This is a genomic window from Pantoea sp. B65 (genome assembly GCF_047308185.1).
GTDB lineage: Bacteria > Pseudomonadota > Gammaproteobacteria > Enterobacterales > Enterobacteriaceae > Erwinia.
In genome coordinates, this window is record NZ_JAHXPU010000027.1 from 1 (window position 1) to 114388 (window position 114388).

Genomic DNA, 114388 nt, shown 5'->3' on the forward strand with positions numbered 1-114388 from the left:
AAGTACCTGATATTAAATCGTGAAGGATAAGAACCGTAAAGGTTCGGGTCGAGCGAAAGCGAGACAACGTTGCCAGCGGCAACGGCCCGAAGGGCGAGGCCAGAGGCCGAGTCATCCTGCACGACCTGCCACTCTTAAGAAGCACCTGATATTAAATCGTGAAGGATAAGAACCTAAAGGTTCGGGTCGAGCGAAAGCGAGACAACGTTGCCAGCGGCAACGGCCCGAAGGGCGAGGCCAGAGGCCGAGTCATCCTGCATGACCCACCACTCTTAAGAAGTACCTGATATTAAATCGTGAAGGATAAGAACCGTAAAGGTTCGGGTCGAGCGAAAGCGAGACAACGTTGCCAGCGGCAACGGCCCGAAGGGCGAGGCCAGAGGCCGAGTCATCCTGCACGACCCACCAAATTCCAGAAGCACCCATCGGGTGCTTTTTTCGTTTCTGATCAGCGAACTATTTCGTGCAGGGTTCGGACCTGCAGCAGGTTCGGGTCGAGCGCAAGCAAGCCGTTTTAGTTACCCCATTCTCGGGTACACTCCCGGGCCGATGGGCAAACCTGACAGATACCAGGCCAGCAGCAGCAGGCTCCACGCAGCGAAGAATACCAATGGGTAGGGCATGATTAACATGTAATAAGTACCGAGCTGTGCGCCCTTACGATAGCGTTGCAGGAAACTGAGGAACAGAGCCAGGAAAGGTGACGTCGGTGCCAGCGGTATAAAAGCAGAGTCAGCGATGCGGAAAATCATCTGGGCGAAAGCCGGATGGAGACCCAGCAACATAAAAATGGGGATAAATATCGGTGCCAAAATTGACCAGATTGCAGAACCGCTGGCGATAAACATACAGAGGAAGGCGGAGAGGAACATCAAGCAGAGGAAGGCTGACGTGACACTCATTCCTGCAGCTTCAAGCAGATCCGTCAAGCCGATAGCCATAAACTTACCCATGTTGCTCCAGTTGAAAAATGCTACAAACTGCGATAACGGGAACACCATAACGATAAAACCTGCCATATTTTTCATCGGCTCAACCAGATGGTTGGTGATATCGTCTGGACGTCGGATCTGCCTGGTCGCCACACCGTAAGTGATCGCGACGGTGAAAAAGAACAGGATGATAATCGACACGATGCCATTGATAAACGGTGAGGGGATCACTGAGCCCGTTTGGGGATCTCGCAAGGGAGCGGCTTCTGGGAGCACCATCGCAGCGACCACGATGATAAACACCAGTGCGGCGATGCCGCTCATCATCAGACCACGGTTTTGTTGTGGGGTGAGCGTTTCGAGCTTGTCCTCGGCACTGCCCTGCCATTTTGGTAGCCGCGGTTCGATGAATTTATCCGTTAACAGTGCGCCTGTAATGGTCAGCACAATCACCGAGGTGGCCATAAAATACCAGTTGTCGATCACCGTCACCTGGATAGCATCATCCACCGCTTTGGCTGCTTCGGTACTGATACCGGCGAGCAACACGTCGGTGGAGACGATCAGCAGGTGAGCAGTAAAGCCTGAACCAACACCAGCGATCGCCGTCAGCAATCCGGCGATGGGATTGCGCCCAACGGCAAGGAACATCAACGCCCCCAGTGGCGGCATAACAACCAGGGCGGCGGCAGAGGAAATATGGCTGAAAAAGGCAATAAACAGCACCATATAGCTGGCATAACGCGCATTGACGTGTGAGGCAAGTTTGTACATCAGCGCCTGCAACAGGCCGACTTTCTCCGCTAATCCGGCACCGATTACCAACGCCAGGATTGCTCCCAGGGGCGCAAAGCTGCTGAAGTTGTGAATGATATTGGGTAAGATCCATTGTATCCCTTCCGCACTCATCAGGTTTTTTACCTGAACCACTTCGCCAGTGGCCGGGTTTTTCACCACCAGGCCCAACCAGGAAAACAGCGCGGTGGCGATCATCAGGATGACAATCAAGTAAACGAATAACAAAAAAGGATTGGGGATTTTATTCCCGATACGTTCTACCCAGTAAAAAATACGGCCAGGGCTTTTATTGTCTGGCGATGTCATCCCACTCATGCGATTTCCCTCTCTACTTATCCATTTTGAGTACTTTCCTCAGAGATTTTTTGATTCCCATCGACGGTAGGACTCATAGTCTTGCTTTATTTGTTCAGGGTTTTCACTTGCCAGAAAAAATGCCGCAGGGCAGGTAGCCACATCTGCCGTGGGTTTTAATACTGTCCCATCACTCAGTTTCATGACAACGCTGACAAAAGAGTCCAGTTTTGACAAAAATGCCTGTAGCTCTTGATGTGAGAACGGTTTGATAAAGGATGCGATGGCATGTACGCAGCGCAGGTGTTTTCGCAGCCGATAGACTGGATTTATCGTGGACAGAATATCGGGTGCTGTGTAAACGTAGCGCATAAGCATCAACTGGTCCGCGCCCGTTGCCAGACGAATAGCCTGCGGGTTTGCGGCGCCGGATGCCCGGGCGCCGGTCTCAAGAAGTTGTGGGCCTTCTGCGGAAAGAATGAGTTCTGTATGTCCAGCACCAATAAAAAGACCAATAGCGGGTAAAACCTTCAGGGTATAGTCCAGGCAGACGCTTGCCTCGGGGCTGTTCGGATCACACAAATCATCATAATCATAAAGGTTGCGCCCTTCCTTCAGTCTCTTTTGGACTTTCCAGATGTCAGTTAACCAGTTTTGCCCCTCAAAGCTGACGGTATTGACGACATACTCCGTCCCTTCAATAAATTTCTGGATGAGGGCCGCATGATTTTTAACATGCATGATGTTATTTTTGCCGGTAATGATCTGTGCCGCTTTTTCGACTTGCTCTGGTGTCTGGCAGATATAAACATCGTCTGAGCCCGCACTGTCCAGAGGCTTGATCACTACCTTTGTGAATCCCTGTTGCCTGTGCCACTGTTTCAGTTCTGATGGTTCATGGCTGATGTACTGTGGCGTGGTCAGCAGTCCTTGCTTACTGACGGCTTTGTTCATCGCGTACTTATTACGCCGTAAATGCGTGGTCTGCGGGGCGTTACCTGGCAGTGAAAGCCGGTCGGAAAGCCGGTCACTGAGTGCGACTGCGGATTCTTTACCAGGAACAATCGCAATGGGATGGAACGCGCGAAGCGTTTCGATGATTGCGGTTTCATCTTCATCATTCCATGTGAAAAACTCAGCAAACTTGTCTCCGTGAAAACGAGGGTGAGCATGCGCCTTAATAGACGCACAGGACTCAATATGGATGAGTTGATAGTTGCCGAAGAACTCCTCTGTGACAAGTGCTCCAGCTGCTATGGCATCAATGATGATGAGGGTAGGGAATGGGCTCTGTGCATTGTAAGCCATAAATTACTCCGTTAATTTTCAACGTAAAGGGTAGGTTGAACCCGTATTTTTCTTTTTCCCGAAAAACAGTCGGCGCAGGAGGCGCATAAAAATATTTTTAGATTGTTTCTTTTGCTGCTCATTTGAGTACTTTTTCATATATCAGCCTGGCCATTTCCCCATACCCGAGGTCGTTAAAGTGAAGATGATCAACGTAAATATTGTCATTGAGCGCCGGTGATGATTTGAATAATATGTTCATGTCATAATATGGAAGTCCCTCTTTGCTACAGCCCTGTGCAATTAGTGATGTGTATTTTTCATGTAAACCAGGTGTACATAAACGTCCGAATAATCGCCAGAAATTATTTGCACAGGCATCAATGGCGTAAAACATTTCTTCCTCGTCTTTATGAAATGTGTCTTTACTCCACCGTGATAATGGTTGGAGAACATAGTACACGTGGGCACTATGTTTTTTTGCCAACTGATTTATCTGAATCGCTGACTCGACGGTTGAGCTGGCGGCGCGGTTGATGCGTTCATCAATCCCCATATACGTATCGGTGAAAACTTTCTCGGCTGGGTTCTCTTCTGCTTCATCAAGCCAGTTGTTTAATTTCTCCTTGAGCCTGGGGACGAGTTTTTTCGCAGGTGCGTCGCTCCAGGATGCATAGGAGTTTGTCCTGCGCTTCAAATCTTCATTATATTTATTCATATAATGGCTAAACTCATAAGAGTAATAGTATTTTCCGTATTCAGTCGTAAAATCGTCCGGCAATCCTTCAAGAGTCAAAGTATTAAGACCACTTAATATGACGATGTTGTTAATTTTTTTGAACCTGTGCTGGTTCAACATAAAAAGAACTGTTTCCTGAACACAGTTGTAGCCACGGCCACCAAAATTAAGCCATATTTCTCCGGTAAGTTCGGAGAGTACCGAAGAAACTGTGTACGCATCAGAGGTGGTTCCTGTGCCCATTGCAGTTGAGCCACCGATAACGATATTAACGGGCTCATTCGCGGGGAAATCAGTCGTTGAGACCCACCCTGAGGATGATTTACTCAGCCTGAATCCCATATCATCCGTGTTGATCACTTCCGAACGGTAATTTTTATGGTGGAAGAACATGGTATAGGGGAGCCAGCGAACGCCTAAATACATGAATTCATCATATTCACGCAGTTGCGGAGTTAGCTCATAGCATCGGTTGACCGCTTCCTGATGCGTCATAGATTTGAATTTCATTCGCTATCCTCTGTAAAGTTTCAGGAAAATATGTATCTTTTCCGCCGACAGTTCGTCAGGTTGTAGCATGGTATTTTCAGTTCTTTTCGAGAGTAGTTTAGCGCGTAAGATAAAATTCCTGATCTTGTTCATTACGTTAGGCATCCTGCATCCTTGTTTTTTATCGTGACATTAATCCAGTGGGTAATGTTTTTTCCATTCTATTTTTTCTTCCCCGTCTGGCTGGTCCTGCTTTCTTAGAAGATAATTACCCAAAACCAGATAATCCATTGAAGTCCTCATAAAACAGATATAAGCATCCTGTGGTGACTCTACAATAGGCTCTCCCCGAACGTTAAAAGATGTATTAACAAGTACCGGGCATCCTGTTTTCTCGTTAAATGCAGTCAGCAGTTCATAAAAGAGTGGATTATGTATTCCATCAACCGTCTGTACGCGTGCTGAATAATCTACATGGGTGACCGCAGGTATTTGTGAGCGTATCTGATTGAGTTTCTCAATCCCTTCTTTCGCTTCTCCTGCATCCTGAGGGGGTAACTGTTTTTGCTTGCTGACAGAATGGACAAAAAGCATGTACGGGCTGTCGTCTACGTGACTGAACCACTCATGTGCATACTGTTTGAGCACTACGGGGGCAAAGGGCCGAAATGATTCCCGGTTTTTGATTTTTAGGTTCATGACACTTTGCATCTGCACATTACGTGCATCACCCAAAATCGAGCGGGCTCCTAACGAGCGAGGGCCGAACTCCATTCGTCCCTGAAACCAGCCAACCACATTGCCCCGGTTCAATATCTCCGCCACATCGTTGCACAGTTTCTCCTGTGGCAACTGCGTAAACACGGCGTTCTGGCAGCGAAGAAATGCCTCGATTTCAACACAGGTATAGGATGAACCCAGATAGCTGCCTTTCATACTGTCACCTGGATTAACCCGCCGTTTTGCGCCAATCTCCTCATGCCAGCCCGACAGGGCTGCTCCCAGCGAACCGCCACTATCACCTGACGCGGGTTGTATCCATATTTTGTCGAAAATGTTGGCTTCAGCCAGCTTTCCGTTTGCCACACAATTAAGAGCCACACCACCGGCAAGACACAGATTTCTCGCATTGGTCTGTTTCTGCCAGAAGCGGGCAATTCGCAGTACCACCTCCTCAAGTACTGCCTGGACTGAGGCGGCGAGGTTAAACTGACGGGCCGTTAGCTCACTTTCCGGTACTCGGGGCGGTCCGCCAAACAGCGCATCAAATTGTGAAGAGGTCATCTGGTCGCCTGTGGCGTAATCAAAATACGCCATGTCCATGGTGAAACTGCCGTCAGCATGAACCGAGATAAGATGGTCCATGATGAGGTCGTAATAAACAGGCTCACCGTAAGGGGCCAGGCCCATCAGCTTATATTCACCTGAGTCTACTTTGAATCCACAGTAGTAAGTAAACGCGGAATAAAGCAGTCCAAGAGAATGTGGAAAACGCGTTTCCCAGATTTTCGCTAATTTGTTTCCATCACCTTCCCACGCGGTAGTGGTATCCCATTCTCCGACACCGTCAATACATAACACCAGGGCTTTTTCAAACGGACTCGGAAAAAATGCAGAGGCAGCATGAGAGCGATGATGACTAATATATTTAATATTCGGAACTTGCTGGCTGATGGAACGTAATTCTCTGGCGAGTTTTCGTTTGACATAACGTTTGTCCGTCAGCCATCCTGGAATGTGAAAAAATAACGATTTAAGTCCGGATAATCCATTGTTAACTGCGGTGGATAAAACTCTGTTGAATTTTTCTTCCGGGTTCTCATAATAAAAAACAGTAGTGACCTGATCTAACGTGATCCCTGCATGGTTTAAACAGAATGCCACGGCATGCCGCGGGAATTGCTTATCCTGTTTTAATCGCGTAAAACGCTCTTCCTGAGCGGCAGCGATAATATCACCATTACAGATGAGCGTGGCTGCGCTATCATGAAAATAGCATGATAAGCCCAAAATATATGTATTCATGGTCATCCTAATTATTATTTATCAGAATGCGGAAACTTCTTTAAGGGGGGTGAAATCGCGAGATGCTATGAACTCGGGTCTTGGCAAAGAAACCTCTTGTAAGGCATTACTGACAAGACTGTAGGAAATAAAAATACCTTTCCTGTCCCATGGTGAGGAGTTTGCCGTTGAGCAGTGGAGCAGATTACTATGGAAAAAAAGTACCGAACCCTTTTTACCTTTGGCAGCAACGATACCTTTAGCCTCAATTTTTTTACGGAGGTAGGTATCAGATAAACGATATTTAAGTTTTTTTGATGTTGTTATTTCCCAGTTATCTCCACCATCAAGATCTCCATATGGGCGGGAGTGGATTTCATCTATCAGTACATCATGCTGTGTTTCTGGCACCAGTAACATCGGGCCGTTAAACTCATTCACGTCATCCAGAAAAATAACTGCAGTAAAGGCTTTGGCTTCTGGCATGCCATCTTCTTTTTGCCAGAACCAGTAATCCGAATGCCATTCCCAACTCTGACCGCTAAACGCCTGTTTGGTATTTATTTTGTATTGATGAACATAAACCTCACCGCCGAGAATGGCTTTCGCGTGCCGTAAAAGCCGTCCATCAGAGGCCAGGTTTTTGAATAATACACTATGGAAATGTGGGCCGTTGATACTTCTGACGGACTGGCCATTGTCTTCCAGTACTTTACCTTCAATATCACCTGACATAAGTGCGTAGGTATGTTTATTCAGTAGTGTGATTTCGTCATTGTCAAAGAGCTCATCAACAATGATATATCCTTGCTTTTGATATAATTCCAAATCTTTGCTTTTCATTTGTGTTTCCCTACACTAATGATTCAAAAAATAAAGTTAGATGGTGATGGTGCTAATCCGTTGAATCAGACATTAAGTCATTAAGAACTTCTTAATTTACGGATGAAAAATAACTTAGTCAACAAATTGTAATAGTTTAATTTTGAGAAAGATGTTTATGATTTGTCATTACATCGGCGTTATGACACTTAGAGCCTGTTGGGTTAGGCTCTTAATTAACTGTATGACTTTCTCTTAATTTATCAGGCATAAGCGTAGATTCTCCCCGACATCTGCATAGTTGCCTTCTGCCTTTGATTACCAAAAACAACTTCCAATGACACAAACGCGATTACGAGCGTGGGTAGATTGCGTTAATCCTCTACGACATATTCTTCCAGATATGCATCACCGCATAGCTGCGCCACGGACGCCACGCCTGTGACATCAGCTCTGCCTGCTTCGCGCTGACGCCGCCGAGGTTATTCCGTACCGCAATATCTTCTTTTGGAAAGGCATCCGGCCAGCGCAGCGCGCGCATGGCTATATAGTTAGCGGTCCATGGTCCGATACCCGGCAGGCTCACCAGCCGGGCAATCACTTTCTCCGGTTCACTACCGGCTTCCAGACGCAACTCACCCGCAGCACAAGCTTGCGCCATCGCGAGGATACATTTGGCACGTGCGCTAACAATGCCAAGACTGGAGATCTCATCAATGCTGGCGGCGGTAATCCGTGTCGCCAGCGGCGAGAGTCGATTAAGCCCGGCAAAAGGGGTTTCAATTTTGTCGCCAAACGCGGCAGCAAAGCGACCGGCAAGGGTGGTGGCCGCTTTAACGGTAATCTGCTGGCCGAGAATGGCGCGGATAGCCATTTCAAAGCCATCGAAGGCGCCGGCCACACGCAGACCCGGATTGGCGCTGAGACTGTGGCTGAACAGCGCATCCTGCTGCAGATGGCTGACGATCAGGTCCGGACGCGCACTGAGATCAAACAGATTGCGCAAACGCCGCAATAGCACCGGCAACACCATGGTCAGCGAATGAGTGAATTCCACCATTAACGCCGATTTTGCCGCAGCATGAGTGACGCGCACCCAGCCGGTAAATTTCCCCAGACGCACCGTGCGGGCATAGCTGCTATCGGTGATGTACTCGACATCTTTAATGGCACGCATGCTGAGAAATGCCAGCATCGCCTGCCAGTCATAGGGGGGGCGGTAGCTAAGCTGCAGGGTCGAGGTTTCTACCGCCATCAGGTTGCGCTGAGCATCGGGCGCCTCTTTACGCAGACGGCTGGGGGACATGCGATATTGTGTATTAAACGCGTCGTTAAATCGGCGCAGGCTGGTAAAACCGCTGGCGAAAGCGATCTCCGTCACCGGCAGGCGGGTTTCCGTCAGTAACTGCTTGGCCAGCAGCAGGCGGCGGGTTTGTCTGATTTCGACCGGCGACACCCCTAACTCCTTCTGCACAATGCGCCGCAACTGGCGTGAGCTGATGCCAAATTGCGCGGCAATCTGCTCCAGACTTTCCGACTCCGACGCCAGCCCTTCATCAATCCGCTGTATCAGCAGGTCGGCAATACGATGGGCGTTGTCCACCGGCGCATTGCCGGGAGCCAGCTCCGGGCGACAACGCAGACAGGGGCGAAATGCCGCTTTCTCGGCGGCTTCGGCACTGTCAAAAAACAGGCAGTTCTGCTGGCGCGGCGGTTTTACCGGGCAGATTGGCCGGCAATAGATGCCGGTTGAGGTGACGCCGACAAAAAACACCCCATCAAAGCGGGCATCACGTGAGGTGAGCGCCTGATAAGCGGCATTATTATCCATGATGCTGGTTTCCTGAGTTTCGCGAGTATTGGCAGTGTATGCCTGACCAGTCCGGCTAACTGGCCATTTTCGGACATCAAACTATTTTAACCTGATGTCCGAAAACAGCCAGTCAGCGGCGGTCAATCAGCGATAATGCGGATAGCAGTTGATGATCACCACGGAGGATATGCTATGCCTTACTTTTGTAAATTAATCGCCTCACCGGTGGGAATGCTGACTCTGGTCGCCAGCGATCAGGGGCTGACGGCGATCCTGTGGGAGAATGACAATCCGCAACGCGTACGCCTGCCGCCGCTGACAGAAAATAATCAGCATCCGTTGCTGCTGGAAACGGAACGGCAGCTGAATGACTACTTTGCCGGCAGGCGTCAGCGTTTTGATTTGCCGCTGGATTTTGTTGGCACTGAGTTTCAAAAAAAGGTCTGGGCGGCGCTGGTAGCGATCCCGTTCGGTGAAACGCGCAGCTATGGCGAGATTGCCCGCCAGATAGGTCATCCACAAGCGGTACGTGCGGTAGGGGCGGCTAACGGCAGGAACCCTCTCTCGATTGTGGCGCCCTGTCATCGGGTGATCGGCGCCAATGGCAAACTCACCGGCTTTGCTGGCGGGCTGGCAATTAAGGCATTTTTACTGAATATCGAGGCGGGTGAGGCGGGTAACGCGCAGCAGCTTAAATGATCTTCATCACATCCTGTGCTTAATAGGAAAAAATCAGCGACAGGCGCGGACAATTTCGCTATCGTGTTTAGCATATAAAACATCCGTGGGTGTATATCGGATGAAACAGTGATATTTTGCTTAATACGTTAAGTTAAAGAAACGAGACTGGTGCTATGAGCCTGATGTTCGATCCTGAAACAGCTGTTTACCCCTTCCCGCCGAAACCGGCCCGGCTCTCTGTTGATGAAAAACAACACTACCGGGAAAAGATCAAGCGTCTGCTAAAAGAGCGTGACGCGGTGATGGTAGCGCACTATTACACCGATCCGGAAATCCAGGCGCTGGCGGAGGAGACCGGCGGCTGCGTGTCGGACTCGCTGGAAATGGCGCGCTTCGGCAGCAATCATCCGGCCAGTACGCTGTTAGTCGCTGGCGTGCGCTTTATGGGCGAGACGGCAAAGATCCTCAGTCCGGAAAAAACCGTGCTGATGCCAACGCTGCAGGCCGAATGTTCGCTGGATCTTGGTTGTCCGATTGAAGAGTTTACGCAATTCTGCGATCGGCATCCGGATCGTACTGTGGTGGTGTATGCCAATACTTCGGCGGCGGTAAAAGCGCGCGCTGACTGGGTGGTGACCTCCAGTATCGCCGTGGAGCTGATTGAGCATCTCGACAGCCTCGGTGAGAAAATCATCTGGGCGCCGGATCGTCACCTTGGACGCTATGTGACGCAGCAGACCAGCGCTGATGTGATCTGCTGGCAGGCGGCCTGCATTGTACATGACGAATTTAAAACCCAGGCGCTGCTGCGGATGAAAGCGCTCTATCCACAGGCGGCCATACTGGTGCACCCGGAATCGCCGCAGGCGATTGTCGATTTAGCCGATGCGGTAGGATCGACCAGCCAGCTGATTCAGGCGGCGAAAACCCTGCCGCACCCGCAAATGATTGTGGCGACCGATCGCGGCATTTTCTACAAAATGCAGCAGGCTTGCCCGGATAAAGAGTTGCTGGAAGCGCCCACCGCCGGTGAGGGGGCGACCTGCCGTAGCTGCGCCCATTGCCCGTGGATGGCGATGAACGGATTAAAAGCCATTGCTGAAGGGCTGGAGCAGGGCGGACAGCAGCATGAGATCCATGTTGAGGAGAGTTTACGTCAGGCGGCATTGATCCCATTGAATCGTATGCTATCTTTTGCAGCTGAGCTTAAACTTAACGTCAAAGGCAATGCCTGACGTTCTCCCCGCCACAAGGTAGCGTATGGATTTCTTTAGCACGCAGAATATTTTGATTCACATTCCTGTCGGCGCAGGTGGTTACGATCTCTCATGGATTGAAGCTATCGGTACCCTCGCCGGCCTGCTATGTATCTGGCTGGCGAGTAAAGAGAAGATTATTAATTACCCGTTTGGCCTGATTAATGTCGCGCTGTTTGCGGTGATCTTCTTTCAGATTCAGCTGTATGCCAGCCTGCTATTACAGCTGTTCTTCTTTGTCGCCAATATTTACGGCTGGTATGCCTGGAGCCGTCAGAGCGACGATCGCCAGGCACAACTGAAGATCCGCTGGCTGCCGCTGCCAAAGGCGATTGGCTGGGCGGTAACCAGCGTGGTGGCGATTGCCCTGATGACGCGCTTTATCGACCCGGTGTTTGCTTTCCTGACGCAAATCGCGGTGACGCTAATGCAGGCGGCCGGGTTTAATGTGGCGATGCCGCAACTGCAGGCGGATGCCTTCCCATTCTGGGACGCCTGCATGATGGTGCTGTCGATTGTGGCGATGATTCTGATGACGCGTAAATACGTGGAAAACTGGCTACTGTGGGTGATTATTAACCTGATTAGCGTCAGCATCTTTGCCCGCCAGGGCGTATATGCGATGTCGCTGGAGTATATGCTGCTGACGTTAATTGCGCTGAACGGTTGCTGGTTGTGGATAAAAAGCGCTCATCAACAGGGTTCACGCGCGCTCTCTTAACCCTTAGTGGTGATGATGGTGCTGCTGGCTGGCAAAGCCCAGTTCACAGTCACCATCATCACAGTGCTGATACTCCATCTGTACCGTTGCATGCTCAATCTGATAGCGCTGATGCAGATGCTCGTGAATGCGGCGCAACAACGCATCGTGGTCATAGGGCGGGATAACCTGCACATGCAGGGTCATCAGCGGTTTTTCACCGACCTGCCAGACGTGAACATGATGTACATTGCGCACTTCGGCAATACTTAGCGTCAAATCGCGCGTCAGCTTTTCAACATTGACCGCTCCCGGCGTGCCTTCCAGTAGTTCGTGAAAACTCTCGCGCAGCAGTGACCAGGCGCTACGCAGCACCAGCGCCGACACCAGTATCGACAGAATCGGGTCAATCGGTGTCCAGCCGGTGAACAGAATAATCAGCGCGGCAACAATCGCTCCGACCGACCCCAACAGATCGCCGAGTACATGTAGCGCCGCAGCACGGACATTCAGATTTTTCTCTTCGCTACCGCGATGCAGCAGCCAGAATGACAGCAGGTTCGCCAGCAGACCCGCGATGGCGATGGTCAGCATCAGGCCACCGGCGACCGGCTGCGGCTGCCAGAAACGACGCAGCGCCTCCCAGACAATCAGTACGGTGATCGCCAGCAGCGCCAGCGCATTGACAAAGGCTGCCAGCGTGGTCAGGCGCAGCAGGCCAAAAGTATGCCTGCCATTAGGTTTACGCTGCGCAAACTGCACCGCCAGCAGCGCCACCAGCAGAGCGGCGGCATCGGTCAGCATATGTCCGGCATCCGCCAGCAGCGCCAGCGAGCCAGACAGAATACCGCCAGCCACTTCAGCGACCATAAACACCGCGGTAACGATAAATGCCGCCAGTAACCGCTTACGGTTGCTGCCGTGATCTTCAGTGTGATTGTGTTGATGCGCCATAAGTTTCCAGGTTTTTTAATAGTTTCTCGGTTAATGATATCAATAAATTCCATTCTGGCAGGCTATCGTTGTGCTGTTTCGCCTGCTCAATGATTGCCTGACACAGAGCTTCACCCTGTGGATACTGCAGTAGCAACCAGCTGCCTTTAAAACGGTGGGCGATATTCGCCACCTGTTGCCATTGCTGCTGCTGACGGGCAAGCGCCAGCGCCTGACTGTCATTGCGCAGCGCATCGCTTAAGGTGCTGACGATGCGGCGGATATAGTCGGGTTGATAACTGGCGAGGCGCTGAATGCGGGCATCAAGATCGCTAAACGGGGTCTGAAGATGGCGCTGCAGCACCGTATGTATCGCACTGAGCGCGACCGGTTTCAGCAGAAATGTATCGGCAAAAGGGATGGCGGATGGCGTATCGGCGGAGCAAAGCACCAGCGTCTGCGGCGTCGGCTGATAACGCTGACGCCGGCGCAGGATACGCGCCACCAGCGCGCCATCCGGACGTGGCATCGTATAATCAATAAATACCACATCGAACCTTTGCTCAGCCGCCGCCCGCAGTAACGCCCGCCCATGCTCAAACACCGCCGCGTCGATTCCGAACAGTGCCAGTTGCTGCTGCATCACCAGCAGATTGGTCGGATGATCATCGACGATGGCCACCCGCAACGCGCTCAGTGACGGATCACTGGCCACCGGCAGCGCCGGCGCTGCCAGTTCCACGCCGTCGGCCAGGGTTAGCGGCAGCAGTACGGTCACGGTGGTACCCTGTCCGTGGCGGGAGTGCAGATCGATACTGCCGCCCATCCGACTAACAATTTCCCGGCAGATCGATAAGCCCAGACCGCTGCCCTGCACCGACAGGGCCTTACCGGATGGTGTCTGATACCAGGGTTCAAATAATTGCGCCTGCTCATCTGCCGGAATGCCGCTTCCGCTGTCGCTGACCTGCAGACAGAGCTGCTGACCCTCAATCTGCGCCAGCGTCAGGCGGATTTCTCCCTGGCGGGTAAATTTGATGGCATTGGCAATTAAGTTATTGGCCACCTGCTGCAGACGCTCACTGTCGAGCATCACCCGTACCGGTAGCGGCGACAAGGCGCTGATCTGCAAGTCGGGGCCATCGGCACACATCAGCGGATGGTAGAAGTCCGCCAGCTGTCGCAGCCACTGCTGCAGATCGACCGCATGAGGCCGCAGGGTAAAAGTATTGCTCTCGATACGCGCGTGATCCTGCAAATCGTTTAGCAGTGTCAGCAGCGAAGCCGCGCTGCTGTGGATCACCGCTAAATTGCTGGTCTGTGGCTGACGCGCGACTTCCACCTCCAGCAGTCCAAGGATGGCCTGCATCGGCGTGCGTAATTCATGGCTGACGGTGGCAAGAAACTGGCTCTTCATCTGGTTGGCGCGTTCCGCTTCCTCACGCTGTCGCTCAAGCTGGCGCCGCTGACGCAGATCGCGCCGTTGTTGCATATAGCGACGGATCAACAGAATCAGCAGAAAGGCGATGGCAAACAGTGAGGCAATAAACATAAATAGCGAGATCGGACGCATATTGCCGTCGTCACGACTGACAAGCTGCGGGTTATTGCTCCAGTTATCGCGCATACGCTGCTGCGTATCCGGTGGGATCTGCTGTAATCCTTTATTCAGTATCGAACGCAGGAGCGGCTGGCCGCCGCTGACGCCGATGGCAATTGGCCACGCGGTATCGCTGGCGGCGAACGCCAGATGGATAATATCGTTATAACCGGTCTGGATCCGCCAGCGTGCTGACAGCACATTATCCACCACTGCATCCAGCTGGCCATTTGCCAGGGCGTCATACAGCGCTTTGCCATTATCAAACTGGCTGACGTTAAGCGAGGATGGGATCATCTGACGTGCCGGATCGCCACGGCGCACACCGATGCGCATCCCCTGTAGATCCTGCCAGCGCATGACCTGCCGCGAAAGATGACCGACATACACCCCCCACAGCGCACGCCATACCGGCAGGGTATTGCCCTGCATATTGTCATTGCCGCTCAGTGGCAGCATAAGTTGCAGCATCGGCTGCGTCCGGGTCAGCAGACTGGCGGCCTGTTGCGCATTCTCCACCCAGTGCGGCCGAAAACGCAGACCGGTGTTCTGACCGATAGCGTTGAGTAACTCGGCGCTATAGCCGCTGGCTTCGCCGTTGCTGCTGCGATAGCTCCACGGGTAGTCATCGGCCAGGGCAGCATAGTCGACAGTCGGATGCTGCGTGATCCACTGGCGTTCCATCACCGTCAGCCGGGTGGTATTCGTATCGAAGTAGCGCGGCAGCTGGTTGTTCCAGCGCCCCTGAATTTCATTGACCACATCCATTGGCAACTGACGCAGGGTGGTATCCAGCGCGCTGGCCAGCGCGGCATCTGCCGTGATTGCCTGCAGATTCAGCTGCCCGGGTTCAAGGGGAGATTCCAGCTGGTAAATCTGTCCTTGTTGCAGTTGATTAAGCAGAAAACCGGCGCTGGTCTCATCAGCGATCACATAGTCACTCTGTTGATTCAGCAGGGTATAGAGCGCCTGCAGATCGCTGTCAAACGTCAGCCAGTGATGTTGCCGGGCGAATGCGGGGCTGACCAGCGCCTGAGTCTGTCTGCCAATGGCAATACGCGCATCGCGGGAGTTAAACATCACCTGGCGTTGATTGTTGCGGTTGCGATAGATGCGTAACGGGCTGCTGTACCATGGCTGGGTGGCATACAGACCCGCTGGCAGTTGATGCTGCGCGATACCGAACAGCAGATCGAGTTGCCCGTGCTGTAGCGCCTGTAACAGGGCGTCGCGTGACGGATAACCTTCAATATCGAACTGCAACCCGGAACTGTGACTCAGCAGAGCAAGATAGTCAGCATTGATGCCATACAAATCGCCGCCTACCACCATATTCCATGGCGAGCTGTTGTCGCGCAAAATGCCCACGCGCAGCGGTTTATCATGCCACGGGCGCAGCAGATTGTTGGGCTGCATCTCCTGAGGCAGCACAATGCTGCTGATGGCGCGGTAAGCCGCCGGCGTACTCAGGCTGATGCTTATCAGACAGCCAGCCAGCAGCAGACGCAGCCGCTTCACTGTTGCGCTTTCCACAGCGTGGCGAGATCCAACACTGAGGTAGCCCCGGTTTTATCGAGAATATTCTTTTTATGCGTGCTGACGGTTTTATTGCTGATATGTAACTGTTGCGCAATCTGTAAATTCGACAGGCCGCGCGCCAGCAGCGCGAGGATCTGCTGCTCTTTGCTGGTCAGACTGGCAGTAGCCGGGGCATCAGCCGCACTCAGCGCCGGGAAGGCGCGCTGTCCGCCTAATACCGCCAGAATGGCAGCCAGTAGCTGTTCCATTGGCTGCCGTTTCGCAATATAGCCCACCGCGCCGGCGGCGGCGGCCATTAACCGGTACATCCGTTCTTCCTGCGCTGAGTAGATCAGTACCGCCTGCTGCCGATCATGGCTTTTCAGTCGTTTCAGTAGCTCCAGGCCATCGCTATCCGGCAAACCAATATCGAGAATAATTAAATCCACCTGATGATCGCGCAAATAGTCGCGGGCCTGCTGTTCACTACTGACGGCATAAAGCTGCAGGGGGATCGGGGCGCGACTCAGGGCGGCTTCCAGCGCCACCTGAACCAGAGGATGATCGTCGATTAACAGCAGAGTGGCCATGATGATTTCCGTCACTATTCAGGATGTTCAGCATAGCGAAGCGGGGAGGGGATGCAACAAAATCCAGGGAGAGCCGCAGCTCTCCGTTGGTGGATTACTGGGTAGTACCATCGGTTTTGGTATCGACGCCAGTACCGGTTCCGGTATGAACCTTTTTATTTACGTCCGGGCACTTCCCGCTTTTACACACGGAATTTTTATGCACTTCATCCGCGGTCATATTGCTATGATCGGTGGTAGTAGTGGAGGTACTACCGGTGTTGTTGATGGTTGAATTATCAACATTATTCGGCGGCAGATTCTGTTTTGCACCACCGGCGGCGGCACCCGCGTCAGCCGCCTGGTTCGCGGTACTGTTGTTGCTACTGGTGCTTTCCGTCGCAGCCATTGCCGCACTACTGCCGAGGGTCATGGCAGCGGTAAAAAGGATAATTGCAAACTTGTTCATCGTAATGCTCCTGTTCTTTATTGATTTATCGTCGAACCCAACCTGATACAGCGATTAAGTAATCAAAGTGATACAGGCGAAATAAAATCCCGACTAACAATTATAAGCCAACCGTTTGTGGCGTTAATGTCAATTTTTTAAGTGTTAACGTTTAAAAGTGTAGTAAAGAAGCTTTGAAACGCAAATCGGCGCGGCGGCATTGCGGGTGAAAGACGATTTACAGCACAGTGCGCAGCGGCTAAATTGGTCAGCGTGAGCCCGGTGCGCACCGGGCAAAGAATTTAATGGATACATTATGAATTACCAGAACGATGATTTAAGAATCAAAGAAATAAAAGAACTTTTGCCTCCGGTGGCGCTGCTTGAAAAATTCCCGGCCAGCGATAAAGCGGCTGATACTGTCTCCCGCGCCCGTCAGGCGATTCATAATATTCTTAAAAATAAGGATGACCGCCTGCTGGTGGTGATTGGACCTTGTTCCATTCATGATACTGAAGCGGCGAAAGAGTACGGTGCACGTCTGCTGAAACTGCGTGAAGAATTGAGTGACACGCTGGAAGTAGTGATGCGCGTCTATTTTGAGAAGCCGCGTACCACCGTCGGCTGGAAAGGGCTGATTAACGATCCCTATATGGATGGCAGCTTCCAGATCAATGATGGGCTGCGCATTGCGCGTAAGCTGCTGCTGGACATCAACGACAGCGGTCTGCCTGCGGCCGGTGAATTCCTCGATATGATTACGCCGCAATATATGGCGGATTTAATGAGCTGGGGAGCGATCGGCGCGCGGACTACCGAATCTCAGGTACACCGTGAACTGTCGTCCGGTTTATCCTGCCCGGTGGGCTTTAAGAACGGTACCGATGGCACGATTAAAGTGGCGATCGACGCTATCAGCGCCGCCAGTGCGCCGCACTGTTTCCTGTCGGTAACCAAATACGGCCATTCGGCGATTGTTGAAACCAGTGGTAACAGTGATTGCCATATTATTCTGCGTGGCGGTAAAGAGCCTAATTACAGCGCCCATCATGTTAGCGCGGTAAAAACCGGCCTGGAAAAAGCCGGTCTGGCGCCGCAGGTGATGATCGACTTCAGCCATGCCAACAGCAGCAAGCAGTTTCAGAAGCAGCTGGTGGTATCGGATGATGTGGCGCAACAGATTGCCGCGGGTGAACGGGCGATTGTTGGCGTGATGATTGAGAGTCATCTGGTGGAAGGTAATCAGAACCCGGAAAGCGGCGAACCGCTGGTGTACGGTAAGAGCGTAACCGATGCCTGTATTGGCTGGGAAGATACCGAAACCGTGCTACGTCAGCTGGCTGCAGCGGTGAAAGCGCGTCGCGGCTGATCCTCAGGCTCCGGCGGCGTGAATGCCGCTGCTTCATACTCCCCCCGGCGGCGCCCGGCGGAATAAATCCGACGCCGCCAGAAAGTTATCTGAAACAGCGTAGCTACCGTGCTGAAAGTCAGGCGGTAGCTGCAGAGTTGCCATCCTGTCGGCGTCGATTTACTTTCCTGATCTGCCGCGGGCGGGGTGGTTTTTAATCTCCGCCCTTATTGCGCCACTCTTCGGCGGTAAGGGTAAACATCAGGCTGGCCGCGGCATTGGCCACATCGTGTATTTTGCCGCTGTATCTGAGACCAGACTTTTTTAGTACGTTTTGCGAGTCATAATGGTTTTCCCGCACGACGGCAGAAATCTCGTTCAGCCCGAGCTGTCCGAAACCAAAGCGGATGGCGCGCCGCGCGAACTCCGTTGCCAGTCCTTTTCCCCAGGCTTCAGTGGCAAAGCGATAGCCGAGGTTGTTAATGGTGATGGTGTCGATATTGATGTGACTCAGCCCCCCAAAGCCAATTATTTTCTGCGGCTGATCCTGCGGGCAGATTGCCCAGTTGCCAAATCCTCTGTTCTGCCAGTGAGCCAGCCAGCGGTCGAGAACAAATTCAGCATAATGAATATCAGGATACGGACCCGAGGGATTAAATGTGTTGGTTGCCGGATCGCCGTAAATCCGGAACAGGTCGTCGACATCCGCTGGTTGCACCGGGCGAACAATAAGGCGTTCTGTTGTTAACTGCACAGAGAGTCCTTTGCTTATCTTATTATAAGGGTTTTATAACCTGTTTTTTTAAGGCAGGAAAGTGGAGCAGTGATACCGCTGCAGCTGCCAGGGTGACTGGCAATAACTGGCTATAACAGGAGAGCAGCGTGAGAACGCAGAAAAGATGCCTGGGATATGTGGCGATTGTGGTTGACGATTACGATCGTGCCATTGATTACTACACTAACAAACTGGGGTTTACACTGGTCGAGGATACGCCACAGCCGGGGAAACGTTGGGTAGTGGTTACCCCTGATGCGCAAAGTGACTGTAACCTGCTGCTGGCCAGGGCCGCCAGTGAAACGCAGCAGACATTTATCGGCAATCAGTGCGGTGGTCGCGTTTTTCTCTTCCTGCAAACTGATGATTTCTGGCGCGACTACCAGGCGATGAAAAGCAAGGGGGTCCATTTTTGCGAAGAACCACGCCAGGAAGAGTATGGCATGGTGGTAGTATTTGAGGATCTCTACGGTAACCGTTGGGATCTGTATCAGAACGCATGATCCGGCGGTAGGCGGGATTATTAGTGGCCTGTCGCAGCACCGCGCGTCGCCGGAAGCACAAGCCGCCGTCGCTGTCTGGCGGCAGGCGCAGTCCGATGGTCTGGCCGCGTTGCATCAATGCGCATCGGCGGCATGAGCGAATAAGCAAAAAAAAAGCCCGCTGACCGGGGGGATGCGGTGGTCAGCGGGCGATTTAGCTGGCGGTGTTATTACTTGGCTTTACCCTGGTTAGCGACGGCTGCGGCTTTCGCAGCAATCTCATCAGCATCGCCGAGGTAGTAGCGCTTCAGCGGTTTAAAGTTCTCGTCGAACTCATACACCAGTGGCACGCCGGTAGGGATGTTCAGCTCAAGAATTTCATCTTCGCTCAGGTTATCGAGGAATTTCACCAGCGCACGCAGGGAGTTACCGTGAGCGGCAATGATCACACGCTCGCCGCTCTTAATGCGCGGCAGAATGCTTTCGTTCCAGTAAGGGATAACGCGATCGATGGTCAGCGCCAGACTTTCCGTCAGTGGCAGCTCGGCGTCGGTCAGTTTTGCGTAACGTGGATCGTGTCCAGGAAAACGCTCATCTTCACGGGTCAGCTCTGGTGGGGTGATGGCAAAGCCACGACGCCATTGCTTAACCTGTTCGTCGCCGTATTTCTCGGCGGTTTCTGCTTTGTTCAGACCCTGCAGCGCACCGTAGTGACGCTCATTCAGCTTCCATGATTTTTCAGTTGGCAGCCAGGCCTGATCCAGTTCGTCAAGAACGTTCCACAGGGTGTGGATGGCACGTTTCAGCACGGAGGTATAAGCGAAGTCGAAAGCAAAGCCTTCTTTCTTCAGCAGCTCGCCTGCTGCTTTTGCTTCAGTACGACCTTTCTCGGACAGATCAACATCATACCATCCGGTGAAGCGGTTTTCGTTGTTCCACTGGCTTTCGCCGTGACGCACCAGAACCAGCTTAGTTACAGCCATAACTTAACTCCTTAATAATCTTACAGTTCTATGATAACGATTATCATTACATCGCCGAAAGTGCCTGCTTCGACAATTTGATATCCCTCTACCATAGCTGAAATCTGCGCACGGCGTAAGCCTGGGACGAACGCAGTGCGCGTTTTTCATGCTGTTTTCACACCGGGGTCAGGGTATAGCGGGTCACCGACTGATACGTTTCACCTGGCTGTAACCAGCAGCTCGGTTGCGGCCACTCAGGATGGTTGGGCGAGTCAGGCAGAAACTCACTCTCCAGCGCGATGCCCTGAAAGGCAGTATAGCTACCCTGTTCGCGTGCCGGCGTACCGTCGAGGTAATTCCCCGAATAGAACTGCAGCGCCGGCGCCGCGGTATGCACTGTCAGCTGCAGTTTGCCATCGGCTGACCACAATTGCGCGGCAGGCTGGCTACTGTCGCCGGCGCTATTCAGCAAAAACGCATGGTCGTAGCCTTTTACCACGCGCTGATCCTCATCCTGCAGGAACTCGGCGGCGACGGTTTTTGGCTGGCGAAAATCAAAACTGTTCCCGGTCACCGGTTTTAATTCTGCACAGGGGATACCCATGCTGTCGACGGGCAGATAGTGATCGGCCAGCAGTTGCAGGCGATGCTGACGGGCATCGCCATGCTGCGCATCGAGATTGAAATAGGCATGGTTGGTCAGATTCACCGGACAGGGCTGGTCGACCTGCGCCTGATACTCAATCGACAGGCAGTTATGCTCATCAAGACGATAGTGCACCCTGGCCTGCAGCGCGCCAGGGAAGCCCTGATCGCCGTCTGGCGAGGCAATACGGTAGTGCACTTCGCTTTCACTCTGGCTGACGATCTGCCAGCGGCGTTTATCAAAACCTTGTGGGCCGCCATGCAGCTGATGTTCACCCTGGTTGGCGACCAGCTGAATATTGCCCTGCTGCAGCCGGGCCGCGGCGATACGGTTAGCGTAACGTCCGACGGTGGCGCCGAGATAAGCCGCCTGATGAAGATAATCCGACGGCGTCGCGCAGCCCAGCAGCGCTTCACGCACGCTGCCATCTTTCATCGGCACGCGCGCGGAGAGCCAGGTGGCGCCCCAGTCCATAAAAGTGACCACCATGCCGTTCTGATTGCGCAGCACGGTAATTCGCCACGGCTGGCCGTCAGGCGCCAGTGACTGTGGTTGGTTTAGCATTGGCCAGCCCCCGCCGAAGCTTTACAGACGTAAAAGGTCTCTTTAATGCCGGATTTGGCCTGGTACTGTTCGGCTACCGCAGCTTTCACCTTATCGACCAGATCGAACGGCATCAGCGCGACAATACAACCGCCGAAGCCGCCGCCGGTCATGCGTACGCCGCCTTTGTCACCGATCACCGATTTGACGATCCCGACCAGCATATCAATCGGCGGCACCGTAATTTCAAAGTCATCACGCATTGAGGCATGAGATTCAGCCATCAGCACTCCCATACGCGCCAGATCGCCTTTGCTCAGCGCGTCGGCCGCTTCCAGGGTGCGGGCATTTTCGCTCAGCACGTGGCGTACGCGTTTCGCCACATCGGCATCCAGCAACTGCTCAGCGGCTTTAAACTCGGCGAGCCCGACATCACGCAGTGAGCTCTTCTCAAAGAAACGCGCTCCATCTTCACACTGTTGGCGGCGGGTATTATATTCACTGCCGACCAGGCTGCGGCGGAAGTTGGAGTTGATGATCACTACCGCGATCTCTTCCGGCATCGGCACCGGGCGTGTCCCGAGGGTACGGCAGTCCAGCAGCATGGCGTGATCTTTCTTGCCCAGCGCAGAGATGAGCTGATCCATAATGCCGCAGTTACAGCCGACGAACTGGTTTTCCGCTTCCTGACCGTTGAGGGCGATTGCCGCGCCATCCAGCGGCAGCTGATACAGTTCGCGCAGCACCGTGCCGACCGCCACTTCCAGTGACGCCGACGAGCTAAGGCCGGCGCCCTGCGGCACGTTGCCGCTGATCACCATATCCACGCCGCCAAACTGGCTGTCGCGCTGTTGCAGATGTTTCACCACGCCGCGCACATAGTTAGCCCACATTTTGTCCTGCAGGCTGACAATCGGCTGATCCAGTGAGAAAATGTCCTGCTGGTTGTCGTAATCGACGGCAATTACCCGCACCTGACGATCGTCGCGTTTGGCACAGCTGATCACGGTCTGATAATCAATAGCGCACGGCAGCACAAAGCCGTCGTTGTAATCGGTATGTTCGCCAATCAGATTCACGCGGCCAGGCGCCTGAATAAAATGACTCGGCTGATAGCCAAACTGCTCGCTAAAAATCTGTTGCGTAAGGGTTTTTAAGCTCATTGTGATGCTCCGGTCTGGCGGAAATGAATATCGCTGACAGAACGCAGACGTTCAGCCGCCTGTTCCGCCGTTAAGTCCCGCTGGGTTTCAGCCAGCATTTCATAACCGACCATAAACTTACGTACGGTTGCCGAGCGCAGCAGCGGGGGATAAAAGTGGGCATGTAACTGCCAGTGTGAGTTCTCTTCGCCGTTAAATGGCGCGCCGTGCCAGCCCATTGAGTAAGGGAATGAGCACTGGAACAGGTTATCGTAGCGGCTGGTGAGTTTTTTCAGCGCCAGCGCCAGATCTTCACGTTGCGCATCATTCAGATCGACCAGGCGTTTAATCGGCGCTTTTGGCAGCAACAGGGTCTCGAACGGCCAGGCGGCCCACCACGGCACCACGGCCAGCCAGTGTTCGGTTTCCACTACCGTGCGTTTGCCGTCTTGCCGTTCACGCGCGGTATAATCCACCAGCATCGGCGAGCCATGCTGCTGATAGTAAATGCGCTGGCGTTCGTCTTCGCGTTTAATCTCATTCGGCAGGAAACTGTTCGCCCAAACCTGTCCATGGGGATGCGGGTTTGAGCAGCCCATTGCCGCCCCTTTGTTCTCAAATACCTGCACCCACGGATAGTGCTGACCGAGATCGGCCGTCTGCTCCTGCCAGGTGCGCACCACCTGTTCCAGTGCCGACAGCGACAGTTCCGGCAGGGTTTTGCTGTGATCCGGCGAGAAGCAGATCACCCGACTGGTGCCACGGGCGCTTTCACAACGCATCAGCAGGTCGTCACTTTCCGGCGCATCAGGCGTATCGGTCATCAGTGCGGCGAAGTCGTTGGTAAATACGTAGGTATGGGTGTAGTTCGGGTTTTTATCCCCGGTAACCCGGGTATTGCCCGGGCATAAGAAGCAGTCAGGATCGTGCGCCGGTAATTTTTCCTGCGCCGGTGTTTCCTGCGCGCCTTGCCATGGGCGTTTGGCACGATGAGGAGAAACTAATACCCACTGATCGGACAACGGGTTATAACGGCGATGCGGATGATCAACCGGATTAAATTTTTCCATGTTCAGTCCTGATAACCTAATAAAGCAAAGAGAGCCTGGATAAAAAGTAGCACATCGGAGGCGACGAAAGCGTGATCAAGTCTGAATAAATGGAATCGTTTACACAAGCTGAATATTCTTACTTATCAGACCAGCTGGCGGAAGTGGAATGTATCCTTAAAGGAAATTGGTTTAAAAGTGGTAGCGCTTACATTTGCCGGAAGGCGTACAGTGCGCAGCGGCAATCGGGGAACGGCTGGCCGGTAAATTACCGACCAGCGGACTGCGACTTAGCGCAGCGCCTCCTGCTGATAGCGATAAATATCACCGTCAGGGACAAAGGTTAAACGATGGGTAATGCACTGCGGCGCGTCCTCGGCGTGATGGGAAACAAACAGCAGTTGGGTCTGACCTTCGCCAATCAGTACGTCGATAAAACGGCGCACCAGTAAACGGTTAATCGGGTCCAGCCCCTGTAGCGGTTCGTCAAGGATTAACAGTGTCGGATGTTTTACCAGCGCGCGGGCGATCAGCACCAGCCGCTGCTGTCCCCACGACAGGCTGTGAAATGGCGCATCGGCGGTGGCGTTATTCATTCCCAGCAGCGCCAGCCAGCGGTTGGCCAGATGGCGCTGCCGGTCCGATACCGCCTGATAAATGCCAATGGAATCAAAGTAACCGGAAAGCACCACATTCCGCACGCTGGCGCTGACCCGGTAGTCGAGATGCAGGCTGCTGCTGACATAGCCAATATGTTGTTTGATATCCCAGATGGTTTCGCCACTGCCGCGCCGGATGCCAAACAGCGTCAGATCATTGCTGTAACCCTGCGGATGATCGCCGGTCACCAGACTGAGTAAGGTCGATTTTCCGGCGCCGTTAGGGCCAACAATCTGCCAGTGTTCCCCGGCTTGTACCTGCCAGCTAAGCTGGTGCAGGATCGGCCGATCGTTATACGACACCACGCCGTTGTTTAGCACAATGCGGGCAGTATCGGCAGCCATCTGCGGCTGACTGTCGGGGACATCCGCTTCCGGCAACGCCATACCGGCGAGGGTTTCGCTATGCGCCAGTTGCGCTACCAGCGCTTCTGCAAGGATCGCCGCGCGCGCGCCGGTATGGGTCAGGGTACATTCCGCCAGTACGCCAACATTGTCGATATAATCGGGAATATCATCAAAGCGATTAAGTACCAGCACCAGCGTCAGCCCCTGCTGATGGAGTTCGCCCAGCAGCGTTGCCAGACTGGCGCGCGACTGTACATCCAGACCATCAAAAGGCTCATCAAGGATCAGCAAGTCCGGCTGCGCCATTAACGCCTGGCACAGCAGCGTTTTGCGCGTTTCGCCGGTAGAAAGATATTTAAAGCGGCGATCCAGCAGGTGGGTAATCGCAAACTGCGCCGCCAGCTGCTGGCAGCGTGCCGCATCCGGCACCTCCTGCTGAATGATTTGCGCCATGGTGCGCCCGGTATCCTCTTCACCCGGACTGAGCAGATCGGTGTTATTGCGCTCCCACTCTTCGCTGACCAGCTGTTGCAACTGTTCCAGCGAGAGACGGACAGGGCGCTGAAAATCGCAGTGACGCCCCCCTTTCAGCTGGGGAAGTTCACCGGATAGCGCCCGCGCCAGTGACGATTTGCCACTGCCGTTGGCGCCGACAAATGCCCAGCTTTGACCCTTGCTTAAGGTCAGATCGTTCAGCGTCAGAATCTGGCGATCGCTCAGACGAAACGTGCCTTGCGTAATTTGCAACGTAGTCATCATTTATCCCACTTTATGCATTGTACTGAAGGTTGTAACCACTGTGGGCAGCAATGTCAAACGCGGCAGAGGGTTTCACAACAGGGTGGCGATAATTACCCGATCGGCGTTAAAAAATGCGGTGACCGCCATTCCCGGCTGTAGTTGCTGTTGCGCAACCACACTGTTGGGCAGGGTAGCGCACAAGGTTTCCCCGCTGCCAAGTGCGAGCAGCACCTCGCTCTGTTCTGCGCCGTGTTCAATCTGACTGACGGTACAGGGCAACTGATTGTCGGCATCGGTCACCGATCGCGTGACCTCGACCCACGGTGCTTTAATCAGTACCAGCACCTCTTTACCGGCGCTTAGCTGCAGACGGTCGGCGCTCTGCTCGGTCAGTGCGACTTTCAGCCGGGTAAGGCCATCGGCCAGCAACACTTCCACCTGCTGCTGCACCTGCAGGTTATTGCGCTGAGTGATGGTGCCAAATAGCTGATTGCGCGCACTGGTTTGCAGTGAAAAGCGCGAGATAGCCGCCAGCAGGCTATCCAGCGGCAGCTGGTCGTCCTGCAAGATATCAAAGGCTTTCTGCTGGATCTGCTCAAGTAACTGAAATAGTTGAATCAGACGCTCGCCATATAAGGTCAGCAGCGCGCCGCCGCCGCCTTTACCCCCGGTAGCGCGTTCCACCAGCAGCCGGTCAGCCATCTGATTCATCTCATTAATGGCATCCCAGGCACTTTTATAACTGATCCCCGCCAGCTTCGCGCCCTGGCTAATCGAGCCGGTATGCTGAATCTGCTTCAGCAGTTCAATACGGCGCGGATCGGCGAACAGTTTCTGTTGTAGCCTGATAATAAGTGAAATCTCGGCCTGCATAGTCTCTCCTTGCCTTAATCAATCGGTGGATTGTAAAGCGCACAAAAGGTCAGTGCACTTTTTTCTCCTGCCGTTACAATGGTTTTTTTGCACAGTTCAGATGAGGCTCCGATGTTTGAGTTATTAAAAAGTCTGGCGTTCGCCATTATTATGGTGCCGGTAGTGATGGCGCTGATCCTCGGGGCGATTTATGGCCTGGGCGAAGTTTTTAACGTCATTTCCAAAATTGGCCATCGTTCAGATCAGCCAGCGAAAAACCGCCATTAATCCAGTTTCTACTGCCCAGGCCATGCGCCCGGGCATTCTCATCTTTGATTTGCCGCATCTTCTCCTAAACTTCTGCGAAACTGCGCCGATAAAGCCTGTGACAGCTTTTGAATAGTCGTTATATTATGGACTATATAACGTAACCTGGAGATTGCTATGTCTGTCAAAATGAGCCACTGGTTTACCGGTGCAGCTTTAACTTTATCTGTCGCTGGCCATGCGGTCGCGGCCGACAATATTACCGTGTTTGCCGCGGCTTCGTTAACCAATGCGCTGGAAGATATCGCCACGCAGTATGAGCAGGGTAAAGGGGTGAAAGTCGTCTCTTCCTTTGCTTCATCTTCCACCCTGGCGCGTCAGATTGAGCAGGGGGCGCCCGCCGATCTGTTTATTTCCGCCGACCAGCAGTGGATGGATTATGCCATCGACAAAAAAACCATGGATGAAAGCAGCCGCTACACCTTGTTAGGTAATGAGCTGGTACTGGTGGCGCCGAGTTCGGTGAAACCGCAGCCGGTGACCATCAGTAAAACCACCGACTGGAAAAGCCTGCTTAATGGTCAGCGTTTAGCGGTCGGCGATCCGGACCACGTACCGGCAGGTATTTATGCGCAGGAAGCATTACAAAATCTTGGCGCATGGGATACGCTGTCACCGATGATGGCGCGCGGCAACAGCGTGCGCGCAGCTCTGGCGCTGGTGGAACGCAATGAAACCCCGTACGGTATCGTCTATGGTTCCGATGCGGTTGCCAGTAATAAAGTGACCGTGGTCGGCATTTTCCCGGCTGACAGTCATAAGCCGGTGGAATATCCGATGGCTATCGTCAAACAGCATAACTCAGCCGCCGTCACTGCTTTCTACCAGTATCTGAAAGGTCCGGAAGCGACGGCGATCTTTAAACGTTACGGATTTACGCCACGTACATGATACTCAGCGATCTCGAATGGCAGGCGGTTGAACTTAGCCTGAAAGTTTCCACCGTGGCTGTGATTTTTAGTTTGCCATTAGGGATCCTGGTTGCCTGGATTCTGGTGCGTTGCCAGTTTCCCGGTAAAGCCTTACTGGATAGTGTTATCCACCTGCCACTGGTGCTGCCGCCGGTGGTGGTCGGTTATCTGCTGCTGATCACCCTCGGGCGACGCGGGATGATCGGTGAGTGGCTGTATGACTGGTTTGGTTTTACTTTTGCTTTTAGCTGGCGCGGTGCGGCTCTGGCTTCCGGGGTGGTGGCTTTTCCGCTCATGGTGCGGGCTATTCGCCTGGCGCTGGAGGCGGTAGACAGTAAACTGGAACAGGCGGCGCGCACGCTGGGCGCCGGACGCTGGCGGGTATTTTTCACTATCACCCTGCCGCTCACCATGCCGGGGATTATTGTCGGTACGGTTCTCGGATTTGCCCGCTCCCTCGGGGAGTTTGGCGCCACCATCACTTTTGTATCCAATATTCCGGGTGAAACCCGCACCATTCCCAATGCCATGTATACCCTGATTGAAACGCCCGGCGCGGAAGATGCCGCAGCCCGGCTGTGCGGGATTTCAATCCTGCTGGCGCTGGTCTCTCTGTTGCTGTCTGAATGGCTGGCCCGCTGGGGCCGTAAACGTCTGGGGGCGTGATGCTGGAACTTAATTTCAGTCAGCAGCTGGGCGATCATCAGCTGACGATTAACGAAAATCTGCCGGCGCAGGGGATTACCGCCATTTTTGGCGTATCGGGCGCCGGAAAAACCTCGCTGATTAATGCCATCAGCGGCTTAACCCGGCCGCAGCTGGGCAGTATTCGCCTGAATAACCGGCTGCTCAGCGATGCGGAGACCGGCGTTCATCTGCCGCCGGAACAGCGGCGCGTTGGCTATGTGTTTCAGGATGCGCGTCTGTTCCCGCACTACCGGGTGCGCGGCAACCTGCAATACGGTATGGCAAAAAAAATGAAGCCGCAGTTTGATACGCTGGTGCAGTTACTGGGGATTGAACCGTTGCTGACGCGTTTCCCGTGGTCGCTGTCCGGCGGTGAAAAACAGCGGGTGGCGATTGGCCGGGCACTGCTTACCGCGCCGGAGATTTTGCTGCTGGATGAGCCGCTGGCATCGCTGGATCTGCCACGCAAGCGAGAGCTGTTACCCTATCTGCAGAAACTGGCGAAGCAGGTGGATATTCCGATGCTGTATGTGTCGCACAGCCTCGATGAGATCCTGCATCTGGCCGAAAATGTGCTGGTGCTGGATCAGGGCACGGTGAAAGCCTGGGGGCCGCTGGAGGAAGTATGGAGCAGCAGCGCGATGCGTCCATGGCTGCCGCGCGCCGATCAAAGCAGTGTATTGCGCGTGCAGGTGCTGGAACATCACCCCTACTATGCAATGACCGCGCTGTCACTCGGCGACCAGCATATCTGGGTCAGCCGCGTCGATGCGCCGCCAAAAACACCGTTACGCATTCGTATTCGCGCGGCGGATGTTTCGCTGGCGCTGCAACCGCCGCAAAATAGCAGTATCCGTAACGTGCTGCCGGTACAGGTCGCTGAGCTGCTGGAGATTGACGATCAGATTGAGGTCAGGCTGCAGATTGGCTATCGCGAGCTGTGGGCGCGTATTACGCCCTGGGCTCGCGATGAACTGGCGATCAAGCCGGGGATGTGGCTCTACGCGCAGATTAAGAGTGTGTCGATTACCCCCTGATTACAGCACTTCGCGATAAATAGTCCCGGCGATACCAGGCTCGAGATTGGTGCCGATCACCCGATGGGCGCGCGCTTTGATCGCCTCATCGGCATTGCCCATCGCCACCCCCAGCCCGACGCTTTCCAGCATACTGAGATCGTTATAGTTGTCACCAAATGCCAGTACGTCACTCATCTGGTATCCCGCAGATGCCACCCACTGTGCCAGGCGTTTACCTTTGCTGTTGCCTTCTCTGGCGATATCAACCTGATCGTGCCATGACCATTCGCAGGCCAGTCCCAGCTGCTGCTCTACCTGTTCGGCAAATTGTTGCAGCGCGCGGGTATCCGGGTGGGAGAGGGCAAATTTCCAGATCGACTGCGCGGCGTCAGCGGCGGCGCTCAGGCTATCAACCTGTAAAAAGGTCGGACGCTGATGTTCCGGCAGGGACGCAGCCCAGTTTATGGTCCGCGTGACATGGCCGGTAGCGGTCTGATACAGCATCGCATCATCGACATACAGCAGGCCGTGAATCGCCTGTTGATCCAACATGGTAATCACCTGCTGCGCCTGCGCGGCCGGGAGCGGGTCGGCACTTAATACCTTTTTTGCATGATAATCATACAAATAGGCACCATTACAGCAAATTGCAGGTGTATCTAACGCCAGCGCCTGATAAAAAGGATGGATAGCGACATGATGGCGACCGGTGACGATCAGCACCTTTACGCCAGCCTGTTGGGCTTTCGCCAGGGCTTCCAGTGATTCAGGGAGTATGGTCTTATTGGGGGTCAGCAGCGTGCCGTCGAGATCAAGGGCGATAACGCGATAGCTCATAAGTCATTCCGGTGGTTATTATTAACAAACCAATGATACTACACTTTGCTGCTCTTTCGACCAAACCAGCAGGAAACAAATCATCTGACAGGCTGCCGTAAAACAGGCTACGCTTTGCGGCAGGTCTTACATCCAGGCATTGAACAGGAGCATTCATGAAACAAGTTGTCTACACCGCCAGCCCCGAGAGCCAGCAAATTCACGTCTGGCAGTTAAACGCGCAGGGTGAGCTGACGCTGTTGCAGGTAGTTGATGTCGCCGGCCAGGTGCAACCGATGGTCGTCAATCCGACTCAGGGTTTTCTCTATGTAGGCGCCCGTCCTGATTTTCGTGTGATTGCTTTCCGCATCGCTGAAGATGGTAGTCTGAGCGAAGCCGGACATGCGCCGCTGCCGGGTAGTCCGAGCCATATCTCTACCGATCGCCACGGCCGCTATCTGTTCGCCGCCTCTTACAATGGCGCTTCCGTCAGTATCTGCCCGATTGGCGCCGATGGCCTGCCCCTGGCGCCCTCTCAGGTGATTGAAGGACTGGAAGGTTGTCACTCCGCCAATATCGATATCAGCAACCGCACCCTGTTCGTTCCGGCCCTGTTGCAGGATCGTATCTGCCTCTATCAGCTGACCGACGACGGCAGACTGGAGCCGCGCGCTCAGCCGCAAATCACTACCGTTGCCGGTGCCGGTCCGCGCCATATGGCGTTCCATCCTAATCAGCAGTATGTCTACTGCGTGAATGAGCTGAACAGTACGGTTGACGTCTGGCAACTGAGCAATGCCAACGGCGAAGTGGAACGGGTTCAGTCGCTGGATATGATGCCGGCAGATTTTAACGGCACGCGCTGGGCGGCGGATATTCATCTGACGCCGGATGGCCGTCATCTGTATGCCAGCGATCGTACCGCCAGCATTGTCACCGCCTTTAATGTCAGTGACGCGGGCGATCGGATTAGCGTTAGCGGTTTCCAGCCGACGGAAGCGCAGCCGCGTGGCTTTAATATCGATCATAGCGGGCAGTATCTGATCTCTGCCGGGCAGAAATCACACCATATTGAAGTGTATAAAATCGATGGTCCGCAGGGACAGTTGCAGCCGCTGGCGCGTTATGCGGTCGGTCAGGGACCGATGTGGGTGGTCATTCACCAGCTGTAGTTTTGCTTTTTATCGGAAATATATCAGGGGAGCCATACTGGCTCCCCTGGGGTTAATTGATGGTGAAACAATCGATTAACTATACATCGCCGTAATTGACGCGCTGGCTAAGCTGTGAAAATGCACATTAAAGCCGAGCATCGCGCCACTGGCGTGCTCATCCACTTCCAGTTTCTCCACATCCAGCGCATACACGCTAAAGATATAGCGATGGGATTCACCCTTCGGTGGCGCCGCGCCGCCATAGCCGGCTTTACCGAAATCGGTACGCGTCTGTACCGCTTCTTCCGGCAAATCAGCAATGCCGGAACCGGCGCCCTGCGGTAATACCGTCACGCTGGCAGGAATATTCGCCACTCCCCAGTGCCACCAGCCGGAACCGGTCGGCGCGTCGGGATCATAGCAGGTGACGACAAAACTTTTCGTTCCCGCAGGAACGTCATCCCACGCCAGCTGCGGGGAAAGGTTATCGCCTGCGTAGCCCATGCCATTAAACACATGGCGCTCAGGCAGTTTTTCCCCATCGTTAAAATCGTGACTGAAAATTCTCATCAACGCTCCTCTGTAAGTGAGTTTATAGGTGAAGCAGTTTCAGCAACTCCTCAGCGGCGGCAGCGGAAGAGGCGGGATTCTGTCCGGTGACCAGATGACCATCGGTCAGAGTATACACTCCCCAGTTGTCGGTATGCTCAAAGTGCGCGCCGAGCCGCTTCAGTTCGTCTTCCACCAGGAAAGGTACCACGTCGGTCAGGCCAACCGCCTGCTCTTCACTGTTAGTAAATCCCGTTACGCGTTTTCCTGCCACCAGCGGTGTGCCGTCAGGCTTTTTAACATGACGAAACACCCCCGGCGCATGACAGACCGCAGCCACCGGTTTGCCGCTGGCATACAGATTCTCAATCAGCGCAATGCTGAACTTATCCTCCGCCAGATCCCAGAGCGGGCCGTGGCCGCCGGGATAAAATACCGCGTCATACTTGCTGCTGTCGATGGTATCCAGCCGCAGGGTATTCGCCAGCGCCTGCTGTGCGCCGGAGTCGTGACGAAAGCGGTCGGTATCGGTGGTCTGCGCATCCGGCTGATCGCTGACCGGATCCAGCGGCGGCTGGCCGCCTGACGGCGACGCCAGTACCACATTTACCCCGGCGTCTTTCAACACATACCAGGGGGCGGCAAACTCTTCCAGCCAGAAACCGGTCTTCTTACCGGTATCACCGAGTGTATCGTGTGAGGTTAATACCATCAGGACTTTCATGACTTCTCTCCGGGTTTATCCGCCGCCACCCGTACCAGCACTTTACCGAAGTTTTTCCCCTCCAGCATGCCGATAAAGGCTTCCGGCGCGTTATCCAGGCCGTCAATCACATCTTCACGGAAAACAAAACGCTCTTCTGCCACCCACTGGCTCATCTGACGGAAAAACTCGTCAAAGCGGTGGGCGTAGTCCTGGGTGATTATAAATCCCTGTACGCGCAGACGTTTACGCAAGATAGTCCCCTGAAACTGCGGCAGACGGTCCGGGCCCGGTGCGGCTTCGGTGGCATTGTAATCGGCGATCAGTCCGCACAGCGGGATGCGGCCTTTGCTGTTCATCAGCGGCAGTACGGCATTAAACACTTTGCCACCGACATTTTCGAAATAGACGTCAATACCGTCCGGGCAGTAACGCTTCAGTTTGCTGGTCAGATCGTCACGCTGGTGGTCAAGACAGGCATCAAAGCCCAGAACCTCTTCGGCATAGCGGCACTTCTCGGCGCCGCCAGCGATACCCACCACATGGCATCCTTTCAGTTTGGCGATCTGTCCGACCATCGAGCCTACTGCGCCGGTGGCGGCGGCGACCACCACGGTTTCCCCCGCCTGCGGCTGACCAATATCCAGCAGCCCCATATAGGCGGTAAATCCGGTCATTCCCAGCATGCCCAGCGCCCAGGAGGGATGCTTCAGGACCGGGCCGGATAATTTAAACAGTCCCTCGCCACGCGACAGGGCGAAGTCCTGCCAGCCGTTCTGGCTGACGACCCAGTCGCCCGGCGCATAATCAGCATGATGCGATTGCTCAACCACCGCGACGGTTCCGGCACCCATCACTTCATTGATGCCAACCGGTGGCACATAAGAGGGCGCATCGCTCATGCGTCCGCGCATATAGGGATCCAGCGACAGCCAGACGGTGCGGAGTAATACCTCGCCGTCAGCCGGTACGGGAACATGCTGGTGCTCAAGGCGGAAATTGGCTTCTACAGGTGCACCGTGTGGACGCGACGCTAACACCACTCGGCGGTTTGTGTCTTTTTGCTGCGACATAATCGGCTCCTCTGTGTTTATAAGTGATAAAAGCGTAGTGCATCACAACCGCTCGTGCCCGCCGCCGCAGGAATTACCGGGGGTGAAACAGCGCAGGTTGCTGCAGGGCGGCGCTAATCGCCGTGGTCAACCGCTGCAGATCCTGCATCTCAATCACATACGGGGGCATCAGATAGATAAGCCGGCCAAATGGCCGGATCCATACCCCCTGTTCCACAAAAAATTGTTGCATCGCCGCCATATTCACCGGCTGGTGACACTCAATCACCCCAATCGCCCCCAGTACGCGGGCATCGGCGACCCGCGGCTGCGCGCGCAGCGGTAACAGCGCCGCGCGCAGCTGCTGTTCAATTTGCGCGACCTGTGCCGGCCAGTGATTTTCCGCGATCATTGCCAGGCTTTCACTGGCCACCGCACAGGCCAGTGGATTGCCCATAAAGGTCGGGCCATGCATAAAGCAGCCCGCCGCACCGTTACTGATGGTTTCTGCCACCGCCCGGGTGGTCATTGTCGCCGAGAGCGTCATCGTGCCGCCGGTTAACGCTTTACCGACGCAGAGAATATCGGGCGCAATCGCCGCATGCTCGCAGGCAAATAGCTTGCCGGTACGGCCAAAGCCGGTGGCAATTTCGTCAGCGATCAGCAGCAGCGCGTAATGGTCGCAGAGTTCGCGCACCCGTTGCAGATAGCCGGGATGATAAAAGCGCATGCCGCCGGCGCCCTGCACAATCGGTTCCAGAATCACTGCCGCCAGCGTCGCATGATGTTGTTCGATCAGCCGGGTAAAGGAATCGGCGTCGTCCGGCTGCCAGCTATCGTCAAAGCGACACCGGGGAGCATCGGCGAAGTGATGGTCGGGCAGATAACCCTGATACAGGCTGTGCATCGAGTTTTGCGGATCGCAGACCGACATCGCGGCAAAAGTATCACCGTGATAGCCATTGCGTAGCGTCAGAAACTGCTGACGTTTTTCACCGCGCGCCTGCCAGTATTGCAGCGCCATTTTCATCGCCACTTCCACCGCCACCGAGCCGGAGTCGGCGAGGAATACGCACTCCAGCGCTGCCGGGGTTATCGCAACCAGCTGACGACAGAGCGCCACCGCTGCCGGGTGAGTGATGCCGCCAAACATCACGTGCGACATCTGCGCCATCTGCGTCTGCAACGCCTGATTGAGGCGTGGATGGTTATAACCATGGATCGCCGCCCACCAGGATGACATGCCATCGACCAGCTGACGTCCGTCACTGAGTTGCAAGCGGGATCCGCTGGCGGCCACCACCGGATAACAGGGCAGGGGATCGGTCATTGAGGTGTAAGGGTGCCAGATATGCCGGCGGTCAAAAGCGAGGTCGGATGGGGTCATAGCGAGACTTGTAAACCAAAATAAAAAGATTTAGTTTACAAGTATAACTCAGCAGTGAAGATAAACGACAGACCTTTTTGGAGCATGCAATGGCACAACGCTGGACAGTTTCACAGGCGCAGGACCTGTTTAATCAACCTTTTCTCGAACTGATGTTCGCCGCGCAACAGGTGCATCGTCAGCATTTCGATCCGCGTCAGGTGCAGGTCAGCACCCTGTTATCGATTAAAACCGGCGCCTGTCCGGAAGACTGTAAATATTGCCCGCAAAGCGCGCGCTATAAAACCGGTCTTGAATCAGAACGCCTGATGGAAGTGGCAGAGGTACTGGCCTCGGCGCGTAAGGCGAAAGCCGCCGGTTCCAGCCGGTTCTGCATGGGGGCGGCGTGGAAAAACCCGCACGACCGCGACTTGCCTTACCTTGAGCAGATGGTCAGAGGGGTGAAAGCGCTGGGAATGGAAACCTGCATGACCCTCGGCACGCTGAATGACAGCCAGGCCCATCGTCTTGCCGATGCGGGACTTGATTACTACAACCATAACCTCGATACCTCGCCGGAATTCTACGGCAGCGTGATTACCACCCGCAGTTACCAGGAGCGTCTGGATACGCTGGGTAAAGTGCGCGACGCCGGGATTAAGGTCTGCTCCGGCGGCATCGTCGGACTGGGTGAAAGCGTCAGCGATCGTGCCGGTCTGCTGGTGCAGCTGGCAAATCTGCCGGTGCCGCCGGAAAGCGTGCCAATCAATATGCTGGTGAAAGTGAAGGGCACGCCGATGGCGGATAACGAGGATGTGGATCCTTTTGATTTTATCCGCACTATTGCTGTGGCGCGCATTATGATGCCCGGCTCCCACGTGCGCCTGTCTGCCGGACGCGAACAGATGAGCGAGCAGACCCAGGCGATGTGTTTTATGGCCGGCGCCAACTCGATTTTCTACGGCTGTAAACTGCTGACGACGCCAAATCCGGAAGAGGATAAGGATCTGCAGCTGTTCCGCAAACTGGGACTGAATCCGCAGCACACCACCACTGAGTCGGGCGATAACGAACAGCAGCAGTTGCTGACCGGTCAACTGCTGACCGCCGATAGCGGGCTGTTTTATAACGCGGCGGTCTGATGAGCTGGCAACATCGTATCACTACGGCGCTGGCGCAGCGGCGGGAAACCGGGCGTCTGCGCCAGCGCACCCTCAATCAACTGGGCGATGCGCGCTGGATTGAGGTTGACGGTCAGCGCTATCGCAATTTTTCCGCTAACGACTATCTGGGACTGAGCCACGATGTACGGCTGATCCGTGCCTGGCAACAGGGGGCGGAACGTTATGGCGTCGGCTCCGGCGGTTCCGGACATGTGACCGGCTATTGCCGCCCCCATGCGGAACTGGAAGTGCAACTGGCTGACTGGCTGGGCTATCCGCGCGCCTTACTGTTTATTTCTGGCTTTGCCGCCAATCAGGCGTTAATTAGCGCGTTAGCCGGCAAAAATGAGCGCATCTTCGCCGATAAGCTGGCGCATGCGTCGCTACTGGAGGCGGCCAGCCTCAGCCCGGCAACGCTGCGTCGTTTTAGCCATAATCAGCCTGACAGCCTGCAAAAACTGCTGACGCCATACTGCGCCGGAGAGACGCTGGTGGTAACCGAAGGGGTGTTCAGTATGGATGGCGACAGCGCGCCGCTGGCCGATCTGCAACGGCTGGCGCAGCAGAGTGACGGCTGGCTGATGGTGGATGACGCCCATGGCATTGGCGTGGTGGGGGCGGAGGGGCGCGGCAGTTGCTGGCAGCAACAGGTGCGACCGGAACTGCTGGTGGTGACCTTTGGCAAAGCCTTTGGCGTAAGCGGCGCCGCAGTGCTTTGTGACGCTGATACGGCTGATTATCTGCTGCAGTTTGCCCGTCATCTGATTTACAGCACCTCAATGCCGCCCGCCCAGGCATGCGCATTGCAGGCCGCGTTGCAGGCGATTCAGCAGGGCGACGAGCTGCGCCAGCAACTGGCGGAAAACATTGCCCGTTTCCGGCGCGGGGCGGGTGATTTACCCTTGCGCCTCGGCGATTCCCTTACTGCGATTCAGCCGTTGATCGTCGGTGAAGATCAGGCGGCGCTGGATTTGGCCGCGCGTCTGCGTGCGTGCGGTTATTGGGTTAGCGCCATTCGCCCGCCGACGGTGCCGGTGGGCAGCGCAAGGCTGCGCATTACGCTGAATGCCAGCCATCAGCCGCAGGATATCGACGGCTTACTGGAGAGGTTATATGACGCCCAAGGTGAATAAGCAGGCGGTGGCGCAAGCTTTTGGCCGCGCGGCGCAAAGTTATAACCATCACGCACAGTTACAGCGACTCTGTGGCGACAGATTAATGTCTCTAACCGATGTCTCCGGCTATCGTCAGGTGCTTGATGCCGGTTGCGGCAGTGGCTGGTTCAGCCAGCGCTGGCGCGAGCGGGGTTTTCAGGTGACAGCGCTCGATCTGTCACCGGCGATGCTGGCAGAAGCGGAGAGCGGTCAGGTGGCGCACCACTACCTGCAGGGTGACATTGATGCTTTACCGCTGCCTGATGGTGCTGTCGACCTGTGCTGGAGCAATCTGGCGGTGCAGTGGTGTGACGATTTACAGCATGCCGTTAACCAGCTTTGCCGGGTGACGCGCGCCGGCGGCAAGGTGTTGTTCTCGACGCTGGCCGCCGATTCGCTGAGCGAAGTGCGTGCCGCCTGGCGGCAGCTGGATGCTGCGCAGCATGTTAATCACTTTCTTAGCGTCGAACAGATAGCCGGCGCCTGCGCGGGTAAAAATCTGCAGCTGAGTCAGCAGCGCCTGACGCTGGCATTTCCTGATGTGCTGGCGGCGATGCGCTCACTGAAAGGTATTGGCGCCACCCATCTGCATCAGGGGCGCAGTGCCGGCCTGATGACGCGCCAGCGTTTGCAGCAACTGGAGCAGTTCTGGCCGCGCGACGGACGCGGCTGTCTGCTGAGTTACCATTTAGTTTTTGGAGTGATTTCGTTGTGATTAAACGCTGGTTTGTTACCGGAACGGATACCGACGTGGGCAAAACCGTTGCCAGCAGCGCCTTGCTGCAGACCGCGGTACAGGCAGGCTATCGTGCCGTCGGCTATAAACCGGTGGCGTCAGGCTGTGAGTTAACGCCGCACGGGCTGCGCAACAGCGATGCGCTGGCGTTGCAAAAGTACAGCGCGCTGACGCTGCCTTATGAGCAGGTAAATCCGCTGGCATTTCTGGAACCGACCTCGCCGCATATTGTCAGTGCGCAAGAGGGCAGGCCGATTACGTTTGCGCAACTGTCGGCAGGGCTGGCGCAGCTCAGTGCGCAGGCTGACTGGGTGTTAACGGAAGGGGCGGGCGGCTGGTTTACGCCTCTCTCGGCGCAGCATACTTTTGCCGACTGGGTGATCGAACAGCAGTTACCGGTAATTTTAGTGGTGGGCATCAGGCTGGGCTGTATTAACCATGCGCTGCTGACCGCACAGGCGATAGCGGCCGCCGGGTTGCGCTTTGCCGGCTGGATTGCCAATGATGTGCAACCGCCAGGCAGACGTCATCAGGAATATCTGACCAGTTTGCGTCAGCGGCTTCCTGCGCCGTTTTTAGGTGAAATTCCCTGGCTTACCGACAGCGCGGCGTTTGACCATCTTGGCGACTATTTGCGCCTGCCGGATTAAAGCTGTGGGACGACCGTTTCGTCCCGCAGCATTATGATACTGGCATCCACATGTTAACCATGCTGTCATCCAGCTGAGCGACTTTGCCCTGCGCCACATTGCGCCCGCGGTGCAACAGCAGAAAGTAATCGGCGACACGGCGGATAAACGACAGCCGCTGTTCCAGTAGCAGAATGGTCAGGCCAAAGTCGTGGTTCAGACGGTGGATCAAATTGCCCATCTCCTCTTCCAGCCATGGCGACATCCCTTCCGTTGGCTCATCCAGGATCAACAGTTTCGGTTGCAGGACCAGCGCCCGTGCCAGCGCCAGCTGTTGTTGCTGATCCGGCGGTAGCTCGCCGCTGCGTTTATGCCGCAGTGAATAGAGCTGAGGAAACAACTCATACACCATCGGCGGGATGGCGCGATGACGATCGTCCTGACCGGCCAGCAGGGCAATCAACAGATTATCCTCCACGCTTAACTGCGAGAAAATCTGGCGCCCCTGCGGCACATAACCAATTCCCATGCGTGCCCGCGTCTCCATCGGCTGCAGCAGCAGGTTCTTGGGTGGCGAGCCATCTTCCTGCCAGGTCATGCTGCCGCTATTAACCGGCAAATTGCCCATAATACAATTGACCAGCGTGGTTTTCCCCATGCCCGGGCTGCCCAGTACGCCGGTACAGGTGCCTGGCGGCAGATCAAGATCCACATCCCACAGAATATGGTTCTGTCCGTAAAACTGATTTACTGCGCGTAAGCTCAACATCTGACACTCTCCTTCCAGACAATATTCCGCTGGCACCTGATTGTTTCCGCTTGTGGCATTAAGCAAACTGTCATCAATGGCGCAAAACGTTGTTGCCACGGCTTCGTGCTATCGCTCTGGTGTAATGAAAGCGCGAGGTGGTATAGCAATCCTGCAATTATCAGGCCAGAAATAGCTGACAGTGATGGTTTTAATCGCGCCGCTAAAGTGATTACCTGCGCTAATTGGTGAACAGTATTTAACAATAGCTTGCCGGGGAGGGGCGTGCTGCACTGATGCGGTGCTTTTTTGCTCTATGCGCTGGTGCAAATGGTCCGGCACAAGGCATTTTCGTACCAGTTGTGACACGAATATTAGTGGGTAAAAAGCGCTGGAATCGCGGCATAAGATATGCATTGCATAATCACTCTGGCGCTAAGTTAAGATGAAAAAAAACCAAAAAAAAATAATTCAGCGCGCAAATACCGTGCAGCACAGTTTTATACACCCCAGACGTTTCGGGCGCTGTAATCAGTTATCCACTATTCCTGTGGATAACCATGTGCATTAGATAATGAAAACATGTGACAGACGAGAGCGGACGCGGCTTGCGCTTTAACTGCTGCTAAACTCGGCTTGTAAATCATTTTGAATTAAATCAATACGTTAATGAAAATCAAGCCTGAGGGTTTTCCGCCTTTTTTCAGATGACGGTTTCACTACAGTATGCTTGACAAATGTTAAACGACAGAAACTTCTGGGGATAACCTTGCACGCCAATCCTCGGGCTTCTGCCCAATAATGGCGAGTAAAAGTGACGCTTTGCTATCTGGCGAAGCATTGCGCAGAACAACTGTTGTTATATCCAGTGTAATTTTCTGGAAAAATCGTCAGAGGCGAGTAGAATTACACTCCGGTTCGCGCATTTCTTCATCAGGTAGCCCATCAATGAGCAAAGTTTTTAAACTCAATTCTGCATTTCAACCTGCTGGCGACCAGCCGGAGGCGATTCGTCTGCTTGAGGACGGACTGGAAAATGGCCTTGCCCATCAGACGCTGCTGGGCGTTACCGGATCGGGCAAGACTTTCACCATCGCCAATGTGATTGCTGATCTGAATCGCCCAACGATGGTGCTGGCGCCGAATAAGACCCTCGCTGCTCAGTTGTACGGTGAGATGAAGGAGTTTTTCCCCGATAACGCCGTAGAGTATTTCGTCTCTTACTATGACTACTATCAGCCGGAAGCCTATGTGCCGAGTTCTGATACCTTTATTGAAAAGGATGCCTCGGTTAACGAGCATATTGAGCAGATGCGTCTGTCAGCGACCAAAGCCCTGCTGGAGCGACGTGATGTGATTGTGGTGGCCTCGGTATCGGCGATCTATGGTCTGGGCGATCCCGACCTGTACCTGAAAATGATGCTGCATCTGACGCGCGGCATGATTATCGATCAGCGTTCCATTCTGCGGCGTCTGACCGAACTGCAATATACCCGCAACGATCAGGCGTTTCAGCGCGGTACTTTCCGGGTGCGCGGCGAGGTGATCGATATTTTCCCGGCGGAATCCGATGAAATTGCCCTACGCGTTGAGTTATTTGATGAGGAAGTTGAACGCCTGTCGCTGTTGGATCCGCTGACCGGCCAGGTGCTTGAGGTACTGCAGCGCTATACCATCTATCCGAAAACCCACTATGTCACGCCGCGCGAGCGTATTTTGCAGGCGATGGAAGAAATTAAAGTCGAACTGGCCGATCGCCGTCAGGTATTGCTGGCGAATAACAAGCTGCTGGAAGAGCAGCGGCTGGCGCAGCGTACCCAGTTTGATTTAGAAATGATGAATGAGCTGGGTTACTGCTCAGGTATTGAAAACTACTCGCGCTACCTTTCCGGGCGCGGGCCGGGTGAAGCGCCGCCAACGCTGTTTGACTATCTGCCGGCTGACGGCCTGCTGGTGGTCGATGAATCGCACGTGACTATTCCGCAGATTGGCGGTATGTATCGCGGTGACCGGGCGCGCAAAGAGACGTTGGTGGAGTATGGTTTCCGTCTGCCGTCAGCGCTGGATAACCGGCCGATGAAATTTGAAGAATTTGAGGCGCTGGCGCCGCAAACCATCTATGTGTCGGCGACGCCGGGCAACTACGAGCTGGAGAAATCCGGCGAAGATATTATCGATCAGGTGGTGCGGCCGACAGGTCTGCTCGATCCGCTAATTGAAGTGCGCCCGGTCACCACCCAGGTTGACGATTTGCTGTCAGAAATCCGCAAGCGCGTGGCGATCAACGAACGGGTGCTGGTGACGACGCTGACCAAACGTATGGCAGAGGATCTGACCGAATACCTTGAAGAGCATGGCGAGCGGGTGCGTTATCTGCACTCCGATATTGATACCGTTGAGCGGGTGGAGATTATTCGCGATCTGCGCCTCGGCGAATTTGATGTGCTGGTGGGGATTAACCTGCTGCGGGAAGGGCTGGATATGCCGGAGGTATCGCTGGTGGCGATTCTCGATGCCGATAAAGAGGGTTTTCTGCGTTCCGAACGCTCGCTGATCCAGACCATCGGTCGTGCGGCGCGTAATATCAATGGCAAGGCGATTTTGTATGGCGATCGCATTACCGCCTCAATGGCGAAGGCCATTAGTGAAACCGAGCGCCGTCGTGAGAAACAGGACCAGTACAACAAAGAGAACGGTATTGTACCGCAGGGGCTGAACAAAAAGATTGCCGATATTCTGCAACTGGGGCAGGGCAGCGGCAAAAACAAAGCGAGAGGGCGCGGCAAATCCTCCCGTGTGGCAGCAGAGGCGGATAACGGCTATCTGGCGCTAACGCCGCAGGCGCTGCAGAAGAAAATCCACGAGCTGGAAGCGCAGATGCAGCAGCATGCGCAGAATCTGGAGTTCGAAGAAGCGGCAGCGGTGCGCGATCGGCTGCATGAAGCGCGTGAGCTGTTTATTGCCGCTTCGTGATAAAGGGTAAGCAAAGACCCCTGGTTATCGCGTTTAATTTAATCAGCAGAGCACATACTCGATTCAAATCCGAATGCCTGGCGTGTCTGCTTTTCATTTTTATGCAGCTTGCGGCTATTTCTGCATGCTGATATGAGGCAACGGTGGTAATCGCGTACCATAGAAGCAGTACGGACATGCCATTCCGGCTGCCACACAAAGTGGTGTCAGGAGAATCGATGTATTCGGGGTGAGTTATTATTTCCAAAATATAGGGTAATCTACTGCCGATAACCTCTATTCTCGTTGCTGCCATGATGCATGATATATTAATGTATTGATTTATATTAATTTGTTTTCTTTACTGGTGGCGCAGAAACAAGCCTGAGTTCGCTACCTAAACTAATGGCATGTTTTGCATTATTGACACCCAGTTTTTTCACAATATTTCCCATATGGAATTTCACTGTACTAACAGAGATGTTAAGGATATGGGAAATTTCTGGATAGGTCTTTCCAATGCTGCACCAGTAAAGTATTTCAGACTCACGGGGCGAGAATATATTTTTATCAATTTTTGCACTGTTATTTTTTTGGTCTTCGCGATAGAGAGAAAACAGCATTTCATGAATATTAATTAAAAGCCCTTGAAGATCATTTTTGTGTTTTTTAACATTATCATCAATATCCACCATTAAAAGTTTGTTAATATAAAGTGATAATAACGCCAGATTGTCATTATGATCATGTAAAACAAAGGTTTGCCCGCTGATAATATTATAAGGTGCCACTGAATTGAAGATGATTGTCCACTGAGAACTAATCATCAGGTTTTCATCCCAGACAAGAGGTGAAACACGATTTAGGGTATTGATAATAACAGGATCTATGCTTTGAAATTTGTTTCTCAAGTAAATATCTGTGAAGTAGTCTTTTAAATCACTGATAACTAATATTTTATCTATATCCTCTTTATCCATTATTGAAAATGCGTAGTGCATCTTACCATATCTCGCCAGCTGTTTTTCCAGGTATTCCTTTATATAATTATTCTTTGCAGTGTCTGAGAAAAAATCTTTATTCATTAATGTATTCCTCCTGCTTTTGGCGTGGCCGCAGTAAATTATCGTTGATGTCGAAGAAGCTGCGCTAAAATTGGCATAAGCAGCCTGGTTGATGCGATTTATTGCGATAATAACAATATTTATTACTATTTTCTAACGGCGGATAAAAATAGTTTAAAATTTGAGATTGCGATCACTTTAAACTCATTGGTAATATGCGGCCGCGCCATGCGGAAAATCCCACTATGACAATTATATAATATTAGAACTATTTCCTAATGAAAAATAAGCCCATATAATAATTGCACTATGTCTTCCCATAGAAAATCATCTGCAAGCCAGCGAATAACCACGGGCTTACTGGAAAGTAACTGACTGGATATCACGCCGGCGGTAAGAATATCGATAACCAGCCAGAGTCCGGAGTATTCAATAAAAGTCGTGCTCATTACGACCATCTTGTCGTGCTGATGGCGACAATCGCTGCTGTCGCCATCAGCGATTGTCGCTAAGACAGTCAGCCAATCGCCTGAATCGCGCGTTCCAGCGCCATGCGCAGCAACTGCCGATCGTGACGGTACTTAATATCCGCCGCTTCCAGCGGTTCGCGGATCAACAGGCGATCTTCCACTCCCTGGATATCACTGTGCGGGCTGATCACTACCGCATCGATCACCTTCTTACCAATATGTTTTTCCATCAGCGCCAGCTTATCGGCCAGCGTCAGACTGGCTGCCGCAGGACTGAGTTCGCGCCCCAGATTGCCAATAAATACCATCGGCGCCGGGGTGCGGCGCAGCGCCTGCGCCATGTCACTCAGTAACAGCACCGGCATCAGGCTGGTATAGAAACTGCCGGGGCCGATGATGATCAGATCGGCTTCCGCAATCGCCTCAATCGCTTCCCGGGTGGCGCTCACCGTCGGCGACAGCATCAACTCCTGCGGCGGCAGCGCCATCTGATCAATATCGGTTTCGCCGTAAGTCAGATGGCCTTCGGCATCCACTGCCACCAGGTCGACCGGCTGTTCTGACATCGGGATCAGAAAAGCATCGACTTTCAGCAAATTGCGGATCAGGTTAATCGCCTCAATCGGCCGCACGCTGAGGTGATCGAGGGCTTTTAGCATCAGGTTGCCGAGATTATGGCCAGAAAGTTCACCGTTGCCGCTAAAGCGGTATTCAAACATGGCCGACGCCACACTGGGTTCGGTAATCAGCTGATTCAGGCAGTTACGCATATCGCCCCAGGCGATACCGCCTTCGGAGCGGCGAATACGTCCGGTGGAGCCGCCATTATCGGTGGTGGTGACGATACCGGTCAGGCGCGAGCCAAGCGGCGACAGTGCCGACATCACCCGGCCTAATCCATGTCCCCCTCCGAGGGCGACGACGCGGTCCAGATCCGCCAGCGTGCGATTACGCATTCACCATAACTCCTTAATATATCCGGGGCGGTACACCGACCGCCGGGTTAACAGCACTAACTGCTTAGCAGGCCATGATCAGGCGCTGCCGGGCTAATTTTGGCGCATTTTACCCGATCGCGCGGCGAAAATCGGCGGAAAATCGTTATATATCATAATATATAGCGAAAAGTGTTGGTGGCATCACTCTGTGGTTAGCGCTAGAATTCACCTCACCATGATTTGCCGCCGCGCGGTAAATTACACTCAAAGCCTTTGTACCTAAGTCCTTGCGATAGGGTGCACTGGCCGTAGCCTTTGAGCTGCCAGGGTGCAGAAAGAAATGACTGCATCTCCCGTATTTGGAAAGGTGTTCTGGTGTTACAGCTTATTGATAATTTTGAGCGCAAGTTTTATTACTTGCGCTTGTCGATCACTGACGTATGCAACTTTCGTTGTACCTATTGCCTGCCCGAAGGCTATAAGCCGCAAGGGATCACCAATAAAAGCTTCCTGTCGCTGGATGAAATCCGGCGCGTTACCCGTGCCTTTGCCGCGTCCGGCACCGAAAAGGTGCGGCTGACCGGCGGCGAACCGACGCTGCGCCGCGATTTCTGCGAGATTATTGCGGCGGTACGGGAAAACAGCGCCATTCGGCAACTGGCGGTCACCACCAATGGCTATCGTCTGGAGCGTGATGTCGCCGCCTGGCGCGACGCCGGTCTGACGGCGCTCAATGTCAGCGTCGACAGTCTTGATGCCCGCCAGTTTCACACCATTACCGGTCAGGACAAATTTCACCAGGTGATGCGCGGCATTGATGCCGCCTTCAGCGCCGGTTTCAGCAAAGTCAAAGTCAATACCGTCCTGATGCGTGATGTTAATCATCATAGCCTGAATACCTTTCTCGACTGGATCCGTACCCGCCCGATTCAACTGCGTTTTATCGAACTGATGGAGACCGGCGACGGCGGTAAGCTGTTTCGCCAGCACCATATCTCCGGTGAAGTGATCCGCGATCGGCTGCTGGCGCGCGGCTGGCAGCAGCAGCCGCGCGCGCGCAGTGATGGTCCGGCGCAGGTCTTTCACCATGCGGACTACCTGGGCGAAATCGGTCTGATCATGCCTTACGAAAAAGATTTTTGTGCCAGTTGTAACCGTCTGCGCGTTTCCGCTGTCGGTAATTTGCATCTCTGTCTGTTTGGCGATAGCGGCGTGTCGCTGCGCGATCTGCTGGTCAGTGACGATCAGCAGCAGGCGCTACAGGCGCGTATTGCCGCCAGCCTGAACAGCAAAAAACAGACGCACTTCCTGCATCAGGGCAACACTGGCATCACTCAGAATCTGTCATTTATTGGTGGCTAACCGGCCTGGAGAAGCGTAATGGACAAACCCAATTCAGAGTTTACAGCAACGGCAATCGCGGTATTAACCGTTTCCGACCATCGTGACGCGTCGAACGACAGTTCCGGCGACTATTTGCGTGAGGCGGTCAGCGAAGCGGGCCACAGCGTGATTGATCACGCGATTGTTCAGGATAATAAGTACCGTATTCGCGCCGTGGTCTCCAGCTGGATCGCCAGTGACGATGTACAGGTCATTCTGATTAATGGCGGCACCGGCTTTAGCGCCGGCAACAGTACCCCGGAAGCGCTGCAGCCGTTGTTTGACCGTGAGATTGAAGGTTTTGGCGAACTGTTCCGCATGGTCTCTTATGAAGATATCGGCAGCGCGACCCTGCAATCGCGCGCCCTGGCCGGTATGGCCAATCAGACGCTAATTTTTGCGGTGCCGGGTTCCGGCAATGCCTGCCGTAGCGCGTGGGAGCGTATTATTGCCGACCAGCTTGATGCCCGCACCCGTCCCTGTAATTTTGTTTCGCATTTGAAGAAGCCGTAAGTTATGTCGCAATTAACCCATATCAACGCCTCGGGCGAGGCACACATGGTAGATGTTTCCGCCAAAGCTGAAACGGTGCGTGAAGCGCGCGCCGAAGCTTATGTGGTGATGCACCCGGATACTCTGCGGATGATTATCGACGGCAGCCATCACAAAGGCGATGTGTTTGCCACCGCGCGCATTGCCGGCATTCAGGCGGCGAAACGTACCTGGGAATTGATCCCGCTCTGCCACCCGTTAATGCTGAGTAACGTTGAAGTGAACTTAAGCGCCGAGCCGCAACAGCACCGTGTACGCATCGAATCCTGCTGCCGTTTAACCGGTAAAACCGGGGTGGAAATGGAAGCGCTGACCGCTGCATCAGTGGCTGCGCTGACCATTTATGACATGTGTAAAGCGGTGCAAAAGGATATCACCATCGATAATCTGCGCCTGCTGAGTAAAAGCGGCGGTAAATCCGGTAATTTTCAGGCGGTGCCCCATGATTAAGGTGCTGTTTTTTGCGCAGGTTCGCGAGCTGGTGGGCGTCCACCAGCTGGAAATAGCGCCAGAGTTTACCAATGTGGAAGCCCTGCGTCTGATGCTGGCCGGTCAGAGCGACCGCTGGTCGCTGGCGCTGGAGTCCGGCCGTCTGCTGGCGGCGGTCAATCAAACGCTGGTGGCGTTGCAGCACCCATTGCAGGATGGCGATGAAGTGGCTTTTTTCCCGCCGGTGACCGGAGGTTAAGATGGAAACCCGCATTCGCGTCGGTCATCAGCCGTTTAATATGGCCGAAGAGTATCAATGGCTGGCCGCCTGTGACGAAGATGGCGCGGTGGTGACCTTTACCGGCAAAGTCCGCAACCACAATCTCGGGGATGATGTTTCCGCACTGACGCTGGAGCACTATCCCGGGATGACGGAAAAAGCGCTGGAAGAGATTGTCGCCGAAGCGCGCCAGCGCTGGCCATTGCAGCGCGTCACCCTGATTCATCGTATCGGCGCACTGTTTCCCGGCGATGAGATTGTGATGGTGGGCGTGACCGGCGCCCACCGCAGCGCCGCCTTTGCCGCTGCCGAATTTATCATGGACTATCTGAAAACCCGTGCGCCATTCTGGAAGCGCGAAGCCACGCCGCAGGGCGACCGCTGGGTCGATGCGCGTGACAGTGATAAACAGGCGGCAAAACGCTGGGAGTAATCATTGACGACGGGTTACTGCCCCGATCCGCGTCACGGACGCCAGCGCGGATAACCGCTGGCATATTGTTTATCATTTCACCTTTTCATTTTTTCCGTTCTCTTCCAGAATATGCATCCTCCCTTCAGATTGACTATTAGCATGCTATGAACCATGAAACCGATCCCTCCGGGCCGCGTAAGGCGCCGGTGCAGGCGCGTTCTATCGCCACCGTTGACGCCATCCTTGATGCGGCGATCCAGGTTTTACTAAAGCAGGGGCTGGCGCGCTGTAATACTACGCGGGTGGCGGAACGTGCCGGCGTGTCGATTGGCTCGCTGTATCAATATTTCCCCAATCGCGAGGCGATGATGGTGGCGGTGCTGGCACGTTATCTTGCTACGGTCGCCAGTCAGCTGGAGCAGGCTTGCGCGGCGGCGCACTATCAGCCGGTCGACCGTATGGCGCAGGCGCTGGTACTGAGCTGGCTGGAGGCTAAATTGTCGCAACCGGCGCTGTCGCGTGCGCTGTATGCGGTGGCGGAGAGCTATGGTAGCCATCCGCGCGTCAGGGCGGCACAGGAGCGTCTACAGGCAGCGGTGCGACAGATGCTAAATACCGCCAGTGACGGTAAGATTAGCCCGCTGCCGGTGGTGACAGTGATGCTGCTCGGCGCGATAAATGGCCCGGTACGGATGTTACTGGAAGGGAGTATCGATCCCGCACAGATCGAGGTTTTCCGTCAGCATCTGATTGTACTGGCCAGCGCTTATCTGCACAGCGTGCTGACCAGATCATCGGAGTGACGGCTGGCGGTATCGCCACTGGCGAAATTTCGCTTTTTCACCGGAATAAAAAAGGATTTTTTATGTGGATGTTACTTGCGGCCTCACTGCTGGTTTCCGGCTTTGATCGCCGGGTTGCTCTATTTCTGTTGCTGGTCGCCACGGTTTGGGCAGGATACAGCGGCGTGCTTCAACCGGCTGGCGTTGGTGTGATGGCGGTGCTGGCGATCATGGCGTTGCTGCTGCATCGCTATCGGCAGATCGGTGCCGTCGCGGTTGGCGCAGAGCTGGGGCTGCTGTTTATTGCCATCAATTTGCTGAGTCATTTCGCCCCCGGTTTTAACAACCTGAGAGTACTGGATCAGGTGCGCGTTGGGGAGATGAGCGCGCCCTTTTCGATGTACTATAATTTTGATAAAGCACTGTTGCCTTTCGTTTTCCTCGCTATTATCCCGTCACTGTTCGCTACCCGCCCGCTACGCCATGCGCAACGTCGGCACTGGCTATTGCTGATTGTCAGTTTGCCTGTGCTGTTACTGCTGGCGACTGTCGCCGGTGGCTTAAAAATTGAAATGCATTTCCCGCAGTGGTTCGGCCAGTTTTTCCTCGCCAATCTGTTTTTTGTCAGCCTGGCGGAAGAGGCGCTGTTTCGTGGCTATTTGCAGCGGCGCCTCAGCCAGCTGATTGGCCCGCTGGCGGGTCTGCTGGCCAGTGCCGTACTGTTTGGCATCAGCCATCTGGCCGGCGGAGCGCTACTGGTGGGCTTTGCCACCGTGGCCGGGGTGATTTATGGGCTGGCGTGGATGTGGAGCGGCCGTTTGTGGGTGGCAACCCTGTTTCATTTTGCCCTGAATCTGCTGCATCTGCTGTTTTTTACTTATCCGGCCTATCGTCCCTGATAGGGTGCCGATACGGAAAAATGGCCTAATCTGATGGATTCATTGCTGTAGGTTAGTTAAGGTGCCTGCAGCATTAAATATCCTGAGGATCTGCATGTTATCTCCATTTTCCCCGCGTGGCATTACGCTGCTGGCCCTGTTGGTGCTGGCAGGTTGTAGCAGTAAAAAAAACATTGCACCGCCGGCGAAAAATCCGGCCGATGTGCAAGCGGAGATCGTCAGGCTGATGCCGGCAAAGGTCAGCAATAAAGCGGCCTGGGCTACGGATATTGCCGCCGCGTTCCGCACGCAGGATATCGAGCCGACGACCAGTAACCTGTGTGCGGTGATGGCGGTCACCGACCAGGAGTCGACCTTTAGTGCCGACGCGGTGGTTCCCGGCTTGCCGGGTATTGCCTGGGGGGAGATCGAGCGCCGCGCCGCGCAACTGCATGTACCGGCATTTGTGGTGCATACGGCGTTACTGATTAAATCGCCGAACGGTAAGAGTTATAGCGAACGTCTCGACAAGGTGCGCAGTGAAAAAGAGCTGAGTGCCATTTTCGATGACTTTATTGAGATAGTGCCGATGGGGCAGAAGCTATTTGGCGATCTGAACCCGGTTCATACCGGCGGGCCGATGCAGGTGAGTATCGCCTTCGCTGAAGCTCATGCCAAAGGTTATCCATACCCGATTGACGGCAGCATTCGTCACGAAGTGTTCAGCCGTCGCGGCGGCATCTGGTTTGGCACCCGCCATCTGCTGGGGTATTCTGCCGGCTATAGCCAGCCGCTGTATCGTTTTGCCGATTTCAATGCGGGCTGGTATGCCAGCCGCAATACGGCGTTTCAGGCGGCAGTGGCGCGCACCAGCGGAATAGCACTGGCGTTGGATGGCGATCTGATTATCTATGGTTCCGATCGGCCCGGCGCGACGGAGCTGGCGGTGCGAACACTGGGTAAACGGCTGGATATCAGTGACCGGGCGATTCGCCAGGCGCTGGAGAAGGGCGATCGCGCAGAATTTGCGCAAACCGATCTTTATCGCGATCTGTTCGCCCTCGCCGATAAAATGGCTGGCAGGCGCGTAGCGCGCGAAGTGTTGCCGGGTATCAAACTGGAAAGCCCGAAAATAACCCGTAATCTGACGACCGCCTGGTTTGCCCACAAAGTGGACAGCCGTTACCAGCAGTGTATGGCACGTTAATCATGCGCTGTGACGTGCCGGCACAGTATTCCCTGGTGTGGCGTGAAGTTATAACCTTATTGACAGAGATAACTTCCTGTCTGAGTGGCTCCGTATTACTCTTTGTATCGGCACGGCAGTGCGCAACTTTAGCTTTATTTTCCGCGGCTGAAGAGAGCAAAACTCAGCGAAATGAATTGTAAAACTGCATTGATAGCTAATTTGCGTCGGGTTGTGCCAAACTTCAAAGGAATCACTTTCACTCAATGCTAAGGAGCACATCATGGATCGATTTCCACGGTCGAACGATTCAATAGTTCAGCAGACGAGCACCGCACTACAAACCTATATGGCCCAGGTGTATGGCTGGATGACCTGCGGCCTGCTACTGACGGCATTTGTCTCCTGGTTTGCCGCTAATACGCCGGCAGTGATGGAGCTGGTGTTTGCCAACCGCATTACTTTTTTTGGTCTGATTATTGTGCAGCTGGGGGTGGTTTTTGTGCTGTCCGGGATGGTGCATAAACTCAGCGGCGCGCTGGCCACCGGGCTGTTTATGCTCTATTCGGCGCTGACCGGCCTGACGCTGGCCAGTATTTTCCTTGTCTACACTTACTCCTCGATTGCCAGTACCTTTTTTATCACTGCCGGGATGTTCGGCGCGATGAGTTTCTGGGGTTACACCACCAAACGCGATCTGAGCGGAATGGGCAGCATGCTGTTTATGGCGCTGATCGGGATTCTGCTGGCGTCGCTGGTGAATATCTGGCTGAAAAGCAGCGCCCTGATGTGGGCGGTGACCTATATCGGCGTGGTGGTGTTTGTCGGCCTGACCGCTTATGACACCCAGAAGCTGAAAAATATCGGCGAAGGGATTAATGTCGATGACAAAGAGAATCTGCGTCGTTTCTCGATTATGGGGGCGCTGACGCTTTATCTGGATTTTATCAACCTGTTCCTGATGTTACTGCGTATTTTCGGCAATCGTCGCTAAATGTGAAGCAGGGGGACGGCGTAGTACGCCGTCCCCCTGCGATCAGGCTGATGACCCGCGATCCAGCTGATTCTTTTTTCGCAGCGCGCTGGCGCGTCCTTCCAGCCACAAATAGAGCAGCAGCGCCAGCAGCAGCGGGGCGATAAAATAGATCACCCGATAGGCCAGCAGCGCGGCGATAATCGCGCCATGCGAGGCATGGTGACCGCTTAATAGCGCAAGGAACACCGCTTCCAGTACGCCAATCCCTGCCGGAATATGAATAATTACCCCGGCAATACTGCTGATAAGCAGTACCCCGAGCACCAGCGGATAATCCACCTTTTGCGCCAGCAGCAGCCAGATAATGGCGCCCATCACCATCCAGTTAGCGCTGGAGACAGCAAACTGAAACAGCGCCATACGCAGGGACGGCAGCACCAGCTTGTGTCCTTTTACTGTCCAGTGTCGGCGTTTTGAGAAGGCGCTCAGGCCAAGATACAGCAGCACCAACGCCAGCAGTCCTGCGCCGATAATACGTAGCGTGCCCTCACCGATAAACCAGCCGGCAGGAATCGGCACCATTCCGCTGCTAAACACCACGCCAGCCAGCAAAATATAGCCGAGCCAGTTGGTGGCAATACTCAGGGAGAAGATGCGCGTAATTGTGCTGCCGGAGAGCCCCAGACGGGAATAGAGACGGTAACGCATCGCCACGCCGCCCACCCAGGTACTGAGCGTCAGGTTAAAGGCGTAGCAGATAAACGATACCAGCATCACCTGACGCTTCGCCAGTTTATGGCTACACCAGGCGCGGCCAATCAGGTCATACAGGCCATAGGTCAGATAGCTGACTACCACCAGCGCCAGCGCCAGCAAAATAGTGGTGCGGTTGTAGTTAATAATCACTTCACCGACATCTTGCCAGTTTACCTTTCCGGCATAGATCGCCAGCAGGGCGATCACCGCAATAAAAAACAGCCACGTCAGCGCTTTTTTAAGCCGCGTCCGGGCAGGATGAGCTTTCGACATCAGGATTTAGCCCCCGGATTATCGGTTTCAACCCGGTCCTGGGTCTCCATTTCCGGCTGTACCGGCGGTTCCACCAGCGCCAGTTTCGGCGTATGGGCCGGCAGCCAACCGGCAATCGCCGGAAAGTGGCGTAAAAAGTGAAACACCAGCACGCTTTTGCTTAACTGCCACCAACTGCGTTTCGGCAGCTTGCTGCCGTCGACGCGCTGACAGTCGCGCGCGATTAACCCTTGCAGGTTGTCGCGCAGCAGCTGGTTAAATTGGCGATCGTGAATAATCAGGTTGGCTTCCAGGTTGAGCGACAGGCTGAGGGGATCGAGATTGCTCGAGCCGACGGTGGCCCACTGCTGATCCTTGACGGCGATTTTACCGTGCAGCGGCCGACGGATGTACTCATAGACCTCCACCCCGGCATCCAGCAGATAGTTATACAGCAACTCCGCCCCAACCTTGACGATTGGCATATCCGGCTCCCCCTGCACAATCAGCTTAACTTTTACTCCGCGCCGGGCGGCATTGCGCATTTCACGCAGCAGGCGGTAGCCGGGGAAGAAATAGGCATTGGCGATAATCACATCCTGTTGCGCGCTGCGCAGCATATCCATGTAGTGCTGTTCGATATCGTCGCGATGCTGATCGTTATCACGCCAGACAAACAGCGCCTGGGCATCGCCCGGCGTGTTGTTGTGCGCCGGGCGGTGGGAGCGGTGGCCCCACCAGCGGCGTGTGATCTGCTGGCTGCCGATCTCCTGCTGCACATAGCGGGTAATATCCGCGACAACCGGCCCTTTTACCTCCACGGCATAGTCCTGCTTGGCTTGTGCGCCATAGCTGCTGTTATGCTCCTCAGAGAAGTTAATCCCGCCGACGAAGGCTATCTCGCCATCTGCCACCACGATTTTACGATGCAGACGGCGAAACACATTGGTGCGCATACCGAACACCAGCGGACGGGGATCGTAATAGATAAAACGCACCCCGGCGGAGGTCAGACTGTGTACATAGTTATCCGACAGATCCGCTGAGCCGTAGCCATCGACCATGATTTCAATTTTCACGCCGCGCTGTGCGGCTGCCAGCAACTCGCCATGCAGCTCATTGCCCACGGCATCTTCAAACAGAATAAAGGTTTCCAGTAGCAGACTCTGTTCTGCCCGGCGGATCGCGCCGTAGACCCGCGGGAAAAACGCTTCGCCATTTTCCAGCAACCGGATGCGGTTGCCATCGCGCCATTGCATATTCATAGATGGATCTCCACTGCCAGTGGCGCATGATCGGAGAGATGGGACCAGGGTTTGCGCGGCAGCGCCTGAGGATGACTGGCACTGGCGTTGCGCACATAGATGCGATCCAGACGCAACAACGGGAAACGTGCCGGGAAGGTGCGTGCCGGCCGGCCGGTTTCACGGCTGAACACCTCTTCCAGACCGGCGCATTGCAGCAGCCGCTGATTGGCTCGTTGCTGCCAGTCATTGAAGTCTCCGGCGACCACCACCGGCGCATCGGCCGGCAGCGAACGCAATAATTCACACATCATCTCCATCTGCGCATTGCGGTGCGCATCGCGCAATCCAAGGTGAACGCAGATCACATGCAGAGTAATATCACGGTCGGGCACCTGTAGCTTGCAATGCAGCATGCCGCGCTTTTCACTGTCGGCAACGGAAATATCCAGATTTTCGTAAGCGGCGATCGGGAAACGTGACAGTACGGCGTTGCCATGGTGACCTTCGGGATAAACGGCATTACGGCCATAGGCATAATCATTCCACATGGTATCGGCAAGAAATTCGTAATGAGGGGTATCAGGCCAGTTATTAACGTTCAGCAGATGCGTTTCATGGGTGCCCATCACTTCCTGTAACAGAACAATATCTGCGGCGGTGGCGCGCACTGCTTCGCGCAGTTCTGGCAGAATAAAACGCCGGTTTAAGGCGGTAAAACCCTTGTGAGTGTTAATCGTCAGGACTTTAAATGAAAATCCTTGCGCATTTTGTGACATACTGTGTGCGCTCTCCTTTTCGTTTTGTTAAGGATAAAGTGTAGTCTTTGTCACAAAAGAGTGCCGATATGAGCGGTAATTTGCGGCATTATCCGAAAATTGCGTTAGTCTGAGAGAATTCGTCACCGGCACCTGCCGGTAACAGCTTGGGCGACCTTTCGTTGGGTCTGCCAGGAGAAGAAGATGAAATGGTCGAACCGTATACAGATTGTCACCGGACAAACCTGCGTACATATTTCACTGCATCTGTTGCTTATCGCTGCCCTGGTATTGGGCTGGAAGCATCAGGCGCTTATCCAGGTCAGTATGGTGTTACTGGCGATGTACAGTAGTGTATTCATCGCCATGATGCTGACCCAGCGCACGCCGCGCCTGCGTAACCTCGGGGACTTCCTTGAGGATGTGACTACCACTTACTACTTCGGCGCCGCGATGCTGGTGTTGTTACTGCTGTCACGAGTTATTCACAATAACCTGCTGCTGGGCGGTATTGGCGTACTGATGCTGGCCGGGCCGGCACTGGTCTCGCTACTGGCGAAAGAGCCGGGGCGAGCCGCGGCGAAAAAGCGCAGCTGAAGGCGGCGCGGAAAAAGAGGCTGAGCGATCGGCCTCTTTTTTTTGTCTTAAAAAAAGTTTGTTATTACTTTTTCATCTGAATAAATTTCCTTCCCCGGCTATTTCCTGGCGCGCATCTGCCTGGCTATGACCAGCAGCAGATTGCGCAAATCCTTTATCCCGACCGGCAATTCGGACCACTGGCGCTGTGTATTACCCGTGCCAGCCAGGCAGATGAGCAACCGCCGGATCAGGAAGTACGGCACGGGATGAATGTGGTGTACTGGCGGCGGCGGCAATTTAACTACATGCTCATTGGTCATAAAACGCCGCCAGCGCTACAACAGCTGGCCGCGCAGCTGCGCGCGCGGGTGTAAGTTTTTGTACATATTACGCGCTGCTGGCAGAAGAATTAGGGAGTTGGCACGGGTGATGTTACAATCCGAAGCTTACGCACCGTAGTTTGTGCCCCCCTTTCAAACGTCAGGCTTGCCTGGCGTCAAGTTATCCCCCTGGAAACTGCACCGTTGAACACGGTCAGGGCGGACCCGGAGTTACTTTAATTTATGTCATTTGATTCTCTCGGCCTGAGTGCCGACATTCTGCGCGCTGTTGAAGAGCAGGGCTACCGTGAACCTACCCCAATTCAGCGTCAGGCGATCCCGGTCGTGCTGTCCGGTCGTGACCTGATGGCCAGTGCGCAAACCGGTACCGGTAAGACTGCCGGCTTCACCCTGCCATTGCTGCAGATTTTAACCAACAGCAATCCCCATGCCAAAGGGCGTCGCCCGGTACGCGCGTTGATCCTGACCCCCACCCGTGAACTGGCGGCGCAGGTCGGCGAAAACGTCAGCGAGTACAGCAAGTATCTGAATATTCGTTCAATGGTGGTATTTGGCGGCGTCAGCATTAACCCGCAGATGATGAAATTGCGCGGTGGCGTAGATGTGCTGGTGGCAACCCCTGGCCGTCTGCTCGATCTTGAACATCAGAATGCGGTTGACCTTTCCCACATTGAAGTGCTGGTGCTCGACGAAGCGGACCGTATGCTGGATATGGGCTTTATCCACGATATCCGACGCGTACTGGCCAAATTACCGGCAAAACGTCAGAATCTGCTGTTCTCCGCGACCTTCTCCGATGAGATTAAAGGGCTGGCTGAAAAACTGCTGACCAATCCGGAACAGGTGTCAGTAGCACGTCGTAACACGGCTTCCGAGCAGGTGACGCAGCATGTGATGTTTGTTGATAAGAAACGTAAACGCGAACTGCTCTCCTTCCTGATTGGTCGCGATAACTGGCAGCAGGTGTTGGTATTTACCCGTACCAAACACGGCGCTAACCATCTGGCCGAGCAGCTGAATAAAGATGGTATTACCTCGGCCGCTATCCACGGTAATAAAAGCCAGGGCGCACGTACGCGCGCACTGAGTGATTTTAAAGAGGGCGGCATTCGCGTGCTGGTGGCGACGGATATTGCCGCGCGTGGGCTTGATATCGAAGAGCTGCCGCATGTGGTCAACTATGAGCTGCCTAACGTACCGGAAGATTATGTACACCGTATTGGCCGTACCGGTCGCGCTGCCGCCACCGGCGAAGCGCTGTCGCTGGTGTGCGTCGACGAACATAAACTGCTGCGTGATATTGAGCGCGTGCTGAAGCGTGAAGTGCCACGCAGCGCGGTGGAAGGCTATGAGCCTGACCCAAGCATCAAAGCTGAGCCGATCCAGAATGGTCGCGGTGCAGGCGGTGGCGGCGGTCGTGGCGGTAATGGCGCTGGTCGTGGCCGCGCGCCTGCTCAGGGACCTCGCGGTCAGAGCAGCGAACGCAGCGCCGCTAACGGCGAGCGTAGCCAGGGTAACGCTCAGCGTCGCCAGGGCGCGGCTCCTGCCGCTCGTGGCGGTAAACCAGCCGGTAGCAAACCGTCTGGCGCGCCACGTGCTAATGTCACCCGCCAGCGTCGTTCGAACCCGTCAAATAACGGCTAATCACCGTCTGCAGGCGGCGCATTAATGCGCCGCCTGTCATTCTCTGCGACCGCAGATATTACCGCGTTATCCCTGTTTCACATCTTCGCGAAAACCCTTAAACTTGCGCCTCAATTTCTGTGAGTGAAAAAGCATGCGGGTTTTACTGGCGCCAATGGAAGGGGTTCTCGACTCTCTGGTTCGTGAGCTGCTAACCGGGGTTAATGATTATGATCTCTGTATCACCGAGTTTCTGCGGGTGGTCGATCAGCTATTGCCGGAAAAATCCTTCTATCGTCTCTGCCCGGAACTCCGTTACGCCAGCCGTACGCCGTCAGGTACCCGCGTGCGCGTGCAACTGCTCGGACAGTACCCGGAATGGCTGGCGGAAAATGCCGGGCGGGCGGTGGCGCTTGGCTCATGGGGGGTCGATCTTAACTGCGGCTGTCCTTCGAAACTGGTCAATGGCAGCGGCGGCGGCGCCACTTTGCTGAAAGATCCTGAGCTGATCTATCGCGCGGCCAGAGCGATGCGTCAGGCGGTGCCGGATCATTTACCGGTGACGGTAAAAGTGCGATTGGGCTGGGATTCCGGCGATCGTCAGTTTGAAATTGCTGATGCGGTACAGCAGGCTGGCGCCACGGAACTGGCGGTACATGGCCGGACCAAAGAGGATGGCTATAAAGCCGAACGCATTAACTGGCGGGCGATTGCTGATATTCGTCAGCGGCTGACGATTCCGGTGATCGCCAATGGCGAAATCTGGGACTGGCAAAGCGCGCAGGATTGTCTGGCTGTCACTGGCTGTGATGCGCTGATGATTGGTCGTGGCGCGCTAAATGTGCCGAATCTGAGCCGGGTGATTAAGTATAATGAACCGCGTATGGCGTGGCCGGCGGTGGTGCGGCTGCTGCAACAATACAGCCAGCTGGAGAAGCAGGGCGATACCGGTCTGTACCATGTGGCGCGCATTAAGCAGTGGCTTGGCTATCTGCGCAAAGAGTATAGCGAAGCCAGTGAGCTGTTTAGCCAGATCCGCGCGCTGAAGCGTTCAGCGGAGATCGCTGCGGTGATCCAGCAAGTTGTGACTGATTAATTTATCCGCCGTACCGGCTGCTGGTTTAGCCATGCGCTGATATTTTCCAGCGCCTGGGCATAGTAGCGCTGATAGTTACTGTCGCTGACATAACCCAGATGCGGCGTGGCCAGCAGATTGGGCAACTGGCGATATTCGTCATCTTCCGGCAGCGGTTCCTGTTCAAACACGTCGATACCCGCGCCGGCAATCACGCCATTTTTTAAGGCGCTGGCTAAAGCGTGCGGCGCGATCAGTCCGGCCCTTGAGGTATTGATCAGATAAGCCGTGGGTTTCATCGCAGAAATATCCGCCCGGGTGAGAAGGCCGCGGGTGGTTTCTGACAACACCATATGCAGCGTAACAAAATCACTTTGCGCCAGTAGCGCGCGTTTATCCGCACAGTAGTCAGCCTCCGCCGCCGCGGCGCGCGCTGGCGTCAGCCCCGGACTCCAGGCAGAAACCTGCATACCAAAGGCGCTGGCGATAGCGGCGACCCTGGTGCCGATTTTCCCCAGCCCGATAATCCCCAGACGTTTACCAGCAAGGGTGGTCCCCAGCGTCTGTTGCCAGCGGCCGCCGTTTCTGAAGGCGTTATTCTCCTGCACAATATGACGTGCCAGCCCGAGCATCAGTGCCCAGGTCAGTTCAACCGGCGGTTCAGAGCCACTGTCGGTACCACAAATCACCACTCCTTGCTGGCTGGCGGCGGCGATGTCGATGGCAGCATTACGCATGCCGGAGGTAATCAGCAGCTTCAGCGCAGGCAACCGGGCAATCAGCTGACGATCGAAGCGGGTTCTTTCGCGCATGATGATCACAATGGCGGCATCTTTTAGCGTGGCAATAAGCCTGGCGCGATCGGCAATATGCTCAGTGACCACCGAAACCGTTACGCGATCGCTGATAGCGTCCCAGTTGGCAAGTTTTAGCGCAACGTCCTGATAATCATCAAGGATGACACATTTTATCTGACTCATAACCCTCCGGTAACGACGCCGATTATTTCGCAACAATCTTCACGAGATCTCTTAGCATGCTATGCGTATTATAGGGCTTCAATTGTATACCGCGAAACGGCTTTACCATGTCCTCTACAGCAGCGCTAAGTAACACCCAGCTTAATCAGCGTATTATCTCGGTGATTGTGTTCACCTTTTTTTGCTATCTCTCGGTTGGCTTACCGCTGGCGGTATTGCCGGGTTTTGTACATAACCAGCTCGGTTACAGCTCCTTTATTTCCGGTTTAATTATTAGCATTCAGTATTTCGCCACCCTGATCAGTCGTCCACAGTCCGGACGTCTGGCTGATATGCTGGGGCCAAAACGCGTAGTGATGCTGGGGCTGGTATGCTGCGGCATGAGCGGCGTCTTGACCATTGTGGCGATGCTGACTCAGGGGCAGCCGTGGCTAAGCCTGCTGTTGCTGGCGGTGGGACGGGTATTCCTCGGCGTCGGCGAGAGTTTCACCAGTACCGGTTCCACTTTATGGGGCATCAATGTGGTTGGCTCGTTACAAACCGCGCGGGTGATTTCATGGAACGGAGTGGCCACTTATCTGGCGATGGCGATTGGTGCGCCACTGGGGGTGATGCTGAACCAGCTGTTTGGTCTTGCCGGATTTGCCACGCTGATTGTGCTGATGGGGGTAGCCGGATTCTGGATGGCCGGCAAGAAACCGGCCATCCGGGTTACGGTCGCCAGCCGCACGCCCTTTCATCAGGTGTTCTCGCGCGTCTGGCTGTATGGCCTGGCTCTGGGGCTGGGCACTATCGGTTTTGGCGTGATTGCCACCTTTATCACTCTCTATTACGCCAGCAACGACTGGAGCGGCGCGGCCTTTGCTCTGACGCTGTTCAGCCTCGGTTTTATCACCATCCGGCTGGCGTTCAGCAGTTATATTACCCGCTTTGGCGGCCTGAAGGTTTCGCTGGTCTCTTTCCTGATTGAGGGGATGGGGTTATTAATTATCTGGCAGGCCAGTTCGCCATGGCTGGTCGACCTCGGCGCCTTTATGACTGGCGGCGGTTTCTCGCTGGTATTCCCGGCGCTTGGTGTGGAAGCGGTAAAGCAGGTACTGCCGCAGAGTCAGGGCAGTGCGCTGGGCACCTATTCCGCGTTCCTTGATTTGGGATTGGGACTAACCGGCCCGGTTGCCGGGATATTAATCGGCTACCAGGGGATGCAGTCTATCTGGCTGGCGGCGGCGCTGGTGGTGTTACTGGCGTTGCTGATAATCCTGCGGATGCTGAACCTGCCGCAGAAAGCCCCGGTCTAAATCTGGCTAAACAGCCAGTAAAGCAGGGCTGAAAGCAGCACCGATACCGGCAGGGTTAACAACCAGGCACAGGCCAGATTGCGCAAGGTCGCCAGCTGCAGGCCGGAATGGTTTGCCGCCATGGTTCCCGCCACCCCGGAAGAGAGCACATGGGTGGTGGAAACCGGCAGGCCGAAGGCATCAGCGGCGCCGATGGTGGCCATGGCCACTAATTCCGCGCTTGCCCCCTGCGCATAACTCAGATGGGACTTACCAATCTTCTCGCCGACGGTGACCACAATCCGGCGCCAGCCCACCATAGTGCCGAGACCGAGCGCAATCGCCACCACCACTTTGACCCAGAACGGGATATAACGCGTGGCGCGATCCAGCTCTTTTTTCATCGCCGTCAGATTCTGTCGCGTGTCGGCCGGCAATGTAAGCTGGCTGTTTTTGAGTAATTTAATACTCTCCGACGCCAGATACATATCATTACGGGTATTGGCTACCGCCTGTGCCGGAATATTATCCAGATCGCCATAATGGTGGATTTCAGCACCAATCGATCCGATTAGCTGCGCCAGTGCCGGCATCACTGACGGCAGTGTTTCCCCGCTGGCGACATAAGCGGTTAATACCGAGCGTGGGGCATCCATTTGCGCCGGCGGCGGAAACTGCTGCAGCAGCTGGCGCTGGGTCTGGCTGGCCAGCGCGGCCACCTGCGGGATCTGTCCGGGCGGAATGGAACGGTTAAGCGCATAGGCAATCGGCATGCTGCCGACCAGAATCAGCATAATCAGCCCCATGCCTTTTTGCCCGTCGTTAGATCCATGCGCAAATGAGACGCCAGTGCAGGTGAGGATCAGCATCCCGCGGATCCACAACGGCGGCGGCCTGTTACCCTCCGGCGCCTGATACAGCTGGCGATTACGGATAAACAGCTTCAGCAGCAGCAACAGTAAGCCGGCGGCGATAAAACCGATTAACGGTGATAATAGCAAGGCGTAGCCTACGGTCAGCGCCTGATCCCAGTCGACGCCGCTGGTGCCGCTGTGACCGTGGATCAGGGCGTTGGCGACGCCGACGCCAATAATTGAACCTATCAGCGTATGCGAAGAAGAGGAGGGGAGCCCCAGCCACCAGGTGCCAAGATTCCAGATAATCGCCGAGAACAGCAGGGCGTAAATCATGGCAAAACCCTTGCCGCTGCCCGCCTGCAGAATCAGTTCTACCGGCAATAGCGAAATGATGCCAAATGCCACAATGCCGCTGGAGAGCATTACGCCAAGAAAGTTAAAAAAGCCGGACCATAACACGGCAAAAGTGGGGGGCAGCGAGTGGGTGTAGATCACGGTGGCTACCGCGTTGGCGGTATCGTGAAAGCCGTTGACGAATTCAAAACCTAAGGCAATTAACAGCGCCAGCCCCAGTAACAGAAATGGAATATAGCTGATACCGGTGACGCCGGCATCCTGCACGTCGTTAAACAGGTTAACCCCGGCAAAGGCGATGCCCAGCACCAGCAGCAGAATAAACAGCAGCATCGATGAACGGCTGGTTTTTGCGTAAATATTCGGTCGTCCGGCGGCGGCCGGGCTAAGCGAAGAGACTGCGTTTTGTTGACTCATCACACCCCCCATTTGTCTGCAATCCGACACCGGTATCTGAGCTTTATTACGCGGTTTTTATGACAAAGAGATGATAAATAGCGGGGTTACTTTTTTAATCCGGCAATAAATTCGCGGCTCATTTGTGGTGAGGTCAGACGAATGAAACGCAGATGCTGATAGCGTGGGTCGCTGAGCAGCGCCTGATAGCGCTGGCGATTATGGCGCCAGGTTTTTATCGTCCACAGGATAATTGAGTCGCGACTCAGGAAGCTTTTGCGAAAGCTTTCCCGACAGTGAGTACCCGGCCAGAGTTCCTGCTGGTGCCACGAACGGCTAATGGCGCGGCGGATGGCCTGATACAGGGTACGCAGAAAACCATAATCGACCCAGACGATGGTGTCGATATCCCGCCATTTAATCGCCTGAGTACGCTTATAGTTGCCATCCAGCACCCAGCCCGGCTGCTGCAGCGCCTGCTCCAGCCGGGCAAACAACTGTTCGTCGCTGCTTTCACCCCAGTCCCGCTGCCAGAAGAGCGCGTCCATTTCGATATAGGGCAGATCCAGTTGCCGGGCAATGGCGCGCGCAAGGGTAGATTTACCGCTGCCGCTGGTGCCAATAACATTGATTTTCACCATTTATCTCCGTTTCCGCTGGGGATATTTAACCATAAAAAAACGGGCCATAGTGGCCCGTTGTTACCGACAGCAGTGAAACTTAGAACTTGCTGTTAGTCGTGGCAGCCGCGTCTGCCGGTTGTTCAGTACTGGTCTGCTGCGGCTGGGTTTCCGCCTGAGCCGCTTCCGGCGTTGCCACGGCAGCGCCCTCAGTGGTGGCTGGCGTCATCGCCTGCTCCTGCGGTACCGCACCTGCCGCTTCCGGGGTCGCGACCGGTGCAGATTCACCATTCTCAACCAGGCCGGTGATCTTCGTCGGCATACCGGAGCGGGCTTTCAGGGCTGCGTCCATTTCGCTCTGATTTACTGTCGCATCAACCACCACTTTGCTTACCGCCGGGGTAATCGCAATTGGCACCGGTTCGCGCGAGTTAAACTGCTCTTCGGTCTGCGACAGCGGGTTGTGGATCTCCACATAGCGTGAACCATCAGGCTCGACGCTGGCTTTCATCGGCTGGTTGATAAACTGAACGCGGGTACCGACCGGCACATTGTCGAACAGCCATTTGATATCCTGAGCACGCAGACGAACACAACCGTGGCTTACACGCAGGCCGATACCAAAGTTGGCATTGGTGCCGTGGATGGCATACAGGCGGCCAATATAGAGCGCATACAGGCCCATCGGGTTATCCGGACCTGCCGGGAACACCTCAAGCAGTTTCTCACCACGAGACGCATACTCTTCATGCATCTTCTTGGTCGGCGTCCAGGTCGGGCCGTCTTTTTTATGCTGCACACTGGTCACCCAGTCCATCGGTGTATCTTTACCTAACTCACCGATACCGATTGGCAGCACCACAACGGTGTTGGTGCCTTTGGGATAGTAGTAAAGACGCATTTCAGCGCTGTTGATCACAATACCTTCGCGTGGCGCGTCAGGCAGAAGCAACTGATGCGGGATGGTTAATTTACTGCCAGCCTGCGGCAGATAAACATCCACGCCAGGGTTAGCTTCCAGCAGGTTGCTGAGACCCATTTGGTACTGCGCAGCAAACGCCTCCAGCGGCAATTTGCTGTCTTGTGGAACGGTAATTTCCAGGTTTTCTCCAATCAACCGGCTATTTTTGGCCGGCAGCGGATAAACCACAGCAAAAGCAGAGTGGCTTAACGCCGCAAATGCCAGTGCCAGTGTGACGAACGCGCGAATGCTCTTTTTCATAATTTTTCAGGTGTTAGCGCCTTAGCAGGCAGTTAGAGAGTCGACCCATTTCCGGACTGTGACCGGGTGCACATTATATGGGCATAATGCCCTCAGAAGAAACCAGGATTTTTCGCGGTTGAACTAACTTTACGTAAAATTGTCTGTCAGAGCGTCAGTTGTTACCGGTGGTGACAATTTAATTTGCTTCAGGGTTGCCAGAGCGGCACTTCACCACTCAGTTTGCGGTTGAGAAAGAACGCGGTACTGATGAGCGCCAGATGACTCAGCGCCTGCGGAATATTACCCAGCGGATAGCCGCGTGCGTCGAACTCTTCGGCATACAGTCCCAGCGGATTGGCGTAGCTGAGCAGTTTTTCGAATTCAAAATGGGCTTCTTCAACGCGCCCGGCCCGCGCCAGACACTCGACATACCAGAAGGAACAGGCGGCGAATGCCCCTTCAATGCCGCGTAAGCCATCAGCAGGGGTTTCGTCGATGTTATAGCGCCGCACCAGGCCATCACTGACCAGATGCTGCTTAATCGCGTCCAGCGTTGCCAGCCACTGTGGATCGGTGGCGCCGACAAAACGCACCAGCGGCATCAGCAGCATTGAGGCATCCAGCGACTTGCCGTGGCGGGTGGCGCTAAAATGACCGCGCGCTGTATTCCAGAAATTTTGCCAGATATCCGCGCGGATCTCGGCGCGGACTTTATCCCAGCGCTGATAAGGCATCGACAGGGAGCGTTTCATTCCCAGCCGCAGTGCGCGATCCAGCGCCACCCAGCACATCAGCCGGGAATGCAAAAAATGTTGCGGCTCGCCGCGCATCTCCCAGATACCGGCATCCGGCTGGTTCCAGTTTTCGCAGACATAATCGATCATCCGCTGCACATTCTCCCAGCCGCGATGAGAAATCGCCTCGCCATACTTATTCGCCAGATAGATGGCGTCCATCAGTTCGCCATAAATATCCAGTTGGGTCTGGCGCCAGGCGTCATTACCGATGCGTACCGGTGATGAACCGGCGTAACCGGCAAGATTCAGCAGTTCAATTTCCTGCAACTCGGTACCGCTATCCAGCCGGTACATCACCTGCAGCTTCTCTTCATCGTGGTGGCTATTCTCCACACAGCGCGCTACCCACTGGGTAAAGCGTTTCGCTTCCGACACATAACCGAGCCGCATCAGGGCGTACATACTAAAAGAGGCATCGCGGATCCACGAGGCGCGGTAATCCCAGTTACGTACGCCGCCGGGTTCTTCCGGCAGGCCAAAGGTGGCGGCAGCGGCGATCGAGCCGTGTTGCCAGGAGGTAAGCAGTTTCAATACCAGCGCAGAACGATTGACCATCTCCTGCCAGCGGCCATGGTATTGGCTTTTTGCCGACCAGCGGCGCCAGTAATTAAGGGTTTCCCGGAAACAATAATCTGTTTCCAGCGTCGCCAGATGATCATCATCGGCAGAGCCGAAGATAAACTCGGCGTGCTCGCCGCTTTTCAGAGTAAAACTGGCTACGGCGGCATCTCCTTCAACCGTCAGCTCACGGTTGCCCGCCAGACACAGGGTTGGCTGTCCGGCCGCGGAAAAGATCACGGTATTCGCCTGCCGGCTGGCCCCGGTTTTGGCGCGGGCATAATCATGCACCGGCGCGCAGCGCAGCTGAAAGCGAACTTCGCCATGCACCATTTTTACCCGGCGTACAATGCGCGGCTGTTTGTCCTGCTCATCGCATAGCGGCATATAGTCGGTAATTTCGGCCACGCCCTCGCTGGCCAGCCAGCGGGTTTGCAGAATATTGCTATCGGGCAGATAGAGTTGCTGGCGGCGTGCCTGCGGCCAGTCGGGGGCAATACTGAACAGCCCCGATTGATCGCTGTCGAGCAGCGCGCTAAACACGGAGGGGCTATCGAGGTCAGGCCAGCAGAAGTAATCTATGGTGCCATCGCTGGCAATCAGTGCGCAGGTTCGTAAATCGCCAATCACGCCGTGATCGCCAATCGGTCTTTTCACCTGATTCATAACGCTCCCGTTTAAATTCACTACAGCCAGTAACTATAGTCAATCAGCCGCACCGCAGGACGGCAGAAGCGCAACGAAGTGTAACCCCGCGGGCAGAGGGGCGGCCGCGGGCAAAAAGAGAGCCGCGGGAGCCATTAACGGCTCCCGCGGTGGCGTTGCAATTACAGTACGGCCATTTTGATTTTTTCCAGCCAGCTGTCGATACGCTCTTCGGTAAGGTCGTATTGATTTTCCTGATCCAGTGGTAGCCCGACGAATTCATTATCATCCAGCAGAGCGGCGGAGAAGGAGAATTGATAACCTTCGCGCGACCAGTTACCGACCACCGAGGCGCCGCGCGCAATCACGATGTCGTACAGGATGCGCATGGCGCTGACAAAATTAGCGGAATAATTTACCTGATCGCCAAGCCCAAACAACGCTACGGTTTTACCGCTCAGATCGGCGGCGGTCAGCGTGTCAACAAACTCCAGCCATGAGTCGTACTGGCTGCCGGAATCAATCCCCGGCAGTTCGCCGTTACCCAGCGTGGGTGTGCCCAGCAGCAAGATGGGATAGGCAAAAAATTGTTCAGGGGTTGCACGTCTGATATCCAGCGGGGCGTCGGCGGCTCCGTCCAGTTTTTGATGGATCAGTTTCGCCACTTTGCGTGTTTGTCCGGTATCAGAACCAAAAAAGATGCCGATGTTGGCCATAGTACTCTCCTGACAGATTAGGTAATGCGTTAAAGGAATAAGTAAGCCGTTTATTGGCTGATGGATAAAAAAATAAAAGCGAACTTTGTGCCAGTTCTGCCGCGGGAAGCCTGACTGCGTAAATGATGAATTATCAGCATATTACGGCTGCGCTGGCGGCCAGCATCCGGCGATAGATTCATTCGCGACTCTCCCGTCAGAAAAAATGTCGTATCCAGCCGACAAATTGTGAAAAGAGCGACATTTTTGCTGGCCCGGTGGCGCTCATACCGGGCCAGAGCATCGCGAGGGGATTCTCAGGAGGAGGCGAGTTTTTGATACCCCGCCAGCCGCTCGCGGGCATCCTCCTCGGTCTGTTTAAACAGCGACTCGGCAAGTTCGGGATACTGTTTTTTCAGCGATGAGTAACGAACCTCTCCGGCGAGGAACTGCTGGAAATCCTCTTCCGGCTCGTCCGAATCAAGGACAAAGGGATTTTTGCCTGCCTGTTTCCACTCTGGATGGTAACGGTAGTTCGCCCAGTAACCCGCTTCAACGGCGCGTTTGGCTTCCCGCTGGCTGCATCCCATACCAATACGTAACCCGTGGTTGATACAGGCCGCATAGGCAATAATCAGTGATGGCCCGGGATACGCTTCCGCTTCGGCAATTGCCCGCAGCGTCTGGTTTTTGTCTGCTCCCATTGCCACCTGGGCGACATAGACATAGCCGTAACTCATCGCCATCATGCCGAGATCTTTCTTGCGGGTCTTTTTACCGCTGGCGGCAAATTGGGCAATCGCTGCCGTCGGGGTCGATTTCGATGACTGGCCGCCGGTGTTCGAGTACACCTCGGTATCAAATACCAGTACGTTGACATCTTTGCCCGACGCCAGCACATGATCCAGACCGCCAAATCCAATATCGTAGGCCCAGCCGTCCCCGCCAAAAATCCAGTGGGAGCGTTTTGCCAGATAGTCGCGATGGGCATAGATCTTGTCGAGGGTAACATTCTCACCGGGGGTCTGGCTGGCCAGCAGCGTCAGCAGTTTATCCGCCCGCTCGCGGGTGCCTTCTCCCTGGTCTTTATAGGCCAGCCACTCCTGCAGGGCGCTGGACAGCGCGGCATTAAGTGGCGTTGCCAGTGCGGTTGTCACCAGATTGGTAAGGGTATCGCGCATGGCATCCACCCCCAGCAGCATGCCAAGACCAAATTCGGCATTATCTTCAAACAGCGAGTTAGCCCAGGTTGGCCCTTGCCCTTTATGGTTGGTGGTGTAAGGGATAGACGGGGCGCTGGCCCCCCAGATCGAGGAGCAACCGGTAGCATTGGCGATCATCATCCGGTCGCCAAACAGCTGGGTCACCAGTTTGGCGTAAGGGGTTTCGCCACAGCCGCCACAGGCGCCGGAGAATTCCAGCAGCGGTTGTTCAAACTGGCTGCCTTTAACCGTGAACTTATTCAGCGGGTTGGCTTTCGGCGGCAGGGTTAGCGCGTGTTGCCACAGATCGATCTGATGCTGCTGTGATTCCAGTGGCTGCATCGCCAGCGCTTTGCCTTTCACCGGACAGACATCAGCACAGTTACCACAGCCGGAGCAATCAAGCGGAGAAATCGCCATATGATACCAGGCATCTGCTGCGCCGGCGGCCGCTTTGGCGTTCAGGCCCTCCGGCGCGTTTTGCATCTCCTGCGCGGTAAGTAACAGCGGGCGGATCGCCGCGTGCGGGCAAATAAAGGCGCACTGATTGCACTGGGTACATTTATCCATTTGCCAGACCGGCACATTGATTGCGATTCCGCGTTTTTCCCAGGCTGCGGTGCCCGATGGAAAACTGCCATCTTCCATACCATTAAACATACTCACCGGCAGTAAATCACCTTCCTGCCGGTTCATGGGGATCAGGATATCTTTAATAAAAGCGGGCAGGGTTTTTTGCGTCACTGCGGGTTCCTGCGCCAGGCGCCAGGCGGCCGGAATGGTCACCGCGGTGACAAATTCCATCCCTTTATCAACCGCCATACTGTTCATATCGACAATTTTTTGCCCTTTATTCCCGTATGAATCGGCAATGCCCTGCTTCAGATAGTCGGTAGCGGCAGCCTGCGGGATAATGTCCGCCAGCTTAAAAAATGCTGCCTGCATAATCATATTGAAACGCCCGCCTAATCCCAGCTGTTGGGCAATAGCCACGGCATTAACGGTATAAAAGCGGATATGGTTGTCAGCAATATAGCGTTTCATCGCCGTGGGAAGTTTCTCATCCAGCTCCGCCGCATCCCAGCTACTGTTCAGCAGAAAGATACCATTGGGTTTCAGCCCCGCGAGTAAGTGGTATTTAGTGACATAAGATTGTTGCGAGCAGGAGATAAAATCAGCCTGGTGGATCAGATAGGGGGATTTCACTGGCCGGTCGCCAAAGCGTAAATGGGACATGGTGACGCCGCCGGATTTCTTCGAATCATAGGCGAAGTAAGCCTGCGCATACATATCGGTATTATCGCCAATAATCTTGATCGCGCTTTTATTGGCGCCGACGGTACCATCCGATCCTAATCCCCAGAATTTACAGGCGGTAATCCCTGCGGATGAGGTGTCAATATCGCGTACCGGGGCTGGCAGCGAGGTAAAGGTGACATCATCGGTAATCCCTACGGTAAAGCCATCCTGTGGCTGCGCAAGGGTGAGGTTGTCGTAGATGGAAATAATATGGCTGGGCAGAATATCTTTGCCCCCGAGCGCGTAGCGCCCGCCGACGATCAGCGGGCGCCAGTCGCTATTATAGAAGGCGCTTTTCACATCCAGATAGAGTGGCTCAGCCAGCGATCCCGGCTCTTTGGTGCGATCGAGGACGGCGATGTTGCGCACGCTTTTCGGGATATAGCGAAAAAAATGCTCCAGAGAAAAAGGTCGGTACAGGTGGACAGTCAGTACGCCCACTTTCTCCCCGCTGGCATTCAGATAATCCACCGTTTCCTGGATGGTTTCGCATACCGAACCCATGGCAATGATCAGCCGGTCGGCATCCGCGGCGCCATAATAATTGAACAGGTGATACTCGCGGCCCGTGAGCTGGCTAATCTCAGCCATCAGAGACTCAACTAATTCAGGCAAGGCGGCATAAAATTTATTCGATGCTTCGCGTTGCTGAAAATAGATGTCCGGGTTCTGTGCGGTGCCACGCACCAGCGGATGATCCGGGTGCAATGCATTTTGACGAAAGCGCGCCACTGCATCCCAGTCCAGTAGGGCGCCTAACTCCGCATAGTCGAGCAGTTCGATTTTTTGAATTTCGTGTGAGGTGCGAAAACCATCAAAAAAGTTGATAAACGGGATCCGGCCCTTGATCGCCGCCAGATGGGCAACCGCGCTGAGATCCATCACCTGCTGTACGCTGCTTTCCGCCAGCATGGCGCAGCCGGTCTGCCGGACCGCCATAACATCCTGATGGTCGCCAAAGATATTCAGTGAGTTGGTGGCTAATGCCCGGGCACTGACATGAAAAACCGCCGGCAGCAGTTCACCGGCGATTTTATACATATTGGGCGTCATTAATAATAGCCCTTGCGAGGCAGTGTAGGTCGTCGCCAGCGCCCCGGCCTGTAAAGCGCCATGTATCGCCCCGGCGGCGCCGGATTCCGACTGCATCTCAATAATTTTTACCGTCTGGCCAAACAGGTTCTTTTTACCCTGCGCCGCCCACTCGTCAACGCTCTCCGCCATCGGCGTTGAGGGCGTAATCGGATAAATGGCGGTAACATCCGTGAATGCATAAGACACATAGGCGGCTGCCGTATTGCCGTCCATGGTTTTCATTTTTCTGGGCATAAATCACTCTCCGGTTGGTGATGAAGAGATGCGCAGAAGGGCCGGCAGTCAAGATGACTGATGCACGATGAGCCATCGGGATCGCCGTGTCATGTTATTTACCCACCCTTCCTATCCTTCACTGTCTGTTTACGGGTCTGAAGCTCGACATTGCTCAATAGCGTGTTAGCGGATCTAAGCATGGAGCATGCCAGCGGGTGAGTGACGGGGTAATATGTTTAAAAACAGCGTGTTAACTGATTTTTTTGTCAGCATCGTCGGCTAACGGACTGTCGTGATTGCATGCTTCGGCACATATTTGTTGGCAACTTGTCAGTACGCTGACATTGTCACTGTCATGGTTAAAACTTCTTTACCTCGATCTGCAGTTTTTCCAGCGCGTAATACAGCTGACGTGGAGTGATATTTAGCAGGCGCGCGGCTTTTGCTTTTACCCAGCCACTTTTCTCCAGTGCGCTAATAAAACGGTGACGTATCTCATCATGGCGATCGTAGCCATTGCTGGTGGTGGAAATCGGCAGAAAGACCTGTGGCAGCGAGGCGGCCGGCGGGTTAGCCTGGCGGCTATAGTGACTGACTTTAAAATTCAGCTGCTGACGCAGACATTGATCTGCCTGACAGGGGAGCCGATCGATCTCATCTTTCTGCCGATTCAGCACCGCATATTCGAGGCAGTTTTCCAGATCTCTGACATTTGCCGGCCACTGACAGGTGGCGAGCGGAGCCAGCGCAGCATTGCTGATGGACAGACTGAGGTTATTACTGCGGTTAAAACGGGTAAAAAAGTTGGCCACCAGTTGCGGAATATCTTCCCGACGCTCCTGCAAGGACGGCAGGATAATGGTAGCCACATGCAGCCGGTAATAGAGCTCTGGCAGGAAGCTTTCTGCCGCGACACGCTGTTCGAGGTTTTTTTCCGTCGCACAGACAATACGCAGGCTGCAGGGCAGTAAACTGCTGCCATCCAGTGAACGGTACTGCTCTTCCTGCACCAGGTGCAGCAGACACTTTTGCATCGGCAGCGTAAAGTGACCAATCTCACTGAGAAACAGCGTGCCGTGCCGCTGATGGCTGGCACAGGTGGCATCACGATGCTGCTGTAACAGGGCCAGCAGAGTTTGCTCACTGGCGGCGTAGTCACAGCTCCATTTAATAAACGGGCCGGCAGCGTGCGCTGACTGTGCATGGATGGCGCGGGCGATCCCCTCTTTTCCGCTACCCGGCTCGCCACGCAGCAACACCGGCGAAGTAGCAGGGGCGAGACGTGCGGTGTTTGCCATCACCTGCTTCATCGCCGGCGAATGGGCCACAATCTGGTTAACATCATGTTCCGACCAGGCCGGTTTATCTCTTGCCATCGGTTAATTTCCTTCGCTGCGATAGCGTTTATAGTCCAGCTGATATTTGGCCATCCGTAGCCCGAGGGCGCGCCGGGTGGTGCCCAGTTGGGCGGCGGTTTTCGAGATATTGCCACGATGGCGCATCAGGGATTCGACGATAATGTCGTACTCGATCTTCGCCAGCCGGGCTTCCAGACCGGTCATCGCTTCGCTATCCACGCCAGACAGCGGCGGTAAATTGATCGGCAGATGATAACTGTGAATAAATCCCTCTTCGGCTAACAGCACCGCACGCTCCATCATATTCTCCAGTTCGCGCACGTTTCCCGGCCAGTCATAGCTGAGCAGCAGGTTTAATGCCGGAGTGGAGAGGGTGGGCACATCGACATGCTGCTCACGGGCAAACCAGGAGTTAAAGTGATCGGCAAGGATCAGGATGTCGTTACCGCGTTCGCGCAGCGGGGGAACGGTCAGGGGAAACACATTCAGGCGATAAAACAGATCTTCACGGAAGGTACCGCTGGCGACCATTTCGCGCAGATCGCGATGGGTCGCGGCAATAATGCGGACATTGACCTTAATGGTTTCATTACTGCCGACGCGTTCAAAGCAGCGTTCCTGGAGAACCCGCAGTAGCTTGGCTTGCGCGGACGGAGAGAGTTCACCGACTTCATCGAGAAAGATTGTGCCGCCGTTGGCCTCTTCGAAACGGCCGACCCGGCGTGAGATGGCCCCGGTAAAGGCGCCGCGTTCATGCCCAAATAACTCGCTTTCCATAACGCTTTCCGGCAGGGAAGCGCAGTTGAATTTGACGAAGGGGCCCTGGGCGCAGTGGCTATGGTAGTGAATGGTGCTGGCGACGCGCTCCTTGCCGACGCCGCTCTCACCGAGGATCAGAACGGTGGTGCGCGCGCCACTGACCTTTTCGATCAGGCGATACACCATCTGCATGGCGCGGGAATTACCAATAATGTCGCGTGGTTTGAATTTTTCCGACAACAGGGTTTTTTCGCGATGGTCCTGTTCGCGCAGCGCTTTTTTATGGGCGCTTTCCAGCAGATACAGCTCTACGGCCTGGGCAATGGTGGTGGCGATAATGCGCAATACTTCCAGATCGAGATACAGTAACTGGTCATTATTGTACAGGCGCTCAATACTGATGGTGCCCATCACTTTTAAGCCGCGAACAATGGGGACACAGATAAAGGAGAGATGCCGGTCGCGGGTTTTGTCCCAACTGCCGGTGCGGTTGAGAAACTGCGGGCTATCGGCAATCAGTGGCACAATAATCGGCTGCCGGGTTTCAACCACTTTGCCGGTGATGCCCTCACCCAGATAGTAAACGCCTTTTTCGGCCTCCTCCGGCGATAAGCCAAAGCTCTCATGAATAAAAATCTGATCGCAACTGGCATCATATAACGAGATGATTGCCCGGGTGACCTGCAGATGCTTTTGTGTCAGCTCCAGTACCAGTTTTAGGGTCTTGGACAGAGAGCCTTCGTGACTCACCACTTTGCTGACTTCAGATAACAGCGGCAGCAGTTCGGAGCGACACTCTCCTAAGCGGCAGGTAAATGAGAGCGGCTCAAACAGACCATGGTCGAAATCAGCTTTATTTTCATTCTTATAACGGTGAGGCATTTTCATCTTCTCCAGGTGCGACATGATTGATGCCAGGGGATGCCAGCGCTGACGCAAGGAGGGGCAGAAACGACCGCCTTATCCCTTTGCTAAGTGGGTATTGCAGTAACATCGTTTGCAAGAACAGAGCCAGAATGGTCTGCCGGAGGGGTGATTTAACCCTTTGATTTAAATTAAAATAATCTGACACCTGCGCACGCGGCAGATTATTTTGTACCCAAAAGAACAAAGATGAGTCAGGTTGTTCATTGTGGAACACTCTTGAAGGCCGGCAATCAGGAAGCGGCGAGGGGCGCCAGTGGTGAAACTACCGCACAGAGCTGGCCTCTGGCATTAATCTCGCTGCGTACCTGCAGCTGTAAGGCCGGAAGCTCACGGGCGAACCACTTTGGCAGATGATCGCAGACGACATTAAGCTGGTGGAAAGCGCGACCAGTCAATACAGGCAGCAGCAGCTGTTTTGATGTCAGTGCGCGATCACTGTTGAGCGCGGCGATTAAATCGATCTCAAACTCCCCGGGTTGCGCGCCTGCGGTCATAAATTTTGCCGAAAATGACGCCAGCGGATCCGCTGGCCGATCGGCAGCCTGCTGGCGGATGGCATCCAGCCAGTAAGGCAGGGCCTGTAGATTGCCCTGCGCCTGCCAGATCTGTACGCCAAGACCATCCAGCCAGGCAATTTGCGCTCCCTGCATGCGGTTTACCAGCAGATGCCGGCAATCGGGTATTGCCGAGCGCAGCCGCCAGGTTTGCTGGCGGATCTCGGCTAAGCCTGGCTGCGGCGCCAGCTGGACAGGAAGTGTCTTCACCACTTGCCAGCGCCGCTCACGGCGCGCAAACAGCATAAGATTGCCGGTTTCAAACAGGGTGGCAATCTCTCCCTGCAGATTGATAAAGACCGCTATTTCCATCGGCGCCTCCTGTATGCTGGCTGGCAGCGTTAAAAACCGTGGGACTTCCCTTTCATCGACAGGATGTTAATCCTGGTCACCAGGGTCGCTTTCAGATTTGCTTCCGGGTACTGGAAGGTTTTCGCGCTAAAGCCAGCGACAATGCGATCCAGTACCGCGATTTTTTCCGCCATATCCTCAATAAATTCAGCTTCACCCAACCCGATCACCGTTCGATGACGTGCTTCAAAGTCACAGATCTGCTGATCTTCAATCACTCCATGATCGAGGGAGATGGCGAAACAGACCTGATTATTTTTCTTTAAGATATTGATCTTGGTTCCACTTCTGGCCGAATGGAAATAGAGAGCCTGGCCATCCCAGGCATAAAACACCGGCACCAGAAAAGGGACATTATCGCTGGATAAAGCCAGATACATGACTTTGCCCGCCCTGATAATCTGTTCTATCTGCTGTGGATCGGTGATTTCCCTTTCATCCCGGCGCATTGCGCCATGGGGATGGCCTGGCGGCATGGTTTTCTCACTGGACACGGGCTAATCCTCCAAAATCACTCTTCATCTGGCACCAGCGACCGGGTCAGGGCGGCAAGCCGCGCGCAAATAGAGAGAATCGACTCTTTATCTGCCGTCCCCGGCGTCCCATGGTGATAGTCATCTAATGAACAGATGCCAAAGATATTATCCAGCGCGCGGATCCCGGCGCTTAGCGCCGGGTCCAGCGGCATCACCTCTTCGACAGAGGAGAGCAGGCTGGCATAGTTATGGTTAAACGGCATGGTGGCGTGGCGTGCGCAGAGTGCTATCAGATAGCATTCAACGGCGATTGCCGCGACATTAAACACCAGGCTGGTCGACTGCTGCTGCCCGGCAAATAACTCCGCCCGCCGGTGATAGCCCCGGGCTTGCTGGTAGCAGCGCGCAAATTTTTTTTCATCGCTTTCAAATAGCTGTGTTGACATTTTCTGCTCCTGAACGGGTTGATAAACCGGGGTGATCCCCGGTTACCGGGCGCATGGCGTAGCCGGTACACCGGCTACGCCAGCGTTACCAGACGTTCAGCAGCCACTCTTTATTTTTCTTGTATTCCATATCGGTAAACAGAGCGTTGGCCATCTGCTCGGCCAGCCAGATGGCGCCGGCATAGCCCACCACCGGGTGACGATATAATCCGGCGCGGTCATAAGTCGGGAATCCCACCCGGACCATCGGGATCTTATTGTCAATCGCCGTGAATCGCCCTTTTGAGTGACCGAGGATCAGATCCAGCTCCAGATGCTGGTTGGTAATCCGATCTTCCAGTTCCCACAGGTCGGCATTGGTGATGATCTCCATCTTGTGCTGCACATTTTGCTGCAGGCTGGTGATACGCGGATCATTCTCATAACCGGCATTGTCATCCCCCAATAGCAGCAGCACCGGCTTCATCTCCAGATCGAGGCAGAACTCGGCCAGGCCGATCACCAGATCCGGGTTGCCGTAAATAGCGACTTTTTTGTCGGCGAGGAACATATGGACCAGGTCGGTTAGCGCATCCAGCGCAATACCCCGCTGACGTACCAGCGATGCCGGGATCGGTTTACCGGTCAGCTGTTGCAGATTTTGCAGCAGAGTATCGGTGTTACGAATACCAATTGGCGAAGGGCCAATAATGGTCGGTATATGAAAGGTCTCTTCCAGATAACGCGCCGCTTTTGCGCCTTCATAGCGGTTCAGCGCCAGCGTGCCGATAGCATTGGCGGTACCGGTCAAATCTTCAATGGTGGTGCCGCCATGTGAAACCGTGTTGCCTGATGGCATTAGCGGAGAGTCAAAATCTTCGATTTCAAACAGTACCGTGGCATCCACCTGCATTTCTGCCAGCAAATGCTTCAGGGCGGTGACATCGCCCGGATTAGCCCAGCCGGTCAGCAGATTGATCTTGCCGTTAGGCACGGTTTTTTGCGCGAAGTATTTCACAAACTCCCGTACCGTCAGATCGTAACCGGTCACCATACTGCCGACGAAACTGGGGGTATGAATGGGGATCAGATGCACTTCGCGGCCGGGAAATTTCTCTTTCAGCAAACCTTCGTTGAGTTTTCGTACCACCCCGTCGACATCATCGCCGATAACCTCGGTTGAACAGGTGGTGATAATCGGCACCACCCTGACATGGGGATAGCGCATCAGCAGCACGTCTACCGCCGTTTCGACCCGATCCAGGGCGCCGAATACCGCGCCATCCTCATGTACCGACGAGGAGGCAATCTCAAAACTCTCTTTTAAGTGCTGGGAGATCAGCAGGCGTACGAACATGACGCACCCCTGTCCGCCGTGCACAATACCGATACAATCCTTCACGCCAATGCTGGCGTACTGCGCCCCGGCCGGCTGACAGGTAAAGATCGGATTAATCACCCCGGCGCGATCTTTCACTTTTAATTCACAAGACATATCCGGCCCCTTTAATAACGTTGATCGGTGAGTTCGGCATTCAGCGAAGCGCTGATGGTCAGATAATCGATACGCTGATGCAGCGCCTGTATCAGACTGCGTATTGCGGCGTGTTCCATCCCCTGTAACCAGGCAAAACGCGCTTTGTAAGCATCCGCCAGCACCACAGCATCGACCCAGTAGCAGCGATCGGCGGGCGTCGAGAGATCAACCGGTTCGTCACATAAAATTTGCTGCACTTTGCCGAGAATACTGGCGTTCTGCTTTTCCCGGTCCCATTTGCGCGAGTGAAATTGCCAGAGGCAGTTTTTCATGATGTAGTCCACCATCAGCTCCACCGGCGATTGATCTGGCGTGGTCATGACTTCTCCTCCTCTGCTACTGCGCTGTCGCTGTTCTGCCGCGTGAAGTGTGGATATTCCCGTTCACGCAGTTTGGCAACACTGTCAAAACCGCCGCTATATTCACGCATCGCTTCCGAGGTGGTGATCTCAGGGCTGAGATTGGCATCCGAGAGCATCCTGGCGGTGACAAAGCCTTTATCTACCGGGATTGGATGCTGACTGATGTCGAGCATTGCCAGCTGATGGATCGGGGAATAGATGGCGTTATAGATGTCACGGGCAAAACGCACCCAGCCTTCGAAGCCTTTATAAGGGCCATTGTGATAGGCATGCGCATTGAGATAGGGCACCCGGATTTTCTTCGCCACTTCACCCGGTCTTTTTCCGGTAAAGATGACGTCCGGCTTCAGTTTGTACATCGCTTCGAGGGTCTCGAGCTCATTGGGATCGTCAATCGCCAGCGCGCCGGGTTCGCAACGGGCAATGCCTTTTTCCATATCCCCCTGATGACCGAATTTGGTATAGACCGACACCACTTCCAGCCCCATCTCCGCATGAATCACATGCGCCCAGTGCCAGAGTTTCGACCCGCCCGGCCACAGACAGACTTTTTTGCCTTTCAGGCGTTGGGTGTACCAGTCCAGCTCCGGTTTCCAGCGTGCCACTTCTTCATCGATAATCGCCTGGGCGCGATCTTCAATGCCGAAAAACATGCCGATTTTACGCAGCGAGTCAGCCAGCGGTTCAAAACCAAAACCGTCGATATCCAGTCGCGGAATGCCGTAGCGGGCGCGCAACTCATTGCAGATATATTCTGCCGAGCGGGCGCACTCCAGCACATTCAGATGGGCTCCCTGCATTGAACGCAGATCATCATAGGAGCCATTACCGGTAAAGGTAGAGAGCACCTGAATTCCCATACGTTTAAAATAGTCGACCATAATCTCCTGATCGCCCTGGATATTATATTCACCAACATAGTTAATGACATGATCGCTGGTAATTTTAGGTTCTACCGTGCCGACCTTTTGGTTAATCCAGGCAATATTGATCTTATGGTGACCTGCCGACTGACTGGGGCCGGCAAAACCCGGCGAGTTGCAGACAAAAATATCAACATCAGGCCGTTCATCCATCACATCCTGGGCTACCGCATTCAGATCATCACCAATAAGTGCCGAGGCACAGGTTTGATAGATGGTCATACGCTTAATTTCAGGGTGGGCATCAAAGGCTTCATTGATATTTTTCTTTAACACCCCTTCGGCGCCAAAGACGATATGTTTTTCCTTCATATCTGTAGCGAAGGTGTATTTTAACTGAAAGTTATCATTATCACTGATATAACGTTTGGTCTGCCAGGTATCATAGGTGCAGCCGACCGGACCATGGCTGATATGGATAACGTCTTTCATCGGGGTGCCGATAACATGCTTGGCGCCACAATAAGCGCACCCGCGTTCGGAAATGGTGCCCGGAATGGTATTTAAATACCCCAGCGGCAGCGCGGAGGTAATATCCTCATCAGGACCTTTTTCAACCGCGTGTTGCTTTCGTTCCGGGATACATTTGCTGCAGTCAAACTCATGGTAAGGCATGGTTTATTCCTTATCTCAATCGCTAGTATTTAGTCAGAGAGACCGTATTTCACTACCATGGCTTCCAGTTGATCCATCGTCAGCGGATGAGGGATGACAAAGTTGGTATTGTCGATAATTTTTCGCCCTAACTCGCTGTATTCTCTTGCCTGATTGGCTTGCGGATCAAATTCGGTAACGGTTTTTTTATTGAACTCCGCCTTCTGCACAATATTATCGCGCGGGACAAAATGGATCATATGAGTACCGATAGCGGCGGTAAACTCTTCGAGGAATTCTTTTTCACCATCCACATTGCGACTGTTACAGATGATACCGCCAAGACGTACGCCGCTTTGTTTCGCGTATTTGACTAATCCTTTGCAGATATTATTGGCGGCGTAAATTGCCATCATTTCGCCAGAGGCGACAATATACACTTCCTGTGCTTTGCCATCGCGAATCGGCATGGCAAAACCGCCGCAAACCACATCACCTAAAACATCGAAAAAAATAAAATCCAGATCTTCACTATAGGCTTTATTATTTTCCATTAAATCGATGGCGGTAATAACCCCACGACCCGCACAGCCAACCCCTGGTTCCGGACCACCGGACTCGACGCAGTGAATATCAAATACCCCTTTTTTGACCACCATATCATTAGTGATTTTTTCAGCCCCCTGGTCGCGTAATACATCCATCAGCGTTTGCTGCGGTTTACCACCGAGGATCAGGCGGGTTGAATCCGCTTTGGGATCGCAACCGTGGATAAATACTTTTTTACCATGAAAAAAGGCCAGTGCGGCGGCAGTATTTTGTGTGGTGGTCGATTTACCGATACCACCCTTGCCATAGATCGCTAATTTGCGTGTCATATTAAATATACCCTCTGAACGACATGAAATAAAAATAATCACCTTAGGGATAAGGCAATCAATGTGCCAGACGGCGGTTCAGTGGCGTTTTTTTTGCGCGAAACAGGGAATGAATGGATTATTGGCTGTTTTATATAAGATTATTTTTTTTGCCTGGCGGCAGCAATAACCCGATCGCGCCGTATTATCCGGCGCGCGCTGTGTTTAATTAGCACCAGCAGGTACTTTATTACGGCAGAGTGTTCCGGCTGGTATTTAATTTCCCGCGTTATATGACAGCGTATGGCAGACACGGCATGCGCCATACGCTGTCGCCGCCGCTAAGGGTCGCGCTTATTCGACCAGTGGCGTACTGCCAGTCGCAGCCCCCAGGCCAGCGCGATCGCTGCCAGCAGCCACAGCAGCGGTTTTAAGTGCCGGTCGAGCTGATGCAACCATGGCGCAATCACCTCGCCGCCGAGATAGCCGAGGGTGACAAAAATCAACGACCAGATCAGCGCGCCAATCACATTTAACAGAAAGAATTTGGCGGGTTTTAAGCGGCTGGCGCCAATGATTATCGGGCCTATCAACCGCAAGCCGTACATAAAGCGCACGCCAATCACAAATAACGTCGGGCGCTTGCGGATCAGCTTATTGGCTTTGGTGATTTTATCCTGATGCTTACGAAAACGCTTCAGGATGTTGTGGCCATAGTAGCGGCCAATAAAGAACAGCGCCTGATCGCCCAGCGTGCCGCCCAGCGCCGCCACCAGTACCACCCAGCCATAGTGCAGCAGCCCCTCGTGCGCCGCCACGCCGCCGAGCAGGGTGAAGGTTTCTCCTTCGGCCAGGCAACCGACTAACAGTGCCCAGTAACCATAGTGTGAAATCAGTCCATTTACGTCGATCGGCAAAACTTACCTTCCCGTGATTGCAGAGTGAACGGTTAATTTTATACCCGGATGTGGCTTGTCCGGGCAAAAAACGCCAGATTTAGCTTTTTTCCGCCACGGCGGCGCTGAGTTGCTGGAAAAATGTGCGCTGAGACAGCTAAAAGTGCTAACGGCAATTATACTTACTGCTGAATCCGCCGCTGGCGGTTAGTCGTTTCAGAGGAGTGATTTTATGAATCATGTCTGGGGACTGATGGCGCATCCCAACCGGGAAATGCGCAATATTAAGCAAGAAAACGAGAGCGTCTCGTACCACTACACCCACCATGTACTGATTATGGCGGCGATCCCGGTGATCTGCGCGTTTATCGGTACCACGCAGCTGGGATGGGATCTTGGTGCCGGACGGTTGGTGCAACTGACAACCTTCACCGCCATTACCTTAGCGTTGCTGTTTTATCTGCTGATTCTGGGAGGAGTAGCGGTAATGGGCCGGGTGATTCACTGGATGGCGCGCAACTATCCGCAACGCCCCAGCCTGCAACGCTGTACCGTATTTGCCGGTTATGTCGCCACGCCGCTGTTTTTAAGCGGACTGGTAGCGCTTTATCCGCTGGTGTGGCTCTGTCTGCTGGTGGGGGCGCTGGCGATGGTTTACACCGGTTATCTGCTGTATGTCGGCATTCCGCTGTTCCTGAATATCGACCGTGAAGAGAGTCTGCGCTTCTCCGGTTCAACGCTGGCGATCGGTATTCTGGTATTTGAGGTATTACTGGCCCTGACGGTGGTGATCTGGGGTTACGGTTATCTGATGTTCTGAGTCCGGCGGTCTGAGGCTGCAGCGGCACCGGTTGCCGCTGCAGTTTGTTTACGCCCGGAAACGAATCTCCAGTAGGAATTTACTGAATCGGCGGAGTATGATGCTCCGGCCAGCCCCCGTATGGCCTCACTTTCGCGGATGGCGGCCTGTGCGCTGCACAGTTAAACATCAACCCGCTTAAGTTTTCACACGATGCCTGCAAAAATCCGTTATTCACTGTTGAGTTTAGCTATTCTTTTTTCTGGTCAGGCCATACTGAACCAGGCGGTCGCCAGTTCTGCTATTTCGGCACAGTCACAGCCGGAAATTGCTTCCGGTAGTGCCATGGTGATCGATTTAAATACCAATAAAGTGATCTATGCCAGCCATCCTGATCTGGTGCGCCCGATTGCCTCCATTACCAAACTGATGACCGCGATGGTGGTGCTGGATGCGCATCTGCCGCTGGATGAGAAGTTAAAAGTCGATATCAGCCAGACCGCTGAGATGCGCGGCATCTATTCACGCGTCCGCCTGAACAGCGTTATCAGCCGCAAAGATATGCTGCTGCTGGCGCTGATGTCATCGGAAAATCGCGCGGCAGCCAGTCTGGCGCACCATTATCCGGGGGGCTATGATGCGTTTATCCGCGCCATGAATGCCAAAGCGCGGGCGCTCGGTATGACCAATACCCGTTACGTTGAGCCGACCGGTCTGTCGATTCAGAATGTCTCGACGGCGCGCGATCTGACGAAGCTGCTGATTGCCACCAAAAATTATCCACTTATTGGGCAGTTAAGTACCACCCATGAGGATATGGCGAGCTTTAGCAGCCCGAACTATACCCTGCCATTCCGTAATACTAACCATCTGGTGTATAAGCCGGACTGGAATATTCAGCTGACGAAAACCGGTTTTACCAATCAGGCGGGGCACTGCCTGGTGATGCGTACCACCATCAAACAGCGTCCGGTGGCGCTGGTGGTACTGGATGCCTTTGGTAAATACACCCATTTTGCCGATGCCAGCCGTCTGCGCAGCTGGATGGAAACCGGCAAAACCACCGCGATTCCGGCGGCGGCGCTGAGTTATAAAAAACAGAAAGCGGCACAAACCGCCAGTAATGCGGCCAGCGACGACAGCGTGACGGAGTAGTGATCCGCGGCTCTGCGCCGATGCGCGCAGAGTCGTTGATTCGCTGGCAACCGTCTCCCCATCCCGACCCGGTCGACTGCTGCTGCGCCCGGCGAAAAATCGAGGGCGACAGTCCCCTGATTTGACCATAAATCCTATAGTTAAGGCCGTTGTAAAAGCATACACTAACCTGCTGAATCGCCGCGGCCTTGTCGCCGTGCCAGCCATCGATAACCGTATGGATCGCTCTTCCTATGTCAACGTTGTTAACTTTTTTTCGTGTTTGTTTACTGGCGCTGATTACGCTGACGCCAGTGCTCAGTATGGCGGCCGATGGAGATACTCCGCCGGGCGCAGAAGGTGATGCGGCACCTAAGGTCAATGCCTCGGTTGAACTGCCGAAAATGCAGAAGATCCTCGACAAGATTAAAGGGCAGGTTTCCGGCGAAACTAACGACGGCAAACTCGGCCAGCTTAATGATCTGGCGATCGAACTTTCCGGTAATGCAGATACCCTTGGCCAGGCGCTGATCCCACAGCGCGCGCAGCTGGTATCGCAGCTGGCGGTGCTCGGCCCGGCGCCGGCGCCGGAAAGCACGGTGAAAGAGACGCCGGAAGTGACGCGCAAGCGCAGCACGCTGGAAAATCAGAAGAGCAAGCTGGACGATCAAATCAAGCAGGCGGAGACAATAAAAAGCGGCGCGCAAAACCTTTCGGCGCAAATTATCAACCTGCGGCGTGATGCGTTGAAAACCCAGCTGGCCCTTAACTCCGGCAGTATTTTTGGTGCGCGTTTCTGGGCGCCGCTGTTTGGCGACAAAAATCTGGACGGTGAAAAGATCAGCGATTTTGCCGATGAGTTAGCAGAAACCGCCGCGCTGTCGTGGGAGTCAGGCTGGCGCTTCGGCACCGTGGTCTGGGTGCTGGCCGCGATACTGATTGCGACCCTTGGCCGCCGCTATTCGGAAGAGTTTTTTGCCTGGATCAGCATCCATAAAATGCCGGAAGGGCGGTTGCGCCGCAGTTTTCTCGCGGCCACGATTGCGCTGAGCACCCTGCTGGCAGTGGTACTGGCGTTTAATTTTATCGACCTGGCGTTTACCCGCCGCGAAGAGGTCTCTGACGACGTTCAGATTTTTGTTGATAAGCTGGTGCAGCTTAGCGTGTTTTGCGGCCTGGTTGCCGGACTGGGGCGGGCATTTCTCTCTACCCGTCGCCCTTCATGGCGACTGCCGGCTATCTCCAATGAGGTGGCGACGGCGCTGAAACCTTTCCCGCCACTGACCGCCTCGCTGGTGTTTGTTTTTCAGACGCTGGAGTCGTTTAACAGCAGCGCCGGAACCAGTGTCGGCACCACCATCTGGGCAAACGGCCTGACGGCCTTGCTGATAGGCGCCACGGCGCTGTCGATCAGTTTCCGTACCAGTCGGGTGCGCCGCAAAATGATTCATGCCGGCAATCAGCCGGAAACGCGTTCAACGCTGGTCGGCCTGATCCAGATGGCGATTACCCTCACCGGCATTGCCATTCTCGCCTCGCTGGTGATTGGTTATGTCACGCTGGGGCGCTTCCTCAGTTATGAATTGATTTGGATGGGCATTGTGCTGGGTTCGTTCTATCTGCTCAGCCATCTGGTCACCGATGTGTGTGAAAGTCTGCTGTCGACCAACCATCCTACCGGCAGACGGCTGCAGAGCTCATTAAATCTTGATGAACGTCACCTGGCGCAGGCAGCGGCGCTGCTCTCGGCGATCGGTAAGACCCTGCTGATTTTGTTCGCCGCCATGTCGCTGCTGAACGGCACCCTTGGCACCTCGACGCCGATTGAACTGCTGCAAAAAGCGGTAGAGTTCTGGGGCGGCAAAGGGCTGGAATCACTGAATATTGTGCCCGCGCATATGGTCAACGCGCTGCTGTGTCTGGTGATCGGCATCTATGTGCTGCGTTCGGTGAAGCGCTGGCTGGATAAAGACTTCCTGCCCAAAACCACCATGGACGTCGGGATGCGCGTGTCGCTGGTGACACTGTTCAGCAATGTCGGCTATGTGCTGGTTATTCTGCTGACGCTGTCGATTATGGGCCTGCAGTGGAACAAGCTGGCATGGATTGTTAGTGCGTTGTCGGTTGGTATCGGTTTTGGTTTACAGGAGATTGTGAAGAACTTTATCTCCGGCCTGATTCTGCTGACGGAGCGCCCGGTTAAGGTCGGCGATCTGGTCAGTATCAGCGGTATCGAAGGGGACATCCGCCGGATTAATGTGCGTGCCACGGAAATTCAGCTGGGTGACAAATCGACGGTGATCGTTCCCAACTCACAACTGATTTCGCAGAACGTGCGCAACGCCACCATGGGGAATGCGCAAGGGGTGGCGACCATCACCCTGACTTTCCCGCTGGATATCGACCCGGCGCTGGTGCGCCAGCTGCTGCTCGATGTGTATAACGATAACGAGCGTATCCTCGAGCTGCCGGAGCCGTCGGTGGCATTTAAGGATCTGACCCCGGCCGGGATCGTGCTGAGCGTGACCGGCAATGTCGCCAGCCCGCGCCATGTCGCCGGGGTGAAAAGCGATCTGCTGTTCGATATGCTTACCCGCTTACGCAAAGAGGGCGTGACGCTGTCTGCACCACAGACCATGGTGATTGAGCGCAGCAAGTCTGGCAATATGGTGGTCAAAGAGACACCGGTGGTACCGGAGCAGTAAAGCTGCTGAGCAGTGGGGCAGGGAGATGCCCCTGTTTTGCAGAAACAAAAAATCCGCAAATCTGAGGTTTGCGGATCGCGATTAAGCCGGGATCAATATCAATGCAGATGCTGCTCGTCGCAGCCGCAGTCAGCCCAGTTTTTGGCTTTGGTGGTTTTGCCAATCCCCGGGTTAAAGCTGTTGGTCGGATCTAACTGCTGATAAAAGGCTTTTTGCTGCGGTTTGGCGCTATACAGATGACCGACATTATGTTCCGCCGGGTATTCCGCGCCGCGTTCTGCCAGTATCGCCAGCATTTTCTCCTTCAGCGCATGGGCATCAACACCTTTCTTCACAATGTAATCCTGATGGAACACATGGCAGAGGAAGTGTCCATAGTAGAGGCGATGCACCAGCGCATCATCAAACTCCGCGGGCAGCTGTTCAAACCACTGGCGATCGTTGCGCCGCAGGGCGATATCCAGCGCCAGAATATCTTCGACTTCTTTATGATGCACGGCGTGATAGCGAACCGCAGCGCCAGCCGCCGCAAAACGATGCAAAAAGGCTTTTGCCCCTTCCTTCGCATCGCATTCAAAAAAGTCACCCTCCGCCTGTTTAAAGAACGTCTGTAAAAAGGCGCGCGCCTCCGCAATACCTTCACCGGACATCTTCAGCATCAGATGATGTTCAAAGCGGTCGCGATACTGTTTCAGCCGTGTTGGCAGATGGGAGGGCAGCAGCGTGCTGATTTTCTGCAGCAGGCGATCGATGGCGTTGGGTTTAATAAATGACAAGCGGTTAAGCAGCGCATCAGCGCGTCCCTTAAGCGTAAAGAACAGCGGCATTTTATCGGTGCCCAGCTTGTCGATCATCACAAAGGTATCTTTGCCATACACTTCGGCAATATCAAAGATATCGCGATGCATATACTCACCCGCCACCGGCAGATTGCGGAAATTCGCCAGCATATGGCGACGCAGATCGTCGAGCACGTCGGTATGGTTGCTGCCGATATAGAATACCTGTTGCGCACTTTCGGCGACGAAGGTATCCAGCCGTACGGCAAACACCGCCAGCTTACCGGCACAGCCGGAGGCTTCGAACAGACGGCGGGCGTCGGCATTAAAGCGCGACGGAGTATCGGCCTCGACATCGCGTACCCGTTCAGCATAATCACTGTCTGAGGCGTGGCGCTGGTCATGTAAGACGTCGCTGGTGCGCCAGCTCTCATCATCCAGGCGGCCAAGGATCTGTTCCGGCGTGGCGCCAAGGTCGATACCCAGATGGTTGACCAGCTGCAGTTCACCCTGAGCATTGATCTGCGCATACAGCGCCATTTCCGTATAAGCCGGCCCACGTTTTACCAGTGAACCGCCGGAGTTATTACAGATGCCGCCCATCACCGAAGCGCCGATGCAGGAGGAACCAATCACGGAGTGCGGCTCACGCCCCAACGGCTTCAGTACTTTTTCCAGTTGATAGAGCGTACTGCCGGGGAACGCCAGCACCTGTTTGCCATTGTCGATTAACTGAATTTTATCCATACGCAGCGTGCTGATAATCACTATCTCGCGCTGATAGTCACTACCGTTCGGCGTTGAACCTTCTGTCAGACCGGTATTGGCTGCCTGCATCAGAATAATTTTATCGGCGGCGACGGCGGCTTTCAGCACCTGCCACAATTGCGATAAGGAACCCGGGAAAATCACCGCCAGCGCCTCACCCTGTCCCGAGCGGAAGCCTTTGCGGTAGCGTTCGGTTTTACGTGGGTCGGTTAACAGATGGTTGCGACCGACGATGCGGGCAAACTCGGTAATCAGGGGGGTATTGGCGGGTGTTACTGAACTCTGCATATCCATTGTCCTGTTATTTAACACGACATTACTGTAGTCCTTCTGGCCTGAAACTGCAGCAGACATTGGCGCCGTTAATATGGCCGGTGCAAATTATCGGCACGGGCGGCATAAATACCGCCCCTACAGAAGAATATCTGCCCTCTGATGTAGGGGAGCCATTAATGGCTCCCGTCCCGAAGGCGGCAGCAGTGCAAGCCATTGATACGGGCGGCATAAATGCCGCCCGTACAGAAGAATATCTGCCCTCTGATGTAGGGGAGCCATTAATGGCTCCCGTCCCGAAGGCGGCCTATTGGCACGGGCGGCATAAATGCCGCCCCTACAGAAGAATATCTGCCCCTGGATGTAGGGGAGCCATTTATGGCTCCCGTCCCGATGACGGCCTATTGATACGGGCGGCATAAATGCCGCCCGTACAGAAGAATATCTGCCCCCTGCTGTAGGGGAGCCATTAATGGCTCCCGCCCCGATGGCGGCCGCAGTGCAAATCATTGGCACGGGCGGCTGCCTCTACAGCTGTTATGCTGCGGTCTGCGCCACACGCCAGTGCACTGCGCTAACGCTTTTTTCCAGGCTAATACGGCACACAATATTTTCCAGTTCGCGCTGCGCATGGGGAAACGCCAGAATATCGGCGCAAACCTCCAGCTGGCCGGGGCGGGCAATATCCGCACTACAGAGCGATTGCAGACGTAAAGCCATCCCATTAATCGCCTGCAAAATCAGGGTGCGCACCAGAATTTCATCCTCAGCGCCGCAGGTTATCTGAATGCGGTAACACTGCTCGACATCGACTTCCGGCGCTTTTGGTTGCAGGTTGATGCGCTGTGCGGCTTCGCGCAGCAAAATATTGGCGCAGAGCAGAACCAGCGTCGCCGCGGCGGCATTGGCAAATTGCCCCAGTCCGCACAGCACGCCAACGGCGGCCGAACACCACAGGGTCGCGGCGGTATTCAGCCCGCTGATACTCATCCCCTGGCGCATAATCACGCCGGCGCCGAGGAAACCAATACCGGATACCACCTGCGCAGCAATGCGTCCGGGACTGTCCACTGCGCTACTGACCGAACTTAAAATAAAAATTGCCGCGCCGGTGGCGACCAGCGCATTAGTGCGCAGACCCGCCATCCGCTGCCGCCATTGACGCTCTGCACCAATAATTGCGCCAAGCAGAACGGCCAGCGCCAGATGTGCGATAAAAGGAGACCATGCCATGATAACAACCCTGCTAGTCCGGGCGTCGTACGCCTGGAGATGGTTTAGTTAAAACGGGTGGCATCAGCGAAAAATCGGGTGATGACATTGCCCGCCGTGATAACGGCAAACAACGACACCGGAGAGACGTTAATTTGCCGTGGAGAGGTACTGACTACTTTGCGTGTCCAATGAGTTTCTCCATAAAAATTTGCCCGGACTATAAGCGTAATTTTTTACGCTGTAAATTGTGAGCAAACAGTTGGTTTAAAAACCGTTAAGGTATCGCCAAATAAAGGTTCTGCCGCTAGCATTGAAGTAAGCCGTGCATTATTAGGCTATTTTTCCCGCCGCGGTGGTTTGTTATCGGGTACGGAGCATAAAGTTATGGCACACTGCTGCCATCACTCTTGCTCAGTGACACAATAAATCGTTGCCGCGCAGTTACTTGAGAGAAACCAATCTGATGAAATGGATTTACTCTGTCAGCCTTGCTGTCACGCTGGTGATGCAGCCAGCTTTTGCCGATGAGCTCTTTGGTCCGCATCCGCTCACACCCGAAGCCCGTGACGCCTTTGTTACTGATTTACTGAAAAAGATGACCCTTGACGAGAAAATTGGCCAGCTGCGCCTGATCAGTGTCGGCCCGGAAAACACCAAACAGGTGATCCGCGACATGATCCAGCATGAGCAGGTGGGGGCGATCTTTAATACCGTAACGCGGCCGGATATCCGCGAGATGCAGGATCAGGTGATGCAGCTTAGTCGCCTGAAAATTCCGCTGTTTTTTGCTTACGATGTGGTACACGGTCAGCGTACCGCTTTTCCGATCCCTTTGGGGCTGGCTTCCAGCTGGGATCTGGATGCGGTCGCGCAGGTCGGGCGCATTGCCGCCTATGAAGCGGCGGATGATGGTCTGAATATGACCTGGGCGCCGATGGTGGATGTTACCCGTGAACCACGCTGGGGCAGGGTATCGGAAGGCTTCGGAGAAGACACCTTCCTCACATCCACCATGGGGCGCACGCTGGTGCAGTCAATGCAGGGGAAAAGCCCGGCGGATCGCTACTCGGTGATGACCAGCGTGAAACACTTCGCCGCCTATGGCGCAGTGGAAGGGGGCCGTGACTACAATACCGTCGATATGAGTCAGCAGCGCCTGTTTCAGGACTATCTGCCGCCGTATAAAGCCGCGCTGGATGCGGGAAGTGGCGGCGTGATGGTGGCGCTGAACTCGCTTAATGGCGTTCCCGCCACCGCCGACAGCTGGTTGCTGAAAGATATTTTGCGTGATGAGTGGAAATTCAAAGGGATAACCATCAGCGATCACGGGGCGATTAAAGAGCTGATGAAGCACGGTGTCGCGAACAATCCGCGCGAAGCGGTGCTGCTGGCGATTAAGTCCGGCGTCAATATGAGCATGAGCGACGAGTATTACAGCAAGTACCTGCCGGATCTGGTCAAAAGCGGCGCGGTCAGCGAGCGTGAAATCGATGACGCGACCCGTCATGTGCTTAACGTGAAATATGATATGGGATTGTTTAACGATCCCTACAGCCATTTAGGACCAAAGGGCAGCGATCCGGTGGATACCAACGCCGAAAGCCGCCTGCATCGTAGCGAAGCGCGTGATGTCGCGCGCAAAAGTATCGTGCTGCTGAAAAATCGTCTGGAAACCCTGCCGCTGAAAAAATCGGGCACCATTGCTCTGATTGGCCCACTGGCGGACAGTCAGCTCGATATGATCGGCAGTTGGTCGGCAGCGGCGGTGGCGGCGCAGTCGGTGACGCTGCTGCATGGGATGAAAAATGCCACTGCCGGTAAGGCGACGCTGTTATATGCCAGAGGCGCCAATATTACCGACAGTAAGGGAGTGAAAGACTTCCTGAATCTGTATGAAAATGCCGTTAACGACGATCCGCGTAGTGCGCAGCAGATGCTGGATGAAGCGGTGGCCACGGCGAAGAGAGCCGATGTGGTGGTGGTGGCGCTGGGTGAAGCGCGCGGTATGGCTCATGAAGCCTCAAGCCGCAGCGATATCACGCTGCCAGCCAGCCAGCAGAAACTGCTGGCCGCGCTGAAAACCACTGGCAAGCCATTGGTGCTGGTGTTGATGAATGGTCGTCCGCTGGTGCTGGTGAAAGAGTATCAGCAGACGGATGCGCTGCTGGAGACCTGGTTTAGCGGGACCGAGGGGGGAAATGCCATCTCTGACGTGCTGTTTGGCGATTATAATCCGTCAGGCAAATTGCCGATGTCTTTCCCGCGTTCAGTGGGACAGATCCCAATCTATTACAACCACTTAAATACCGGGCGTCCGTATAATTTCGAAAAACCGAATAAATACACTTCGCATTACTATGATACCGCCAATGGCCCGCTGTTCCCGTTTGGCTATGGTCTGAGCTATACCCGCTTCCAGGTATCGCCGGTGAAAATGTCGGCCACCACGATGCCGCGCAACGGTAAAATCACCGCCAGCGTCACGGTAACCAATACCGGCGATCGCGACGGCGCCACGGTAGTGCAGTTGTATCTGCGCGATCAGGTCGCCAGTATCAGCCGTCCGGTGAAGGAGCTGAAAGGCTTCAAACGCATTATGCTGAAAGCAGGTGAGTCTCAAACGGTGAGCTTCCCGATTGATGTTGATGCGTTGAAGTTCTGGAATGCGCGTATGCAGCAGGTAGCCGAATCGGGTAAGTTCAGCGTAATGATTGGACTGGATTCCGCGAAGACCGAGGATGCGGAGTTTAGTTATCTGTAATGGTTGCGCCACTCAGGGGCGTAAGTCCCTGAGTGGCGGCAGAGCTGAATCAGCAGAGGCGGGATGAAAGGGTTGCGCGCGAAAATTCAGCAACAGGTATTTCGTCTGAATGGCCTGTCGCTGAATGAATTTGATATTTCTCAACCGCCGGGCGATGCCGGCCTGTATGGTCCGGATAGTGTTATCTGGCGGGTGCACGGTGATTTTACCGCAATGTTATGTGGCGGCGTCAGCGCACTACTGATGCAGATGCTGCATCCGCTGGCGCTGGCTGGCGTCTGGGATCACTCCACTTTTCGCGACGATATGCTGGGGCGCTTACGCCGTACCAGTCAGTTTGTCGCCGTCACCACCTTTGGCAATCGTGCCGATGCCATGACTTTAATTGAGCGGGTAAAACGTATTCATCTGCAGGTTAATGGTGTGGATGCGCAAGGGCAGGCCTATGCAGCCAGCGATCCGGCGTTGCTGACCTGGGTGCATGTGGCGGAGGCCAGCCGTTTTCTCGCCGCCCATCTGCGTTATAAGAATCCTGATCTCAGCCAGGCAGAGCAGGACCGTTACTACGCTGAAGCCGCGCTGGTGGCGGAAGCCCTCGGCGCCCGCGGCGTGCCCAAAAGTCAGCGTGAAATTAGCGACTATCTGCAGGCGATGCGTCCGCAGTTGCGTTGCGACGATCGTACCCGTGAAGTGACGCGTTTGCTGCTCAATGCGCCGGCCCCCAGCTGGCAGGCAAAACCGGTAATGAAAACCATAATGCTGGCCGGTATCGCTTTATTGCCGGACTGGGCGCAGCAGCAATCGGGTTTCCGCTTCTCACGTTTGCAGCGTTTAAATATCGACACGCAGATCGCCATTATCGCCGCAGGGTTGCGCTGGGCGGTGCAAAATGGCGCTTATCAGCGGGCGATGCGGCGGATGGGGCGCGACTTTTGAGAGTTTTACCCTTGTCCTGACGTGGCGTGAAGGGGGATCCTGCTCTATTCTCGGGGAAAAGGATCCCTCCACGCTACGTAGAGGCTTTATGACACAGTCGCATCTGATTGCTGAAGTGGCTAATCAGCAACAAACGCTAACCGCCGTCATCGAACAGGATGAGCGTGCCGCCTACTTCTATATCTGGCCTGCCGAACCGTTTCGTACGCAGTTTGCCGTGCGTGGTTGCTGGCTGCGTAATCTGTTGCCTGCTCCGCAACAGGAAGATCGTCAGGCGATGGCGCAGGGGATTGCGCCGCTGCTGAGCGCCGAATATTGCCGCACGCTGGAAGCCGAACCACCGCTTGATGCCGCCGCGATCCAGATTATCTGGGAACCTGCCGATGACGGTGCGGCGGTCTGGTATCAGGGGCAACTGCTGGCGGTGATCCCTGGCTGGAGCCTGTATCAGCAGCAGCAGGTGAGTTTCTCGGCCGGCTGTATTAAACCAAACCGTCTTACTGCTCCGCTGGGGTCGGCCTCGACGAATCAACATTACGCGCAGGCCGGAAAGTATCGTCAGTTCTGGCGCGACTGGCATGATGGCCATTTGTGGGAACCGATGCAGCGCGAGATGCTGCAATGCTATGCAGCGCACTACGGCGAGTCATTAAAATATTATGCCATCGATCAGGGTAGCTGGCCGCCGATGGCCATTTCCCAGCATTATCATCAGGGCGTCTGGTACTTCCTGACGCTGGGGATGAGTATTCGCCCAATGCCGTGGGTGGATTTTCTCTACGAAGATCTGGCGCCGCAGTATCGCCGTAGCGAACTGGCGATGGCGATTGATGCCGAAGTGATGACCGAAGATAACGCGGTGCAGATGGCCAGTGCGCTGGCGGGTTTTGCCCATCTTCCCTGGGCGAAATTAAGCTGGATCGGTGAGGGGCATACGCTGGAGTCGGCGGTGGCGCCGGTCGGTTTTGATGGTTTTCTGCTCTCCGGTGCGCTGTCGCGGGAAGAGGGGCAGTTTCCGCTGCCGAAGCGCGAAGGGGAGAAAGTGAATCTGTTATGGGCTACCCCGGTGACCACTGCCGAGCGTGAATTTGCTCAGGCGGATGAAAATGGCGGCTATCAGCTGGTGGCGCGTCTGTTGCAGTATGGCGCGGGTCATATTTTCCGCCCGCGTCAGCAGGTGGTGGAGGTTGATAGCTGAATGCTGTTGTCAGAGGGCAGTGGCAAAACCGCTGATTAACTCAGCAACGGCAATTTTAACCAACTTTGCTATTTTTTTACTTACAGTCATAATTTCGCACGATTTCATAGGTCAAATCTGACCCGGGATATGTCAGAATAGTGAGATTAGTCCTAAGGAGCAGTCATGTCAGCGATAGAAGTCATCCTGGTAGACCATCTTGATCGTCCGACCGGGCGAATGGAAAAGCTGGAAGTACACGAGAAAGGGTTGCTGCATCGCGCGGTAACGGTCTACGTGTTTAATTCGCAACATCAGCTGTTGCTGCAGCAACGCGCCACGGGTAAATATCACTGCGGCGGTTTGTGGAGCAATACCTGCTGTGGGCATCCTTATCCGCTGGAATCCACCCAGCATGCCGCTGAGCGCCGTTTGTTTGAAGAGATGGGCATGCGTCTGACGCTGACGCCGATGTTTGAATTAAGCTATAACCTGCCGATGAGCAACGGGCTGACCGAACATGAGTATGGTCACGTCTTCTTTGCTATTAGTGACGATCTGCCGCGCCTTAATCCTGATGAAGCCGATAGCTGGCGTTACGCCTCACTTGAGCAAATTAACACTGAAGTTAAGCAGGATGCCGCTGCCTTTACCCCATGGTTTTTGCACACCTTCACGCGCATTCCTCAGCAGTTAAACTACTTTACCCGCAAAATGTAGCGGCCGGGTATCATCCCGGCCTGACAAAACTAGTGGGCAAAATCCTCGGCATCGACATCGTAACCTGACGGCTCCCAGCGCATTAACAGCATCGCCAGTAAACCGATCACCGGCGCCAGGCCAATCACCCAGAACACGCCGGTATCCAGTGTTGCCGCCAGCACCGGGAACAGGAACAGCGACAGCGTCGAACTGGCGCGCACCACCGTCTGATTAAAACCAACGCCAACCCCGCGCAGGGACGTCGGATAGCTAAGCGACGCATAGGTCATAGTATGCGCGCCGGGACCGAAGCCCTGGCCCAGCAGGAATAGCGCCAGCATGGCAATGGCAAACGCCGCTTCGCCGCCGCCATCCGGGCGCCCGGTCAGCGCCAGCCCCAGCAGCGCCAGCAACTGGAAGCTGTAGCCCAATACGGTCATTTTCCAGGCGCCAACGTGCGGCACCAGTCGCACGGCGAGAACCCCGCCGACAAAGGCAAACAGCAGATTCAGCGCCAGGGAGATCAGAATGGTGGTCAGCATCGATTGGGCGAGGAAGCTGGAGATAATCACCGGCAGGCCAAATGCCACCGCGTTATAGGCGAACGGCGAGACGGTGGAGATGATGGTTGCCAGTACGGTTCGCTTCAGATAGACCCCTTTCAGCAGTTCACCGTAATTACTCCAGCTGGCCCGCCGCGTTGCCTGCGCCGGCGTCAGGCTGGCATCGTCCGCCACCTGGGCATTAATCCCATAGGATTTGCGCAGAATAGCGGCTGCGCCCTGCAGATCGCCCTGATTGGCTGCCCACACCGGTGATTCACTCATATAGCGACTGCGAATGGCAATAATGATCAGCGCGGGGACCGCGCCAAAACCGAGGATCAGACGCCATAACCAGTCGGTGTGACTTTCCGGCAGCACCGCATACAGCAGCAGCACCAGCAGATAGGAGGTGCTGATTGCCGCATACCAGGTCGGGCACCACATGGCAATACTGGCGGCTTTGTTGCCGCGCCCCTTCAGCTTCGAGAACTCGGCGAGGAATGCCATTGCTACCGGCAGGTCGATACCCACCCCCATACCCATCACAAAGCGGGCGGCCGCCAGCACATACTCGTTGGGCGCAAAGGCGCAGGCCAGCGCGGCAAAGACAAAAAACAGCATATCGGCCATAAACACCCGATAGCGGCCAATTTTATCGGTGAGGTAACCCCCTATCAGCGCGCCGACAATGGCGCCAAAAGTGATCGCCGAAGCGACCATGCCGGTGCCGGCAGGCGTCAGATGAAATTCGCGCGTAACGTCTTTAATCCCGAACGCCAGCGCCCCGAGATCATAGGCGTCAAGAAACACCCCGCCGAGTGCAATTGCAATCACGATATGCGCATTGCTGCGTGACTGGGTGCTGTTGTTAACCAGTTGCGAGACGTCAGCCGCGCTGCGAATCAGTTCCGCCTTGCCAGACGGCGTTTCCCCTGTCAGCGCGACGTGCGCCGAAGATGTAAATTCAGACATGATGTTGTAAACGCATTATTAGAATGGTACCTGCAGCATACTCAGCGTCAGCCGGGCGTTAAATTCTTTATAGTTATAAGTTACAACCGTTTGGCGGTTGAAAGCAGTGGCTGAAAACTGTTATCGCCATCGGGGGGCGCAGTGGGCTTTTTCTGCCTTTTACCTGGTGGTGACGAGATTTGCGCTACGCTGTTATAGCTTGCTTATGGCGACTGATTAATTGATGAAAAGGATAAAACCAGATGACTTTCAATAAATTGCGTAGCGGTTTGCTGGGGTTCGCCGCGCTGATGACGCTGGCCGGGACCGCGTCGGCGGCCGATCCGGTGCGTGTTGGTTCAAAAATTGATACTGAAGGCTCATTGCTGGGCAATATGATTTTACAGGTGCTGGATAAACATGGCGTGAAAACCGTGAATAAGATCCAACTGGGTAATACCCAGGTGGTGCGTGGGGCGATTATTTCCGGTGAGCTGGATATTTATCCGGAATATACCGGCAACGGCGCGTTCTTCTTTAATGATGAGCAGGATGCGGCCTGGAAAAATGCCAAAGCCGGTTATGAGAAAGTGAAGACTCTTGACCAGCAGAAAAACCAGCTGAGCTGGTTAACGCCGGCGCCGGCTAATAACACCTGGACAATTGCGGTGCGTAGCGATGTGGCGCAAAAGAATCAGCTGCACTCTCTGGACGATCTCAGCCGCTACCTGAAGTCTGGCGGCGAATTTAAACTGGCGGCGTCGGCGGAGTTTATTGAGCGCAGCGATGCCCTGCCGGCATTCCAGAAAGCCTACGGTTTTCAACTCAAACAGGATCAGCTGCTGTCGCTGGCCGGCGGGGATACTTCCGTAACCATTAAAGCCGCTGCGCAGCAAACCTCCGGGGTTAATGCCGCCATGGCTTACGGCACCGATGGTCCGGTAGCTGCGCTGGGCTTGCAAACCCTCAGCGATCCGAAAGGGGTTCAGCCGATTTATGCTCCGACGCCGGTGGTGCGCGCTGCGGTACTGCAACAGTATCCCGATATCGCTAAATGGTTGCAGCCGGTGTTTGCCTCGCTGGATGAGCAGACGCTGCAACAGCTGAATGCGAAAATCGCGATAGAAGGGCAGGATGCGAAAAGCGTAGCGGCCGATTATCTGAAACAGAAAAAGCTGCTGTAAATCGTCGCGCAGGGCCGCCTCCCGGGCGCCTGCGCGCCAGCAACCGGAGCCAGCAGCAGGGTGATCCGCTGGCAAGACGGAGTTATTTTGCGCATTACACTCTATAACCGCGTGCTGTTGGTTCTGATGCTGCTGTTGCTGATTGCCAGCAGCACGCTGCCCTTTCTGACTTATGCTCCCAATCGCCTGGTATCCGGTCAGCCGGTGGCGCTGTGGTCCCTGCTGAACGGACTGAATGGCCTGCTGCTGCTACCGCTGTTACTGCTATTGCTGCTGGCCTGGCGTCCGCTGACGCGCGCTAATCTGGCGCTGGTGGTGATACTCAGTGAAATTCTGCTGACGCTGCTGGTGGCGATCGGTGGCCATGCCGCGGCTGTCCTGGCTCAGCAGGGCAGCCCGCTGGCGCGCACCGCCTTTGGCGGTGGGCTGTGGCTGGCGGCGGCGATCTGTCTGCTGATCGCCGCCGATGCGCTGGCACGCGCCACCTCCAGCGCCTTCTGGCGTCTGTTGCTGAATGCCCAGATGTGGTTGCCGGTTATTGCTTTGCTGCTGTTGGGCCAGCTCGATCAGCTGGCGCTGCTGAAGGAGTATGCCAGCCGCCAGGAGGTATTTGATCAGGCGCTGTCGCGTCATCTGCTGCTGCTATTCAGTACCTTGCTGCCGACGCTGCTACTGGGTTTGCCGCTTGGTTTACTCTGCTACCGCCAGCCGCGTTTGCAACCATCGGTGTTTGCGCTACTGAATATTATTCAGACCGTCCCTTCCGTGGCGCTGTTTGGCCTGCTTATTGCGCCGCTGGCGGGTTTAGCCAAAACCTTTCCGCTGCTTGCCAGCTGGGGGATCGGCGGCATCGGTGTGGCGCCGGCGCTGATTGCGTTAGTGCTGTATGCGCTGTTACCGCTGGTGCGCAGCGTGGTTGCCGGTTTACAGCAGGTGCCCGCCGGGGTCATTGAGAGCGCCAGAGGAATGGGGATGACACGCATGCAGGTGTTCTGGCATGCGGAAGCGCCGCTGGCCCTGCCGGTGATGCTGAGCGGCTTACGGGTGGTGGCGGTACAAACCGTCGGTATGGCGGTGATCGCCGCACTGATCGGGGCCGGCGGATTTGGCGCGATTATCTTTCAGGGCTTACTGAGCAGTGCGCTGGAGCTGGTGCTGCTTGGCGTGATCCCGGTGATTGCCATGGCAGTGGTGGTCGATGCGCTGTTTAAATTCGTGATTTCGATACTGGAGGCGAAACGCCGATGATCCACTTTAATCAGGTCAGCAAATATTTTGACGGTAGCGCGGCGGTAAGTGATTTAACCCTGAATATCGACGCCGGGGAATTTACCGTGCTGATTGGTACCTCCGGTTCCGGCAAGTCTACCACCCTGAAAATGATTAACCGGCTGATTGAGCATGATGAAGGGACCATTCGCTTTGCCGGTGAAGAGATCCGCCGTTTTAATCCGCAGGATTTGCGCCGCCGAATGGGCTATGCCATTCAGTCGATCGGCCTGTTTCCGCACTGGACGGTGGAGAAAAATATTGCCACCGTGCCGTCACTGCTGAACTGGCCGAAAGCGCGCATTCGCCAGCGGGTCACTGAGCTACTGACGCTGCTGAATCTGGATAGTGAGTTTCGTCAGCGCTACCCGCATCAGCTTTCCGGTGGTCAGCAGCAGCGGGTCGGCGTCGCGCGTGCGCTGGCGGCAGATCCGGAGGTATTGCTGATGGATGAACCCTTTGGCGCGCTTGATCCGGTCACCCGCGCGACGCTGCAACAGGAGATTATCCGTATCCATCAGCTGTCGGGGCGCACTATCGTGCTGGTTACCCATGATATTGATGAAGCGCTGGCGCTGGCGGATAAAATTGTGCTGATGGATGGCGGCCGCGTGGTGCAGCAGGGTACGCCGGTTGAACTGTTAACCCGTCCGGCCAATGCCTTCGTGCGTGATTTTTTTGGCCGCAGTGAGCTTGGCGTGCGTTTGCTGTCGCTCGGCAGCGCTGGTGCGGCCGCCAGGCGCGGAGAGTGGCTGGATGGCGAAGCGGTGGCGGCGGCAATGACCCTGCGCGAAGCGCTGTCGCTGTTTATCGCCCGCCAGACGGACAAATTGCCGGTGGTGGATAAGCAACAAAAACCGCTGGGCGTGCTGCATTTTGTCGATCTGCTGCGTCAGCGGGAGGGATTCTGATGCGCTACTGGCGTGACCCACTGCTGTGGCTGCTGCTGTTATTTATCGCTCTGTTGCTGGCGCTGCCGCACAGTGGCGCGCTGTTCGCCTGGTGTTTTCCACAACTGGAACGCCCGCTGTATCAGCAGGAGAGTTTTACCCGGCTGGCGCTGGCGCATATTCAGCTGGTGGCGATCTCCAGTCTGCTGGCGACCTTTATCGGGGTGGGGGCGGGAATTCTGGTAACGCGCGGCGCCGGACGGGAGTTTCGCTCGCTGGTCGAAACGCTGGTGGCGGCCGGACAAACCTTTCCGCCGGTGGCGGTGCTGGCGATTGCGGTACCGGTTATCGGCTTTGGCGATCGACCGGCGATTATCGCTTTATTGCTGTATGGTTTGTTACCGATTCTGCAGGGTACGCTGGCCGGCATTACCGCCGTGCCTGCCAGCGCACGGGAAATTGCCGAAGGGGTCGGCATGAGCGCGTGGCAGATCTTATGCAAGGTTGAACTGCCGCTGGCAGCGCCGGTGATCCTCGCCGGGATCCGTACCTCGGTGATCATCAATATCGGTACCGCAGCCATTGCTTCAACGGTGGGCGCTAAAACCCTCGGCACGCCGGTTATTATCGGGCTAAGCGGTTTTAATACTGCCTATATTATTCAGGGCGCGATTCTGGTGGCGCTGCTGGCGATAGTGACCGACCGGCTGTTTGAACGGTTACTGCAGCGGCTTAAGAGGCATGCAGAATAATGGCGTAGCCCACCAGCATCAGACCGCCAACGCCGCCGATCGCCATAATCAGAAAACCAGAGATAATCGCAATTTTTTGCAGGTTCATTACCGTGCCTTTTCACCAAAAAAGAGGGCGGGATCATAACCCGATCTCGCCTCTCAGCATAGGTGATTGCGGGTTTTTATTGCGTGCTGTCGGCTTCTTTAGTGAAAAATAGGGTGACGCGCGCCACTTCAATCCCCAGTTTTTTCAGTGAGGTGACATTGAGGAGATGGCGTTCATCCTGCTGGTAAATCCAGTCGTCAAAGTTAAGACGGTAGCTGGAGGCGTCGGTTTTTACTTCCATCTGATAGCGCCAGTTAAAGGCGTTACCTGCCGCGTGCCCGCTGGCGCTGCCAATAATATCGTTAGCGGTGCCGACGTAGCGACCATCCTGCTGCCGGCGAATATGCCAGACGCGCGTCTGCTTCTCACCATCGTCATAGACAAATTGCTCGTGCAGCGTCAGGGTTTCGCCGACGACTTCGCCGCGGATGCTGACTTCAAAGCGCCGGATCTGTTTGCCAGTGAAATCCTGCACCATCCCCCAGGCGCGTGACTGACCATTAAAATAGCGGAAGATGTCGATTTTCGGCGTGGCTGACTGGTAATCATCAATAGTGGCGCCGCAGCCGCTGATGAACAGGCAGAGTATCAGACTGAGTTTTTTCAACATATTATGCTCCTCCGGTCAGACCCTGACGCAGTTCAGGGTATTCGGTTTTGGCTGACAGCCAGATGGCTAAGAAAGCATCACGAAAGGTGGCGTCGAAACGCGGACCAATGGCGGAAATCTTGTCGTTGATACCTGATTGCTGCCAGTAAAACTGGCCGCCTTGCTGGTCAGCCTGAAACGCTATGCGGTTGCCACTGGTGACGTCAGGCCAGATGCTGTCCAGCTGACTGAGCCAGCTTTTACGCTGTATCTCACTGCCGATGGCCTGCGCCTGCCACTGCTGTTCGGTGGCGCTTAACAGGTCCTCACGGCTGATATCTCGTCGGTAAGTGATCACCAGCGCCAGAGGCCATTGCTGCGGGCGGTATTTCCCCTGCGGCGTCAGCAGTTGCGAGTCATAAACCGTAAACGGCCCCCAGTTCAGCGTGGCGCTACCCACCTTTTTCCAGTGTAACCAGTCGCTGGCGTGGGTAAGCGGCGCCAGCAGCAGTAAGCAATACAGCCATCTTTTCATGCTATCGGTTCCTCAGTATCCGGCGCGTCAGAGGCAGCCAGAGCGCCCAGCCGCAGGCCAGCAGTGGATAAACCAGCGCGGCGCTATGCTGCAGTTGCATCGCCCCCAGCCGCTCACCCAACAGATAAGTTAACGGGCCGCTGACAGCACCGAGCGGGATCAGCCAGCTGAGGGGTAACTTCAGCGTCGCCATCAGTGCGCGCCACCAGCAGGCGAAGGTCAGCCATAGCGATAGCATCCACAGTGGCAACCAGTGACTGCCGCTAAAGCGGAACAGATCGAGCATCAGCCACAGACTATCCAGCACGATGCCGGAAAGGGTCAGCGCTGCCAGCGACCAGCGGCTGGCGCGCGGTGACAGCAGCAGCGCCAGCACGGCAATCGCCGCTGTTAGCAGTTCGGCGCGTTCGCGCAGTCCGACCGCCAGCGCCCAGTAAGCGTCGAAACCGAGGGTCAGCAGCCAGAAGCGCCAGTTTTTCATGCGCGCGCGGCGGTCAGTTGCACGGTGCCAATGGTGTGTGCCATAAAACCCGCTTCGCAGTAACAGAGATAGAACAACCACATGCGGCGAAAACGCTCATCAAAGTGGCCGCTGGCCAGTTGCGGCCAGGCGTGGTCGAAACGCTGGCGCCATTCGCGCAGGGTTCTGGCGTAGTCGTTGCCCATCTCAAACACATCCTGCACCACATAGTCGCTAACCTCGCTTATCGTCTGTTGTAACAGGGTAATCGAGGGTAAAAAGCCGCCGGGGAAGATGTAGCGCTGAATAAAATCCACGCCTTTGGCATAGTTGCCGTAGCGTGCTTCACTGATGGTAATCGCCTGCAGCACCAGCCGACCGCCTGGTTTTACCAGCTCCTGACAGCGCTGGACAAACAGCGGAATATAGCGACGCCCCACGGCTTCAATCATTTCGACAGAGACCAGCTTGTCATACTGACCCTGCAGGTTGCGGTAGTCCTCACACAGTACGGTGACCTGCTGGCTCAGCCCCGCCTGTTCAATCCGCCGTTTGGCAAACTGATATTGTTCGCGCGAAATGGTGGTGGTGGTGACCCGACAGCCATATTCGCGGGCGGCAAACTCCGCCAGCGCGCCCCAGCCGGTGCCGATCTCCAGTAAATGGTCGCCGGGGCGCAGCGCCAGCTTGACGCAAAGGCGGCGTAGTTTTGCTTCCTGCGCCTGCTCCAGCGTGATGCTGTGGTCACGAAACCAGGCGCTGGAATACTGCATCGACTGGTCGAGAAAGGCGCGGTAAAAGTCGTTGCCCAAATCGTAATGCGCGGCAATATTGCGGCGTGCCTGGCGCACACTATTGCGCCGCAGGGCGTGAATCAGCTTGTTAACCGGCACCGTAAGCCAGCTGAGCCGCGCTTCCAGTTTATCCATCACCGCCATATTTAGCGCCAGCGTCTGGATCACCGCGGTTAAATCCGGCGTATCCCAGTCATCGTCCATATAGCTCTCCGCCGCGGCGATACTGCCGCCCAGCAAGACGCGGCGGTAAGCCCGGGTATGCTTAACATGGACTTCCGCCTGTAACGCCGCCTGCGGATCGCCAAAAAACTGTTCGCCAAGGTGCGGATCACAGATGCGTAACCCGGCGCCATGGATACGGTTTAACAGAGCAAAAATTACGCGACGTGAGGCAGAGAGTTTCTTACCTGGTTTATTGCCATGCGTAAAGCTAACTTCTGAGATGCACATGGTTTATTTCTCCGACTTGGGATGGTCATACAGCGGCGCGCCTTTGCGCCATAACCTGAAAGCCTGCCAGTAAATGGCCAGCGCTGTACGCAGCGTCATCAGGGGAAAGCGCCACAAATGATGGCGCAGGTTATGCCGCGTCAGAGGTTGCTGACGCAGGTGCAGTGTCGCGTCGAATTCACGGCCGACACGGTGGTTTTCAATATGGACGGAGAGTGATTTTCCCGGCGGCGAGAGTCGCCAGTGGTACACCATATCCAGCGGATTGAACGGCGAAACATGGAATGCTTTTTTCGTGGTTTCACTGCCATCGGGATTTACCGCATAGGTATGGCGCTCATTCCACGGCGTATTACGCACCTCTGCCAGCATCCAGCGCAGCCGATCGCGGTCATCATAGAGATAGTAAAAATTGACCGGGTTAAACGAGCAGCCGAGATAACGCAGCTGGCAGAGCAACATCACCCGGCCCGTCAGCTGGTCTCCGGTCAGTTCGGCGATGCGTTGCTGAGCGCGCGCTTTAATATCGCCGCCGCCGAGATAGTCTTGCGGGTAAAATGAAGCCGGGGAGAAACGCCCGAGACGAATTCCCACCTGCGCCAGCTGCGGCAGTTCATCCAGGTCAATGAGCGGCATAAAAATGCGGTAGCTGAACTGATGGTCGACCGGCGTAAAGCGCCGATGGCGTACATGACCGCAGTAGAGGGTACTGTTCATAACAGCGCCGCCGTTTCCATCGCGGCCACCACATCCAGCGCGCTGCGAATACCATCTTCATGGAAGCCGTTGTAGCTCCAGGCGCCACAGAACCAGCTGCGGCGCTGACCATTCAGCAACAGCCGCTGCTGCTGCGCGGCCAGGCTCTGTGCGCCAAATTGCGGATGGTAATAGTTATAGCGTGCCAGTACCTTACTGCTATCGATCGGCCGGGTTGGGTTCAGCGTGACGCAGAACGTGTGCGGCGCAGTAATACCCTGCAGCATGTTCATGTTGTAAGTCACACTGGCGCCGGCCCGCTCATCTCCGTCCGCGCCATCATCAAGATGGTAATTCCAGCTGGCCCATGCGCGGCGGTTGTGCGGGAGTAACTGCGTATCGGTATGCAGCACCACTTCATTGGCGCTGTAAGGGACGCCGGACAGCATCGCCCGCTCTTCCGCTGAGGCGTCCTGCAGCATCTGTAATGTCTGGTCACAGTGGCAGGCAAAAATCACCTGATCAAAACGCTGGCTACCGGCAGCGGTCTGCAGGGTGACCCCTTGTTCATCACGCGCTGCCGACACGACCGGCGAATTGAGATGTAACTGCAGCTTATCACCGATCAGATTCAGCAGACGCCGCACGTACTCTCTTGAACCGCCAGGGATGACATACCACTGCGGACGATTGACCACATCCAGTAAACCGTGATGATTGAAAAAGTGCAGAAACAGCGACAGCGGCATATTGCGCATTTCCGCCAGTGACGTCGACCAGATAGCCGCCCCCATGGGCAGAATATAATGCTGAGCGAAAAACTGGCTGAATCCCTGACTGATCAGGAAGTCATTCAGCGTTTCGTCACGGTTTTGCTGTTGCAGCCACTGCTTTCCGCGTTTATTAAAGCGCAGGATCTCGGCGATAAAGCGCAGAAATTGCGGTCTGAACAGGTTGCTGCGCTGGGCAAACAGGCTGCTAAGTGAGTGGCCGTTATACTCGAGACCGCTACGATGGTTACGCACAGAAAAACTCATTTCCGTTTTCTGGCTCTCAATACCCAGCTCCGCCAGCAGTGAGAGAAAATGCGGGTAGGTGCGGTCGTTAAACACAATAAATCCGGTATCAATAGCCCAGTGGGTACCGTCCAGCGCGATATCAACGGTGGCGGTGTGTCCCCCTGGGGTCGCGGCGGCTTCAAATAACTGCACATCTGCGCGTTCAGCCAGTTTCCAGGCGCAGCTAAGCCCGGCAATACCGCTGCCGATAATAGCAATCTTCACAATGTTACCTCGCTATCTGCTGTGTCAGCAGACGCTGCCACGACTGGGGTAAACGCGCCGTCAGACGCAGAATCAGGGCGAACAGGGGAGGGAAGATCACTTCCCGTTTACCCCGCGCCAGACCATGACGAATAAAGTCTGAGGCTTGTTTCACGCTGATTTTCATTGGCATGGCAAAATCGTTGCGTGCGGTGAGCGGGGTGTCGACAAACCCCGGTAATACCAGCGAAATATGAATTTGCTGACGGGTCAGATCCTGCGCCAGGCTGCGGGCGAAATAGGCGAGAGCGGCTTTTGACGCACCGTAAGCTTCTGCCCGTGGCAGAGGTACCAGACTGGCCGTGGAGCCCACCAGCGCCACCCGACTGCCAGCAGGCAATTGGGGCAGTAATGCATCAAGGCAGTTGATGGGGCCGCTGAAATTGGTACTCATCACCCGGTGCACTTTTTCCGCATCGACCACGCCATGATCGAGATATTCGCAGGTACCGGCGCAGAGGATCACCAGCTCGGCGCTTTTTCCTCTCAGTGCCTCGCGGGTTTCGGCTAAGTCGGTGATATCGAAGACGCAGAGCGCGATATCAGTGGCATAGCTATGCAGCTGTTGCAGTTTCTCGCGATCGCGCCCGCAGGCGATCACCATCCACCCTTCGGCGGCATAATCACGTGCCAGCTGAAAACCTATTCCTGAACTTGCTCCGGTTATCAGAACGCGTTTCATGGCTTTAGTCTCATTTTCAGGGCGCGGATCACGCTGCCCAGCAGCGGCACTTTTTCATACAGCATGGCGCCGAGATCGTAATAATCGCGTTGAAAGTTAACCCGCTCCTGACGAAACGTCAGGTAGCTGCTTCCTTCCAGCGACTGCGGCGCCCCTTTCTGTAGCGAGGGATGGGCATACTCCATCCGCCACAGCAGCAAAGCACACTGGTCAAAATAGTGCTGATGCGTCACCTCAAAACGGCAATAGCGCAAGTTTTTCAGTAATGAAGAAAAATAGCGTTCCAGCGCTTCCAGTCCATGATGCTGGCCAACCGGATCGACCAGCAGGATATCCTGGTGGTAAATCTCTGCGAGCTGGTTAAGTTGTTCGGGCTGCATATTCTGGTAAAACGCCGCCAGACTGTTCAGTGTGACCTGTTGTGCATGCTGCATGATTATCCCTAAACGCCGTCAACTGCCATGGGGGATGATGGAGAACCCCTGCTCCTGCCAGTGCGCGATCTGTTCCTGCTGACCACGCGTAAGTTTTTTACCGGTCCACAGAAACATCAGCTGACCAGGAAACAGTTCTGGCCGCAGGGTATCCAGTGGTTCGGCTAATACATCGATGCGCCAGCCATGTTGCGATAAACGCCAGGCTTCCAGCCAGAGACGGGTGCGGTCGTCGCAGCCCCAGCCAATCAGTAGCGCATCTTTACCGGCTTTTTTACGCGCTCCGTTCAGACAAAATGCGACATAGTCGATCAGTGCGCCATCCAGTAGGCTGCTCATGGTTTTGGCCGTGCTCTGGTCCAGCCCCAGTCGCTGGCGAACCGGTACAATTACATTATCTATTAGCGCATCTGATGGGTTTTCGCGACCCATAGTGGCGATTTTTACCCGCAGCTTCGAGGGGCGTACGGCGCGCAGCACCGACATCAACTCATCCTGCAGCGTCATCCAGCCGTCATGAAGATAGACATTCTCGCCTTCAAGCAGCGCCTTAACTTTGCCAACCGGCACGCCACTTTCCACCCAGCGCTTAATCTCTTCGATACGCCGGATGTCATCATCATCGAACTGACGATGACCACCTTCTGAACGCTGTGGTTTTAGCAAACCATAACGACGTTGCCATGCGCGCAGGGTTACCGGATTGATACCACAACGCTCAGCGACTTCACCGATGCTATAAACGGCCATGTTTTTCCTCTGAATGCGACCATCTCTACCCTAACGTTAGCCCTGTCGGAGTAACTTGTACAACTATTTTTTATTTGTACAGGTTGACCAGCTGCACATTTAGCGTTAAATCTCATATATGAGATTAAATCCCTTATATGAGAATAATGATGCTGCAACAGGATCGTACGGAACAACGGCTGGCATTACGACTGGCTGAATTGCGGCTGGGAAAAGGCTGGTCGCTGGAGGAACTGGCGGAGATCACCGGTATTAGCCGCGCATCACTGTCGCGTATTGAACGCGGGGAGACCAGTCCGACCGCTGCATTGCTGAATAAGCTCTGTGCGGCCTATGGCCTGACGATGTCGCGTTTACTGAGTGATGTGGAAGAGAATGCCATACAGCATTTGCGTCCCGAACAGCAATTGCTGTGGACTGACGCGGAAAATGGTTTTGAGCGGCGCAGCCTGTCACCGCCCGCCAGCGCGTTTCGTGCCGAGCTGGTCGAAGCGCGGCTGCGTGCCGGGGCGCGGATTGAATATGACACTCCGCCGCTGCCGGGCCTTGAGCAACATATCTGGATGCTGGCTGGCGTGCTGGAGATCACCATGAATGAGCAACGCTGGCGTCTGGCCGCCGGGGATTGTTTGCGCTTTCATCTTTTTGGCCGTTCCTCTTTCCATGCGCCGGAAGGCACGGCGCATTACGCACTGGTGGTATGCCGACCATGATTGATTATCAGATACTCAGTGCCGGGCAGGCACAGCAGGCACACTCTGCGCTTTGCGAGGTATTAACCCGGTGTGTGGCGCAAGGGGCGAGCGTCGGTTTTATCGACGCCGCCGATGACGCAGCCATCTCCCGTTTCTGGCAGGATGTGATTTACAGTATCGCCAGTGGTGATAAACGGCTGTTGGTAGCGCGCGAACAGGGCAGGATCGTTGGCACGATTATAGTGGTACTGGGTATGATGCCGAATGGCGCTCATCGTGCTGAGATTGCCAAGTTGCTGGTACACCCACAGGCGCGACGTCAGGGTATTGCGCGCCAGCTCATGTTGCAGGCGGAGCAGATTGCCATACAGGCGCAGCGCACGCTGCTGGTGCTGGATACCCGCAGTGGCGATGTGGCTGAGCAACTTTATCTCTCCCTTGGCTGGCAGGTCGCCGGCGCCATCCCTTACTACGCGCGCTCGACGGCAGGAGAGTTCGATGCGACCACCGTGATGTATAAGCGGCTGGGGCAGAATAATGGCTGATCAACCGCGCCTGCAGGTAATGCGTGAGCCGGGGGATTCGGCTGATGCGCAGTGGCTGCTGGGGCAGCTGTCTGCAACGTTGCAGCGCATTACCGGCGACAGTGGCCGTAGCTCATTTGATGCGCAAGATTTACTGCATCCAGGCGCCTGTTTTGCCGTTGCGCGGAATCAGGCCGGGGGAGCGGTCGGTTGTGGCGCTTTGCGCCCGCTCAATCGTGGCGTAGCAGAGCTAAAGCGCATGTATGCGGCAGAGAGGGGGCTGGGTATTGGCGGCGCATTACTGGCTTTTCTGGAGGGGGAAGCGCGCCAGCTGGGGTACCAGGAAATCTGGCTGGAGACACGGCGGATAAACCAACAGGCCGTCAGGTTTTATCTGCGCCATGGCTATCAGCCAATCGCTAATTACGGGCGCTATCGCGGCAATGCGGATGCCGTTTGTTTCGCTAAGGCGCTGCGCTGATTTCTGCCTGATTCAGGAAGTGAAGGTCCCGATCAGCGCGGGAATAAGCTGTGCCAGAAATACCGCGCTCACCACCCACAAAATAATCCGCGTCTTCGCATCGCTGATTTCGCTTCTGAGCGCGCTGATATCGGTTTTGGTGGCATAGTTCGATTTGATCACCGCCACATCGATTTTCAGCTCTGCCACATCATTTTCGAGTTTTTCTAATCTCAGTTCCATGCCATCACCTCCGTTGTGATTGATAGCCAGCGAGCGACAGACTCCCCGGTTTACTCTGGTCTGTTGGTTACCGTTCATATTTTATCCAATATCCTGTTGGCTGTCCTGATTTTTCTGCCTGTTTTTTGCCCGAAGGCTTCACTCTGATGGCAGAGTGAAGCATGAGTCAGCGGCGATGGAAATCGTCAGAGGCTAAATTTGGAATACGTCACGCATATGCTAAACTTCGCAGCAAATCAGCGGCGAATAGCTGTAATTCCCTGTAGTGCACTGTTGTGTTTTATGATTATCTGTTGTGCATAATATAAGCTACTTTTTCTGCAACGTATTGATATATCTGATATCCATCAAGCCGCCGCTGCGTTAACGGCTAGCTGAATGATGTCGGGTAAATAAAACAGAACATAAAATAAATGCTCACCTCAGCGCTAAAAGCGCAAATCGGCCAATGGTATAAGGCCCTGCAACAACAGGTTCCCGATTTTATCCCGCGTGCGCCGCAGCGCCAGATGATCGCCGAAGTGGCGAAAACGCTGGCGGGCGACGAGGGACGACATCTGGCGATAGAAGCGCCTACGGGCGTCGGGAAGACACTCTCTTATCTGATCCCCGGCATTGCCGTCGGCCGTGCGCAGGAGAAGACGCTGGTCGTCAGTACCGCCAATGTGGCCCTGCAGGATCAGATCTTCAGCAAGGATTTACCGTTGCTGAAAAAGATCATTCCTGACCTGAAATTCACCGCGGCCTTTGGCCGTGGTCGTTATGTTTGTCCGCGTAACTTATCCGCGCTGGCGGCCGACAAGGATCAGCAGGGCGATCTGTTGCTGTTTCTCGATGACGAACTCACCGCCAGCAAAGATGAGCGTGCCCTGTGCGCCACACTGCAGAAATCACTCGATCGCTATCAATGGGATGGCCTGCGCGATCACAGCGACGAGGCAATTGAAGACTCGCTGTGGCAGCGCCTGAGTACCGATAAGGCCAGCTGTCTGGGACATAACTGTCACTGGTATCGCGAATGTCCATTCTTTGTGGCGCGGCGTGAAATTGAAAATGCCGATGTGGTGGTGGCTAACCATGCGCTGGTGATGGCGGCACTGGAGAATGAGTCGGTGCTGCCACCGGCGAAAAACCTGTTGCTGGTGCTGGATGAAGGCCATCATTTGCCCGAAGTGGCGCGTGATGCGCTGGAAATGAGCGGCGAAATTACCCCGGGCTGGACCACGCTGCAGCTCGATCTGTTTGTGCGGCTGGTAGAACAGTGTATGACGCAGTTCCGCCCCAAAACGCCACCCCCTCTCGCCAATATTGAGCGGCTGAAGGGCCATTGTGAAGAGCTGCGCGAGCAGTTGCAGATGTTGTCAGCAATACTGGCGCTCTGGCTGCCCAAAGATGAAATTGTCGGCGAATACCGTTTTGAAATGGGGCTGTTGCCGGAAGAGGTTCTCAGTCTGTGCGCGCGTTTGTTTAAGCTTAGCGATGCGCTGCGCGGGCTTGCTGAAGCCTTGCTGAACGATCTGAGCGACAAAACCGGTCAGTATGATGTGGTGCGCCTGCATCGTACGCTGTTGCAGATGAATCGGGCGTTTGCGTGGTTTGAAGCGATCAGCAAGCTCTGGCGCCTGGCGGCGATGGAGCAAGCCTCCGGCGCGCCGGTATCGAAGTGGGTGACGCGTGAAAACCGCGATGGCAATGCGCATCTGCTGTTTCACTGCGCCGGTATTCGCGTTAGCGAACAGCTGGAAAAGCTGTTGTGGCGTAAAGTGCCGCATGTGGTGGTGACGTCCGCCACATTGCGTTCGCTCAACAGCTTTAGCCGGCTGCAGGAGATGTCGGGGCTGAGTGACAAGGCGGATGACCGCTTTGTCGCGCTGGATTCGCCCTTTAATCATATTACTCAGGGTAAGCTGATTATTCCGCAGATGCGCCATGAGCCGATGATGGCCAGTGAGCCGGAACATATTACGGAAATGGCGCACTTTTTCCGCCAGCAGATCGCGCTGGGGCAGCATAAAGGGATTCTGGTGCTGTTTGCCAGTGGCCGGGCGATGCAGCTGTTTCTCACCCATGTCACCGATTTGCGACTGATGATGCTGGTGCAGGGCGATCGACCGCGCAGCCGCCTGGTGGCGCTGCATCGTCAGCGGGTGGAGCAGGGGGAAACCAGTATTCTGGTTGGCCTGCAATCTTTTGCGGAAGGGCTGGATCTAAAAGGTGAGCTATTGTCGCAGGTACATATTCATAAAATTGCTTTTCCGCCGGTGGACAGTCCGGTAATTTTAACCGAAGGGGAGTGGCTGAAAAGTCTGAAACGCTATCCGTTTGAAGTGCAGAGCTTACCCAGCGCCTCGTTTAATCTGATTCAGCAGGTTGGCCGTCTGATCCGTAGCCATGAATGTTTTGGTGAAATCGTCATTTACGATCGACGGTTAATCAGCAAACGTTATGGTCCGCGGCTGCTGGCCGCGTTGCCGGTATTTCCGATTGAGCAGCCGGTGATGCCGGAAGGCGAACCGCCGCAAGCGCTAAAGGAAAAGAACGCAAAAAATCGCCGCCGGCGGCGTTGATTCAGCGTAAATAATTTAAATGTCATGCATTCCGATCAGGAAAACAGAGCGATATGGAATACAGCAAAATCATCAAAGAAGTGGGGCGCGGCAAAAACCATGCGCGGGATATTGATTTAGAGACGGCGCGCGCGCTCTATCGCAGCATACTGGCGGGCGAGGTGCCGGATCTGGAACTCGGTGGCCTGCTTATCGCCTTACGTATTAAAGGTGAAGGCGAAGAGGAGATGCTGGGGTTCTATCAGGCAATGCAGGAGCGGGTGCTGCAGCTGACCCCTCCGGCGAACAGGCCGATGCCGGTTGTGATCCCCAGCTATAACGGTGCGCGCAGGCAGGCTAATCTCACCCCGCTACTGGCGTTATTGTTGTCGAAGCTTGGTTTCCCGGTGGTGGTGCATGGCGTTAGTGAGGATCCCACGCGCGTCACCAGCGAAGCGGTGTTTGCGGCGCTGGGCATTACGGCGGCGACGGATGCCGCCAGTGCCCGGCAGCAGCTGGATGGCGATGAACCGGTGTTTATCCCGGTGTCCACCCTCTGTCCACCACTGGCGCGGCAGTTATCACTGCGCTGGCGTATGGGAGTGCGTAACAGTGCTCATACTCTGGCGAAGCTGGCGACACCGTTCGCCGGGGCGGCGGCGCTGCGCCTGTCCAGTGTTTCCCATCCGGAATATATTCCCCGCGTGGCGAAATTCTTTACCGCCATTGGCGCGCATGGTTTGCTGATGAATGGTACCGAAGGGGAGGTATATGCCAATCTGCAACGTTGCCCGGCGATCACGCTGATTAGCCCGCAGCAAACCGAGCCGCAGTTACTGCTGGATCGCCAGCTAGAAGTCGCGGCCGAAGGTGAGCAGCTGCCGTTATCAAAAGAGGCCGGGGAAACGGCGGGCTGGATCCAGCGGGTGGTCAATAAAGATCTGCCGGTGCCGCACTCGTTACGTTTGCAGCTTGCCTGCTGTATGGTGGCCAGCGCGCAGGCGCCAGATCTGGCTGGCGGCCTTGCCGCGCTGGATGCTGCCGGCTACTAAGCAATGGTGGTATGGCCGGTCGGGAGCCATCAACGGCTCCGCCGGATACCGGGGCGGTATCTATGCCGTCCTGACGGGCAGCAGTTGTTCAACCAGCTGTTGCCAGATAGTAATCCCTTGTTCAATCACCGCGTCGTTAAAATCATACCAGGCATTATGCAGCGGCCGTGAAGGGGTCGCCCCGTCGGCGCCGACCCAGAAATAGGCGCCCGGACAAACTTCCAGCATGCAGGCAAAATCCTCTGACGCCATTGACGGATTCACCTCCCAGTGCACCGCCTGCGCGCCCAGGGCGCTAATCGCAGCATCACGCACCTGCTGTGCCGGTTGCGGATGGTTGCGGGTAACCGGATAGCCCGGATACCAGCTAATTGCCCCCTCAACGCCAAACGGTAGCGGTAAAGTGGTAACAAAGTCGTCGATCAACCCGCGCACTTTGGTGCGCACTTCGCTCTGTAAGCAGCGTACCGTACCGCGCAGACTGACCTGTTCGGGGATCACGTTAATGGCTTCGCCGCCATTAATCTGGGTGATACTCACCACCGCCGAGGCGAGGGGCGAGAGGCGACGGGCGGGAATGGTTTGCAGCGCCATAATCAGCTCAGCCGCCGTGACAATCGGATCCGCACCGCTTTCCGGCATTGCTGCATGACAGCTTTTGCCGGTTAAGATGATTTCAAACGAATCGAGCGATGCCATCATGGCGCCGCTATTGACCGCCAGCGAGCCGAGCGGTAAGCCCGGCCAGTTGTGCAGACCGTAAATGGCATCCATCGGGAACAGGGTAAACAGGCCGTCCTCGACCATTTTGCGCGCGCCGCCAAGGTTTTCTTCCGCCGGCTGGAAAACAAAGTGCAGGGTGCCGCTGAAGCGACGCGTCTCGCTCAGCAGTTTGGCGGTAGCCAGCAGAATCGCGGTATGACCATCATGCCCGCAGGCGTGCATTACCCCGGGATTTTGCGATTTATGCGGCGGATTGCCCAGTTCGGTAATCGGCAGCGCGTCCATATCGGCACGCAGGCCAATCACCGGACCCGGTCCGTTTTCCAGCGTGCCGACCACGCCGGTACCGGCAAGGCCGACATGCACCTGCAGACCAAAGGCGCGCAGGCGTTCGGCGACCATTCGTGATGTCTGATGCTCCTGATAACCCAGCTCGGGCTGCGCATGAAGCTGGCGTCGCCAGTTGATCGCTTCTTCAATCAACGAAACAGGAATGGTCATAGATACGCTTTTCTCCATATTTTGCCGCTTATCCCCGGTACGATGACCAGGCGATCTGGCTTTCACTGTAGATGCAACACCAGCGCGTCGTCCATCGGTCGCTGCAGAAAATCCTTTTTAACCCGTCACGCCCCGCCAGGCAACGAAACTTTGTGAGCCAGGCTCAATAATCACCGCCCTATTTTTGCAGTTGTAGCAGGTTGTCATAAACATAACCTGTTACTGCACTTTTTTTGCGCGATGCTGGTGCGGGATAGCGGCCATTTGCGCCATTAGTGAGCATCAGTGAAGCGGCAACGTCAGCAGATTGGGCGTTGCTGGTTGGCATTGCTCTTGCATGAACTTGTATATACATGGACGGACAGGGCTATAACAGCCCGCCGTTAAATTCACCAGAAGGAAACCAACATGCTTTCTCTCCGTGCGTTGAAAAACTCTCTCGCCGCTGCCTGCTGTTTTGGTCTGCTGGCTTCCACATCGTCGCTGGCTGCCCCGGAATCAGGCACGCTGAAAATGGGGATTGAACCCTGGCTCGGCTACGGTCAGTGGCATGTTGCAACTGAGCATGACCTGTTTAAAAAACAGGGTTTTGACAAGGTCGAGGTGATTAACTTCGCCGAAGATAAAGATATTAACGCGGCGCTGGCCAGCGGGCAAATTGATGCGGCCAATATCGCCACCCATACCGCAATGGGCATGATCTCCGCCGGTCTGCCGGTGAAAATCGTACTGCTGCTTGATCAAAGTAATACCGCCGATGCGATGCTGGTGTCGAAAGAGATCGCCTCATTAAAAGATCTGAAAGGCAAACAGGTGGCCTATGAAGAGGGCACCACCAGCGATATTCTGCTGCGCAGCGCGCTGGCGTCAGCGGGGATGTCATTTAGCGATATTAAACCGGTGCCGATGCCGGCTGCCTCTGCCGGTAGTGCGCTGATTGCCAAACGTGTGCCGGTCGCCGTGACCTATGAGCCCTATCTGTCGGTGGCGATGCAGGGCGATCCCAGCCTGAAAATGCTGTATAGCGGCCACTCCGATCCTGGCCTGATCAGTGATGTGCTGGTGGTGCGTGATGAAGCGATTAAAAATAAACCGGGGCAGATTGCCGCGCTGATTAAAACCTGGGATGCCGCGCTGGCGCACTATCAGGCCAATACCACTGCCGATCGCGCAGTGATCGCTAAAGCCGTGGGCGCGACGCCGGACGAACTGAAAACCGCCTTTGATGGCGTGAAATACTACACGCTGGCTGAAAATAAGCAGTTGCTGAGCAAAGACTACTCGACCAGGACCTTTCCGCACATCCTTAAAGCCGCCACAGAAGCTGGCATTATCCAGCAGCCAGTGACGCCGGCGCAGGTTATTGACGCCAGTTTTGTTAATGCCGATTAAGTTCGGAGGAATTAT

Annotated in this window: 108 protein-coding genes, 3 other RNA genes and 1 riboswitch (1 of these 112 cut by a window edge); of the genes, 49 read left to right on the plus strand and 62 right to left on the minus strand. The window is 54.9% G+C overall.

The window, feature by feature from the left end; all coding sequences use genetic code 11:
* The first annotated feature begins 5 nt into the window (after positions 1-5).
* The 3 genes from JWF83_RS12340 (at position 6) to JWF83_RS12350 (ending at position 408) form a co-directional block, all read left to right on the plus strand.
* A non-coding RNA gene (locus tag JWF83_RS12340) (RtT sRNA) lies at positions 6-131 on the plus strand.
* 13 nt (positions 132-144) lie between these two features.
* A non-coding RNA gene (locus tag JWF83_RS12345) (RtT sRNA) lies at positions 145-269 on the plus strand.
* Between the two features lie 13 nt (positions 270-282).
* Positions 283-408, plus strand: a non-coding RNA gene (locus JWF83_RS12350) — RtT sRNA.
* A 110-nt stretch (positions 409-518) separates the two neighbouring features.
* Here JWF83_RS12350 and abgT read toward each other — a convergent pair.
* The 6 genes from abgT to JWF83_RS12380 form a co-directional block, all read right to left on the minus strand.
* Entirely contained in the window at positions 519-2045 is a 1527-nt protein-coding gene (abgT, locus tag JWF83_RS12355; protein WP_413650507.1) for a p-aminobenzoyl-glutamate transporter, read from the minus strand.
* Positions 2046-2084: 39 nt separating this feature from the next.
* Positions 2085-3332 carry an ATP-grasp domain-containing protein gene (locus JWF83_RS12360; RefSeq protein ID WP_413650508.1) on the minus strand — a complete coding sequence of 416 codons (1248 nt, stop codon included), beginning with the start codon at positions 3330-3332 and terminating at the stop codon, positions 2085-2087.
* A gap of 118 nt (positions 3333-3450) precedes the next feature.
* The gene (locus JWF83_RS12365) at positions 3451-4560 is read right to left on the minus strand and encodes an SGNH/GDSL hydrolase family protein (RefSeq protein WP_413650509.1); all 1110 of its coding nucleotides are present in this window, start codon (positions 4558-4560) and stop codon (positions 3451-3453) included.
* A 171-nt stretch (positions 4561-4731) separates the two neighbouring features.
* Positions 4732-6564 (minus strand): carbamoyltransferase, encoded by a 1833-nt coding sequence (locus tag JWF83_RS12370; RefSeq protein WP_413650510.1) that lies wholly within the window; start codon positions 6562-6564, stop codon positions 4732-4734.
* 21 nt (positions 6565-6585) lie between these two features.
* Positions 6586-7386 carry a phytanoyl-CoA dioxygenase family protein gene (locus JWF83_RS12375; RefSeq protein WP_413650511.1) on the minus strand — a complete coding sequence of 267 codons (801 nt, stop codon included), beginning with the start codon at positions 7384-7386 and terminating at the stop codon, positions 6586-6588.
* 361 nt (positions 7387-7747) lie between these two features.
* Positions 7748-9199 (minus strand): AlkA N-terminal domain-containing protein, encoded by a 1452-nt coding sequence (locus JWF83_RS12380; protein WP_413650721.1) that lies wholly within the window; start codon positions 9197-9199, stop codon positions 7748-7750.
* A gap of 171 nt (positions 9200-9370) precedes the next feature.
* Here JWF83_RS12380 and JWF83_RS12385 point away from each other — a divergent pair, with 171 nt between their 5' ends.
* The 3 genes from JWF83_RS12385 to pnuC all read left to right on the plus strand — a co-directional run bounded on the left by JWF83_RS12385 (position 9371) and on the right by pnuC (position 11836).
* Positions 9371-9877, plus strand: coding sequence for a methylated-DNA--[protein]-cysteine S-methyltransferase (locus tag JWF83_RS12385; RefSeq protein ID WP_413650512.1), 507 nt, complete (start codon positions 9371-9373; stop codon positions 9875-9877).
* Positions 9878-10032: 155 nt separating this feature from the next.
* Positions 10033-11094 carry a quinolinate synthase NadA gene (gene nadA / locus JWF83_RS12390; protein WP_413650513.1) on the plus strand — a complete coding sequence of 354 codons (1062 nt, stop codon included), beginning with the start codon at positions 10033-10035 and terminating at the stop codon, positions 11092-11094.
* A 25-nt stretch (positions 11095-11119) separates the two neighbouring features.
* The gene (pnuC, locus tag JWF83_RS12395; protein WP_413650514.1) at positions 11120-11836 is read left to right on the plus strand and encodes a nicotinamide riboside transporter PnuC; all 717 of its coding nucleotides are present in this window, start codon (positions 11120-11122) and stop codon (positions 11834-11836) included.
* Positions 11837-11839: 3 nt separating this feature from the next.
* On the opposite strand, the gene zitB is transcribed toward pnuC, so the two are convergent.
* The 4 genes from zitB to JWF83_RS12415 form a co-directional block, all read right to left on the minus strand.
* A complete protein-coding gene (gene zitB, locus JWF83_RS12400; protein ID WP_413650515.1) occupies positions 11840-12769 on the minus strand; it encodes a CDF family zinc transporter ZitB in 930 nt (309 codons plus the stop codon).
* On the minus strand, positions 12744-15881 hold the full coding sequence (locus JWF83_RS12405) for an ATP-binding protein (protein WP_413650516.1): 3138 nt from the start codon (positions 15879-15881) through the stop codon (positions 12744-12746). The genes zitB and JWF83_RS12405 overlap by 26 nt, the downstream gene beginning before the upstream one ends.
* Positions 15863-16456 carry a response regulator gene (locus tag JWF83_RS12410; protein ID WP_413650517.1) on the minus strand — a complete coding sequence of 198 codons (594 nt, stop codon included), beginning with the start codon at positions 16454-16456 and terminating at the stop codon, positions 15863-15865. Before JWF83_RS12410 ends, JWF83_RS12405 begins: the two co-directional genes overlap by 19 nt.
* A gap of 94 nt (positions 16457-16550) precedes the next feature.
* On the minus strand, positions 16551-16904 hold the full coding sequence (locus JWF83_RS12415; protein ID WP_413650518.1) for a YbgS-like family protein: 354 nt from the start codon (positions 16902-16904) through the stop codon (positions 16551-16553).
* A 295-nt stretch (positions 16905-17199) separates the two neighbouring features.
* Here JWF83_RS12415 and aroG point away from each other — a divergent pair, with 295 nt between their 5' ends.
* Positions 17200-18252, plus strand: a complete 1053-nt coding sequence (gene aroG, locus JWF83_RS12420) for a 3-deoxy-7-phosphoheptulonate synthase AroG (RefSeq protein WP_413650519.1) — start codon at positions 17200-17202, stop codon at positions 18250-18252.
* Positions 18253-18445: 193 nt separating this feature from the next.
* Here the strand turns inward: aroG and JWF83_RS12425 are convergent, their stop codons facing one another.
* Positions 18446-18985, minus strand: a complete 540-nt coding sequence (locus tag JWF83_RS12425) for a GNAT family N-acetyltransferase (protein ID WP_413650520.1) — start codon at positions 18983-18985, stop codon at positions 18446-18448.
* Between the two features lie 128 nt (positions 18986-19113).
* On the opposite strand from JWF83_RS12425, the gene JWF83_RS12430 reads away from it, so the two are divergent.
* Positions 19114-19509, plus strand: a complete 396-nt coding sequence (locus tag JWF83_RS12430) for a VOC family protein (protein ID WP_413650521.1) — start codon at positions 19114-19116, stop codon at positions 19507-19509.
* A 209-nt stretch (positions 19510-19718) separates the two neighbouring features.
* Here JWF83_RS12430 and gpmA read toward each other — a convergent pair whose 3' ends face one another.
* The 6 genes from gpmA to modE form a co-directional block, all read right to left on the minus strand.
* Entirely contained in the window at positions 19719-20471 is a 753-nt protein-coding gene (gene gpmA / locus JWF83_RS12435) for a 2,3-diphosphoglycerate-dependent phosphoglycerate mutase (protein ID WP_413650522.1), read from the minus strand.
* Positions 20472-20628: 157 nt separating this feature from the next.
* Positions 20629-21663, minus strand: coding sequence for a galactose-1-epimerase (gene galM / locus JWF83_RS12440; protein WP_413650523.1), 1035 nt, complete (start codon positions 21661-21663; stop codon positions 20629-20631).
* Positions 21657-22805 (minus strand): galactokinase, encoded by a 1149-nt coding sequence (gene galK / locus JWF83_RS12445; protein WP_413650524.1) that lies wholly within the window; start codon positions 22803-22805, stop codon positions 21657-21659. Before galK ends, galM begins: the two co-directional genes overlap by 7 nt.
* A complete protein-coding gene (galT, locus tag JWF83_RS12450; RefSeq protein WP_413650525.1) occupies positions 22802-23854 on the minus strand; it encodes a galactose-1-phosphate uridylyltransferase in 1053 nt (350 codons plus the stop codon). Before galT ends, galK begins: the two co-directional genes overlap by 4 nt.
* Positions 23855-24123: 269 nt before the next feature.
* Positions 24124-25596, minus strand: coding sequence for a molybdate ABC transporter ATP-binding protein ModF (gene modF / locus JWF83_RS12455; protein ID WP_413650722.1), 1473 nt, complete (start codon positions 25594-25596; stop codon positions 24124-24126).
* A 75-nt stretch (positions 25597-25671) separates the two neighbouring features.
* Positions 25672-26454 (minus strand): molybdenum-dependent transcriptional regulator, encoded by a 783-nt coding sequence (gene modE, locus JWF83_RS12460; protein ID WP_413650526.1) that lies wholly within the window; start codon positions 26452-26454, stop codon positions 25672-25674.
* 111 nt (positions 26455-26565) lie between these two features.
* On the opposite strand from modE, the gene JWF83_RS12465 reads away from it, so the two are divergent.
* From JWF83_RS12465 to modC, 4 genes are all read left to right on the plus strand, one after another.
* Complete coding sequence (locus JWF83_RS12465) at positions 26566-26721, plus strand: AcrZ family multidrug efflux pump-associated protein (RefSeq protein WP_413650527.1); 156 nt, start codon at positions 26566-26568, stop codon at positions 26719-26721.
* A gap of 156 nt (positions 26722-26877) precedes the next feature.
* A complete protein-coding gene (gene modA / locus JWF83_RS12470) occupies positions 26878-27651 on the plus strand; it encodes a molybdate ABC transporter substrate-binding protein (RefSeq protein ID WP_413650528.1) in 774 nt (257 codons plus the stop codon).
* A complete protein-coding gene (gene modB, locus JWF83_RS12475; protein WP_413650529.1) occupies positions 27648-28337 on the plus strand; it encodes a molybdate ABC transporter permease subunit in 690 nt (229 codons plus the stop codon). The genes modA and modB overlap by 4 nt, the downstream gene beginning before the upstream one ends.
* The gene (modC, locus tag JWF83_RS12480; protein ID WP_413650530.1) at positions 28337-29395 is read left to right on the plus strand and encodes a molybdenum ABC transporter ATP-binding protein ModC; all 1059 of its coding nucleotides are present in this window, start codon (positions 28337-28339) and stop codon (positions 29393-29395) included. Before modB ends, modC begins: the two co-directional genes overlap by 1 nt.
* Here the strand turns inward: modC and JWF83_RS12485 are convergent, their stop codons facing one another.
* Complete coding sequence (locus JWF83_RS12485) at positions 29396-30214, minus strand: pyridoxal phosphatase (RefSeq protein WP_413650532.1); 819 nt, start codon at positions 30212-30214, stop codon at positions 29396-29398.
* A 155-nt stretch (positions 30215-30369) separates the two neighbouring features.
* Between JWF83_RS12485 and pgl the strand changes: the two genes are divergently transcribed.
* A complete protein-coding gene (gene pgl / locus JWF83_RS12490) occupies positions 30370-31365 on the plus strand; it encodes a 6-phosphogluconolactonase (RefSeq protein WP_413650533.1) in 996 nt (331 codons plus the stop codon).
* 75 nt (positions 31366-31440) lie between these two features.
* Here the strand turns inward: pgl and JWF83_RS12495 are convergent, their stop codons facing one another.
* The 4 genes from JWF83_RS12495 to bioA form a co-directional block, all read right to left on the minus strand.
* Positions 31441-31917, minus strand: a complete 477-nt coding sequence (locus JWF83_RS12495; protein ID WP_413650534.1) for a kinase inhibitor — start codon at positions 31915-31917, stop codon at positions 31441-31443.
* A gap of 22 nt (positions 31918-31939) precedes the next feature.
* Positions 31940-32620: a type 1 glutamine amidotransferase domain-containing protein gene (locus JWF83_RS12500; RefSeq protein WP_413650535.1), complete on the minus strand. Its 681-nt coding sequence runs from the start codon at positions 32618-32620 to the stop codon at positions 31940-31942.
* Positions 32617-33672 (minus strand): NADP-dependent oxidoreductase, encoded by a 1056-nt coding sequence (locus tag JWF83_RS12505; protein WP_413650536.1) that lies wholly within the window; start codon positions 33670-33672, stop codon positions 32617-32619. Before JWF83_RS12505 ends, JWF83_RS12500 begins: the two co-directional genes overlap by 4 nt.
* Before the next feature lie 73 nt (positions 33673-33745).
* A complete protein-coding gene (bioA, locus tag JWF83_RS12510) occupies positions 33746-35038 on the minus strand; it encodes an adenosylmethionine--8-amino-7-oxononanoate transaminase (protein ID WP_413650537.1) in 1293 nt (430 codons plus the stop codon).
* A gap of 89 nt (positions 35039-35127) precedes the next feature.
* Between bioA and bioB the strand changes: the two genes are divergently transcribed.
* The 4 genes from bioB to bioD are packed head-to-tail and all read left to right on the plus strand — an operon-like array spanning position 35128 to position 38720.
* Entirely contained in the window at positions 35128-36159 is a 1032-nt protein-coding gene (gene bioB / locus JWF83_RS12515; RefSeq protein WP_413650539.1) for a biotin synthase BioB, read from the plus strand.
* The gene (gene bioF / locus JWF83_RS12520; protein ID WP_413650540.1) at positions 36159-37313 is read left to right on the plus strand and encodes an 8-amino-7-oxononanoate synthase; all 1155 of its coding nucleotides are present in this window, start codon (positions 36159-36161) and stop codon (positions 37311-37313) included. Before bioB ends, bioF begins: the two co-directional genes overlap by 1 nt.
* Complete coding sequence (gene bioC / locus JWF83_RS12525) at positions 37294-38049, plus strand: malonyl-ACP O-methyltransferase BioC (protein ID WP_413650541.1); 756 nt, start codon at positions 37294-37296, stop codon at positions 38047-38049. The genes bioF and bioC overlap by 20 nt, the downstream gene beginning before the upstream one ends.
* Positions 38049-38720, plus strand: a complete 672-nt coding sequence (gene bioD, locus JWF83_RS12530; RefSeq protein WP_413650723.1) for a dethiobiotin synthase — start codon at positions 38049-38051, stop codon at positions 38718-38720. The genes bioC and bioD overlap by 1 nt, the downstream gene beginning before the upstream one ends.
* 31 nt (positions 38721-38751) lie before the next feature.
* Here bioD and JWF83_RS12535 read toward each other — a convergent pair whose 3' ends face one another.
* Positions 38752-39468: an ATP-binding cassette domain-containing protein gene (locus tag JWF83_RS12535; RefSeq protein WP_413650542.1), complete on the minus strand. Its 717-nt coding sequence runs from the start codon at positions 39466-39468 to the stop codon at positions 38752-38754.
* Between the two features lie 927 nt (positions 39469-40395).
* Here JWF83_RS12535 and uvrB point away from each other — a divergent pair.
* Positions 40396-42420 (plus strand): excinuclease ABC subunit UvrB, encoded by a 2025-nt coding sequence (gene uvrB, locus JWF83_RS12540; protein ID WP_413650543.1) that lies wholly within the window; start codon positions 40396-40398, stop codon positions 42418-42420.
* A 326-nt stretch (positions 42421-42746) separates the two neighbouring features.
* On the opposite strand, the gene JWF83_RS12545 is transcribed toward uvrB, so the two are convergent.
* From JWF83_RS12545 to yvcK, 3 genes are all read right to left on the minus strand, one after another.
* On the minus strand, positions 42747-43484 hold the full coding sequence (locus JWF83_RS12545) for an autoinducer binding domain-containing protein (protein ID WP_413650544.1): 738 nt from the start codon (positions 43482-43484) through the stop codon (positions 42747-42749).
* Positions 43485-43738: 254 nt separating this feature from the next.
* Positions 43739-43912 (minus strand): hypothetical protein, encoded by a 174-nt coding sequence (locus tag JWF83_RS12550; protein ID WP_413650545.1) that lies wholly within the window; start codon positions 43910-43912, stop codon positions 43739-43741.
* Positions 43913-43980: 68 nt separating this feature from the next.
* Positions 43981-44889, minus strand: coding sequence for a uridine diphosphate-N-acetylglucosamine-binding protein YvcK (gene yvcK, locus JWF83_RS12555; protein ID WP_413650547.1), 909 nt, complete (start codon positions 44887-44889; stop codon positions 43981-43983).
* A gap of 233 nt (positions 44890-45122) precedes the next feature.
* Positions 45123-45257: riboswitch (molybdenum cofactor riboswitch) on the plus strand.
* On the opposite strand from yvcK, the gene moaA reads away from it, so the two are divergent.
* The 9 genes from moaA to JWF83_RS12600 all read left to right on the plus strand — a co-directional run bounded on the left by moaA (position 45244) and on the right by JWF83_RS12600 (position 51770).
* Positions 45244-46233: a GTP 3',8-cyclase MoaA gene (gene moaA, locus JWF83_RS12560; protein ID WP_413650724.1), complete on the plus strand. Its 990-nt coding sequence runs from the start codon at positions 45244-45246 to the stop codon at positions 46231-46233. Its footprint overlaps the riboswitch before it by 14 nt.
* Before the next feature lie 18 nt (positions 46234-46251).
* Entirely contained in the window at positions 46252-46767 is a 516-nt protein-coding gene (gene moaB / locus JWF83_RS12565; protein ID WP_413650548.1) for a molybdenum cofactor biosynthesis protein B, read from the plus strand.
* A 3-nt stretch (positions 46768-46770) separates the two neighbouring features.
* Positions 46771-47256, plus strand: coding sequence for a cyclic pyranopterin monophosphate synthase MoaC (gene moaC / locus JWF83_RS12570; protein ID WP_413650549.1), 486 nt, complete (start codon positions 46771-46773; stop codon positions 47254-47256).
* Positions 47249-47494 carry a molybdopterin synthase sulfur carrier subunit gene (gene moaD / locus JWF83_RS12575; protein WP_413650550.1) on the plus strand — a complete coding sequence of 82 codons (246 nt, stop codon included), beginning with the start codon at positions 47249-47251 and terminating at the stop codon, positions 47492-47494. Before moaC ends, moaD begins: the two co-directional genes overlap by 8 nt.
* Before the next feature lies 1 nt (position 47495).
* Entirely contained in the window at positions 47496-47948 is a 453-nt protein-coding gene (gene moaE, locus JWF83_RS12580) for a molybdopterin synthase catalytic subunit MoaE (protein WP_413650551.1), read from the plus strand.
* A 146-nt stretch (positions 47949-48094) separates the two neighbouring features.
* Positions 48095-48733, plus strand: a complete 639-nt coding sequence (locus JWF83_RS12585; protein WP_413650552.1) for a TetR/AcrR family transcriptional regulator — start codon at positions 48095-48097, stop codon at positions 48731-48733.
* A 62-nt stretch (positions 48734-48795) separates the two neighbouring features.
* Complete coding sequence (locus tag JWF83_RS12590) at positions 48796-49611, plus strand: CPBP family intramembrane glutamic endopeptidase (RefSeq protein ID WP_413650553.1); 816 nt, start codon at positions 48796-48798, stop codon at positions 49609-49611.
* A 94-nt stretch (positions 49612-49705) separates the two neighbouring features.
* Positions 49706-50797 (plus strand): DUF1615 domain-containing protein, encoded by a 1092-nt coding sequence (locus JWF83_RS12595; RefSeq protein WP_413650554.1) that lies wholly within the window; start codon positions 49706-49708, stop codon positions 50795-50797.
* A 262-nt stretch (positions 50798-51059) separates the two neighbouring features.
* The gene (locus JWF83_RS12600) at positions 51060-51770 is read left to right on the plus strand and encodes a Bax inhibitor-1 family protein (protein ID WP_413650555.1); all 711 of its coding nucleotides are present in this window, start codon (positions 51060-51062) and stop codon (positions 51768-51770) included.
* A gap of 42 nt (positions 51771-51812) precedes the next feature.
* Here JWF83_RS12600 and JWF83_RS12605 read toward each other — a convergent pair whose 3' ends face one another.
* From JWF83_RS12605 to JWF83_RS12615, 3 genes are read right to left on the minus strand one after another with little or no spacing between them, the layout of a single operon-like run.
* On the minus strand, positions 51813-52781 hold the full coding sequence (locus JWF83_RS12605; RefSeq protein ID WP_413650556.1) for a lysylphosphatidylglycerol synthase domain-containing protein: 969 nt from the start codon (positions 52779-52781) through the stop codon (positions 51813-51815).
* Positions 52781-54025, minus strand: coding sequence for a cardiolipin synthase ClsB (clsB, locus tag JWF83_RS12610; protein ID WP_413650557.1), 1245 nt, complete (start codon positions 54023-54025; stop codon positions 52781-52783). Before clsB ends, JWF83_RS12605 begins: the two co-directional genes overlap by 1 nt.
* Positions 54022-54783 (minus strand): endonuclease/exonuclease/phosphatase family protein, encoded by a 762-nt coding sequence (locus JWF83_RS12615; protein ID WP_413650558.1) that lies wholly within the window; start codon positions 54781-54783, stop codon positions 54022-54024. The genes clsB and JWF83_RS12615 overlap by 4 nt, the downstream gene beginning before the upstream one ends.
* A 183-nt stretch (positions 54784-54966) precedes the next feature.
* Between JWF83_RS12615 and JWF83_RS12620 the strand changes: the two genes are divergently transcribed.
* Positions 54967-55359, plus strand: coding sequence for a YbhQ family protein (locus tag JWF83_RS12620; protein ID WP_413650559.1), 393 nt, complete (start codon positions 54967-54969; stop codon positions 55357-55359).
* Positions 55360-55457: 98 nt separating this feature from the next.
* Here the strand turns inward: JWF83_RS12620 and JWF83_RS12625 are convergent, their stop codons facing one another.
* A complete protein-coding gene (locus tag JWF83_RS12625) occupies positions 55458-55661 on the minus strand; it encodes a hypothetical protein (RefSeq protein ID WP_413650560.1) in 204 nt (67 codons plus the stop codon).
* Between the two features lie 243 nt (positions 55662-55904).
* On the opposite strand from JWF83_RS12625, the gene rhlE reads away from it, so the two are divergent.
* Complete coding sequence (gene rhlE / locus JWF83_RS12630; RefSeq protein WP_413650561.1) at positions 55905-57326, plus strand: ATP-dependent RNA helicase RhlE; 1422 nt, start codon at positions 55905-55907, stop codon at positions 57324-57326.
* Between the two features lie 133 nt (positions 57327-57459).
* On the plus strand, positions 57460-58401 hold the full coding sequence (gene dusC, locus JWF83_RS12635; protein ID WP_413650562.1) for a tRNA dihydrouridine(16) synthase DusC: 942 nt from the start codon (positions 57460-57462) through the stop codon (positions 58399-58401).
* Here dusC and JWF83_RS12640 read toward each other — a convergent pair.
* Positions 58398-59360, minus strand: coding sequence for a D-2-hydroxyacid dehydrogenase family protein (locus JWF83_RS12640; protein ID WP_413650563.1), 963 nt, complete (start codon positions 59358-59360; stop codon positions 58398-58400). The genes dusC and JWF83_RS12640 overlap by 4 nt on opposite strands.
* 107 nt (positions 59361-59467) lie before the next feature.
* On the opposite strand from JWF83_RS12640, the gene JWF83_RS12645 reads away from it, so the two are divergent.
* Positions 59468-60658, plus strand: coding sequence for an MFS transporter (locus JWF83_RS12645; RefSeq protein WP_413650564.1), 1191 nt, complete (start codon positions 59468-59470; stop codon positions 60656-60658).
* On the opposite strand, the gene JWF83_RS12650 is transcribed toward JWF83_RS12645, so the two are convergent.
* From JWF83_RS12650 to JWF83_RS12725, 16 genes are all read right to left on the minus strand, one after another.
* On the minus strand, positions 60655-62265 hold the full coding sequence (locus JWF83_RS12650) for an inorganic phosphate transporter (protein WP_413650565.1): 1611 nt from the start codon (positions 62263-62265) through the stop codon (positions 60655-60657). The two genes, JWF83_RS12645 and JWF83_RS12650, sit on opposite strands and share 4 nt — an antisense overlap.
* Before the next feature lie 86 nt (positions 62266-62351).
* The gene (locus tag JWF83_RS12655) at positions 62352-62882 is read right to left on the minus strand and encodes an AAA family ATPase (RefSeq protein ID WP_413650725.1); all 531 of its coding nucleotides are present in this window, start codon (positions 62880-62882) and stop codon (positions 62352-62354) included.
* An 82-nt stretch (positions 62883-62964) separates the two neighbouring features.
* Positions 62965-64086 (minus strand): L,D-transpeptidase family protein, encoded by a 1122-nt coding sequence (locus tag JWF83_RS12660; RefSeq protein ID WP_413650566.1) that lies wholly within the window; start codon positions 64084-64086, stop codon positions 62965-62967.
* Between the two features lie 188 nt (positions 64087-64274).
* Complete coding sequence (locus tag JWF83_RS12665) at positions 64275-66089, minus strand: glycoside hydrolase family 15 protein (RefSeq protein ID WP_413650568.1); 1815 nt, start codon at positions 66087-66089, stop codon at positions 64275-64277.
* A gap of 161 nt (positions 66090-66250) precedes the next feature.
* Positions 66251-66784 carry a flavodoxin gene (locus JWF83_RS12670; RefSeq protein ID WP_413650569.1) on the minus strand — a complete coding sequence of 178 codons (534 nt, stop codon included), beginning with the start codon at positions 66782-66784 and terminating at the stop codon, positions 66251-66253.
* 296 nt (positions 66785-67080) lie between these two features.
* On the minus strand, positions 67081-70593 hold the full coding sequence (gene nifJ / locus JWF83_RS12675) for a pyruvate:ferredoxin (flavodoxin) oxidoreductase (RefSeq protein WP_413650570.1): 3513 nt from the start codon (positions 70591-70593) through the stop codon (positions 67081-67083).
* 341 nt (positions 70594-70934) lie between these two features.
* Positions 70935-71951 (minus strand): sigma 54-interacting transcriptional regulator, encoded by a 1017-nt coding sequence (locus tag JWF83_RS12680; RefSeq protein ID WP_413650571.1) that lies wholly within the window; start codon positions 71949-71951, stop codon positions 70935-70937.
* A 3-nt stretch (positions 71952-71954) separates the two neighbouring features.
* The gene (locus JWF83_RS12685) at positions 71955-73574 is read right to left on the minus strand and encodes a sigma-54 interaction domain-containing protein (protein ID WP_413650572.1); all 1620 of its coding nucleotides are present in this window, start codon (positions 73572-73574) and stop codon (positions 71955-71957) included.
* A gap of 275 nt (positions 73575-73849) precedes the next feature.
* Positions 73850-74485: a Fe-only nitrogenase accessory AnfO family protein gene (locus JWF83_RS12690; RefSeq protein ID WP_413650573.1), complete on the minus strand. Its 636-nt coding sequence runs from the start codon at positions 74483-74485 to the stop codon at positions 73850-73852.
* Between the two features lie 29 nt (positions 74486-74514).
* Positions 74515-75018: a pyridoxamine 5'-phosphate oxidase family protein gene (locus tag JWF83_RS12695; protein ID WP_413650574.1), complete on the minus strand. Its 504-nt coding sequence runs from the start codon at positions 75016-75018 to the stop codon at positions 74515-74517.
* A 17-nt stretch (positions 75019-75035) separates the two neighbouring features.
* Positions 75036-75446, minus strand: a complete 411-nt coding sequence (locus tag JWF83_RS12700; RefSeq protein WP_413650575.1) for a hypothetical protein — start codon at positions 75444-75446, stop codon at positions 75036-75038.
* 85 nt (positions 75447-75531) lie between these two features.
* Positions 75532-76920, minus strand: a complete 1389-nt coding sequence (gene anfK / locus JWF83_RS12705) for a Fe-only nitrogenase subunit beta (RefSeq protein ID WP_413650576.1) — start codon at positions 76918-76920, stop codon at positions 75532-75534.
* A gap of 11 nt (positions 76921-76931) precedes the next feature.
* Entirely contained in the window at positions 76932-77282 is a 351-nt protein-coding gene (gene anfG / locus JWF83_RS12710) for a Fe-only nitrogenase subunit delta (RefSeq protein WP_413650577.1), read from the minus strand.
* Entirely contained in the window at positions 77279-78862 is a 1584-nt protein-coding gene (anfD, locus tag JWF83_RS12715; RefSeq protein ID WP_413650578.1) for a nitrogenase iron-iron protein, alpha chain, read from the minus strand. The genes anfG and anfD overlap by 4 nt, the downstream gene beginning before the upstream one ends.
* Positions 78863-78891: 29 nt before the next feature.
* Positions 78892-79719: a nitrogenase iron protein gene (gene nifH, locus JWF83_RS12720; protein WP_413650579.1), complete on the minus strand. Its 828-nt coding sequence runs from the start codon at positions 79717-79719 to the stop codon at positions 78892-78894.
* A gap of 320 nt (positions 79720-80039) precedes the next feature.
* Positions 80040-80615, minus strand: a complete 576-nt coding sequence (locus tag JWF83_RS12725) for a DedA family protein (RefSeq protein ID WP_413650580.1) — start codon at positions 80613-80615, stop codon at positions 80040-80042.
* 211 nt (positions 80616-80826) lie between these two features.
* On the opposite strand from JWF83_RS12725, the gene JWF83_RS12730 reads away from it, so the two are divergent.
* The 3 genes from JWF83_RS12730 to JWF83_RS12740 all read left to right on the plus strand — a co-directional run bounded on the left by JWF83_RS12730 (position 80827) and on the right by JWF83_RS12740 (position 85232).
* Complete coding sequence (locus JWF83_RS12730) at positions 80827-81414, plus strand: Yip1 family protein (RefSeq protein WP_413650581.1); 588 nt, start codon at positions 80827-80829, stop codon at positions 81412-81414.
* Positions 81415-81606: 192 nt separating this feature from the next.
* Positions 81607-82548 carry a D-alanyl-D-alanine endopeptidase gene (gene pbpG / locus JWF83_RS12735; RefSeq protein ID WP_413650582.1) on the plus strand — a complete coding sequence of 314 codons (942 nt, stop codon included), beginning with the start codon at positions 81607-81609 and terminating at the stop codon, positions 82546-82548.
* Positions 82549-82781: 233 nt separating this feature from the next.
* Positions 82782-85232 (plus strand): DUF3772 domain-containing protein, encoded by a 2451-nt coding sequence (locus JWF83_RS12740; RefSeq protein ID WP_413650583.1) that lies wholly within the window; start codon positions 82782-82784, stop codon positions 85230-85232.
* 98 nt (positions 85233-85330) lie between these two features.
* On the opposite strand, the gene dld is transcribed toward JWF83_RS12740, so the two are convergent.
* Both dld and JWF83_RS12750 read right to left on the minus strand, forming a co-directional pair.
* Positions 85331-87067 carry a D-lactate dehydrogenase gene (gene dld, locus JWF83_RS12745; protein ID WP_413650584.1) on the minus strand — a complete coding sequence of 579 codons (1737 nt, stop codon included), beginning with the start codon at positions 87065-87067 and terminating at the stop codon, positions 85331-85333.
* A 522-nt stretch (positions 87068-87589) separates the two neighbouring features.
* Positions 87590-88285, minus strand: a complete 696-nt coding sequence (locus JWF83_RS12750; RefSeq protein ID WP_413650585.1) for an MgtC family protein — start codon at positions 88283-88285, stop codon at positions 87590-87592.
* 445 nt (positions 88286-88730) lie between these two features.
* Between JWF83_RS12750 and bglX the strand changes: the two genes are divergently transcribed.
* From bglX to idi, 4 genes are all read left to right on the plus strand, one after another.
* Positions 88731-91028 carry a beta-glucosidase BglX gene (gene bglX / locus JWF83_RS12755; protein WP_413650586.1) on the plus strand — a complete coding sequence of 766 codons (2298 nt, stop codon included), beginning with the start codon at positions 88731-88733 and terminating at the stop codon, positions 91026-91028.
* Between the two features lie 63 nt (positions 91029-91091).
* The gene (locus JWF83_RS12760) at positions 91092-91964 is read left to right on the plus strand and encodes an oxygenase MpaB family protein (protein ID WP_413650588.1); all 873 of its coding nucleotides are present in this window, start codon (positions 91092-91094) and stop codon (positions 91962-91964) included.
* A gap of 88 nt (positions 91965-92052) precedes the next feature.
* A complete protein-coding gene (locus JWF83_RS12765) occupies positions 92053-93162 on the plus strand; it encodes a suppressor of fused domain protein (protein ID WP_413650589.1) in 1110 nt (369 codons plus the stop codon).
* 165 nt (positions 93163-93327) lie between these two features.
* The gene (gene idi, locus JWF83_RS12770) at positions 93328-93861 is read left to right on the plus strand and encodes an isopentenyl-diphosphate Delta-isomerase (RefSeq protein WP_413650591.1); all 534 of its coding nucleotides are present in this window, start codon (positions 93328-93330) and stop codon (positions 93859-93861) included.
* Positions 93862-93890: 29 nt separating this feature from the next.
* Here the strand turns inward: idi and JWF83_RS12775 are convergent, their stop codons facing one another.
* Positions 93891-95360: an MFS transporter gene (locus JWF83_RS12775; RefSeq protein WP_413650592.1), complete on the minus strand. Its 1470-nt coding sequence runs from the start codon at positions 95358-95360 to the stop codon at positions 93891-93893.
* A 242-nt stretch (positions 95361-95602) separates the two neighbouring features.
* Here JWF83_RS12775 and JWF83_RS12780 point away from each other — a divergent pair, with 242 nt between their 5' ends.
* The 4 genes from JWF83_RS12780 (at position 95603) to JWF83_RS12795 (ending at position 99434) form a co-directional block, all read left to right on the plus strand.
* Positions 95603-96523: an ABC transporter substrate-binding protein gene (locus JWF83_RS12780; protein WP_413650593.1), complete on the plus strand. Its 921-nt coding sequence runs from the start codon at positions 95603-95605 to the stop codon at positions 96521-96523.
* Positions 96524-96610: 87 nt separating this feature from the next.
* Positions 96611-97771, plus strand: coding sequence for an ABC transporter permease (locus tag JWF83_RS12785; protein ID WP_413650595.1), 1161 nt, complete (start codon positions 96611-96613; stop codon positions 97769-97771).
* Positions 97768-98703: an ABC transporter ATP-binding protein gene (locus JWF83_RS12790; RefSeq protein WP_413650596.1), complete on the plus strand. Its 936-nt coding sequence runs from the start codon at positions 97768-97770 to the stop codon at positions 98701-98703. The genes JWF83_RS12785 and JWF83_RS12790 overlap by 4 nt, the downstream gene beginning before the upstream one ends.
* Positions 98703-99434 (plus strand): ABC transporter permease, encoded by a 732-nt coding sequence (locus tag JWF83_RS12795; RefSeq protein ID WP_413650597.1) that lies wholly within the window; start codon positions 98703-98705, stop codon positions 99432-99434. Before JWF83_RS12790 ends, JWF83_RS12795 begins: the two co-directional genes overlap by 1 nt.
* A gap of 164 nt (positions 99435-99598) precedes the next feature.
* Here JWF83_RS12795 and JWF83_RS12800 read toward each other — a convergent pair whose 3' ends face one another.
* The 9 genes from JWF83_RS12800 to JWF83_RS12840 are packed head-to-tail and all read right to left on the minus strand — an operon-like array spanning position 99599 to position 106237.
* On the minus strand, positions 99599-100132 hold the full coding sequence (locus tag JWF83_RS12800) for a DUF3833 domain-containing protein (protein WP_413650598.1): 534 nt from the start codon (positions 100130-100132) through the stop codon (positions 99599-99601).
* A 1-nt stretch (position 100133) separates the two neighbouring features.
* Positions 100134-100646 (minus strand): hypothetical protein, encoded by a 513-nt coding sequence (locus JWF83_RS12805; protein WP_413650599.1) that lies wholly within the window; start codon positions 100644-100646, stop codon positions 100134-100136.
* Position 100647: 1 nt separating this feature from the next.
* Positions 100648-101127, minus strand: coding sequence for a DUF2878 domain-containing protein (locus tag JWF83_RS12810; protein WP_413650600.1), 480 nt, complete (start codon positions 101125-101127; stop codon positions 100648-100650).
* Complete coding sequence (locus JWF83_RS12815; RefSeq protein WP_413650601.1) at positions 101124-102353, minus strand: class I SAM-dependent methyltransferase; 1230 nt, start codon at positions 102351-102353, stop codon at positions 101124-101126. The genes JWF83_RS12810 and JWF83_RS12815 overlap by 4 nt, the downstream gene beginning before the upstream one ends.
* A 3-nt stretch (positions 102354-102356) precedes the next feature.
* Positions 102357-103070 carry a DUF1365 domain-containing protein gene (locus tag JWF83_RS12820; RefSeq protein WP_413650602.1) on the minus strand — a complete coding sequence of 238 codons (714 nt, stop codon included), beginning with the start codon at positions 103068-103070 and terminating at the stop codon, positions 102357-102359.
* Positions 103067-104332, minus strand: coding sequence for an NAD(P)/FAD-dependent oxidoreductase (locus tag JWF83_RS12825; protein ID WP_413650603.1), 1266 nt, complete (start codon positions 104330-104332; stop codon positions 103067-103069). Before JWF83_RS12825 ends, JWF83_RS12820 begins: the two co-directional genes overlap by 4 nt.
* Positions 104333-104336: 4 nt before the next feature.
* The gene (locus tag JWF83_RS12830; protein WP_413650604.1) at positions 104337-105053 is read right to left on the minus strand and encodes an SDR family NAD(P)-dependent oxidoreductase; all 717 of its coding nucleotides are present in this window, start codon (positions 105051-105053) and stop codon (positions 104337-104339) included.
* The gene (locus JWF83_RS12835; RefSeq protein ID WP_413650606.1) at positions 105050-105487 is read right to left on the minus strand and encodes a nuclear transport factor 2 family protein; all 438 of its coding nucleotides are present in this window, start codon (positions 105485-105487) and stop codon (positions 105050-105052) included. Before JWF83_RS12835 ends, JWF83_RS12830 begins: the two co-directional genes overlap by 4 nt.
* Positions 105488-105505: 18 nt before the next feature.
* Complete coding sequence (locus tag JWF83_RS12840) at positions 105506-106237, minus strand: MerR family transcriptional regulator (protein ID WP_413650608.1); 732 nt, start codon at positions 106235-106237, stop codon at positions 105506-105508.
* A 149-nt stretch (positions 106238-106386) separates the two neighbouring features.
* Between JWF83_RS12840 and JWF83_RS12845 the strand changes: the two genes are divergently transcribed.
* From JWF83_RS12845 to JWF83_RS12855, 3 genes are read left to right on the plus strand one after another with little or no spacing between them, the layout of a single operon-like run.
* The gene (locus JWF83_RS12845) at positions 106387-106950 is read left to right on the plus strand and encodes a helix-turn-helix domain-containing protein (RefSeq protein WP_413650727.1); all 564 of its coding nucleotides are present in this window, start codon (positions 106387-106389) and stop codon (positions 106948-106950) included.
* Positions 106947-107477 (plus strand): GNAT family N-acetyltransferase, encoded by a 531-nt coding sequence (locus JWF83_RS12850; RefSeq protein ID WP_413650610.1) that lies wholly within the window; start codon positions 106947-106949, stop codon positions 107475-107477. Before JWF83_RS12845 ends, JWF83_RS12850 begins: the two co-directional genes overlap by 4 nt.
* Complete coding sequence (locus JWF83_RS12855) at positions 107470-107937, plus strand: GNAT family N-acetyltransferase (RefSeq protein WP_413650611.1); 468 nt, start codon at positions 107470-107472, stop codon at positions 107935-107937. Before JWF83_RS12850 ends, JWF83_RS12855 begins: the two co-directional genes overlap by 8 nt.
* A 12-nt stretch (positions 107938-107949) precedes the next feature.
* On the opposite strand, the gene JWF83_RS12860 is transcribed toward JWF83_RS12855, so the two are convergent.
* On the minus strand, positions 107950-108159 hold the full coding sequence (locus JWF83_RS12860) for a hypothetical protein (RefSeq protein ID WP_413650612.1): 210 nt from the start codon (positions 108157-108159) through the stop codon (positions 107950-107952).
* 413 nt (positions 108160-108572) lie between these two features.
* On the opposite strand from JWF83_RS12860, the gene dinG reads away from it, so the two are divergent.
* Both dinG and ybiB read left to right on the plus strand, forming a co-directional pair.
* Positions 108573-110726 (plus strand): ATP-dependent DNA helicase DinG, encoded by a 2154-nt coding sequence (gene dinG, locus JWF83_RS12865; protein WP_413650613.1) that lies wholly within the window; start codon positions 108573-108575, stop codon positions 110724-110726.
* Between the two features lie 53 nt (positions 110727-110779).
* A complete protein-coding gene (gene ybiB, locus JWF83_RS12870) occupies positions 110780-111757 on the plus strand; it encodes a DNA-binding protein YbiB (RefSeq protein WP_413650614.1) in 978 nt (325 codons plus the stop codon).
* A 60-nt stretch (positions 111758-111817) separates the two neighbouring features.
* Here the strand turns inward: ybiB and JWF83_RS12875 are convergent, their stop codons facing one another.
* Together JWF83_RS12875 and JWF83_RS12880 are read right to left on the minus strand one after the other, a co-directional pair.
* Complete coding sequence (locus tag JWF83_RS12875) at positions 111818-112981, minus strand: M20 aminoacylase family protein (protein ID WP_413650615.1); 1164 nt, start codon at positions 112979-112981, stop codon at positions 111818-111820.
* A gap of 178 nt (positions 112982-113159) precedes the next feature.
* The gene (locus JWF83_RS12880; protein WP_413650616.1) at positions 113160-113309 is read right to left on the minus strand and encodes a hypothetical protein; all 150 of its coding nucleotides are present in this window, start codon (positions 113307-113309) and stop codon (positions 113160-113162) included.
* A gap of 80 nt (positions 113310-113389) precedes the next feature.
* Here JWF83_RS12880 and JWF83_RS12885 point away from each other — a divergent pair, with 80 nt between their 5' ends.
* Both JWF83_RS12885 and JWF83_RS12890 read left to right on the plus strand, forming a co-directional pair.
* Positions 113390-114373 (plus strand): ABC transporter substrate-binding protein, encoded by a 984-nt coding sequence (locus JWF83_RS12885; RefSeq protein WP_413650617.1) that lies wholly within the window; start codon positions 113390-113392, stop codon positions 114371-114373.
* A 13-nt stretch (positions 114374-114386) separates the two neighbouring features.
* Positions 114387-114388, plus strand: partial view of an ABC transporter permease gene (locus JWF83_RS12890; RefSeq protein ID WP_413650618.1) — a 2-nt sliver only. The gene runs 850 nt beyond the window's last position; only 2 of the gene's 852 nt are visible here; only part of the start codon is in view: it crosses the right edge, with 2 bases visible at positions 114387-114388; the stop codon falls past the right edge of the window.

What these genes read in the sequence shown, in the direction of transcription:
- JWF83_RS12465 (WP_413650527.1), top strand. Translation starts at nt 26,566, where the DNA reads ATGTTTGAGTTATTAAAAAGTCTGGCGTTCGCCATTATTATGGTGCCG.
- dusC (WP_413650562.1), top strand. Translation starts at nt 57,460, where the DNA reads ATGCGGGTTTTACTGGCGCCAATGGAAGGGGTTCTCGACTCTCTGGTT.
- JWF83_RS12505 (WP_413650536.1), bottom strand. Translation starts at nt 33,672, where the DNA reads ATGTCGCAGCAAAAAGACACAAACCGCCGAGTGGTGTTAGCGTCGCGT.
- JWF83_RS12545 (WP_413650544.1), bottom strand. Translation starts at nt 43,484, where the DNA reads ATGAATAAAGATTTTTTCTCAGACACTGCAAAGAATAATTATATAAAG.
- JWF83_RS12680 (WP_413650571.1), bottom strand. Translation starts at nt 71,951, where the DNA reads ATGGCAAGAGATAAACCGGCCTGGTCGGAACATGATGTTAACCAGATT.
- JWF83_RS12730 (WP_413650581.1), top strand. Translation starts at nt 80,827, where the DNA reads ATGAATCATGTCTGGGGACTGATGGCGCATCCCAACCGGGAAATGCGC.
- JWF83_RS12845 (WP_413650727.1), top strand. Translation starts at nt 106,387, where the DNA reads ATGCTGCAACAGGATCGTACGGAACAACGGCTGGCATTACGACTGGCT.
- JWF83_RS12360 (WP_413650508.1), bottom strand. Translation starts at nt 3,332, where the DNA reads ATGGCTTACAATGCACAGAGCCCATTCCCTACCCTCATCATCATTGAT.
- JWF83_RS12665 (WP_413650568.1), bottom strand. Translation starts at nt 66,089, where the DNA reads ATGAATCAGGTGAAAAGACCGATTGGCGATCACGGCGTGATTGGCGAT.
- galT (WP_413650525.1), bottom strand. Translation starts at nt 23,854, where the DNA reads ATGGAAAAATTTAATCCGGTTGATCATCCGCATCGCCGTTATAACCCG.
- dinG (WP_413650613.1), top strand. Translation starts at nt 108,573, where the DNA reads ATGCTCACCTCAGCGCTAAAAGCGCAAATCGGCCAATGGTATAAGGCC.
- JWF83_RS12790 (WP_413650596.1), top strand. Translation starts at nt 97,768, where the DNA reads ATGATCCACTTTAATCAGGTCAGCAAATATTTTGACGGTAGCGCGGCG.
- nifJ (WP_413650570.1), bottom strand. Translation starts at nt 70,593, where the DNA reads ATGCCCAGAAAAATGAAAACCATGGACGGCAATACGGCAGCCGCCTAT.
- JWF83_RS12805 (WP_413650599.1), bottom strand. Translation starts at nt 100,646, where the DNA reads ATGAAAAGATGGCTGTATTGCTTACTGCTGCTGGCGCCGCTTACCCAC.
- pnuC (WP_413650514.1), top strand. Translation starts at nt 11,120, where the DNA reads ATGGATTTCTTTAGCACGCAGAATATTTTGATTCACATTCCTGTCGGC.
- aroG (WP_413650519.1), top strand. Translation starts at nt 17,200, where the DNA reads ATGAATTACCAGAACGATGATTTAAGAATCAAAGAAATAAAAGAACTT.
- JWF83_RS12365 (WP_413650509.1), bottom strand. Translation starts at nt 4,560, where the DNA reads ATGAAATTCAAATCTATGACGCATCAGGAAGCGGTCAACCGATGCTAT.
- galM (WP_413650523.1), bottom strand. Translation starts at nt 21,663, where the DNA reads ATGCTAAACCAACCACAGTCACTGGCGCCTGACGGCCAGCCGTGGCGA.
- anfG (WP_413650577.1), bottom strand. Translation starts at nt 77,282, where the DNA reads ATGACCACGCCAGATCAATCGCCGGTGGAGCTGATGGTGGACTACATC.
- nifH (WP_413650579.1), bottom strand. Translation starts at nt 79,719, where the DNA reads ATGACACGCAAATTAGCGATCTATGGCAAGGGTGGTATCGGTAAATCG.
- JWF83_RS12885 (WP_413650617.1), top strand. Translation starts at nt 113,390, where the DNA reads ATGCTTTCTCTCCGTGCGTTGAAAAACTCTCTCGCCGCTGCCTGCTGT.
- JWF83_RS12750 (WP_413650585.1), bottom strand. Translation starts at nt 88,285, where the DNA reads ATGGCATGGTCTCCTTTTATCGCACATCTGGCGCTGGCCGTTCTGCTT.
- JWF83_RS12585 (WP_413650552.1), top strand. Translation starts at nt 48,095, where the DNA reads ATGAACCATGAAACCGATCCCTCCGGGCCGCGTAAGGCGCCGGTGCAG.
- bioB (WP_413650539.1), top strand. Translation starts at nt 35,128, where the DNA reads ATGGCACAACGCTGGACAGTTTCACAGGCGCAGGACCTGTTTAATCAA.
- dld (WP_413650584.1), bottom strand. Translation starts at nt 87,067, where the DNA reads ATGCAGAGTTCAGTAACACCCGCCAATACCCCCCTGATTACCGAGTTT.
- abgT (WP_413650507.1), bottom strand. Translation starts at nt 2,045, where the DNA reads ATGAGTGGGATGACATCGCCAGACAATAAAAGCCCTGGCCGTATTTTT.
- nadA (WP_413650513.1), top strand. Translation starts at nt 10,033, where the DNA reads ATGAGCCTGATGTTCGATCCTGAAACAGCTGTTTACCCCTTCCCGCCG.
- JWF83_RS12685 (WP_413650572.1), bottom strand. Translation starts at nt 73,574, where the DNA reads ATGCCTCACCGTTATAAGAATGAAAATAAAGCTGATTTCGACCATGGT.
- JWF83_RS12485 (WP_413650532.1), bottom strand. Translation starts at nt 30,214, where the DNA reads ATGAGCTATCGCGTTATCGCCCTTGATCTCGACGGCACGCTGCTGACC.
- bioA (WP_413650537.1), bottom strand. Translation starts at nt 35,038, where the DNA reads ATGACCCCATCCGACCTCGCTTTTGACCGCCGGCATATCTGGCACCCT.
- JWF83_RS12820 (WP_413650602.1), bottom strand. Translation starts at nt 103,070, where the DNA reads ATGAACAGTACCCTCTACTGCGGTCATGTACGCCATCGGCGCTTTACG.
- JWF83_RS12670 (WP_413650569.1), bottom strand. Translation starts at nt 66,784, where the DNA reads ATGGCCAACATCGGCATCTTTTTTGGTTCTGATACCGGACAAACACGC.
- JWF83_RS12605 (WP_413650556.1), bottom strand. Translation starts at nt 52,781, where the DNA reads ATGTCGAAAGCTCATCCTGCCCGGACGCGGCTTAAAAAAGCGCTGACG.
- JWF83_RS12860 (WP_413650612.1), bottom strand. Translation starts at nt 108,159, where the DNA reads ATGGAACTGAGATTAGAAAAACTCGAAAATGATGTGGCAGAGCTGAAA.
- JWF83_RS12495 (WP_413650534.1), bottom strand. Translation starts at nt 31,917, where the DNA reads ATGAGAATTTTCAGTCACGATTTTAACGATGGGGAAAAACTGCCTGAG.
- modB (WP_413650529.1), top strand. Translation starts at nt 27,648, where the DNA reads ATGATACTCAGCGATCTCGAATGGCAGGCGGTTGAACTTAGCCTGAAA.
- JWF83_RS12500 (WP_413650535.1), bottom strand. Translation starts at nt 32,620, where the DNA reads ATGAAAGTCCTGATGGTATTAACCTCACACGATACACTCGGTGATACC.
- JWF83_RS12600 (WP_413650555.1), top strand. Translation starts at nt 51,060, where the DNA reads ATGGATCGATTTCCACGGTCGAACGATTCAATAGTTCAGCAGACGAGC.
- JWF83_RS12415 (WP_413650518.1), bottom strand. Translation starts at nt 16,904, where the DNA reads ATGAACAAGTTTGCAATTATCCTTTTTACCGCTGCCATGACCCTCGGC.
- idi (WP_413650591.1), top strand. Translation starts at nt 93,328, where the DNA reads ATGTCAGCGATAGAAGTCATCCTGGTAGACCATCTTGATCGTCCGACC.
- anfD (WP_413650578.1), bottom strand. Translation starts at nt 78,862, where the DNA reads ATGCCTTACCATGAGTTTGACTGCAGCAAATGTATCCCGGAACGAAAG.
- JWF83_RS12370 (WP_413650510.1), bottom strand. Translation starts at nt 6,564, where the DNA reads ATGAATACATATATTTTGGGCTTATCATGCTATTTTCATGATAGCGCA.
- JWF83_RS12640 (WP_413650563.1), bottom strand. Translation starts at nt 59,360, where the DNA reads ATGAGTCAGATAAAATGTGTCATCCTTGATGATTATCAGGACGTTGCG.
- modF (WP_413650722.1), bottom strand. Translation starts at nt 25,596, where the DNA reads ATGACTACGTTGCAAATTACGCAAGGCACGTTTCGTCTGAGCGATCGC.
- JWF83_RS12880 (WP_413650616.1), bottom strand. Translation starts at nt 113,309, where the DNA reads ATGCCAACCAGCAACGCCCAATCTGCTGACGTTGCCGCTTCACTGATG.
- JWF83_RS12700 (WP_413650575.1), bottom strand. Translation starts at nt 75,446, where the DNA reads ATGTCAACACAGCTATTTGAAAGCGATGAAAAAAAATTTGCGCGCTGC.
- JWF83_RS12375 (WP_413650511.1), bottom strand. Translation starts at nt 7,386, where the DNA reads ATGAAAAGCAAAGATTTGGAATTATATCAAAAGCAAGGATATATCATT.
- galK (WP_413650524.1), bottom strand. Translation starts at nt 22,805, where the DNA reads ATGAGCTTAAAAACCCTTACGCAACAGATTTTTAGCGAGCAGTTTGGC.
- JWF83_RS12850 (WP_413650610.1), top strand. Translation starts at nt 106,947, where the DNA reads ATGATTGATTATCAGATACTCAGTGCCGGGCAGGCACAGCAGGCACAC.
- anfK (WP_413650576.1), bottom strand. Translation starts at nt 76,920, where the DNA reads ATGTCTTGTGAATTAAAAGTGAAAGATCGCGCCGGGGTGATTAATCCG.
- JWF83_RS12385 (WP_413650512.1), top strand. Translation starts at nt 9,371, where the DNA reads ATGCCTTACTTTTGTAAATTAATCGCCTCACCGGTGGGAATGCTGACT.
- JWF83_RS12590 (WP_413650553.1), top strand. Translation starts at nt 48,796, where the DNA reads ATGTGGATGTTACTTGCGGCCTCACTGCTGGTTTCCGGCTTTGATCGC.
- JWF83_RS12760 (WP_413650588.1), top strand. Translation starts at nt 91,092, where the DNA reads ATGAAAGGGTTGCGCGCGAAAATTCAGCAACAGGTATTTCGTCTGAAT.
- JWF83_RS12835 (WP_413650606.1), bottom strand. Translation starts at nt 105,487, where the DNA reads ATGCAGCATGCACAACAGGTCACACTGAACAGTCTGGCGGCGTTTTAC.
- JWF83_RS12595 (WP_413650554.1), top strand. Translation starts at nt 49,706, where the DNA reads ATGTTATCTCCATTTTCCCCGCGTGGCATTACGCTGCTGGCCCTGTTG.
- bioC (WP_413650541.1), top strand. Translation starts at nt 37,294, where the DNA reads ATGACGCCCAAGGTGAATAAGCAGGCGGTGGCGCAAGCTTTTGGCCGC.
- moaB (WP_413650548.1), top strand. Translation starts at nt 46,252, where the DNA reads ATGGACAAACCCAATTCAGAGTTTACAGCAACGGCAATCGCGGTATTA.
- bglX (WP_413650586.1), top strand. Translation starts at nt 88,731, where the DNA reads ATGAAATGGATTTACTCTGTCAGCCTTGCTGTCACGCTGGTGATGCAG.
- modE (WP_413650526.1), bottom strand. Translation starts at nt 26,454, where the DNA reads ATGCAGGCCGAGATTTCACTTATTATCAGGCTACAACAGAAACTGTTC.
- uvrB (WP_413650543.1), top strand. Translation starts at nt 40,396, where the DNA reads ATGAGCAAAGTTTTTAAACTCAATTCTGCATTTCAACCTGCTGGCGAC.
- JWF83_RS12810 (WP_413650600.1), bottom strand. Translation starts at nt 101,127, where the DNA reads ATGAAAAACTGGCGCTTCTGGCTGCTGACCCTCGGTTTCGACGCTTAC.
- JWF83_RS12615 (WP_413650558.1), bottom strand. Translation starts at nt 54,783, where the DNA reads ATGTCACAAAATGCGCAAGGATTTTCATTTAAAGTCCTGACGATTAAC.
- yvcK (WP_413650547.1), bottom strand. Translation starts at nt 44,889, where the DNA reads ATGCGTAATCGCACGCTGGCGGATCTGGACCGCGTCGTCGCCCTCGGA.
- JWF83_RS12855 (WP_413650611.1), top strand. Translation starts at nt 107,470, where the DNA reads ATGGCTGATCAACCGCGCCTGCAGGTAATGCGTGAGCCGGGGGATTCG.
- JWF83_RS12765 (WP_413650589.1), top strand. Translation starts at nt 92,053, where the DNA reads ATGACACAGTCGCATCTGATTGCTGAAGTGGCTAATCAGCAACAAACG.
- JWF83_RS12645 (WP_413650564.1), top strand. Translation starts at nt 59,468, where the DNA reads ATGTCCTCTACAGCAGCGCTAAGTAACACCCAGCTTAATCAGCGTATT.
- JWF83_RS12800 (WP_413650598.1), bottom strand. Translation starts at nt 100,132, where the DNA reads ATGTTGAAAAAACTCAGTCTGATACTCTGCCTGTTCATCAGCGGCTGC.
- JWF83_RS12780 (WP_413650593.1), top strand. Translation starts at nt 95,603, where the DNA reads ATGACTTTCAATAAATTGCGTAGCGGTTTGCTGGGGTTCGCCGCGCTG.
- JWF83_RS12650 (WP_413650565.1), bottom strand. Translation starts at nt 62,265, where the DNA reads ATGAGTCAACAAAACGCAGTCTCTTCGCTTAGCCCGGCCGCCGCCGGA.
- JWF83_RS12660 (WP_413650566.1), bottom strand. Translation starts at nt 64,086, where the DNA reads ATGAAAAAGAGCATTCGCGCGTTCGTCACACTGGCACTGGCATTTGCG.
- clsB (WP_413650557.1), bottom strand. Translation starts at nt 54,025, where the DNA reads ATGAATATGCAATGGCGCGATGGCAACCGCATCCGGTTGCTGGAAAAT.
- JWF83_RS12830 (WP_413650604.1), bottom strand. Translation starts at nt 105,053, where the DNA reads ATGAAACGCGTTCTGATAACCGGAGCAAGTTCAGGAATAGGTTTTCAG.
- JWF83_RS12690 (WP_413650573.1), bottom strand. Translation starts at nt 74,485, where the DNA reads ATGGAAATAGCGGTCTTTATCAATCTGCAGGGAGAGATTGCCACCCTG.
- zitB (WP_413650515.1), bottom strand. Translation starts at nt 12,769, where the DNA reads ATGGCGCATCAACACAATCACACTGAAGATCACGGCAGCAACCGTAAG.
- bioF (WP_413650540.1), top strand. Translation starts at nt 36,159, where the DNA reads ATGAGCTGGCAACATCGTATCACTACGGCGCTGGCGCAGCGGCGGGAA.
- JWF83_RS12815 (WP_413650601.1), bottom strand. Translation starts at nt 102,353, where the DNA reads ATGTGCATCTCAGAAGTTAGCTTTACGCATGGCAATAAACCAGGTAAG.
- moaC (WP_413650549.1), top strand. Translation starts at nt 46,771, where the DNA reads ATGTCGCAATTAACCCATATCAACGCCTCGGGCGAGGCACACATGGTA.
- JWF83_RS12620 (WP_413650559.1), top strand. Translation starts at nt 54,967, where the DNA reads ATGAAATGGTCGAACCGTATACAGATTGTCACCGGACAAACCTGCGTA.
- modA (WP_413650528.1), top strand. Translation starts at nt 26,878, where the DNA reads ATGTCTGTCAAAATGAGCCACTGGTTTACCGGTGCAGCTTTAACTTTA.
- JWF83_RS12550 (WP_413650545.1), bottom strand. Translation starts at nt 43,912, where the DNA reads ATGAGCACGACTTTTATTGAATACTCCGGACTCTGGCTGGTTATCGAT.
- JWF83_RS12840 (WP_413650608.1), bottom strand. Translation starts at nt 106,237, where the DNA reads ATGGCCGTTTATAGCATCGGTGAAGTCGCTGAGCGTTGTGGTATCAAT.
- JWF83_RS12775 (WP_413650592.1), bottom strand. Translation starts at nt 95,360, where the DNA reads ATGTCTGAATTTACATCTTCGGCGCACGTCGCGCTGACAGGGGAAACG.
- ybiB (WP_413650614.1), top strand. Translation starts at nt 110,780, where the DNA reads ATGGAATACAGCAAAATCATCAAAGAAGTGGGGCGCGGCAAAAACCAT.
- JWF83_RS12535 (WP_413650542.1), bottom strand. Translation starts at nt 39,468, where the DNA reads ATGTTGAGCTTACGCGCAGTAAATCAGTTTTACGGACAGAACCATATT.
- JWF83_RS12875 (WP_413650615.1), bottom strand. Translation starts at nt 112,981, where the DNA reads ATGACCATTCCTGTTTCGTTGATTGAAGAAGCGATCAACTGGCGACGC.
- gpmA (WP_413650522.1), bottom strand. Translation starts at nt 20,471, where the DNA reads ATGGCTGTAACTAAGCTGGTTCTGGTGCGTCACGGCGAAAGCCAGTGG.
- moaD (WP_413650550.1), top strand. Translation starts at nt 47,249, where the DNA reads ATGATTAAGGTGCTGTTTTTTGCGCAGGTTCGCGAGCTGGTGGGCGTC.
- JWF83_RS12740 (WP_413650583.1), top strand. Translation starts at nt 82,782, where the DNA reads ATGTCAACGTTGTTAACTTTTTTTCGTGTTTGTTTACTGGCGCTGATT.
- JWF83_RS12410 (WP_413650517.1), bottom strand. Translation starts at nt 16,456, where the DNA reads ATGGCCACTCTGCTGTTAATCGACGATCATCCTCTGGTTCAGGTGGCG.
- moaE (WP_413650551.1), top strand. Translation starts at nt 47,496, where the DNA reads ATGGAAACCCGCATTCGCGTCGGTCATCAGCCGTTTAATATGGCCGAA.
- JWF83_RS12795 (WP_413650597.1), top strand. Translation starts at nt 98,703, where the DNA reads ATGCGCTACTGGCGTGACCCACTGCTGTGGCTGCTGCTGTTATTTATC.
- pbpG (WP_413650582.1), top strand. Translation starts at nt 81,607, where the DNA reads ATGCCTGCAAAAATCCGTTATTCACTGTTGAGTTTAGCTATTCTTTTT.
- modC (WP_413650530.1), top strand. Translation starts at nt 28,337, where the DNA reads ATGCTGGAACTTAATTTCAGTCAGCAGCTGGGCGATCATCAGCTGACG.
- pgl (WP_413650533.1), top strand. Translation starts at nt 30,370, where the DNA reads ATGAAACAAGTTGTCTACACCGCCAGCCCCGAGAGCCAGCAAATTCAC.
- rhlE (WP_413650561.1), top strand. Translation starts at nt 55,905, where the DNA reads ATGTCATTTGATTCTCTCGGCCTGAGTGCCGACATTCTGCGCGCTGTT.
- JWF83_RS12625 (WP_413650560.1), bottom strand. Translation starts at nt 55,661, where the DNA reads ATGACCAATGAGCATGTAGTTAAATTGCCGCCGCCGCCAGTACACCAC.